The 112,731-nt window shown below is 60.6% G+C and carries 111 protein-coding genes, 2 tRNA genes and 1 riboswitch (1 of these 114 only partly in view); of the genes, 82 read left to right on the top strand and 31 right to left on the bottom strand.

Annotated features, from left to right (window positions below; translation table 11 throughout):
• Window positions 1–232: the 5' portion of a hypothetical protein gene (locus tag WHJ28_RS08940; protein ID WP_340041812.1), read on the bottom strand. The gene continues 215 nt to the left of window position 1, outside the view; only the first 232 of its 447 coding nucleotides appear in the window; the start codon lies at window positions 230–232; its stop codon lies beyond the left edge, outside the window.
• Between the two features lie 271 nt (window positions 233–503).
• Here WHJ28_RS08940 and WHJ28_RS08935 point away from each other — a divergent pair, with 271 nt between their 5' ends.
• The gene (locus tag WHJ28_RS08935; protein ID WP_340041810.1) at window positions 504–1,529 is read left to right on the top strand and encodes an aldose epimerase family protein; all 1,026 of its coding nucleotides are present in this window, start codon (window positions 504–506) and stop codon (window positions 1,527–1,529) included.
• Window positions 1,530–1,590: 61 nt separating this feature from the next.
• Here WHJ28_RS08935 and WHJ28_RS08930 read toward each other — a convergent pair whose 3' ends face one another.
• On the bottom strand, window positions 1,591–2,544 hold the full coding sequence (locus tag WHJ28_RS08930) for a hypothetical protein (RefSeq protein ID WP_340041808.1): 954 nt from the start codon (window positions 2,542–2,544) through the stop codon (window positions 1,591–1,593).
• Window positions 2,516–3,049, bottom strand: a complete 534-nt coding sequence (locus tag WHJ28_RS08925) for an AAA family ATPase (RefSeq protein ID WP_340041806.1) — start codon at window positions 3,047–3,049, stop codon at window positions 2,516–2,518. The genes WHJ28_RS08930 and WHJ28_RS08925 overlap by 29 nt, the downstream gene beginning before the upstream one ends.
• A 137-nt stretch (window positions 3,050–3,186) precedes the next feature.
• On the opposite strand from WHJ28_RS08925, the gene WHJ28_RS08920 reads away from it, so the two are divergent.
• Together WHJ28_RS08920 and WHJ28_RS08915 are read left to right on the top strand one after the other, a co-directional pair.
• Entirely contained in the window at window positions 3,187–5,358 is a 2,172-nt protein-coding gene (locus WHJ28_RS08920; RefSeq protein ID WP_340041804.1) for a Tex family protein, read from the top strand.
• Entirely contained in the window at window positions 5,355–5,723 is a 369-nt protein-coding gene (locus WHJ28_RS08915; protein ID WP_340041802.1) for a metallopeptidase family protein, read from the top strand. The genes WHJ28_RS08920 and WHJ28_RS08915 overlap by 4 nt, the downstream gene beginning before the upstream one ends.
• 37 nt (window positions 5,724–5,760) lie before the next feature.
• Here the strand turns inward: WHJ28_RS08915 and WHJ28_RS08910 are convergent, their stop codons facing one another.
• From WHJ28_RS08910 to WHJ28_RS08890, 5 genes are all read right to left on the bottom strand, one after another.
• Entirely contained in the window at window positions 5,761–6,093 is a 333-nt protein-coding gene (locus tag WHJ28_RS08910; RefSeq protein ID WP_340041800.1) for a cupin domain-containing protein, read from the bottom strand.
• 16 nt (window positions 6,094–6,109) lie between these two features.
• Entirely contained in the window at window positions 6,110–6,469 is a 360-nt protein-coding gene (locus WHJ28_RS08905) for a DUF6483 family protein (protein ID WP_340041798.1), read from the bottom strand.
• Between the two features lie 14 nt (window positions 6,470–6,483).
• Window positions 6,484–7,113: a LexA family protein gene (locus tag WHJ28_RS08900; protein ID WP_340041796.1), complete on the bottom strand. Its 630-nt coding sequence runs from the start codon at window positions 7,111–7,113 to the stop codon at window positions 6,484–6,486.
• A gap of 503 nt (window positions 7,114–7,616) precedes the next feature.
• Window positions 7,617–7,701: transfer RNA gene (locus WHJ28_RS08895), tRNA-Tyr, on the bottom strand.
• A gap of 12 nt (window positions 7,702–7,713) precedes the next feature.
• Window positions 7,714–7,789: transfer RNA gene (locus tag WHJ28_RS08890), tRNA-Thr, on the bottom strand.
• A gap of 279 nt (window positions 7,790–8,068) precedes the next feature.
• Here WHJ28_RS08890 and WHJ28_RS08885 point away from each other — a divergent pair.
• The 4 genes from WHJ28_RS08885 (at window position 8,069) to WHJ28_RS08870 (ending at window position 10,710) form a co-directional block, all read left to right on the top strand.
• A complete protein-coding gene (locus tag WHJ28_RS08885) occupies window positions 8,069–8,281 on the top strand; it encodes a hypothetical protein (protein ID WP_340041794.1) in 213 nt (70 codons plus the stop codon).
• Window positions 8,262–8,579: a sigma-70 family RNA polymerase sigma factor gene (locus WHJ28_RS08880; RefSeq protein ID WP_340041792.1), complete on the top strand. Its 318-nt coding sequence runs from the start codon at window positions 8,262–8,264 to the stop codon at window positions 8,577–8,579. Before WHJ28_RS08885 ends, WHJ28_RS08880 begins: the two co-directional genes overlap by 20 nt.
• A gap of 98 nt (window positions 8,580–8,677) precedes the next feature.
• On the top strand, window positions 8,678–10,039 hold the full coding sequence (gene rpoN, locus WHJ28_RS08875) for an RNA polymerase factor sigma-54 (protein WP_340041790.1): 1,362 nt from the start codon (window positions 8,678–8,680) through the stop codon (window positions 10,037–10,039).
• Window positions 10,040–10,053: 14 nt separating this feature from the next.
• On the top strand, window positions 10,054–10,710 hold the full coding sequence (locus tag WHJ28_RS08870; RefSeq protein WP_340041788.1) for an HAD family hydrolase: 657 nt from the start codon (window positions 10,054–10,056) through the stop codon (window positions 10,708–10,710).
• Window positions 10,711–10,851: 141 nt separating this feature from the next.
• Here the strand turns inward: WHJ28_RS08870 and kamE are convergent, their stop codons facing one another.
• From kamE to kamB, 7 genes are all read right to left on the bottom strand, one after another.
• On the bottom strand, window positions 10,852–11,640 hold the full coding sequence (gene kamE / locus WHJ28_RS08865) for a lysine 5,6-aminomutase subunit beta (protein WP_340041786.1): 789 nt from the start codon (window positions 11,638–11,640) through the stop codon (window positions 10,852–10,854).
• Window positions 11,637–13,205 carry a lysine 5,6-aminomutase subunit alpha gene (kamD, locus tag WHJ28_RS08860; RefSeq protein WP_340041784.1) on the bottom strand — a complete coding sequence of 523 codons (1,569 nt, stop codon included), beginning with the start codon at window positions 13,203–13,205 and terminating at the stop codon, window positions 11,637–11,639. Before kamD ends, kamE begins: the two co-directional genes overlap by 4 nt.
• An 83-nt stretch (window positions 13,206–13,288) precedes the next feature.
• The gene (gene kamA, locus WHJ28_RS08855) at window positions 13,289–14,542 is read right to left on the bottom strand and encodes a lysine 2,3-aminomutase (RefSeq protein WP_340041782.1); all 1,254 of its coding nucleotides are present in this window, start codon (window positions 14,540–14,542) and stop codon (window positions 13,289–13,291) included.
• Window positions 14,543–14,971: 429 nt separating this feature from the next.
• The gene (kdd, locus tag WHJ28_RS08850) at window positions 14,972–16,012 is read right to left on the bottom strand and encodes an L-erythro-3,5-diaminohexanoate dehydrogenase (protein ID WP_340041780.1); all 1,041 of its coding nucleotides are present in this window, start codon (window positions 16,010–16,012) and stop codon (window positions 14,972–14,974) included.
• A 79-nt stretch (window positions 16,013–16,091) separates the two neighbouring features.
• Window positions 16,092–16,910, bottom strand: coding sequence for a 3-keto-5-aminohexanoate cleavage enzyme (gene kce, locus WHJ28_RS08845; RefSeq protein WP_087269889.1), 819 nt, complete (start codon window positions 16,908–16,910; stop codon window positions 16,092–16,094).
• A gap of 120 nt (window positions 16,911–17,030) precedes the next feature.
• Window positions 17,031–17,208, bottom strand: a riboswitch (Lysine riboswitch).
• A gap of 204 nt (window positions 17,209–17,412) precedes the next feature.
• Complete coding sequence (gene kamC / locus WHJ28_RS08840) at window positions 17,413–18,909, bottom strand: lysine 5,6-aminomutase reactivase ATPase KamC (RefSeq protein ID WP_340041778.1); 1,497 nt, start codon at window positions 18,907–18,909, stop codon at window positions 17,413–17,415.
• Window positions 18,893–19,909: a lysine 5,6-aminomutase reactivase subunit KamB gene (gene kamB / locus WHJ28_RS08835; protein ID WP_340041776.1), complete on the bottom strand. Its 1,017-nt coding sequence runs from the start codon at window positions 19,907–19,909 to the stop codon at window positions 18,893–18,895. Before kamB ends, kamC begins: the two co-directional genes overlap by 17 nt.
• A 138-nt stretch (window positions 19,910–20,047) precedes the next feature.
• On the opposite strand from kamB, the gene WHJ28_RS08830 reads away from it, so the two are divergent.
• Window positions 20,048–20,221 carry a hypothetical protein gene (locus WHJ28_RS08830; protein ID WP_340041774.1) on the top strand — a complete coding sequence of 58 codons (174 nt, stop codon included), beginning with the start codon at window positions 20,048–20,050 and terminating at the stop codon, window positions 20,219–20,221.
• A gap of 87 nt (window positions 20,222–20,308) precedes the next feature.
• Here WHJ28_RS08830 and rd read toward each other — a convergent pair whose 3' ends face one another.
• Window positions 20,309–20,467, bottom strand: coding sequence for a rubredoxin (rd, locus tag WHJ28_RS08825; protein ID WP_317325787.1), 159 nt, complete (start codon window positions 20,465–20,467; stop codon window positions 20,309–20,311).
• A 127-nt stretch (window positions 20,468–20,594) separates the two neighbouring features.
• Here rd and dusB point away from each other — a divergent pair, with 127 nt between their 5' ends.
• The 7 genes from dusB (at window position 20,595) to WHJ28_RS08790 (ending at window position 28,864) form a co-directional block, all read left to right on the top strand.
• Window positions 20,595–21,581 carry a tRNA dihydrouridine synthase DusB gene (gene dusB, locus WHJ28_RS08820; RefSeq protein ID WP_340041771.1) on the top strand — a complete coding sequence of 329 codons (987 nt, stop codon included), beginning with the start codon at window positions 20,595–20,597 and terminating at the stop codon, window positions 21,579–21,581.
• Window positions 21,582–21,620: 39 nt separating this feature from the next.
• Window positions 21,621–22,217: an RNA polymerase sigma factor gene (locus tag WHJ28_RS08815; RefSeq protein ID WP_340041769.1), complete on the top strand. Its 597-nt coding sequence runs from the start codon at window positions 21,621–21,623 to the stop codon at window positions 22,215–22,217.
• Between the two features lie 41 nt (window positions 22,218–22,258).
• On the top strand, window positions 22,259–23,218 hold the full coding sequence (locus WHJ28_RS08810; protein ID WP_340041768.1) for an anti-sigma factor family protein: 960 nt from the start codon (window positions 22,259–22,261) through the stop codon (window positions 23,216–23,218).
• 119 nt (window positions 23,219–23,337) lie between these two features.
• Window positions 23,338–23,916 carry an RNA polymerase sigma factor gene (locus WHJ28_RS08805; RefSeq protein ID WP_340041766.1) on the top strand — a complete coding sequence of 193 codons (579 nt, stop codon included), beginning with the start codon at window positions 23,338–23,340 and terminating at the stop codon, window positions 23,914–23,916.
• Window positions 23,835–25,220: a hypothetical protein gene (locus tag WHJ28_RS08800; protein ID WP_340041764.1), complete on the top strand. Its 1,386-nt coding sequence runs from the start codon at window positions 23,835–23,837 to the stop codon at window positions 25,218–25,220. The genes WHJ28_RS08805 and WHJ28_RS08800 overlap by 82 nt, the downstream gene beginning before the upstream one ends.
• A 173-nt stretch (window positions 25,221–25,393) precedes the next feature.
• Window positions 25,394–27,472: an elongation factor G gene (locus WHJ28_RS08795; protein ID WP_340041762.1), complete on the top strand. Its 2,079-nt coding sequence runs from the start codon at window positions 25,394–25,396 to the stop codon at window positions 27,470–27,472.
• A 555-nt stretch (window positions 27,473–28,027) separates the two neighbouring features.
• Window positions 28,028–28,864 (top strand): DUF6612 family protein, encoded by an 837-nt coding sequence (locus WHJ28_RS08790; protein WP_340041760.1) that lies wholly within the window; start codon window positions 28,028–28,030, stop codon window positions 28,862–28,864.
• 62 nt (window positions 28,865–28,926) lie between these two features.
• On the opposite strand, the gene WHJ28_RS08785 is transcribed toward WHJ28_RS08790, so the two are convergent.
• A complete protein-coding gene (locus tag WHJ28_RS08785) occupies window positions 28,927–30,411 on the bottom strand; it encodes a DUF1846 domain-containing protein (protein ID WP_340041758.1) in 1,485 nt (494 codons plus the stop codon).
• Window positions 30,412–30,581: 170 nt separating this feature from the next.
• On the opposite strand from WHJ28_RS08785, the gene WHJ28_RS08780 reads away from it, so the two are divergent.
• The 6 genes from WHJ28_RS08780 (at window position 30,582) to WHJ28_RS08755 (ending at window position 36,634) form a co-directional block, all read left to right on the top strand.
• On the top strand, window positions 30,582–30,947 hold the full coding sequence (locus WHJ28_RS08780) for a BlaI/MecI/CopY family transcriptional regulator (protein WP_340041756.1): 366 nt from the start codon (window positions 30,582–30,584) through the stop codon (window positions 30,945–30,947).
• A 3-nt stretch (window positions 30,948–30,950) separates the two neighbouring features.
• Entirely contained in the window at window positions 30,951–32,882 is a 1,932-nt protein-coding gene (locus WHJ28_RS08775) for a M56 family metallopeptidase (protein WP_340041754.1), read from the top strand.
• Window positions 32,879–33,415, top strand: coding sequence for a hypothetical protein (locus tag WHJ28_RS08770; protein WP_340041752.1), 537 nt, complete (start codon window positions 32,879–32,881; stop codon window positions 33,413–33,415). The genes WHJ28_RS08775 and WHJ28_RS08770 overlap by 4 nt, the downstream gene beginning before the upstream one ends.
• A gap of 121 nt (window positions 33,416–33,536) precedes the next feature.
• Window positions 33,537–33,896: a BlaI/MecI/CopY family transcriptional regulator gene (locus WHJ28_RS08765; RefSeq protein WP_340041750.1), complete on the top strand. Its 360-nt coding sequence runs from the start codon at window positions 33,537–33,539 to the stop codon at window positions 33,894–33,896.
• A gap of 6 nt (window positions 33,897–33,902) precedes the next feature.
• Entirely contained in the window at window positions 33,903–36,476 is a 2,574-nt protein-coding gene (locus WHJ28_RS08760; protein ID WP_340041748.1) for a M56 family metallopeptidase, read from the top strand.
• Window positions 36,473–36,634 (top strand): hypothetical protein, encoded by a 162-nt coding sequence (locus WHJ28_RS08755; protein WP_340041746.1) that lies wholly within the window; start codon window positions 36,473–36,475, stop codon window positions 36,632–36,634. The genes WHJ28_RS08760 and WHJ28_RS08755 overlap by 4 nt, the downstream gene beginning before the upstream one ends.
• A gap of 50 nt (window positions 36,635–36,684) precedes the next feature.
• On the opposite strand, the gene udk is transcribed toward WHJ28_RS08755, so the two are convergent.
• From udk to selD, 5 genes are all read right to left on the bottom strand, one after another.
• Entirely contained in the window at window positions 36,685–37,302 is a 618-nt protein-coding gene (gene udk / locus WHJ28_RS08750) for a uridine kinase (protein ID WP_340041744.1), read from the bottom strand.
• Between the two features lie 75 nt (window positions 37,303–37,377).
• Window positions 37,378–37,638, bottom strand: a complete 261-nt coding sequence (locus WHJ28_RS08745; RefSeq protein ID WP_340041742.1) for a putative Se/S carrier protein — start codon at window positions 37,636–37,638, stop codon at window positions 37,378–37,380.
• Window positions 37,616–37,819, bottom strand: coding sequence for a sulfurtransferase TusA family protein (locus WHJ28_RS08740; RefSeq protein WP_340041740.1), 204 nt, complete (start codon window positions 37,817–37,819; stop codon window positions 37,616–37,618). Before WHJ28_RS08740 ends, WHJ28_RS08745 begins: the two co-directional genes overlap by 23 nt.
• A gap of 10 nt (window positions 37,820–37,829) precedes the next feature.
• Complete coding sequence (yedE, locus tag WHJ28_RS08735) at window positions 37,830–38,903, bottom strand: YedE family putative selenium transporter (RefSeq protein WP_340041738.1); 1,074 nt, start codon at window positions 38,901–38,903, stop codon at window positions 37,830–37,832.
• Between the two features lie 197 nt (window positions 38,904–39,100).
• Complete coding sequence (selD, locus tag WHJ28_RS08730; RefSeq protein WP_340041736.1) at window positions 39,101–40,144, bottom strand: selenide, water dikinase SelD; 1,044 nt, start codon at window positions 40,142–40,144, stop codon at window positions 39,101–39,103.
• Between the two features lie 72 nt (window positions 40,145–40,216).
• Here selD and WHJ28_RS08725 point away from each other — a divergent pair, with 72 nt between their 5' ends.
• Complete coding sequence (locus WHJ28_RS08725) at window positions 40,217–41,122, top strand: selenium metabolism-associated LysR family transcriptional regulator (protein ID WP_340041734.1); 906 nt, start codon at window positions 40,217–40,219, stop codon at window positions 41,120–41,122.
• Window positions 41,123–41,190: 68 nt separating this feature from the next.
• On the top strand, window positions 41,191–42,279 hold the full coding sequence (locus WHJ28_RS08720; protein ID WP_340041732.1) for a hypothetical protein: 1,089 nt from the start codon (window positions 41,191–41,193) through the stop codon (window positions 42,277–42,279).
• A 36-nt stretch (window positions 42,280–42,315) separates the two neighbouring features.
• On the opposite strand, the gene WHJ28_RS08715 is transcribed toward WHJ28_RS08720, so the two are convergent.
• From WHJ28_RS08715 to WHJ28_RS08700, 4 genes are all read right to left on the bottom strand, one after another.
• Window positions 42,316–42,495 carry a hypothetical protein gene (locus WHJ28_RS08715; protein WP_340041730.1) on the bottom strand — a complete coding sequence of 60 codons (180 nt, stop codon included), beginning with the start codon at window positions 42,493–42,495 and terminating at the stop codon, window positions 42,316–42,318.
• A gap of 63 nt (window positions 42,496–42,558) precedes the next feature.
• Window positions 42,559–42,969, bottom strand: coding sequence for a DUF3842 family protein (locus WHJ28_RS08710; protein WP_340041728.1), 411 nt, complete (start codon window positions 42,967–42,969; stop codon window positions 42,559–42,561).
• 16 nt (window positions 42,970–42,985) lie between these two features.
• Window positions 42,986–43,999, bottom strand: coding sequence for an aspartate--ammonia ligase (gene asnA / locus WHJ28_RS08705; RefSeq protein ID WP_340041727.1), 1,014 nt, complete (start codon window positions 43,997–43,999; stop codon window positions 42,986–42,988).
• A 71-nt stretch (window positions 44,000–44,070) separates the two neighbouring features.
• Complete coding sequence (locus WHJ28_RS08700) at window positions 44,071–45,390, bottom strand: MATE family efflux transporter (protein ID WP_340041725.1); 1,320 nt, start codon at window positions 45,388–45,390, stop codon at window positions 44,071–44,073.
• A 178-nt stretch (window positions 45,391–45,568) separates the two neighbouring features.
• Between WHJ28_RS08700 and WHJ28_RS08695 the strand changes: the two genes are divergently transcribed.
• The 10 genes from WHJ28_RS08695 (at window position 45,569) to WHJ28_RS08650 (ending at window position 56,341) form a co-directional block, all read left to right on the top strand.
• Window positions 45,569–46,264, top strand: coding sequence for a stalk domain-containing protein (locus WHJ28_RS08695; protein WP_340041723.1), 696 nt, complete (start codon window positions 45,569–45,571; stop codon window positions 46,262–46,264).
• A 113-nt stretch (window positions 46,265–46,377) separates the two neighbouring features.
• Window positions 46,378–47,592, top strand: coding sequence for an NADP-dependent isocitrate dehydrogenase (locus tag WHJ28_RS08690; protein ID WP_340041721.1), 1,215 nt, complete (start codon window positions 46,378–46,380; stop codon window positions 47,590–47,592).
• 93 nt (window positions 47,593–47,685) lie between these two features.
• Complete coding sequence (locus WHJ28_RS08685; protein WP_340041719.1) at window positions 47,686–49,089, top strand: transglutaminase domain-containing protein; 1,404 nt, start codon at window positions 47,686–47,688, stop codon at window positions 49,087–49,089.
• A gap of 152 nt (window positions 49,090–49,241) precedes the next feature.
• Complete coding sequence (gene thiS, locus WHJ28_RS08680) at window positions 49,242–49,439, top strand: sulfur carrier protein ThiS (protein ID WP_087188322.1); 198 nt, start codon at window positions 49,242–49,244, stop codon at window positions 49,437–49,439.
• Window positions 49,440–49,442: 3 nt separating this feature from the next.
• Window positions 49,443–50,072, top strand: coding sequence for a sulfur carrier protein ThiS adenylyltransferase ThiF (gene thiF / locus WHJ28_RS08675; protein ID WP_340041715.1), 630 nt, complete (start codon window positions 49,443–49,445; stop codon window positions 50,070–50,072).
• Between the two features lie 24 nt (window positions 50,073–50,096).
• The gene (locus WHJ28_RS08670) at window positions 50,097–50,861 is read left to right on the top strand and encodes a thiazole synthase (RefSeq protein ID WP_340041713.1); all 765 of its coding nucleotides are present in this window, start codon (window positions 50,097–50,099) and stop codon (window positions 50,859–50,861) included.
• Window positions 50,862–50,875: 14 nt separating this feature from the next.
• Window positions 50,876–52,063, top strand: a complete 1,188-nt coding sequence (gene thiH / locus WHJ28_RS08665; RefSeq protein ID WP_340041711.1) for a 2-iminoacetate synthase ThiH — start codon at window positions 50,876–50,878, stop codon at window positions 52,061–52,063.
• The gene (locus tag WHJ28_RS08660; RefSeq protein ID WP_340041709.1) at window positions 52,050–52,646 is read left to right on the top strand and encodes a thiamine phosphate synthase; all 597 of its coding nucleotides are present in this window, start codon (window positions 52,050–52,052) and stop codon (window positions 52,644–52,646) included. The genes thiH and WHJ28_RS08660 overlap by 14 nt, the downstream gene beginning before the upstream one ends.
• 165 nt (window positions 52,647–52,811) lie before the next feature.
• Window positions 52,812–55,052 (top strand): VWA domain-containing protein, encoded by a 2,241-nt coding sequence (locus tag WHJ28_RS08655; RefSeq protein WP_340041707.1) that lies wholly within the window; start codon window positions 52,812–52,814, stop codon window positions 55,050–55,052.
• An 11-nt stretch (window positions 55,053–55,063) separates the two neighbouring features.
• Window positions 55,064–56,341: a glycoside hydrolase family 3 N-terminal domain-containing protein gene (locus WHJ28_RS08650; protein WP_340041705.1), complete on the top strand. Its 1,278-nt coding sequence runs from the start codon at window positions 55,064–55,066 to the stop codon at window positions 56,339–56,341.
• A 43-nt stretch (window positions 56,342–56,384) separates the two neighbouring features.
• Here the strand turns inward: WHJ28_RS08650 and WHJ28_RS08645 are convergent, their stop codons facing one another.
• Both WHJ28_RS08645 and dpsA read right to left on the bottom strand, forming a co-directional pair.
• Complete coding sequence (locus WHJ28_RS08645; protein ID WP_340041703.1) at window positions 56,385–56,969, bottom strand: dipicolinate synthase subunit B; 585 nt, start codon at window positions 56,967–56,969, stop codon at window positions 56,385–56,387.
• Window positions 56,970–56,971: 2 nt separating this feature from the next.
• Window positions 56,972–57,844, bottom strand: coding sequence for a dipicolinate synthase subunit DpsA (dpsA, locus tag WHJ28_RS08640; protein WP_340041701.1), 873 nt, complete (start codon window positions 57,842–57,844; stop codon window positions 56,972–56,974).
• A gap of 137 nt (window positions 57,845–57,981) precedes the next feature.
• Between dpsA and WHJ28_RS08635 the strand changes: the two genes are divergently transcribed.
• Window positions 57,982–59,352, top strand: a complete 1,371-nt coding sequence (locus WHJ28_RS08635; RefSeq protein WP_340041699.1) for an MATE family efflux transporter — start codon at window positions 57,982–57,984, stop codon at window positions 59,350–59,352.
• Between the two features lie 307 nt (window positions 59,353–59,659).
• Here WHJ28_RS08635 and WHJ28_RS08630 read toward each other — a convergent pair whose 3' ends face one another.
• On the bottom strand, window positions 59,660–62,857 hold the full coding sequence (locus tag WHJ28_RS08630; protein ID WP_340041697.1) for an S-layer homology domain-containing protein: 3,198 nt from the start codon (window positions 62,855–62,857) through the stop codon (window positions 59,660–59,662).
• Window positions 62,858–63,317: 460 nt separating this feature from the next.
• Here WHJ28_RS08630 and aroF point away from each other — a divergent pair, with 460 nt between their 5' ends.
• From aroF to aroE, 10 genes are all read left to right on the top strand, one after another.
• The gene (gene aroF, locus WHJ28_RS08625; protein ID WP_340041695.1) at window positions 63,318–64,337 is read left to right on the top strand and encodes a 3-deoxy-7-phosphoheptulonate synthase; all 1,020 of its coding nucleotides are present in this window, start codon (window positions 63,318–63,320) and stop codon (window positions 64,335–64,337) included.
• A 117-nt stretch (window positions 64,338–64,454) separates the two neighbouring features.
• Window positions 64,455–65,519 (top strand): 3-dehydroquinate synthase, encoded by a 1,065-nt coding sequence (gene aroB, locus WHJ28_RS08620; protein WP_340041693.1) that lies wholly within the window; start codon window positions 64,455–64,457, stop codon window positions 65,517–65,519.
• A complete protein-coding gene (gene aroA / locus WHJ28_RS08615) occupies window positions 65,516–66,742 on the top strand; it encodes a 3-phosphoshikimate 1-carboxyvinyltransferase (protein WP_340041691.1) in 1,227 nt (408 codons plus the stop codon). Before aroB ends, aroA begins: the two co-directional genes overlap by 4 nt.
• An 80-nt stretch (window positions 66,743–66,822) precedes the next feature.
• On the top strand, window positions 66,823–67,857 hold the full coding sequence (gene aroC / locus WHJ28_RS08610; protein ID WP_340041865.1) for a chorismate synthase: 1,035 nt from the start codon (window positions 66,823–66,825) through the stop codon (window positions 67,855–67,857).
• A 14-nt stretch (window positions 67,858–67,871) separates the two neighbouring features.
• Window positions 67,872–69,035 carry a bifunctional chorismate mutase/prephenate dehydratase gene (locus tag WHJ28_RS08605; RefSeq protein WP_340041689.1) on the top strand — a complete coding sequence of 388 codons (1,164 nt, stop codon included), beginning with the start codon at window positions 67,872–67,874 and terminating at the stop codon, window positions 69,033–69,035.
• Window positions 69,032–69,526, top strand: coding sequence for a shikimate kinase (locus tag WHJ28_RS08600; RefSeq protein ID WP_340041687.1), 495 nt, complete (start codon window positions 69,032–69,034; stop codon window positions 69,524–69,526). The genes WHJ28_RS08605 and WHJ28_RS08600 overlap by 4 nt, the downstream gene beginning before the upstream one ends.
• The gene (gene aroQ, locus WHJ28_RS08595) at window positions 69,523–69,969 is read left to right on the top strand and encodes a type II 3-dehydroquinate dehydratase (RefSeq protein WP_340041685.1); all 447 of its coding nucleotides are present in this window, start codon (window positions 69,523–69,525) and stop codon (window positions 69,967–69,969) included. Before WHJ28_RS08600 ends, aroQ begins: the two co-directional genes overlap by 4 nt.
• A complete protein-coding gene (locus WHJ28_RS08590; RefSeq protein WP_340041683.1) occupies window positions 69,962–70,480 on the top strand; it encodes an alpha/beta fold hydrolase in 519 nt (172 codons plus the stop codon). The genes aroQ and WHJ28_RS08590 overlap by 8 nt, the downstream gene beginning before the upstream one ends.
• Window positions 70,477–70,773: an alpha/beta fold hydrolase gene (locus WHJ28_RS08585; RefSeq protein WP_340041680.1), complete on the top strand. Its 297-nt coding sequence runs from the start codon at window positions 70,477–70,479 to the stop codon at window positions 70,771–70,773. Before WHJ28_RS08590 ends, WHJ28_RS08585 begins: the two co-directional genes overlap by 4 nt.
• A complete protein-coding gene (gene aroE / locus WHJ28_RS08580) occupies window positions 70,770–72,161 on the top strand; it encodes a shikimate dehydrogenase (RefSeq protein WP_340041677.1) in 1,392 nt (463 codons plus the stop codon). Before WHJ28_RS08585 ends, aroE begins: the two co-directional genes overlap by 4 nt.
• 53 nt (window positions 72,162–72,214) lie before the next feature.
• Here the strand turns inward: aroE and WHJ28_RS08575 are convergent, their stop codons facing one another.
• Window positions 72,215–72,463 (bottom strand): helix-turn-helix domain-containing protein, encoded by a 249-nt coding sequence (locus tag WHJ28_RS08575; RefSeq protein ID WP_340041675.1) that lies wholly within the window; start codon window positions 72,461–72,463, stop codon window positions 72,215–72,217.
• A 120-nt stretch (window positions 72,464–72,583) separates the two neighbouring features.
• On the opposite strand from WHJ28_RS08575, the gene WHJ28_RS08570 reads away from it, so the two are divergent.
• From WHJ28_RS08570 to WHJ28_RS08405, 34 genes are all read left to right on the top strand, one after another.
• Complete coding sequence (locus WHJ28_RS08570; protein WP_340041673.1) at window positions 72,584–74,044, top strand: hypothetical protein; 1,461 nt, start codon at window positions 72,584–72,586, stop codon at window positions 74,042–74,044.
• 311 nt (window positions 74,045–74,355) lie between these two features.
• Complete coding sequence (gene rpsJ, locus WHJ28_RS08565) at window positions 74,356–74,670, top strand: 30S ribosomal protein S10 (protein ID WP_006573401.1); 315 nt, start codon at window positions 74,356–74,358, stop codon at window positions 74,668–74,670.
• A gap of 258 nt (window positions 74,671–74,928) precedes the next feature.
• On the top strand, window positions 74,929–75,654 hold the full coding sequence (gene rplC, locus WHJ28_RS08560) for a 50S ribosomal protein L3 (RefSeq protein WP_340041664.1): 726 nt from the start codon (window positions 74,929–74,931) through the stop codon (window positions 75,652–75,654).
• A 17-nt stretch (window positions 75,655–75,671) separates the two neighbouring features.
• Window positions 75,672–76,292, top strand: coding sequence for a 50S ribosomal protein L4 (rplD, locus tag WHJ28_RS08555; RefSeq protein WP_340041661.1), 621 nt, complete (start codon window positions 75,672–75,674; stop codon window positions 76,290–76,292).
• Entirely contained in the window at window positions 76,292–76,591 is a 300-nt protein-coding gene (gene rplW, locus WHJ28_RS08550; protein WP_087187783.1) for a 50S ribosomal protein L23, read from the top strand. Before rplD ends, rplW begins: the two co-directional genes overlap by 1 nt.
• Window positions 76,592–76,606: 15 nt before the next feature.
• A complete protein-coding gene (gene rplB / locus WHJ28_RS08545) occupies window positions 76,607–77,440 on the top strand; it encodes a 50S ribosomal protein L2 (protein ID WP_340041657.1) in 834 nt (277 codons plus the stop codon).
• 15 nt (window positions 77,441–77,455) lie between these two features.
• Window positions 77,456–77,728 carry a 30S ribosomal protein S19 gene (rpsS, locus tag WHJ28_RS08540; RefSeq protein WP_087187785.1) on the top strand — a complete coding sequence of 91 codons (273 nt, stop codon included), beginning with the start codon at window positions 77,456–77,458 and terminating at the stop codon, window positions 77,726–77,728.
• Window positions 77,729–77,742: 14 nt separating this feature from the next.
• Window positions 77,743–78,075 carry a 50S ribosomal protein L22 gene (gene rplV, locus WHJ28_RS08535; protein WP_087269173.1) on the top strand — a complete coding sequence of 111 codons (333 nt, stop codon included), beginning with the start codon at window positions 77,743–77,745 and terminating at the stop codon, window positions 78,073–78,075.
• Between the two features lie 15 nt (window positions 78,076–78,090).
• On the top strand, window positions 78,091–78,951 hold the full coding sequence (gene rpsC / locus WHJ28_RS08530; RefSeq protein WP_340041653.1) for a 30S ribosomal protein S3: 861 nt from the start codon (window positions 78,091–78,093) through the stop codon (window positions 78,949–78,951).
• Window positions 78,951–79,385 carry a 50S ribosomal protein L16 gene (gene rplP / locus WHJ28_RS08525; RefSeq protein ID WP_340041651.1) on the top strand — a complete coding sequence of 145 codons (435 nt, stop codon included), beginning with the start codon at window positions 78,951–78,953 and terminating at the stop codon, window positions 79,383–79,385. The genes rpsC and rplP overlap by 1 nt, the downstream gene beginning before the upstream one ends.
• Window positions 79,382–79,585: a 50S ribosomal protein L29 gene (gene rpmC, locus WHJ28_RS08520; RefSeq protein ID WP_087335576.1), complete on the top strand. Its 204-nt coding sequence runs from the start codon at window positions 79,382–79,384 to the stop codon at window positions 79,583–79,585. Before rplP ends, rpmC begins: the two co-directional genes overlap by 4 nt.
• 17 nt (window positions 79,586–79,602) lie before the next feature.
• Window positions 79,603–79,863, top strand: a complete 261-nt coding sequence (gene rpsQ, locus WHJ28_RS08515; protein WP_050617190.1) for a 30S ribosomal protein S17 — start codon at window positions 79,603–79,605, stop codon at window positions 79,861–79,863.
• Window positions 79,864–79,875: 12 nt separating this feature from the next.
• On the top strand, window positions 79,876–80,244 hold the full coding sequence (gene rplN / locus WHJ28_RS08510) for a 50S ribosomal protein L14 (protein ID WP_087187790.1): 369 nt from the start codon (window positions 79,876–79,878) through the stop codon (window positions 80,242–80,244).
• A gap of 16 nt (window positions 80,245–80,260) precedes the next feature.
• Window positions 80,261–80,578 carry a 50S ribosomal protein L24 gene (rplX, locus tag WHJ28_RS08505; RefSeq protein WP_340041643.1) on the top strand — a complete coding sequence of 106 codons (318 nt, stop codon included), beginning with the start codon at window positions 80,261–80,263 and terminating at the stop codon, window positions 80,576–80,578.
• A 19-nt stretch (window positions 80,579–80,597) separates the two neighbouring features.
• Complete coding sequence (gene rplE, locus WHJ28_RS08500) at window positions 80,598–81,152, top strand: 50S ribosomal protein L5 (protein ID WP_340041640.1); 555 nt, start codon at window positions 80,598–80,600, stop codon at window positions 81,150–81,152.
• A gap of 14 nt (window positions 81,153–81,166) precedes the next feature.
• On the top strand, window positions 81,167–81,352 hold the full coding sequence (locus tag WHJ28_RS08495; protein ID WP_006573415.1) for a type Z 30S ribosomal protein S14: 186 nt from the start codon (window positions 81,167–81,169) through the stop codon (window positions 81,350–81,352).
• A 371-nt stretch (window positions 81,353–81,723) separates the two neighbouring features.
• On the top strand, window positions 81,724–82,122 hold the full coding sequence (rpsH, locus tag WHJ28_RS08490; RefSeq protein WP_007494638.1) for a 30S ribosomal protein S8: 399 nt from the start codon (window positions 81,724–81,726) through the stop codon (window positions 82,120–82,122).
• A gap of 16 nt (window positions 82,123–82,138) precedes the next feature.
• On the top strand, window positions 82,139–82,687 hold the full coding sequence (rplF, locus tag WHJ28_RS08485; protein WP_340041626.1) for a 50S ribosomal protein L6: 549 nt from the start codon (window positions 82,139–82,141) through the stop codon (window positions 82,685–82,687).
• 14 nt (window positions 82,688–82,701) lie between these two features.
• Entirely contained in the window at window positions 82,702–83,061 is a 360-nt protein-coding gene (gene rplR, locus WHJ28_RS08480) for a 50S ribosomal protein L18 (RefSeq protein ID WP_340041624.1), read from the top strand.
• A 17-nt stretch (window positions 83,062–83,078) separates the two neighbouring features.
• The gene (gene rpsE / locus WHJ28_RS08475; protein ID WP_087328901.1) at window positions 83,079–83,579 is read left to right on the top strand and encodes a 30S ribosomal protein S5; all 501 of its coding nucleotides are present in this window, start codon (window positions 83,079–83,081) and stop codon (window positions 83,577–83,579) included.
• 14 nt (window positions 83,580–83,593) lie between these two features.
• On the top strand, window positions 83,594–83,776 hold the full coding sequence (rpmD, locus tag WHJ28_RS08470) for a 50S ribosomal protein L30 (protein ID WP_087187796.1): 183 nt from the start codon (window positions 83,594–83,596) through the stop codon (window positions 83,774–83,776).
• A gap of 13 nt (window positions 83,777–83,789) precedes the next feature.
• Window positions 83,790–84,230 carry a 50S ribosomal protein L15 gene (gene rplO / locus WHJ28_RS08465; protein WP_340041620.1) on the top strand — a complete coding sequence of 147 codons (441 nt, stop codon included), beginning with the start codon at window positions 83,790–83,792 and terminating at the stop codon, window positions 84,228–84,230.
• Entirely contained in the window at window positions 84,231–85,562 is a 1,332-nt protein-coding gene (secY, locus tag WHJ28_RS08460) for a preprotein translocase subunit SecY (RefSeq protein ID WP_340041617.1), read from the top strand.
• 13 nt (window positions 85,563–85,575) lie between these two features.
• Window positions 85,576–86,208: an adenylate kinase gene (locus tag WHJ28_RS08455; protein WP_340041615.1), complete on the top strand. Its 633-nt coding sequence runs from the start codon at window positions 85,576–85,578 to the stop codon at window positions 86,206–86,208.
• A gap of 12 nt (window positions 86,209–86,220) precedes the next feature.
• The gene (gene map, locus WHJ28_RS08450; protein ID WP_340041864.1) at window positions 86,221–86,973 is read left to right on the top strand and encodes a type I methionyl aminopeptidase; all 753 of its coding nucleotides are present in this window, start codon (window positions 86,221–86,223) and stop codon (window positions 86,971–86,973) included.
• 2 nt (window positions 86,974–86,975) lie between these two features.
• Window positions 86,976–87,254: a KOW domain-containing RNA-binding protein gene (locus tag WHJ28_RS08445; protein ID WP_340041612.1), complete on the top strand. Its 279-nt coding sequence runs from the start codon at window positions 86,976–86,978 to the stop codon at window positions 87,252–87,254.
• Between the two features lie 4 nt (window positions 87,255–87,258).
• Window positions 87,259–87,477 (top strand): translation initiation factor IF-1, encoded by a 219-nt coding sequence (infA, locus tag WHJ28_RS08440; RefSeq protein ID WP_087343141.1) that lies wholly within the window; start codon window positions 87,259–87,261, stop codon window positions 87,475–87,477.
• 114 nt (window positions 87,478–87,591) lie between these two features.
• Window positions 87,592–87,705: a 50S ribosomal protein L36 gene (gene rpmJ, locus WHJ28_RS08435; protein ID WP_006573428.1), complete on the top strand. Its 114-nt coding sequence runs from the start codon at window positions 87,592–87,594 to the stop codon at window positions 87,703–87,705.
• 19 nt (window positions 87,706–87,724) lie between these two features.
• Window positions 87,725–88,093 (top strand): 30S ribosomal protein S13, encoded by a 369-nt coding sequence (gene rpsM / locus WHJ28_RS08430; RefSeq protein ID WP_087187801.1) that lies wholly within the window; start codon window positions 87,725–87,727, stop codon window positions 88,091–88,093.
• A 15-nt stretch (window positions 88,094–88,108) separates the two neighbouring features.
• Window positions 88,109–88,510 carry a 30S ribosomal protein S11 gene (rpsK, locus tag WHJ28_RS08425; protein WP_007494608.1) on the top strand — a complete coding sequence of 134 codons (402 nt, stop codon included), beginning with the start codon at window positions 88,109–88,111 and terminating at the stop codon, window positions 88,508–88,510.
• 20 nt (window positions 88,511–88,530) lie between these two features.
• On the top strand, window positions 88,531–89,160 hold the full coding sequence (gene rpsD, locus WHJ28_RS08420) for a 30S ribosomal protein S4 (RefSeq protein ID WP_340041557.1): 630 nt from the start codon (window positions 88,531–88,533) through the stop codon (window positions 89,158–89,160).
• Between the two features lie 79 nt (window positions 89,161–89,239).
• Window positions 89,240–90,187: a DNA-directed RNA polymerase subunit alpha gene (locus WHJ28_RS08415; RefSeq protein ID WP_340041554.1), complete on the top strand. Its 948-nt coding sequence runs from the start codon at window positions 89,240–89,242 to the stop codon at window positions 90,185–90,187.
• 149 nt (window positions 90,188–90,336) lie between these two features.
• Window positions 90,337–90,678, top strand: coding sequence for a 50S ribosomal protein L17 (gene rplQ, locus WHJ28_RS08410; protein WP_340041552.1), 342 nt, complete (start codon window positions 90,337–90,339; stop codon window positions 90,676–90,678).
• A 256-nt stretch (window positions 90,679–90,934) separates the two neighbouring features.
• Window positions 90,935–92,215: an HlyC/CorC family transporter gene (locus tag WHJ28_RS08405; protein ID WP_340041550.1), complete on the top strand. Its 1,281-nt coding sequence runs from the start codon at window positions 90,935–90,937 to the stop codon at window positions 92,213–92,215.
• A gap of 616 nt (window positions 92,216–92,831) precedes the next feature.
• Here the strand turns inward: WHJ28_RS08405 and WHJ28_RS08400 are convergent.
• Window positions 92,832–93,449, bottom strand: a complete 618-nt coding sequence (locus tag WHJ28_RS08400) for a TetR/AcrR family transcriptional regulator (RefSeq protein ID WP_340041548.1) — start codon at window positions 93,447–93,449, stop codon at window positions 92,832–92,834.
• A 373-nt stretch (window positions 93,450–93,822) separates the two neighbouring features.
• Here WHJ28_RS08400 and WHJ28_RS08395 point away from each other — a divergent pair, with 373 nt between their 5' ends.
• The 4 genes from WHJ28_RS08395 to WHJ28_RS08380 all read left to right on the top strand — a co-directional run.
• Entirely contained in the window at window positions 93,823–98,757 is a 4,935-nt protein-coding gene (locus WHJ28_RS08395) for an S-layer homology domain-containing protein (protein ID WP_340041546.1), read from the top strand.
• A 249-nt stretch (window positions 98,758–99,006) separates the two neighbouring features.
• Entirely contained in the window at window positions 99,007–104,820 is a 5,814-nt protein-coding gene (locus tag WHJ28_RS08390) for a beta-N-acetylglucosaminidase domain-containing protein (RefSeq protein WP_340041543.1), read from the top strand.
• A 268-nt stretch (window positions 104,821–105,088) separates the two neighbouring features.
• Window positions 105,089–107,278 carry an S-layer homology domain-containing protein gene (locus tag WHJ28_RS08385; RefSeq protein ID WP_340041541.1) on the top strand — a complete coding sequence of 730 codons (2,190 nt, stop codon included), beginning with the start codon at window positions 105,089–105,091 and terminating at the stop codon, window positions 107,276–107,278.
• Window positions 107,279–107,734: 456 nt separating this feature from the next.
• On the top strand, window positions 107,735–112,731 hold a 4,997-nt coding region (locus WHJ28_RS08380), incomplete at its 3' end, for a discoidin domain-containing protein (protein WP_340041539.1).

Raw genomic sequence — 112,731 nt, 5'->3', positions numbered from 1 at the left:
ACAGATACAGCAGCGACGGCTGAAAGGCAAGGGGGATATCCTGAACTCCCGTGCCGCCGTCCCCGATATAACTGCCCAGGACAAAGACCTTTTTGTCCTCGCCGTATTTTTGGGAAGCCAGCTGAAAAAGGGCCTCATCCACCTTGCCAAAATCCTGGTTGAAGTCTGTCCGCAGGAAGGGGTCCGACGGGTCCCACTGGTGCAGCTGATAATGTTCCGTATAGTTTGCCATATACATTCCTCCTTGTTTTCTCTTTGGCGGCTTTTTTCCCCATGATCATCACCGAACCGCGATCCTGTTGCACAGACAGAAAAGCTGAGCCGGGGAGCGGAGGACTGCTGCGGGGGACCGGACTATTGGCACAGGCTGCAAAATATGATATGATAAAGTGCAAAACGATCCCGGGATCAAGATCAAACATGGAGTGGTATGACAAGGCAGAGAGACCCTGCTCCAGGGAAGGAAGGGGAGGTCTCCTCTGGCCGGGAGAAAGGTGTGAACCATGGCAGACTGGACGAGAGAACCTTTCGGCGTCACCGCCGGGGGCAAGGAAGTGGAACAGTGGACCGCCCAGGCAGGCAGCTATACGGCCAAGATCCTCACCTATGGCGGCATCCTCCGCAGCTTTCTGGTGGAGGACAGAGACGTGGTGCTGGGGTGCGACACCCTGGCCGACTATGAGAAGCAGGACAAATACTTCGGGGCCCTGGTGGGCCGGGTGGCCAACCGCATCGGCGGCGCTTCCTTTGATTTGAACGGGGTCCATTACCCCCTGGCCGCCAACAACGGTCCCAACTGCCTTCATGGCGGCGTCCACGGCTTTCATGAGGCCGTGTGGGAGGCGGCGGTCCGGGAAGGCAAGCTGGTGCTCTTCCACATAAGCCCCGACGGGGAGGAGGGCTTCCCCGGCACCCTGGAGGTGCGGGTGAGCTACGATCTCACCGCCGACGGCGTGCTCTCCCTGGACTACTGGGCCAGGAGTGACAAGGATACCCTGTGTAACCTGACCAACCACAGCTACTTCAATCTGATGGGCCACGCGTACGGCTCTCTGGAGGGCCAGCGGGTCCAGGTCTACGCCAGCACTATTACGGAAAATGACGCCAACAGCACCCCCACCGGGGCTCTGATGGCGGTGGAGGGTACCCCCTTTGACCTCCGTTTCCCCCGGGAGTTCCTCCAGGGTCTGTCCATGGAACATCCCCAGCTGACCCTGGGCAACGGCTACGACCACAACTTTGTTCTGCGGACCCAGCCAGACGCCCCCCTGGGGCTGGCGGCCCGGGTGATGGGCGGCGGGCTGTGCCTGGAGTGCTACACCACCCAGTGCGGCCTCCAGCTCTATACCGCCAACTATCTGGACGGCGTGCCCGGCAAGGACGGGGCGGTGTATGGCCCCCGGTCGGCCTTCTGCCTGGAGACCCAGGGCTGGCCCGACGCCATCCACCACCAGGGCTTCCCCAGCCCCATCCTGCGGGCGGGGGAGGAGTACCGCCACACCACCACCTACCGGCTGGCTACCATATAAGCCAAGAGATCGCAATCAAAAGAACCGGCCTGCCAATGGAGCAGACCGGTTCTTTTTGTGGTTAAAGTGAGACGGAATCCAGCAGTGCCTCCCGTTCACGCTCCAGAGCAGCCTGCTGGTCGTTCAGGTCCTGGGAGGCGGCGGTCAGGGTGCGGAGGGCGGCGGTCAGCTTCATGTGGACCTCCGATACCCCCTCCTGGGCCGTTTTGATGCTGGACTGGACATACCAGTCGGAGAAGATGCCGTCAAAAAAGTAATCGGCAAAGGTGGCAAACTCCCCGATCTGGATGTTGGGCACATGAAGCTGGCTCACATCGGCCAGCTCGGTGCGGAAGTCGCTCAGGGCCCGCTGAGCCGCCTGGATGCTGGACTGGGCGCTGTCCAGCCGGTCATGCTTGGCCATGGTGGCGATGAGTCCGCCCCCCAGCATATCCCAGGTGCCCCAGCTGCGGGCGCTGTCCAGATCGTTCTGGATCTGGTCCAGCAGCCGCTTGGCGTTCTCGCCAGCGGAGAGAGCCTCCTGTACTTCTTTATGCTGGTGGGTCACGCCGACCAGTTGGCGGTCCAGCTCCACCAGCCGGGCGCCTGCCTGGCCGCCCATGGCCTTCACCAGATCGGCCTTCTCCGCCCACAGCGCCTCCAGCTGCTCCGGGGTGTCCCGCAGTCCGTCCCGCTCCCGGGTCAGACTGTGGAGCTTGTTCTCCAGGTATTCCAGGTCCGATTTGGCCTGGTCGTACTGGAGCTTGGCGGCCAGAGCCTCCCGGCGCTCCTTGTCCAGCCGCTCCTCCTTGTGGCCGGTCAGTGTGAGGAGAAAGGCGTGTACGCCGCCCAACTCCAGCTTGTCCACATCGTCCTGCTCCTTGCGGAAGCGTTGAGCGGTTTCGTCCACTTTGGCCTGCCGCTCCCCCCGCTGGCGGTACAGCTCGTCAATCTGGGCGTCCAGCTGCTTGCGGCGGGCCTGGGCCTGTTTTAGTTGATCCAATTCCTTATTTAACTTCGTCAGATGTTCCATCATCACTTCTGCTCACCTCAATTATGTATGCTGCGGTCTCTGCCGGGGTCAGACGGGAGGTATCGATTTTCTGGCCGTCCAATTTTTGATAGAGCGGAAGATAGGCCAGGCTGCGAGGGATGATATCTGGGTTCCGCCGCCCGGCGGCCACGTCGGTTTCCAGACGGGTACGCAGGACTTCTGGACGGCATAGCAGAGAGATCTGATGGACCTGACAGCACTCTGTATCCACCCGGCACAGTAAATCGTCTACGATCTCCTGCCGGTGCATGACCCAGCTTAAAATAATATGCTGACAGAGGGAGCAATGAAGAAACCGGTTGAGTAAAAAAGAAATATTTTCTATCACCATAGAGCAGGTCTCTTCTGTAACCTGGAAGGGGTGCATATCCCAGCACCAGTCTCCGTCCAGATATAAGCTGCCGGACAGAGCGGTTTTAAGATGGGAGCACACGGTGCTCTTTCCGACCCCCATGGGCCCCCCGATCAGGTAGAGCTTTTTTCTCATGCGGTGCGCACCTCCCACGCTGCTTCTTTCTCAATCATTCTACGCCGCTGAAACAAAAAGGACAAGGAAAATCGCTGGACTTGACGGACAAAAATGGGTAAAATATTGGTTACAAGCCCGCTGCAAAGGAGAACACTATGGATACCATCATTCAGATCCTGGCCAGGGAACTGGGCCAGAAGGAGACATACATTCAGAACGTGGTGGACCTCATCGACGAGGGCAACACCATTCCTTTTATCGCCCGCTACCGCAAGGAGCTCCATGGCGCCATGGACGACACCACCCTGCGTACCCTGGCCGACCGGCTGCAATACCTGCGGAACCTGGACAAGCGGCGGGAGGAGGTCAAGGGGGCCATTGAGGCCCAGGGCAAGCTGACGGAGGAACTCTCCGCCGCCATCGACTCCGCCGCCACCCTGGCGGAGGTGGAGGACCTGTACCGCCCCTACAAGCAGAAGCGGCGCACCCGGGCCACCATAGCAAAGGAGAAGGGGCTGGAGCCCCTGGCCGATCTGCTTTTCGCTCAGGCCATGGACGGCCCTGCGCCGGAGGCGGCTGCGGCAGAGTATATCGACCCGGAGAAGGGCGTGGAGACGGCGGAGGAGGCCCTCCAGGGCGCCAATGACATCATTGCCGAGCGCATCTCCGACGACGCTGACATCCGCAAGCTGCTGCGGGAGCTGGTATGGAAGAAGGGCTATCTGGTATCCGCCGCCGCGGCCAAGGACCCGGAGGACACGGTATACCGGCTGTACTACGACTTCCGGTCTCCCATCAACCGCCTCCAGGGCCACCAGATCCTGGCCATCAACCGGGGCGAGCGGGAGGAACTCCTGAAAGTGAGCGTGGAGATGGACCGGGAGGCCGCCCTCATCCCTGTCCGGCGGCAGGTGCTCAACCCCGGCGCCCCTGCCATGGCCTTTGTGCGCGCCGCCGCCGAGGACGCCTACGACCGGCTCATCTTCCCCTCGGTGGAGCGGGAGATGCGCAACCTGCTCACCGAGCAGGCTGACGAGGGGGCCATCAAGATGTTCGGCCTCAACCTAAAACCCCTGCTGATGCAGCCGCCGGTGAAGGGCTTTGTCACCATGGGCCTGGACCCGGGCTATCGCAACGGCTGCAAGGTGGCGGTGGTGGACGCCACCGGCAAGGTGCTGGACACGGCGGTGGTCTATCCCACCTTCAATGAAAAGAAAAAGCAGGAGGCCATCGACATCCTGTCCAAGCTCATCCGCAAGCACAACGTGGCCCACATCGCCATTGGCAACGGCACCGCCAGCCGGGAGACCGAGCAGATGGCGGTGGAGATGATCCGCAAGCTGGGGGGCGGGGTGAGCTATATGATCGTCAACGAGGCGGGTGCCAGTGTGTACTCCGCCTCCAAGCTGGCGGCGGAGGAGTTCCCCGACTACGACGTGAATCTGCGCTCCGCCGTGTCCATCGCCCGGCGGCTCCAGGACCCCCTGGCCGAGCTGGTGAAGATCGACCCCAAGTCCATCGGCGTGGGCCAGTATCAGCATGATATGCCCCAGGCCCGGCTGGACGAGACTCTGGGCGGCGTGGTGGAGGACTGCGTCAACGCGGTGGGGGTGGACCTGAACACCGCCTCCGCCCCTCTGCTGGCCTATGTGGCGGGCCTCAATAACACCACCGCCAAGAACATCGTCAAGTACCGGGAGGAGAACGGAGCCTTTACCACCCGGAAGGGGGTGCTCAAAGTACCCAAGCTGGGTCCCAAGGCCTTCGAGCAGTGCGCCGGCTTCCTGCGGGTACCGGAGAGCAAGAACGTGCTAGACCATACTGGCGTCCACCCGGAGAGCTATGAGGCGGCCCAGAAGCTGCTGGAGCTGTGCGGCTACACCCTGAAGGACGTGGCAGCCGGAAACATAGCCGATCTGGACCAGCGGCTGCAGGCCTATGACCGGGAGAAGGCGGCCCAGGCCTGCGGCGTGGGCCTGCCCACCCTGTATGACATCGTGAAGGAGCTGCTCAAGCCGGGCCGGGACCCCCGTGACGAGCTGCCCCGCCCCATTCTGCGCACCGACGTGATGGAGATGAAGGACCTGCGCCCGGGGATGGAGCTCACCGGCACGGTGCGCAACGTCATTGACTTCGGCGTGTTTGTGGACATCGGCGTCCACCAGGACGGACTGGTCCACATCTCCCAGCTGGCGGGCCGCCGGGTGCGCCACCCCAGCGAAGTGTGCGCCGTGGGGGACATCGTCACCGTCTGGGTGCTGGAGGTGGACGAGAAAAAGAAGCGTATCTCCCTCACCATGAAAAAGCCCAAGGAGGGAACGGTATGATCCTCAGCTTTGACCAGGCGGGGGACCTGCTGGACGAAATGGCAGAGGAGTTTCCAGAGGCGTTCTATCAGGACCTGAACGGCGGTATCTCCCTGCTGCCTGAGGCGGCGGAGGACCCGGCAGGGGAGGACCTCTACATCATGGGGGAGTACTGCAACGATATGATGGGGAAGTACATCAACCTCTACTACGGCTCCTTTGCTGCCCTGGCGGAGCGGGAGAACTGGACGGAGGAGGACTGGGAGGACGAGCTGTATACCACCTTGTCCCACGAGTTTACCCACCATGTGGAGGGCCTGGCCGGTGAGCGGGGCCTGGAGATTCGGGACCAGCTGGAGCTGGAGGAGTACCGGCGGGAGCAATAAGAAAGTGGCGGACGCATGGCGTCCGCCGCTTTTTTATTCAGTTGTGCTGAGGTACCACGGCAAAAAAGACCAGGTCGGCCCCGCCGTCGTTCATGAGGGTATGGGCGTGGCCCTCCGGGCAGTAGTGGCAGTCGCCGGGGCCCAGCCGCTCCTCCACGCCGTCACAGATGGCCTTTCCGGTGCCGGAGAGGACATATAGGATCTCACTGCTGCCGGTGTGGGTATGCAGGCCGATGGAGGCGCCGCTCTCCAGCCGGGTCTGAAAGATCCGGTTGAGGCCGTCATCCATGACCCTGCTGTAGGTGGTCTTTTTGCCCCCTTTGAACTGAGGCATGGGGGTCTCGGCAATTTGGGGCAGGCAAATCTTCATCAATAGGTCCTCCTTGTTATAAAATCACGCCGTAACGGGCAGCCAGTTCCTGCAGGCCTTCCTGCAGCTCCTGCCGGTCAAAGCCGGCCTGTTCCAGTTGGCCGTCGGTGAGGGTGTTGGCGCGGGTATAAAAGTCCACCGCCACCTCCAGGTAGCGCAGGTCGTCCCAGTCGCCCTCCTGAAAGAGCAGATCCTCTCCGCCGCCCACGTCACCGGCCGCCAACCGCTCCACCAGACGGAGATGGAGGGCGTCCAGCGCCGCGTCCTCCTCCGCACCGGTGGGCAGATAGTCGGCAGAGTCCTTTTTCAAAACCAGCTTGGCCAGGGAACGGGCCAGCCCGTCCACCTGCCGCAGCATCCAATCATCCGTCAGCATGGTATCGCTCCTTTTTATAATTCCCGCACCAGCTTGACGGCTACGCCGACGATGCGGGCCAGACCCTGCTCAAAGTCCCGCAGGGGAATGATCTTTGGCTCATAGTAGGGATTTTCCGGCTGAAGGATCACCATGCCCTTCTGGCAGCGGAAGCGCTTCAGCGTGGCATCCTCGCCATCTACCAGACAGGCCACAATCTGGCCGTTTTCCGCTGTGGACTGCCGTCGGATCAGCACCAGGTCCCCGTCCCGGATACCGGCGTTGATCATGCTGTCGCCAGCCACCCGAAGATAGAAGTGCTCCTCCGGGTCAGATATGTCGGCGGCGGCATAGCCTTCGATCTGCTGGCTGGCCAGAATGGGAAAACCTGCCCGGATCACCCCAAGAATGGGGACTACCGGCTCCCGGTGAGCGGGGCAGGGGGGCTGACGGGGGACATTGAACCCCTGCAGCCAAAGCAGATCGACCCCCAGGGAGCGGGCAATGGCGGCGGCGGTGCCGATTTTGGGCTCACGCTGGCCCAGCACATAACGGTTCAGCGTCTGGGGATTCATATTCAGCCGGTCCCCCAACTGTTCGTAACTGAGGCCGGACTCCTCCATCAGGGTGCGCAGACGGGCGCCGAAGGTGCTCTCCTGCTCCATACCGTTTTCCCTCCTGTCCAATTTGTGGGCCTATTCTATCACATTTTATCACCAAACGCAATGTGCTTCGACAAAAAATGATTGACTTTTATCTCCGTTTGGTGCTATTATGGCTGTGCAATGGAACGAAAGTTCCAAATCTGGATAAGTTCATCACCAATCGGAGATTTATTTCGGAGAGGGGAGAATTACAGGGGAAGAAAAGAGCCTCGCCGTCCGGCGAGGCATCCGATTGGGGAGGAAAATAAAAAACGCCCCGCCTGTCACCAAATCGAAGCCCAGCAAAGCGGGTTCGATTTGGAAAGGAGAAGCAGCAAAATGAATGCGCTCTGACGTGACTACAGCAGAGCAAATGATATGGCGCTTGCTCCGACGCGGTGGAGGAGGGTGGATCGGCTTTTCTGCGGAAAAGCCACGGCGGAGGAAACACGCCACTGGCGCGTTTTCAAGAGCCGCCTTTCGAATCCGAATAAAAAATGCCCCGCCGCTTGGCGAGACATTTTTGGTGGAGGAGGGTGGATTCGAACCACCGAAGCGAATCGCAACAGATTTACAGTCTGCCCCCTTTGGCCACTCGGGAACTCCTCCATATGAACTTGTTGGAGCTGGTGGACGGACTCGAACCCCCGACCGGTTGATTACAAATCAACTGCTCTACCAACTGAGCTACACCAGCAGACCAGCTCGTCCACAGCGAATGTTATTTTATCAGGGAGAAGGGGATTTGTCAAGGGAAAAGAAAGAATTTTTCAAAAAATTTTTGGAGGAGGAATGGGTATCCAGCCACGGGTGTGGACAGACCCGCTGCGGGATGTGCAGCGGATACCGCCGGCAGGTCGGTGCAGCCTTTGCGGCGCGGAGCTGTATGGCCGGGAACGGGAGGTGTGCCCGCTCTGCAGGGCGGAGCTTACAGAAAGAGAGAAGGGGACGAGGTATGACACTACAGGAGTTATCAGTGCAATATCGGACAGGCGCGGAGATCCTGCGGCAGAGGGTGCAGCTGTTGGAGCGCCGCAGGAGTGCCGAAGAGGACGAACGTGACCAGCGGCTGCTGGAGCAGCGTATTCGCCATCTGGAGGCAATGCGGCGGGAGGCCAGGGATCTGGCGGTCCTGTGTGAGCGCTATTACGACAGGGGGTATCACTGCAATGTCCGGTACACGATATAGAAGAGGAAAAACCTTTGCCGCTGACATGGCGGTCTATACCCAAGTGATGGCGGAGGATAACTCCGAGCAGATGGGACGGCTGCGCCGCAATGTGATGCTGGCGCTCCAGGAGGATGTGACCCCCCGGCAGCGGGAATGTATGCTGCTCTATTATGAAAAGGGACTCAATATGCGGCAGATCGCCGAACTGACCGGTGTGGACAAGTCCACCGTGTCCCGCAACATCAAGCGGGGAGAATCCCGGCTGCGCCGCTGCCTGCGCTACGGAGCAGAACAGCTGCTGGCGCCTCGGGATTGACGCATTTTTCTATTGGGTGGGATGTTGAAATGTGAGGGGATTCCATGATATACTTTCTTTCGAGAAACCGCGAAAATGGGCGAAGGGAGGAAGTTACCTTGGAATTGAACCTGACACAGAAGCAGACGCAGACCCTCTCTCCCCAAATGATGCAGTCCATGGAGATCCTTCAGATGGGGTCTCAGGAGCTGCTGGAATACATTGAGGAGGCCGTGCAGGAAAATCCGGTACTGGAGCCGGAGGAGCGCTACGACAGGGCGGATGAGAGCGATCAGCTCCGCCGCAAGCTGGAGTGGCTGGAGTCCACCGATCCTCAGAATCGCTATTACCATCAACAGGATACCGAGGAGGATGACCGGCTGGGCAATTACGGCACTATGGAGGACCGGGAGGACAACCTCTACTATTATGTGCTCTCCCAACTTAAAGTGCTGGACCTGCCGCCAGAGGTGATGGAGGCCGCCACCGTTTTGGTGGAGAGTCTCAATCAGAGCGGCTGGCTGGATGAGCCTCTGGATGCCCTGGCCGCCGATTGCGGCTGTGCCGTGGAGTTGCTGGAACGAGCCCTGGCGGCCGTCCAGTCTTTGGAACCTGCCGGTGTGGGTGCACGGGATCTGTCCGAATGTCTGCGCCTCCAGTTGGTGCGCCGTACCCCGGTGGATCAGCTGGCGGTGCGTATCGTGGAGAGTCAGCTGGACGCCCTGTCCAAGAGCCGCTACGGCCTCATTGCCCGGGAGCTGAAGGCCACCCCGGAGGAGGTGCGGGCCTCCTGTGAGCGTATCCGCACCTTGCATCCCAGGCCGGGCACCGGCTTTGCTGCCCGGGAGAATCTGACCTATATCAATCCCGATATCATCGTAGTCAGCTTCCCCGATCACTTCGAACTGCTGACCAACGACTACTATTTTCCCAACCTGGGAATCAGCGGGTATTACACCCGACTGCTGAAGGAGAGTGAAGATCAGCAGGTAAAGGACTACCTGACCGGCAAGGTAAAGCAGGCCAAATGGATGGTCCATGCCATTGAGCAGCGCCGCTCCACGCTCATGTCCTGCGCCGGATGCATTCTGGAACTGCAAGAGGCCTTCTTCCGGCAGGGGCCGGGCCATCTGGTGCCCATGTCCCTGGCCGATGTGGCCGGGCGTATCGGGGTCCACGAGTCCACGGTGAGCCGGGCGGTAAAGGACAAATACATCCAGTGCTCCATGGGGGTGTATCCTCTGAGCTACTTCTTCTCCCGCAGCTTGGGAACGGGCAGCGAGGAAGCTGCGTCCCCTGACGCGGCCAAGGCCCTGCTGAAAAAGCTCATCGCCGGGGAGGACAAGAAGAAGCCGCTGTCTGATCAGAAGCTGTGCCAGCTGATGACGGCCCAGGGCTGCCCTCTCTCCCGGCGTACCGTGGCCAAGTACCGGGATGAACTGCACATTCCAAGCACCACAGGCCGCAAGCAATACGAATGAATTTGGGAGGAACCATGGGTTTTCAAGGGGTATTTTTTGATTTTGACTATACACTGGGGGACGCTACCGAGGCCATTGTGGCCGGTTTCCGGTATGGCTTTACACAGATGGGACTGCCGGAGCCGGAGCGGGAGGCGGTACGCCACACCATTGGGATGACCCTGGAGGACGGCTACACCACCCTCACCGGGGATAACCGGCCGGAGCAGCGGGCCCTGTTCCGACAGCTGTATACGGAGAAGGCCGCGCCCCTCCAAGTGCAGGTGACCAAACTCTTCCCCGGCGCGGCAGAGCTGCTCTCCGCCCTGAAGGAAGCCAGCATCCCGGCGGGAGTGGTGAGCACCAAGCGCACCGACACACTGACGGCAGTGCTGGAGGCCAGAGGAGTACGGCAGTACCTGGTGTCCCTTACCGGCGGCGACAAGGTGGACCGGCCCAAGCCGGACCCCCAGGGGCTGCTTTCAGCTCTGGCAGAGCTGGGCCTGAAGCCGGAAAATGTGCTCTACTGCGGAGATACCCTTATTGATGCCGAGACGGCTCACCGGGCCGGGACCCACTTCTGTGCCGTCCTCAACGGCACCACTACCCGCCAGAACTTCGAATCCAGCGGTCTGCCTATGGACCATGTGGCGGCGGACCTTGGGGATCTGAAGGCCTGGCTGGGGCTGTAAATTCTATTATATGTAAGAAGGTAGTAAAAACGCCGGGGCAATCGCCCCGGCGTTTTTTGCGCAGAATGGACAACGGGGCCCCGTTGTCCTACAGAGAAAAAGAGGGGAAAAAGAGGAAAAATCGAAAAATCCCAATTTTGACTATTTGCCCAGGCGGCGAACCATTTCCTTGGCGCAGAAGGTAGCCACGTCGTCGGCATAGGTGCCGGCACCGAAGCCGGCGTCATAGCCCAGCTCCTTGGCCAGAGCGTGGGTCACACGGGCGCCGCCGCAGCAGAAGATGTACTTCTCACGGACACCCTCGGCCTCGGCCAGCTCGATGAGCTCTGTGAGGTTGTGGATGTGTACGTCCTTCTGGGTCACAGTCTGGGACACCAGCAGCACGTCGGCATTGACCTCGGCGGCCTTCTTGAGGAACTCCTCGTTGGGCACCTGGGAACCCAGGTTATAGGCCTCGACCATCTCATAGCGCTCCAGGCCGTAGTGGCCGGCAAAGCCTTTGCGGTTCATGATGGCGTCGATGCCCACGGTGTGAGCGTCGGTGCCGGTGGAGGCGCCCACCACCACCAGCTTGCGGCCCAGGCGCTCCTTCAGGAACTCGTCGGTCTCGTGCATATCCATGGCCTCGTCAGCCACGGTCTGTACCACGATCTCATTGTAGTTGATGGAGTGAGTCAGAGAGCCGTACACCACATAGAAGGTGAAGGACTCGTCCAGCTTCTGGCGGAGAGCCACGTTTGGGTCGGCCAGGCCCATCTTCTGAGCCATGAGCACGGCGGCCGCGGCGCCCTTGTCGTCGTCCTTAACGGGCAGGGTGAAGGAGAGCTGCACCTTGCCGTCGTTCATGGTGTCGCCATAGGGTTTCAGCCGGGTCAGGTCCAGCGTGGTGTCAAGGTCCTTATCGCGAATCTGATACAGTCCGGAACTCATTTGCCGGCACCCCCTTTCATCATGGGCTCAAGGAAGGGGTTGAAGTACCCGGCTGCCTTGGTCACAACGCCGTCCAGGCCCTTGCCGCCGTCGCGAGGACGCTTGATGTCGGCAAAGATGCCCCGCTCCAGGGTCTCGAAAATACCCAGCTGCTCGATCTGGCCCAGCAGGTCGGTAGCCTTGTGCAGCACGTCGGCAGCACGGTTCTGCATGATGCCGCCGTCCTTGAAGACGATCTCGCTGCCCAGGTCCTGCATGGTGCGGAAGATGTACTGAGCATTCTGGATGGCCAGGAAACGGTCGGACAGGAAGGGAGTGTGGATAGCCTCGGTCATCATACCCAGCAGGTGGATCTTCTGCTGAGTCAGGATGGTCACCATGTTGAACAGGGCGTCCTGAACGTGGCCGCGGAAGATGTTGCCGGTCATGAACTTGGTGGGAGGCATATACTTCAGAGGAGCGTTGGGGAAGATCTCCCGGGCCATCTCGGCCTGGGCCAACTCATACAGGAAGCCGTTCTCCACGTCGGGGTCGATCTCGAAGGCGTGACCCAGACCCATCTGCTCCTCGGGCAGGCCGGCCCGCAGGGCGAAAGCCTCGTTGAGGAACTGGGAGGCCAGCACGGTGTGAGCCTCTTCCACGGCGTCGGCGGTAGTCAGGTAGTTGTCCTCACCGGTGTTGATGACCACGCCGGCATAGGCGTTGATGGCTCGGGAGAAGGACTGGTCCACCAGGGTACGCTGCATATTGATGTCGCGGAACAGAATGCCGTACAGAGCGTCGTTCAGCATCACGTCCAGACCCTCGAAGGCGCCCATGGCGGCGATCTCGGGCATACACAGGCCGGAGCAGTAGTTACACACACGGATGTAACGGCCCAGCTCCTCGCCCACCTTATCCATAGCCTCGCGCATCAGGCGGAAGTTCTCCTGGGTGGCGTAGGTGCCGCCGAAGCCCTCGGTGGTGGCGCCGTAAGGCACATAGTCCAGCAGGGACTGGCCGGTGGTACGGATCACGGCGATGACGTCGGCGCCCTGGCGGGCGGCGGCGGTAGCCTGCACAACGTCCTCATAGATGTTGCCGGTGGCCACGATCAGGTAGATCCAGGGACCCTGCTTCTCGCCGCCGTGGGTGGCGATGAAGTCCTCGCGGCGCTTGCGGCGGGCGCGGATCTTGGCCAAGCTGGCCTCCACGATGGGGTCCAGAGCGGCGTGGATCTCGGTCTCGCTGTGAGTGGGCAGAGCGGTCAGCTCCAGCTCGTCCTTGGCAACAGCCTCGGCGATGGCCTGGGGGTCCTTGCCGGTCTCCACCATGGCGTTGCCGATCCAAAAGGCCACGCCCTGGGGCAGAGCGCCCTTATCCATCAGATGGTCCACCACCACGTTGGGCAGGGGCACGTCAGCGGCGTCCACACCGTCGATGCCCAGCAGGCGGCAGATGGTACGCTCCACGGCCACGGTGGTGCAGCCGTCGATGAAACGCTGGGTGTCGTCCGCAACCCGGGAAGCGTGGGCACGGGCCTGTTCCACCAGCTTAAAATCAAGATTCAGCTTGGATTCCAACATCGATCACTTCCATTCTTTGTCAGTTCAAAAACGGGGGGAAGCGGATCGCCGCCGTGGGCGGCGATCCGCTGTCTCCTTTTGGATTACTCCTCGTGATGAGAACGCTTGTGGCGCTCCAGGCCGGCGGGCTCCATGGACAGAGCCTGGCCGCGCTCCAGACCGGCCACACCCATGAGCTCCTTCTTCTTCTTGCCGGTGCAGTAGTCGCACTGACAATCGGTGTAGTGCTCGGGCTCGGTGTAAGTGGTGATAACACCCTCGTAGTTGCGCAGGATGACCTTCTTGGGGGTCTGGGAGATGACGTACTGAGGCATGACGGGAGTCTTGCCGCCGCCGCCGGGGGCGTCCACCACGAAGGTGGGCACGCAGTAGCCGGAGGTGTGGCCGCGCAGGCCCTCGATGATCTCGATGCCCTTGCTGACGGGAGTACGGAAGTGCTCCAGGCCCATGGACAGGTCGCACTGATAGATGTAGTAGGGACGCACGCGGATCTTGACCAGCTCGTTGACCAGCTTCTTCATGGTGTAGACGCAGTCATTGATGCCGGCCAGCAGCACGCTCTGGTTACCCAGGGGGATACCGGCGTCGGCCAGACGGGCACAGGCGGCGGCAGCCTCGGGGGTGATCTCGTTGGGATGGTTGAAGTGGGTGTTCAGCCAGATGGGGTGATACTTCTTCAGCATATTGCACAGCTCGGGGGTGATACGCTGAGGCAGCACCACGGGAGTACGGGAGCCGATGCGGACGATCTCCACGTGGGGGATCTCGCGCAGCTTGGCAATGATGTACTCCAGACGCTCGTCGCTCACCAGCAGGGCGTCGCCGCCGGACAGCAGCACGTCGCGGATCTGGGGAGTGTTGCGGATGTACTCGATGGCCTGATCCACCTGATCCACGGGCAGGCCGGCGTCGTTCTGACCGGCAAAGCGACGGCGGGTGCAGTGACGGCAGTACATGGAGCACTGGTCGGTGATCAGCAGCAGGCAGCGGTCAGGATAGCGGTGAGTCAGACCGGGAGCGGGGGAGTCCTCATCCTCGTGCAGGGGGTCCAACAGATCGGCGGCGGACTGATGCAGCTCCTTGCCGGTGGGAACAGCCTGCAGACGGACGGGATCGTTGGGATCGCCGGGCTGGATCAGGGACAGATAATAAGGAGTGATGGCCATGCGGAGGGTACCCAGGCAGGCTTTCACGCCTTCCTCTTCTTCGGGGGTCAGATCCACATACTTCTTCAGGTCCTCCAGAGTCTCGATGCGGTTCTTGACTTGCCAGTGCCAGTCGTTCCACTGCTCATCAGTCACATCGGGAAACAGGATCTTACGGCGGGACTCTACCATAACAAGGTCATCCTTTCTAAATCGGTGTAGGGATGCGCCATCCGCAGGCGTCAGGGACCGGAAACCGGAACGGGGAGAAAGGGTTGGGGAGGAGTGTTTCTCCGTCGGGACCGGGGCCCGGAATGAGCGGCCGCGGAACGATCACATCAATCAGCTCATCTGTCAACGGGACAGGTAAGACACAGGGTAAACAGGGTATGATCTGGAGATCGGTCAAACAGAGGCTTACAGATACTTCTTCTCGAAATAAGCCTTCAGCTGAGGATTCTCACGCAGCGCCCCACGCAATGTTCCATTGCGCGGGGACCCCGTGATTTGACATCCTAGGGGCAAATGAATTGCCCCTGCGGGAATGCTGCGCGTTCTGCGCGCCAAAAGGCGCGGCCGGCTGTGCCGGCGTCCGAGCTGCACAGACAGCTCAGAATCACCTTACAGATACTTCTTCTCGAAATAAGCCTTCAGCTGAGGATTCTCACGCAGCTCGGACAGGGTAATCTCGGCGTGGTCCTTGGTGTAGCCGTTGCCCACGATCATGGTGACGTCCTTGCCGCAGCCCTCGGCGCCCAGGGCAGCCTTGGCAAAATCGGTAGCCATGGAGAAGAAGTACACCACGCCGTTGTCATGGACGGGCAGGATGGCGGCCATCTCGCAGGCGGGCACGTTCACGATCAGGATGGAGACGTCGTACTCCTTGCCGTTGTTGACAGCCAGGGACTTCTCCAGAACCTCGGTGGGGTTGGTAGCGGAGCCCACGATAGCGTGGTGGCAGAGGTTCATGCTCTTCAGCAGGTCGGCATCCTCCTGGCAGATGACCAGGGCAACCACGTTGCCGGTGGGGCCAACGCGCTTCATGGCCTCGTAGCAGCACATCATGCCGCCCTTACCGGCGCCGCCCAGGATGAGCACGGAGTCACCGGGCTTCACCAGCTTGGCGGTCTGGGCAGGAGCACCAGCCACGTCCAGAGCAGCCAGGGCCAGCTCCTCGCTCATGTCGTCGGGCAGCTTGGCATACAGGCCGGACTCAAACAGGATAGCCTGAGCCTCCACGTCCACACGGTCGATTTCGGGGTGGATGGCCTTGATCTTGTTGATCTTCAGGGGGGTCAGGGACAGGGACACCAGGGAAGCAATCTTGTCGCCCACCTTCAGATCGATCTTGCCCTGCAGGTCCTCACCGATCTCACGGACGGTGCCGATGAACATACCGCCGGAACCGGTGACGGGGTTCTGCATCTTGCCGCGTTCGCCCACGATGTCCAGGATCATCTGCTCAGTGCGGGCCAGGTCCTTCTCACAGGCCTCATAGATCTGAGTGAAGGAAGCGGAGTCGATGTTCAGAGCGGTCACGTCGCACAGGATCTCATTGGACCAGCACTCCATGGTGTTGTCAATCTTCTTGGCGGCCTGGGTCAGCAGTCCCTGGGGCTCGATGACGCGATGAGTGCCGTACTTGTTGCCTTTCTTCTGCATAGAAAGTTCCTCCTGTTTCATTTAGTGTTGGTTTGGGGAGATATATGGTTGGGGAGATAAGTAAAACAAAGGAATGGGATCAGGCCAGAGACAGAATCTTCCGGGCCTCATCGGGGGTGGCGATCTCGCGGCCCAGCTCCTTGGCCAGACGGACCACCTTGGCCACCAGCTCGCCGTTGGAAGCGGCCTTGTGGCCCTTTTCCAGGTAGATGTTGTCCTCAAAGCCAACGCGGACGTTGCCGCCCATCACGATACCGGCGGCAACCATGGGCCAGGCGCCCCGGCCGATGCCGGTGACGGTCCAGGTGGAGCCGGCGGGGATCTGCTTCACCAGGTAGTCCAGGTTGCCCACAGTGGCGGGGGTGCAGCCGGACACGCCCAGCACGAAGTTGAACTGCATGGGAGCGCCGGGGACCAGACCCTTGTTGGCCATATTCACGATGGTGTCCAGGTGGCCGATCTCAAAGCACTCGTACTCGGGCTTGATGTTGTTTTCCAGCATCCGCTTGCCGAAAGCCCGCATGGTGGGCATATCATTGACGAAGATGTCGTCACCGAAGTTGCAGGTGCCGCAGTCCAGCGTGGCCATCTCGGGGCACAGCTCGGTGGGCTGAAGCCGCTCCTCGGGGGTCATGCCGGTGGCACCGCCGGTGGAGGGGATCAGGATCACGCCGGGGCAGGCCTCCTTGATGGCGTCCAGAATCACACGGAACCGCTCCCGGTCCTGAGTGGGGGTGCCGTCATCCTCACGAACGTGGACGTGGATAACGGCGGCGCCCGCGTCAAAGGCGCTCTTGGCCTCACGGACCATTTCCTCCACGGTGTAGGGAACAGCGGGGTTATGCTCCTTGGTGACCTCTGCGCCGCAGATGGCCGCGGTGATGATAAGCTTTTCCATGACACGCCTCCTCAAAAAATAAAGCTACCCCGCCGGTAGGAGATGTTGTCCTCCGGCGAGATAGCGCTTCATGAACAAAAAAACACTACTCATGTCCGCGGGAGGGGAAACTCTCGTTCAGACACAAATAGCGCTTCATGTGACTCATGACAATCCGTGAGCACTGGGCCCACGGCTCAGGGGGAGGGCTGTGCGATTCACATCCCCCTTCGGCGGAGCGGACATTCACAGAACACATTGGGCTCGCCTGCCCTTATCATTGCTCTGCTACCTTGCACTCCGCGCCTCTATCCATGCGTATTATTCACTTTTGACAAAAACACTATAACCCAGTCAATTTGGTTTGTCAACTATTTTTTGTGAAATTAGGCTTACAAAATTTTTCTTTGTTACATAGACTTTTGTGCGCTACAGCGGGACAGCAATTACCAAATGGTAACCAGAACTGGAAGGGCGAAAACTCCGGCAGGCGGCATAAACCGCCTGCCGGAGCAGGAAAACATTACAGGTCGGCCTGGAAGAGTTCCATGAGCGTATCGTCCAGCTTGAGCAGCCGGCATACCCGCAGGGCGTCCCGGGGACAGGGGGCGCCGGGAGGGGCGGGAAGGAGCCGGTAATCCATCCGGCGGGCGATCCGCTTGCGGGGATCGTCCCCCTCGTCGCCCTGGATGTCCCGTACCAGACCAGCCACCTGATAGTGGGCGGCGGCCACGTCGGACACCCCGTCGTAGTGGGTGGTCATGAGTGCCACGCAGTCCAGGCTGCTCAGATGGCGCACCAGAGCCCGGGCCAGGGCTGCACCCTCCTGGGGGTTGGTGCCGCGGGCGAATTCGTCCAGAGCCACAAAGAAGAACTGGCCGTGGGTTTCCCGCAGAAGCTTGTCCAGCAGGTGGACCTCCTTGCCGAAGGAGGACAGGCCGCCGGCGCCCGGGCCGCTGTCGGCCAGGATCAGCTCCACCCGGTGGAACAGTGGCAGGGAAGCGGACTGGGCAAAGACAAAGAAGCCGCACTGGCACAGAAGCAGGGAGAGCACAGTGGAGCGAAGAGACACAGTCTTGCCGCCCATGTTGGCGCCGGTGATGACGGTGCACCCCGGCTTCAGGTCCAGATCCAGCAGGGTGAACTGCTCGCCCCGCTCAGCCAGATCCTCCTCTACCTGGGGATGACGTACCCCCCGGAGGGTGATGGATTTGTCGGTGCTGAGGGCGGGCCGCACGCAGTTGTACCGCAGAGCCAGCTTGGCCTTGGCCACAATGAGATCCAGCCGGCCCAGAGTCTCCATGTTGTCCAGGAAGGCCTGCTTGTAAACCATCAGCTTGCCGGTGAGCATCCGGCGGACCTCCAGCTCCAGCTTGTCCTCCTCCACCGCAAGGACGCGGCGTTTCTCCATCAGGGGGCCCCGTTTGTCCTCCATGGTCATGCGGATGGCCTTCTCCAGCTTGGCCTTTTCCGCCCGCAGGGGTGCCAGGTCGTTGTGGTAGGAATTGACAACGGAGAAGGTGGGCAGGCGGCGTCCCTCCGGGTCCATCAGCCCCAAAGCGTCGGCCAGGGAGGGGAAGGACAGCCCGGCCATGGGGGGCAGGGCGGCGTAGGCCTGGATCAGCTGCTCCAGGGTGACCAGGAAGTGCTTGATCTCAAAGAGCTCCACCAGATCGAAGGGGGCGCCGGGGTCCCGGTCGAAGGAGCCGCGGATGTCGTGAAACAGGGGCAGGCAGCGGGTCACACCCCGCAGGGCAGCGGCGGCGTCCTTGCGCTCGGCTTCGGTCAGCCGTACCGGGCCGCAGCCGCAGCGCTCTGTCTGGGGGGCGGTGGTGCCGGCGTTCCACAGCTCCATGGCCAGGGCCACGTTGTCCAGCTCCTCCTCCAGGGCGGCCTCCTCTCCCGGGCCGTACCACCGCAGGGAGCGGGCGGCCGCCTTGCCGAACGGCGACATGGGACTCAGCCGGTTCAGTACCCACTGAAACCCTGCGTTTTCCCGCAGTTCATGCGTCAGTTCCATCTTGTTCCTCCTTCACGTTGACCACCGGCAGGCGGATGGCCTGCCGCAGGGCGGAGATAAATTGATCTGGTTCAAAGTGCCAGCCGTAGGCCGACCAGGGGTTGGCCGCCACGGCGGCGATGGTCAGCTCCCGGCGGACAGCCAGCTGGCCGCCATTGCGCTGGAACAGCTCCAGAGCGGCACGGCCTGCCAGCAGATGGGTGGCGTCCTGGGTGACCAGGGTGGTGGGAGCTCCCCGGCGGGCCAGGGTTTTGAGCAGGGGATCGGTAACGCCTCCCGCCGCCCACACCACCAGAGGACGGCGGGGCAGCTTGTTCCACTTGGGGCTGCCGCCCTCGTCCAGAGGTAGCTCCAGATGGGTGCCGTCCAGCTCGAACAGAGCAAAGCGGTCCTCCACGCCCTCCAGAGCGGAACGAAGGCCGGCGTGCTCCGGCACTTTCCGGTCAAAGAGCCAGCAGGTGTGGGCGGTCTCCGATACCACCAGGTCCATATCCCGGTCCAGAGACGCTCCGGTACACAGCAGGGCCACGCCCTCCACACCGGCGCCAGCCAGAGACTTCCGTCCGGCAGCCCCATCGATGAGGACCCGCTGGGCCCCCAATTCCATAAAACGGGCGGTGAGGGGCCTCAGCTGTCCGGCGGCGGAGGGACCGGCCAGCTGGACATAGCCGTCAGACAGGGTGCGGAAAATAGCCACCGGTCCCAGCGGGGTCATTACGTCGGTGAGATCCACCACCTCCAGAGTGGCGTCGCACAGCGTGATCATGCCCCGGGCGGTGGCAAACAGATCGCCGGCTTTCAAATACAGATCGGGTTTTTCCGTCCCGGTGACCAGGTCGGTGCGTTCTCCGTCCCGGCCCACCGAGGTGAGGGCCAGCCGTTCCTCCCCCAACTCGGCCATCAGGCGGCGCATGGCGGTGGTCTTGCCCGCGTTCTTGCACAGGCCGATCACGGTCACGGGGGAGGCATCCCCCACCAGCGGCGCTAACAGATGTTCCAAAATAGGGCCTCCCTTCCACAGGAAAATTGGGTCATTTTTGGTTTCGTCGAGGCCATTATAAGAGGCCTCCATCGGTTCTGTCAATGGGGAGAAGCAGAATTCCAACCGCTGGACATTGGATATGAGGAGAATCAAAAAATGAATGGATTATATGAAGAATATGCAAAATGGGGTAACGCTATAGAGATGACAAGTAGAATGGCAACAAGAAAGATGATTACAAATAGGAATATAAAAAACAAAATATACAAAAAAGCGAAAAGGGAAAAGGGGGAACAGATTGGCTATAAACAAAGGAACCTTTACGCATGAAATTTTGGAATGAACTTCATGCAAAAAAGAAATTCCGCCTGTCTGACGGAAGACCCGTCAGACAGGCGGAATGCGGGGAGGAAACACTTACTGTTTGGAGAACTGATCCTTGCCCACGCCGCACAGGGGGCACACCCAGTCGGCGGGGACCTGCTCCCAGGCAGTGCCGGGGGCCACGCCGTTGTCGGGATCGCCCTCAGCGGGATCATAAATATAGCCGCAGAGATCGCAGACGTACTTATCCATATTGGAACACTCCTTATTTTAAAATCAAACGTCAGATACCGGGCAAGGGAAACGAACTTGCCGGATTCCTTGTCCTGTGGTATGATACGCTTGTTACGCTACTATTTATAACACATCGGGGGACACTGTGAAAATTGGCAATATCACGATAAATTCAGCCCTGGCGCTGGCGCCTATGGCGGGAGTGACCGATCTGGCCTTCCGGACCATTTGCCGGGAGTTGGGGGCGGGCTATACCATTACGGAAATGGTAAGCGCCAAGGCCCTGTGCTATCAGGACAAGAAGTCCGTTCCGCTTCTCCAGCTGGGGGAGGGAGAGCACCCGGCGGCGGTGCAGATCTTCGGCAGCGACCCGGCCTGTATGGAGCAGGCGGCGGGTATGGCCGCGGAGCGGTCCGGCGCCGATATCATTGACATCAATATGGGCTGCCCAGTGCCTAAAGTGGCCAATTCCGGGGACGGCTCCGGCCTGATGAAGCACCCTGAACTGGCGGTCAAAGTGGCAGAGGCGGTGATCCGGGGCGCCGGCGGCAGGCCGGTGACGGTGAAATTCCGCCTGGGCTGGGACAAGGGCTCCATCAACTGTGTGGAGTTTGCCAAAGCCATGGAGGGGGCCGGAGTGGCCGCCGTGGCGGTCCACGGCCGCACCCGGACCCAGATGTACTCCGGCACCGCCAACTGGGACTACATCCGGGCGGTGAAGGAGGCGGTGTCCATCCCGGTCATCGCCAACGGCGACGTGTTTGAGCCAAAGGACGCGGTACGCATCCTCAAGTATACCGGGGCGGATATGGCCATGATCGGCCGTGGCTGCTTCGGCAATCCATGGCTGTTCCAGCGGGCCCAGGCGGCTCTGGCGGGGGAGGAGATCCCGCCCCTGCCCCCGCTGGCCGTGCGGTGTGACACGGCGGTGCGGCAGTTTGAACTGTCGGCGGCCCAGAAGGGGGAGCACATTGCCTGCCTGGAGGCCCGGAAGCACTACGCCTGGTATCTGAAGGGAGTGCCCCACGCCGGGTACTATAAGGAACAGATCAGCCATGTGTCCACCCTGGAGGATATCTACAAGGTGACGGCAGGCATCAAGCGGGATTTGAAAGACGAGCCGGACCGGTAACGGCGGCGGGTACAAGATAGAGAAAGGGGTGAGGAAGGCATGAAAGCGGAATGGGAGCTGGTCCAGCGGGCCAGGCAGGGGGACGAGGAGTCCTTTGCTGCCCTGGTGGAACAGAATCAGGGACGGATCTACAATCTGGCCCTGCGGATGACGGGCAACCCGGACGACGCCCTGGAGCTGAGTCAGGAAGCCTTTCTCAACGCCTGGAAGGGGCTGGGCAAGTTCCAGGGGGACAGCTCCTTTGCCACCTGGCTGTACCGGCTGACCAGCAATGTGTGCATTGATTTTCTCCGCCGGGAGAAGCGGCGCAGCGCTCTGTCCATGACCATCTCCCTGGACGATGAGGAGGAGGCCAGGCAGGCCGAGCTGCCCGACGAACGGTTCTCGCCCCATGTGGAAGCCGAGCGCCGGGAGCGGCGGGAGACTTTGCGGGCGGGCCTTGCCACCCTGTCGGCGGAGCACCGGCGGGTGCTCATCCTCCGGGAGCTGGAGGGGCTGTCCTACGGCGAGATCGCTCAGGTACTGGGCCTGGAGGAGGGTACGGTGAAATCCCGCATTGCCCGTGCCTGGTTGGCTCTGCGAAACTATTTGAAAAAACAGGGGAACTTTTTTGATTCGTCCACGTCTATACCATGAACAAGGGGGAATTTCCCCCAAAACGGAGAGGAGGGAACGATATGCTGAGCTGTGACGAGGCGCTGGAGCTGATCAGCGCCCGGTTGGATGGACCTCTGACCCAGGAGGAGACTGCCCGGCTGGAGGAGCATCTGTCGGTGTGCCCGGCGTGCCGGACCCTTGCGGACGATCTGGAGGAGCTCCATGAGGAATTGCCTCAGCTGACCGCTCAGCCTCCCGCAGGGCTGAAGGAAGGGGTCATGGACAAGATCCATACCTCCAAAGTCACTCCCTTCCAGAGCAAGAAACGCCAGTGGCGCTGGCGGAGCCTGGCCTCCCTGGCGGCGGTGGCCGCCCTTGTGCTGGTGGGCGCGGGGGTTATGGACCAGTGGCGGACCAGTGGTTTCCGAGGGAGCGAAGAGAACCCCGGCACTGTTTCCGTGATGACGGAGACCAATCTGCCGTCCGGAGGTGGTGAGGAGGGTCCGGTGACCCGGGAGATCGTGCCTCAGCCTACCGAGGCTCCGGCGGAGAGCAACAGCCCGGAGGACAAGGTTGTCAGCGGCAGTTCCGGGCAGGGAACGAACAGCGAGCCGGACAGCCGGAACCATTCCGGGGCGGGCAGTACGCAGACCCAGGAGCCTGTCGTCGTATCCCAGACCCCTGCCGGAAATGGGGCTGAGCCCTACAGCGTGACCCCAGATAAACAGAATGCTCAAACGACCCAGGCCACGGTCAATCCATTTGTTGCGGAAAGCGGTCTGACTCAGTCTGAGGCTCTGCACAAACTGGCCGCCTGGCTGGGCTGGAACAGCGACGAACTGACAGTGGAGGAGGATGGCGCCATCATCGGTCCCACCACTCAGGATGGCACTACCACCAAGCTGATGTGCGCCGGACTGAACCAGGAGGGCACCGGCTGGCTGTGCCAGCTGGAGCAGGTCACCCCCGGGCCCGACGGTACCGCCAGCTGCACCACCTACACCGTGCCGCTGGACGGCAGCGAAATCGTGCAACCGTAATAACTTTGAAAAAGCGCAGGCCGCGGGCCTGCGCTTTTCTATTTTGATGTGACGAAACAGAGGGTTGGCGCGTAGTTCAAGTGAAAGGCCTTTTCAAACACCTGGAGAGGAGGGATCATGTGAAGGATGATGTCAGTGGGTTCAACGCCTGGGCGGAGGAGCTGCTGGAGCGGTACGCCGGGCTGGTCTACCGACTGGCCTTTGCCCGCACCCGCAGTAAGGAGGGGGCGGAGGACGTGTTTCAGGAGGTGTTTCTCCGACTGGTCAGCAAGCGCCCCAGCCTGGAAAGTGAGGAGCATGAAAAAGCCTGGTTCTGCCGGGTGACCATCAACTGCGCCAACTCCTATTGGCGCAATCCCTTCCGCCGCCGGACCCAGCCTCTGGAGGAGATGGGGGAGCTGACCGCTCCGCCGCCGGAGGCGGGGAGTGAGCTGGACGCCTGCCTGGACAGGCTGTCTCCCGACCTGCGGGTGGTGGTCCATCTCTACTATTACGAGGGGTATTCCACCCCTGAGATCGCCGGGCTGCTGAAAAAAAGCGAGTCCGCCGTGCGGATGCGCCTTATGCGGGCCCGGCGGCAGCTGCGGGATGTTTTGGAAGAAGGAGGGAATTCCCTGTGTTTGAGCACGATTATCGCGCCAAATTTGACGAGATTGCCCCGAACCGGGCGCTGGTGGAGGGCACCCGGGAGCGGATGAGAAAAGCGTTGTCCGGGGAAAAGACCCGGCCCCGCCGCCTCACCCGGCGGGGGCTTGTAGCCGCAGCCGCTGCCGCCGCCCTTACCGTTACCGCCCTGGCGGCGGGGCCCACCATCTGGCACGCCATCCAGAACGACCTGGGCAGCCGGGCCCCCTATGCCACAGAGGTGGAGAGCGCCTGTGAGGATCAGGGGATCCGGATCGAAGCAGTCCAGGCCCTGGCTGACACCAGAGTCACCCGACTGTACTTCACCCTGCAGGATCTGACGGGAACCACTCTGGATGAGGATACCGTCAGCGATCTGATCCTCTCCCAGGAAACGGATGGACAGTTTGACTGGGGCAACGGAGGTAAGGGACTGGAAGTGCTGGACTATGACCCGGAGCAGCATCTGGCCACCCTGGTATACAGCCGCGGCACCGCTGACCTGGCGGACGCTCCCCCCACCTGGGTCCGCCTGGAGGCCAGCTATTTTATTCCCGGTCATTGGCAGGCTCGGCTGGCCCTGAACCGAGAGGAACTTCCTGACGCGGACCTGGAAAGCACCATAGCCGATGCTGGTGCCACTGTTCTTCTGCCGGACCAGAACCCTATAGCGCTGGATAAAGACGGAGCTGTCTCTGTCTCCTCCATGGGCTTTGCCGCCGATGGGTGCTACCATGTGCGCTTTGTTCAGGAAGAGAATATCGTTTCACTGATGGACAATGGACGCTCCTGCTATGTGGAGTATTACCTGTATGACCCGGAGGACCCGGACCGCTGGCCTCAGCAGAGTATGGGAGACGTGACCTGCACCGCAGTGGAGGGCGGCTGGGACTTTTGCCTGCCCGGTCTGACACCGGATACCCTAAAATACCTGAATCTGGTCCACTTGAGTACGGAATATTCCACAGCGGGTGGGCGCATTGAAGGTCATTGGGAGATCACCGTTCCGGTGGAGGTGATGGACCTGCGTACCGCCACCCCCACGGAGCCTATCATGTTCCCCTATACCCGCGACGGGAAAATGCCCTTTGGCCGCACTTGGGATGCCCAGTTAAAACAGATCGCGGTCTCTCCCCTCAGCGTCTGTGCCAACTTCGGCACCCCGGAGGGGCAGGAATACCCCTGCCAGCTCACCGGCACAGAGCTGTCCCTCTCCGTCACCCTGGCCGACGGCGCCGTCCTTACCCCAGCTTACTATGACGAGGTGTGGAGCCAGCGGGCAGGCTGGGTGATGTGGGAGTTTGAGGAGCCCATCGACCCGGAGCAGGTGGTTTCCATTACCCTCAACGGCCAGACCATCCCCGTGGACCAAAGCTGAACTGTCCCAAGGCCCCGCCGCTTCTGCGGTGGGGCCTTCCTCTATCCGGTCGGAGTGTTTGCGCGATTTTTCTAAAGTTTTTATTGTAAGTGCTGCCGCTTTCGTGTATAATGGACAACAGCAGTACTCGTGCTGCTGTTCGCGATTCCAAATGTAAGGAGAGGAAACAAGTTATGAGCTATTCCGTACAAAACATCCGTAACGTATGTCTGCTGGGACACGGTGGCAACGGAAAGACCTCCCTGGCGGAAAGTATGCTGTATTTGACCGGTGGCACTCCCCGGCTGGGCAATCCTGCCGACGGAAACACCGTTTGTGATTACGATCCCGAAGAGACCCGCCGTCAGATTTCCATCTCCACCGCGGTGGCGCCCATCGAGTACAACGGCTGTAAGATCAACGTGCTGGACACCCCCGGTTATTTTGATTTCTCCGGCGAGGTCATGGAGGCCCTCCATGTGTCCGACGCCGCCATCATCGTCTGCTCCGCCAAGGGCGGCATGAGCGTGGGCGCCGAGAAGGCGTGGAAGCTGTGTACCCGCCGCGGCGTGCCCCGCCTGCTCTACATCTCCAAGACCGACGAGGACAACGCCGACTACAACGCCGCCTTCGACACCCTGCGTGAGCGCTTCGGCAAGAATATCGCCCCCGTGGTGGCCCCCATCTGGGATGCCGACAAGAAGGTCATCGGCTTTATCGACGTGCTCCATAAACGTGCCTTTGAGGCCGGCCCCAAGGGTGAGCGCGTGGAGATCGACGTGCCCGACGACAAGCTGCCCGTGCTGGACGAGCTGTACGACGCCCTGAAGGAGTCCGTGGCCGAGACCAGCGAGGAGCTGATGGATAAGTATTTCTCCGGCGAGGACTTCACCTACGCCGAGATGATCCAGGGCCTGCGCCAGGGCGTGAAGGATCTGTCCCTCTTCCCAGTGGTGTGCGGCTCCGCACTCACCGGCCTGGGCACCCGTATGCTGCTGGACATCATCGTGGAGCTGCTGCCCTCTCCCATGGAGGGCCGTCCTCTGGAGGGCGAGAACGAAAAGGGCGAGCTGGATGAGTTCGTGGCCTCTCCCGGCGCTCTGCCCTGCGCTCTGGTTTGGAAGACCGTCTCCGACCAGTACGGCAAGTATTCTTATGTGAAGGTGCTCTCCGGTAACCTGAAGCCCGATATGCAGGTGGTCAACGCCCGCACCGGCGCCACCGAGAAGCTGGGTCGCCTGTATGTCATGAAGGGCAAGAAGGCCGAGGAGGTCAAGGAGCTGGAGTGCGGCGATATCGGCGCCATCGGCAAGATGGACAAGGTCAAGACCGGCGATACCCTGTCCGATCCCCGTAAGGTGGTCAAGATGGAGCCCATCCCCTTCCCCGAGCCCTGCTACTCCGTGGCTATCAGCCCCAAGACCAAGGGCCAGGAAGATAAGATCGCCGCCGGCCTCACCCGCCTGAACGAAGAGGATCTCACCTTCAACTGGGTGAACAACGCCGAGACCCACCAGATGGTGGTCTCCGGTACCGGCGATATGCAGATGGACGTGATCGTCTCCCGCCTGAAGAGCCGCTTCGGCGTGGACGCTGAGCTGTCCGAGCCCCGTGTGGCTTACCGTGAGAAGATCCGCAAGAAGGTCGAAGTTCAGGGCCGCCACAAGAAGCAGACCGGCGGTCACGGCCAGTTCGGCGATGTTTGGATGCGCTTTGAGCCCGGCGACACCGAGGAGCTCCAGTTCTGCGAGGAGGTCGTGGGCGGCGCTGTGCCCAAGAACTACTTCCCCGCTGTTGAGAAGGGGATGCGTGAAGCCGTCGTCCACGGTGTGCTGGCGGGCTATCCCGTGGTGTACCTGAAGGCCACCCTGTTTGATGGCTCCTATCACCCTGTTGACTCCTCCGAAATGGCCTTTAAGACCGCCGTGCAGCTGGCCTACAAGGCCGGTATGCCCCAGGCCAGCCCTGTGCTGCTGGAGCCCATCGGCGAACTGAAGGTCACCATCCCCGACAGCTACATGGGCGACGTCATCGGCGACCTGAACAAGCGCCGGGGCCGCGTCATGGGTATGAATCCTGACGGCGACGGCAACCAGGTGGTGGAGGCCGAGGTGCCCATGGCGGAGATGAGCCGCTATGCCATCGACCTGCGGTCCATGACCCAGGGCCGTGGCTCCTTCACCTTCCACTTTGTCCGCTACGAGGACGCACCTCCCGCCGCCCAGGAGAAGGCCATCGAGGCCGCCAAGGCGATGCAGGACGAGGCAGACTAATTAGATGCACAAGGGCCGGGCTGAAATCAGCCCGGCCCATTTTTTGTGGCGGCAGGAGGACGCGTCCTCGTCCAAGCGTTTTGCCCTATGGGCAAAACCTTGATGCCGGGGCAATTCATTTGCCCCGAGCAGATAAAAAGAAATGAGGGGTTCCCGGCGGGGCCTGCCCCGCTGGGGCGGACGCACCTCCCGCCGCCCAGGAGAAGGCCATCATGGGACCCCAAAGCGAGCCCAGCGTAAGCGGGTCGCTTTGGGAAAGGAGGAGCAAGGGAGCGGAATGAGGAATGGCCGGCAGGCCGTTTCGAAGAGAGTGGACTTTGTGACGACGTGGCGATGCAGGATGAGGCAGACTAATTAGATGCACAAGGACCGGGCTGAAATCAGCCCGGCCCATTTTTTGCGGCAAAGGGACTGCGTTGAGCAGATAAAAGGAAAAATTTCAGAAAGCTTTCAGAAAAAAAGGGGAGACAAGCGGAAGAAACTATGGTAAACTTGAATACATCCCATCGGGTTCCGAATAGAAATATTAGACACAATTACAAGGAGGTAAATCCTATGAAGAGAGGAAAGAGGATCGCGGCTCTTGCCCTGGGCGCCGCTTTGACCCTGTCCATGACCGCCTGCGGCGGCGGAACTGCCAACAAGGAGGACTCCACCGAGAAGATCCGGGCAGCCACCGAGAAAGTCAACGCGGTAGAGAGCATGGAGGCCACCATGGTCATGGAGATGGATATGTCCGCCATGGGTCAGAGCGTCCAGACCGACACCACCATGGATATGGTGTGCTTCAACGATCCCATGAAGATGAAGGCCGATATGACGATGGATATGGGCGCTCTGGGTTCCGTGTCCATGAGCATTTTTGCCCAGGAGAACGGCGATACATTGGATATGTATCTCTATGACGGCACCAACTGGACCTATCAGGCCACCGATATCAGCGCGGCAAAGCAGTATGATGCCCAGCAGAGCGTGAACCTTTATCTGGACAGCGGCGCGGAGTACATCAGCGTGGGCACTGAGGAGATCAACGGCATGACCACCGACAAGTATACCGGCGTGATCCAGGGCAAGGCCATGGAAGAGGTGCTCAAGGCCAGCGGCGCCACCACCAATCTGGAATCCAGCCTGGGCGGTATGGTGGATGTGTCCGATTTGTATAGCAATCTGGGCGATATGCCTATCACCGTGTGGATCGATCAGGAGAGCGGCTATCCTGTGCGCTACTTCATGGATATGACCGCTGTGATGCAGTCCATGATGAGCAAGGCCATGTCCGGCATTGAGGGCGGCGACACGCTGACCATCGACAAGGTGGAGGTCACCATGGATTGCTCCAATTACAACAATGCCACCGACTTTGAGATCCCGGCGGAGGCCCTGGGCGCCTGATTCCGGCCACAGACAACAAAAATGGGTGCTGTCAGCAGACAGCACCCATTTTTTGTTAAAAATCATTTGTGATACAGCTTATTGGTCTCATACTGGGGCTCACAGGTGAGGCGGAGGCCCAGACGGCTGTAGGTGGTGGAGTCCACCGGGGAAAGGATAACGGAGGAGTGGGACTCACATCCCCGCAGGGCGGAGAGCTGATCCAGCGCCTGCTTGGCCAGGGGATTGGTGGTGGCGGAGATGGCCAGGGCGATGAGGATCTCATCGGAGTGGAGGCGGGGATTCACCGAGCCCAGGTGGTGGACCTTTACCTGCTGGATGGGCTCCAGAGCCTCCCGGGAGATGAGATGGTGCTCATGGTCAATACCCGCCAGCCGCTTGAGGGCGTTGAGCAGGGTAGAGGAGGAGGCGCCCATCAGGTCGGTGGTCTTGCCGGTGACCACCTCGCCGTCGGGAAGCTCGATGGCTCCGGCGGGATTGCCGGTCTCCTCGGCCACCTGGGCGGCGGCAGAAACCACCGGTCGGATGGACACATCCACATGGGCCTGCTGCATGACGGTCTCCAGCTTGTACACCAGATCGTCGGCGGCGGTGCCGATGCGGCGGTCACACAGGGCGGTATAATACCGGCGGACGATCTCCTGCCGGGCGGCGGCACACACCGCGTCGTCGTCCACGATGCACTTGCCCGCCATGTTCACACCCATGTCGGTGGGGGACTTGTAGGGACACTCTCCCATGATCTTCTCAAACATGGCGGAGAGAACGGGGAAGATCTCCACATCCCGGTTGTAATTCACCGTGGTCTCCCCGTAGGCGGCCAGGTGGAAGGGGTCGATCATGTTCACGTCCCCCAGGTCGGCGGTGGCGGCCTCGTAGGCCAGGTTCACCGGGTGCTGGAGGGCCAGGTTCCAGATGGGGAAGGTCTCAAACTTGGCGTAGCCCGCCTTCACGCCCCGCTTGTACTCGTGGTACAGCTGGGACAGGCACACCGCCATCTTGCCGCTGCCGGGGCCGGGGGCGGTGACCACCACCAGAGGCCGCTGAGTCTCGATATAGTCATTTTTGCCGTATCCCTCGTCACTGACGATGAGGCCGATGTTATGGGGATAGCCGGAGATGGGATAATGGAGGTAGGTCTTGACGCCCAGATGCTCCATCCGGCGCTGGAAGGCGTCGGCGGCAGGCTGGCCGGCATACTGGGTGATGACCACGCTGCCCACCAGCAGGCCCTGACCCCGGAAGGCGTCGATAAGCCGCAGCACGTCCACATCGTAGGTGATACCCAGGTCGCCCCGGACCTTGTTCTTCTCAATGTCACTGGCACAGATGGCGATCACCACCTCCACCGAGTCCCGCAGTTCCTTCAGCATCCGGATCTTGCTGTCCGGCTCAAAGCCGGGCAGAACCCGGGAGGCGTGGTGGTCGTCAAAGAGTTTGCCGCCAAACTCCAGATAGAGCTTGTTGTCAAACTTGCTGATCCGCTCCCGGATGTGCGCCGACTGGAGCTCCAGATATTTTTGATTGTCAAAACCGATCTTGTCCATGTCCGGTCCCCGTCCCTTCTCGCTAATTTCACTCAACGGCTATTGTACCACAATTCCGGGACGGTCTGTAGGCTTTTTTTCGGTTTGCGGAAAATTTGGCGAAAGTGTTGACATTATCCTCCTACAGCTGTAGTATCTATGTGGATACTACAGCTGTAGGAGGGGTGAAAATGAAGCTGAGTGATAAGGAGTGGCGGGTGCTGGAAGCGCTGTGGACGTCGCCGGATGGGCTGGCTCTGGGCGAGGCGGTGGAGGCGCTTCGGCCCGCCACCGGCTGGAGCCGCAACACGGTGCTCACCTACCTGACCCGGATGGAGACCAAAGGCCTGGTGACCATTGACAAGACCCAGGCGCCCCACCGCTACCGGGCGGCGGTGGACCGGGAGGCCTGTGCCGCCCAGGAGCGGCGGGGCCTGCTGGACCGGGTGTATCAGGGCTCGGCGGGCAAGTTAGTGGCCGCCTTTTTGAAGGAGGAGAAGCTGACCGCCCAGGAGCGGAAGGAGCTGCGGAAGCTGCTGGACGACATGGAGGTGTGATCCATGGAAAACATCTGGGCCTTTTTGATGCAGACCCTTACGGCCTCGGTGGCGGCGGTGCTGCTGCTCATTGCCAAGCGGCTCTTTTTGGACAAATTGTCCCCCCGGTGGCAGTACGGGGTGTGGGCCATTCTGGCCCTGCGGGTATTGCTGCCCGCCGGTCTGCTGGGCCGGTTCCTCCTGCCGGAGGGGCGGATGGTGCTGGAGACCACCAAATTGACGGTAGAGGCCAACCTGTCCTCCACCCTCACCCCGCCCTATACCGTGACGGAGGTGGCGGCTCCGATCCCGCTGCTCCGGCCTGTCCTGCCCACCAGTGTGACCGACTGGCTCTTTTATCTCTATGCGGCGGGGGTGATCCTTACCCTGCTGTGGTTTTTGCTGACCTATGCGGCCCTGCGCCGGAAGGTGGTCCGGGGAAGGACCCCCGCACCTGAGGTGACAGCCCAACTGGAGCGGGTGGCGAAGGAGTACGGCCTGAAGGTCCCCCGGCGGGTAGTTGTGATGACGGAGGCGGAGAGCGCCTTTGTGTGCGGGCCGCTCTCCCCGGTGCTGGTGCTGCCGGAGCGGGCGGTGGACGACAAGGTGCTCCTCCACGAGCTGCTCCACCTGAAATATGGGGACCTGTGGGCCGGCGTGGGGATCTGCCTGCTGCGCTGCCTCCACTGGTGCAACCCCCTGCTGTGGTACTGCTGGAACCGGGCCCAGAATGATAGCGAAGCCCTGTGTGACCAGCGGGTGCTGGAACGGCTGGAGGGGGAGCAGCGGCGGGAATACGGTGTGATCCTCCTGTCCATGGCGGAGGACAAATACGCCCGGGCGCCGGGTACCACCTCCATGGCCAACGGAGGCCGCAACATCAAGGACCGCATCGGGGCCATCGCCCGGTTCAAGCGCTATCCCAGAGGGGTGGCATTGGGGGCCGGATGCGTGGCGGTGGTGCTGGCGGTGACCTGCCTGACCGGGACCGGCGGGGCGGTGGCGGTGCCTGAGTATGACCGGCGGGGAAGCTTCGCAATGACCGCCGCTCTGCTCAACCGACCCACCACCGTGGCCGGAGCGCTGGACACCTACGCCAAGGCGGTGCTGTGCAACAGTTCGGTATATTTTGCCATGGTGGCCCCGGAGGAGGAACGGACCCAGGCGATCCAGGCGGTGGGAGAACCCTTTGAGGAGGTGGACCTGTACGCCTCCCCCTTTTCAGACCTGGGTTATTGCTGGACCCGGCCTGCCTGGCAGGCGGAGTGGTCGGTGATGAACCTGCTGCCCGATGGAGCGGGAGGCTACACCGGTACCCTGTTTTTCGTTCCTTTGGAGGGAGATGAGACCAAAGGCGTAGCTGTCCAGCAGGTGGCGGTCCGTCCGGAGGGAGAATTCTGGACGGTAATCCCCCTGGGGGAACTGGAGAGCTGGGTGGGATTTGCCGAGACCGGGGTGCCCCGGTGGCTTCCCCTCAATCTGAAAACCCCCGGCATTACTTATGTCGGGGAGACGGACCGGCTTCGCATTGAGGTGGATCTGCGGATGCAGCTGGGCATTGACCGTACCGTCTCTACCTACAGGCCGGAGCTGGTCGGTTATCTCTCTGGCGGCTGGGTCGAGCCGGCTCCCCGCCCCAGTACCCCGTTTACCTTGATGCAGGACGGTTTTGTCCTCCGGGTCACCGAGAAACAGACAGGGGCGGCTGTGGAAGTGCCGGTAGAGCTGGCCTTCATGTCCCGGTCCGACGATCCGGAGCGCGCCCTTTCCCAGCCAACTTACCGGTATACCCTGTATCCGGTGGGGCCGGATGATTATCAGGTGCGGGAAAGCACCGGCTCCTGCGGCGGCAGCGATATGACTTTGACCGCCATGCCGGAGGCCCTGGCGGTGGCCGTTGAGGACAGGGAAGAGACCTACATCTGCGTGGCTCTGCCGGAGGAGGTGGTCCCATGAGCAGCACCTATCGTGGCCTGACCAAAATTGCCTGGGGCTATCTATTTGTACACCTGAACTTTAATCTGAACACCCTGAATCTTTTGCCCAACTGGGTGGGCTATCTGCTCTTTTTCTCCGCCATCGTCCTGCTGGGGGATCAACTGCGGGATCTGATCCTGCTCAAACCCTTCTGCATTCTGCTGGGGGTAGGGGAGCTGGCCGACTGGCTGGCGGTGCTTGTCACCGGCCAGACGCTGGTGGCGCAGTTTTTCCTGCTGAATGCGCTGCTCACCTGCATCGGCCTCTATTTCCACTTCCAGCTGCTCACCGACCTGGCCCTTCTGGCGGAGGAGGCAGGGGAGCACTGGAGTGGCCTGCGGACCTGCCGCAACGTGGACGCGGTACTGCGTACCATCATGTGCCTGCCCCTGCCCTGGGAGGACTGGGATACCCTGGGCGCCCTCATTCTGATGGGTGTGCTGCTGGTGTGGCTGATCATTGTATTCTGTATCATCTGGCAGCTCTTCCGGCTGCGGAAGAAATTTGCCTGAAAAGGACGGCCTGGAATTCCAGGCCGTCCGTTTTTGTAACCAGATTGTTATTGACAGGACGGTCTATAGGCTGTAGACTACAGGTGAGGACGACAAATAGTAGACCAAAGGAGGCGATCCTATGAGCGATTGGAAACTGGGGGCGGTGGAGTCCCGCTTTGCCGATCTCATCTGGCAGGGGGAGCCCATGACCTCCACCCAACTGGTGCGCCAGGCGGAGGAGGCCCTGGGCTGGAAGAAATCCACCACCTACACGGTGCTCAAGCGGCTGTGCCAGCGGGGCATTTTTCAAAATCAGGACGGGGTGGTGACTTCTCTGGTGTCCAAGGAGGAGTTCTACGCCCGGCAGAGCGAGGAATTTGTGGAGGAGACCTTTTCCGGGTCTCTGCCCGCCTTCCTGACCGCTTTTACCCGCCGGAAAAAACTGTCCCAGGAGGAGATCACGCAGTTACAGCAGCTCATCGATGAGAACAGGGGGTGACCTAAAATGACGGCATTCTTATCTCAGACGCTGTTTCCCGCCCTTTTGAACATGAGCCTCACCGCGGGTATCGTGATCCTGTGCGTGATGGCGGCACGGCTGGCCCTGAAGCGGGCCCCAAAGGTCTTTTCCTACGCATTGTGGGCGGTGGTGCTCTTCCGGCTGCTGTGCCCGGTGTCCCTGCCCTCCGGCATCTCCCTGCTGGGGGCTCTGGACGCCCCGGCCAGACAGGCAAGCCCGGTGGTGAGCACCGTAACCTATGTGCAGAGCGGAGAGCAGCCGGAGGTGCTCCGGCCCCAGACGGCAAAGCCGGAGACGCCTGCCTCTGACCCCGTGGTTCCTGTGGCTCCGGTGGAACCGAAGGCTCCCACTGTGGACTGGACCGCTGCTGCGGCCTGGGCGTGGCTGGCAGGCGTGCTGGGCATGGCGGGGTACAGCATCTTCGCCCTGCTCCGGCTGCATCGCAAACTGATTGGCAGCCTGCGTTTGCGAGACAACATCTATCTGGCCGACCACATCTCCACCCCCTTTGTGCTGGGGTTGGTGCGGCCAAAAATCTATCTGCCCTCCACCCTGACCGAGGGGGAGATGGGCTACATCATCCGCCATGAGCAGTACCACATCCGCCACGGGGACCATGTGGTGAAGGTGCTGGCCTTTGCCGCCCTGTGCCTCCACTGGTTCAACCCCCTGGTATGGGCGGCCTTCATTTTGGCGGGTAAGGACATGGAGATGCGGTGCGACGAAGCGGTGGTGCGGCAGCTGGGCGAGCGGGTCAAGGCCGACTACTCGGCCTCCCTGCTGGCCCTGGCCACCGGACGGCTCACCATCGCGGGCACCCCCCTGGCCTTTGGCGAGGGGGACCCCAAGGGGCGTATCCGCAACCTGCTGCGGTGGAAGCGGCCCCGGATGTGGCTGTCCCTGGTGGCGGGGGTGGCCTGCGTGGCGGTCATTGCCGCCTGCGCCGCCAACCCCGCCGGGCAGGCCAGTCAGACTCCTTCCAGCGAAAGCGGGAAGTATCAGAGTGTGGAGGACTTTGCCCAGCAGACCTTGGACAGTATCAAAGAGGTAACCTACTATAAATTCTCCAACGGGACAGCTGCCACCGAGGAGGCCACCGCCCAGGTCACCGGCACCAAGGTGGCCTGGCTGGACAAGATGGGCGAGGTGGAAGGACTGGCCCCCGAGGGCACCCTGGAGGCCTGGACCTTTAACTACCTGGTGCAGCTGGACGTTCCCGCCGAAGAAGTTGCCCTGGTGGGCGGCATGTACGAGAAGGACGGCTGGTTTGACCTGGAGGGCCAGGGTGGGCACAACATCGTCGCCCTGCGCTACCCCGACGGCACTTACGACGTTCTTTACGATCAGGTCGTCAACGACAACTTCGATTTCTTGGGCTATCACAAAAGCTATGAAGAGGCCATCTACGACTGGTATGTGACCGACCAGGGCCTGGACCTGCCGCTCTATGTGGGGGACTGGATCGAACAGGTTACCTACCCGTCGGAGGACTCCAAGCCCAGCAACTACCCGGTCCACCGGTACGACGGGGACGGCTGGTATCTCTATGTTCCTGTGATGGCCTGGACCCAGTGGTCGGCAGACCCGGTCCACAGTGTGTGGGTGTCCCAGTACAACACCGGTTCGGCCATCACGGTGGACTATACCAAGACCAACCTGGCCGACTATCTGGCGGAGGATACCGGGGGCATGACCCCTGCCGGTGACAGCGGACGGGTCTTTGAGGCCCAGTGGTACGGCTGGAACTACCGCTACTACTATGTGGAGGGGACAGAGGGCTGCTGGAGGATCACCATCCAGTGGCAGGACACCGCCATTACCGATTATCCTCACATCGCCATTGAGCCCCAGGTGATGGCCCTTATGGCGGAGAGCTTCACCCCGGACAGCCGGATCACCCTGTCGGGGCAAGGGCTGGCGATGGAGTCTGTGCTGAAGAATGCCAGCGGGCTGACCAGCCGCCTGGTGTGGGTAGATTGTAACCAGGAGACCGAGCTGACCCGTACCGGAACGGAGGCAGAGGTGCTGGAAGCAGCGGCGGCCAGGCTGGAGTCCATTGAGGACCCGGAGTCCTATATGGATGCCGACGGCGGGCTGTGCCTGTACCTGAACGGCCCGGGGGATTCCCACATCAGCGTCTACGCCATCCAGTCCCAGCCCTATACGGTGCTGCTGCGCTATGTGGGAGATATGGTCAACGAATCGGCCATCGTGGAGGACCCGCAGCTCTATCTCTACCTGATGGCCGCCGGGGAGAACACCAATGTGGAGCTCTACGACCTGGACGACGATGGATTCCAGGAAGCCCTGACCTGGCCCACGGGCGAGAAAAATAATGTGATCATCTATGATTTCTATGGCGATGAGATCCACAAAACCGACGCGGCCCGGGAACTGGGTGCCGACTTTGCCGACATCACGAGGCTCATCGGGAATATCCAGCTGGAATACGGTGATTTGGTGCTGGCTGATGTGGATGGAGTAGAGGGCGTATACCAGTACAAGGACGGGACGCTGACCTATGTCTGCACCCTGGAGGAGGCGCTGCTGAAAACATGATGGCAACAGAGAGGGTCCACCGGCTGTGGCTGGAGGATGAGGCCCGCATCGTCTCCTTCCACCCCATGGAGGGCTGGCGGCTGCTGAACTTTTGGGACCACGGCCATTTCATGGGCTTTCTCCAGAGTTTGCAGCAAAAGGGCTACCGGTTTCAATAAGAAAAGGGGACCTGTCGTACGGCAGGTCCCCTTTTTTGGGAAAATATAGGTTACTCCAGGGCGATATGGCTACGGATGCGCTGAATGATCATATCCATGGCCACCTGGTTGCGGCCGCCCTCGGGCACGATCAGGTCGGCATACCGCTTGGAGGGCTCCACGAATTGCTCGTGCATGGGCTTGACGGTGTTGAGGTACTGCTGAACCACTGAGTCCAGGGAGCGGCCCCGCTGCTTTACGTCCCGCATAATGCGGCGGAGGATGCGCACGTCGGCGTCGGTGTCCACAAAGAGCTTGATGTCCATCCGCTCCCGCAGGGCGGGCTCCACAAAGATGAGGATGCCCTCCACCAGAATGACTCTGGCGGGGCGGACCTCCACCGTCTCGGCTGCCCGGTTGTGCATGGTGTAGTCGTAGGTGGGGCTGTACACCGTTTCCCCCCGGCGCAGGGCGTCCAGATCGTCCACCAGACGCTGGGTATCGAAGGCATCCGGGTGGTCGTAGTTCAGCTTGCACCGCTCCTCATAGGGCATCTCGTCGTGCTGCTTGTAGTAGTTGTCGTGGTAGAGGATGGAGACCGCGTCCCCAAAGCGCTCCTTCAGACCCAGAGTCAGGGTGGTTTTGCCCGAGCCGGTGCCTCCGGCGATGCCGATGATCATGGTGTCCATTGCGTCCGCTCCCCCATTTTTTTATTTAGTATAGCATAATCCCCCCGGATGCTACAAGACATCCGGGGGGATTTCTCAGGTTTCCTCGTTCTCGAAGAGCAGCTGGTAGTCTCCCTCCTCATGGAGGTAAACCGCCTCCAGATCCTCATCGGCCCAGGCCTGGTCGAAGGGAAGGGAGAACTTCACGCAGGTACCGCAGGAGGCGGACAGCTTGCGGGGCACCGGCATCATCACCGCATTGTCCCCCAGGGCTTTCAGCTTCTTGTGGAAGGCGAGGGCCCCAAAGTGGGTGTGGAAGGTGGCGATGTGCTCTTTACTTGGTGATGGTGAGCTCATAGTCCTCACCCACCTCTTTCCAGGTCACCTGGTAGCCGTTGTTGGTGGCAAACCGGCGTATATTCTGGAGGGGAGTCTCGTTGTCCACCAGCACCACCAGTGGAGTGCCGTTTTTCAGGGCGTTTTTGGTCATAAGCACCGGCTCAGGGCAGGAATAGCCTCTGGCGTCCACTTGATTCATACTGTTCACCTCACGCTTTCTTGGTATTGGTCACGCCGATGATGCAAACCACCACCAGGCCGATGATCACGGCGATCTGACCGGCAAAGGTGGGGCCGTTGGCGGAGGAGGCCAGGCCAAAGTTGTGGCAGAAGGCGGCGCCCACCACCATGCCCAGCACGGCCACGGAGGAGTCGCTGTTGCCGCTGCCGGAGAGGATGAGCTGGCGCAGGGGGCAGCCGCCCAGCAGCACGGAGCCCAGACCCACCAGCACCATGCCCAGCAGGTTCCACAGACCGTCGGTGTGGGCAACGGCCTGACCGGCAAAGCCGGGGTTGAAGCCGCCCTTGAGGCCCATGCCGCCTACGATCAGGTTGCCCACCAGCACCGCCACGAAGATGGCCACGAAGCCCATCAGCAGGTGGAAGTCCTTGAGCATCATGGCGTCACGGATGCCGCCGGCCATGCACAGGCGGCTGCGCTGGGCAATGGCGCCCACCACCAGACCGGCGATGAGGGCGGCGGCGATGGGGGCCCGCATGGAGCCGGGGCCCTCGGTGGAGAAGATGATGAAGGCGGGAGCCGCGATCACCAGAATGAGCAGGCCCACGTTGACGGCGGGCATGAGCAGACCCTCGATCCTGGGCTGGGGCTGGGACTTTTTGAGGGAGAAGCCGGACTTCAGGAACAGGGTGCCCACGAAAATGCCGATGATGAAGCCGGCCAGGCCCAGGATGGCATTTCCGTCGCCGCCGCCCAGGCGAATCACCATCCGCAGGGGGCAGCCCAGGAACATGAGGGCGCCCACCATGACGCAGAAGCCCAGCACGAACCGGGTCATGGGGGAGGAGCCGCCCCGCACCTTGAACTCCTTGCCCGCCAGAGCCATGATCATGGCGCCCAGCACCAGACCGATGATCTCAGGCCGGATGTACTGCACAATGGCCGCCTGGTGCATCCCCACGCCGCCGGCGATGTCCCGCAGGAAGCAGGCAATACAGAAGCCCATGTTCACCGGGTTGCCCAGGGCGACCAGCACCACCGAGGCGATGCCTACCACCAGTCCGGCCAGAATGACCGGCAGGTGCTCTTTGAGCTTTGTCACACACAACACCTCTCAAAAAAATTTTCAGGAAAGCAAACAAACTTTCTCTTAAGCAGATTATAGCGCCGGTGTGTAAAAATTTGAAATACAAATTTTCCATAAATGAAATGAAAGATATAGAAAAAATCAATAAAGAGAGGTATAATGGGAAAACGCACAAAGGGCTGCCGCACAACGTGCGGCAGCCCTTTGTCGGCTTACGGTTTGATATGAACAAATTTTTCTCCTCTGGGACGTACCGCGCCCACGGCCACGGCGGGCACCCCGGCGTCCATCATCCGGCCCATGAGGGCGTGGAGCTGGCGCTCGGGCACGCTGAACAGCAGTCCGCCGGCGGTCTGCGGGTCGTAGAGACAGTCCAGCACCTCCCGGGGGACCGCGGAGTCCTCCAGGGTGTCGCCGGCGGTAAAGTCCATGTTGCGGTAGGCGCCGGCGGGGATGATGCCGTCCCGTGCCAGCTCCAAAGCCTTGGGCACGATGGGCACCTTACCCGCCCACAGCTCCATGGTGGTACCACTGCCCTCCGCCATTTCCTTCACATGGCCCACCAGACCGAAGCCGGTGATGTCGGTGCAGGCGCTGAGGGAAAGGGGCCCCACCGCCTGGGCGGCGTACTTGTTCAGGGTGGTCATCAGTTCCACCATGTGTTTGTAGTCGGCCTCCTTCAGCAGCTCGGCCTTGGCGGCGGTGGACAGCACGCCGGCGCCCAGTGCTTTGGTGAGCACCAGGATATCTCCCACCTTTGCACCGCTGTTGGTGAGGATGCGGCGGGGATGGACCAGCCCGGTGACGCACAGGCCGTATTTGGGCTCCTGATCCTCAATGCTGTGGCCGCCGGCGATGACCGCTCCGGCCTCAGTCACCTTGGAAGCGCCCCCTGCCAAAATATCCCCCACCGCCTCCACAGGCAGGCAGGAGGGGAAGGCCAGCAGATTCATGGCCAGCCGGGGCTCGCCCCCCATGGCGTATACGTCGGAGAGGGCGTTGGTGGCGGCAATCTGCCCGAAGGTATAGGGGTCGTCCACCACCGGAGGGAAGAAGTCCACCGTCTGGATCATAGCCACGTCAGGACTGACCTTGTAGACGGCGGCGTCGTCGCTGGAGTCATAACCCACCAGCAGGTTAGGGTCCGCCGCTTTGGGCAGGCCCGCCAATACATTCTTTAGGACACCCGGCCCTATTTTGGCACCTCACCCACCGGCCGTGGTCATGGCGGTCAGGCGCAGCTTCTCATACGGCATCTCATCACCCCCTGAGTGTTTGTTAGCAACAGTGTATCTTATTTCAACGAAAAAAGCAATCGGAGGCTTATCATGCAATTCAAACAACTGGAGGCATTTTTACAGGTGGCCCGCCAGCGCAGCTTTTCCAAGGCGGCGGAGGCCCTCTATCTCACCCAGCCCACCGTCAGCGCCCATGTGGCCGCCCTGGAGGACGAGCTGGGTACCCAGCTGGTGGTGCGCTCCACCCGGGAACTGCGGCTCACCGCCGCCGGGCGGGTACTCAGCCGGTACGCCGCCGAGATTTTGGGGCTGTGTCAGCGGGCGGCCCAGGATGTGCGTACCGCCGCCTCCTCCATCTCGGGGACCCTGTCGGTAGCGGCCTCCACCGTGCCCTCCCAGTACCTGCTGCCCCAGATCCTGCCCCTGCTGCGCCAGCGCTACCCCGACGTATTTTTCCAGGTCCGGCAGGGGGACAGCGGCCAGGTGGTCCAGTGGATGGTGGAAAACGGGGCGGAGCTGGGGCTGGTGGGGGCTCCGGTCCAGCGAGCGGGGCTGCTGTGCGTCCCCTTCTTCGCGGAACAGCTGGTGATTGCCACACCAAACACCCCGGAGTACCAGGCCCTGGGGGGCCAGATGACGCCGGAGATCCTGAGACACGCCCCCTTCCTGATGCGGGAGCCGGGCTCCGGCACCCGCAAGCAGGCCGAGCTGTATCTCAAGGGCATCGGCCTGGAGATTAAGAGTTTGACTATGGCAGCCCAGCTGGAGAGCACCGAGAGCATTCTCCAGGGGGTGAAGAACGGACTGGGTATCTCCATCCTGTCTGGCTGCGCTGCCCGGGAGGCGGCCCAGGAGAGCAAAATCCTGGTGTTTGCTCCGGAGAGCCCACTGTTGGAGCGGCAGTTCTATCTGCTCTATCGCAGGTCCAGCCCCCTCTCCCCGGCGGCCGCCATGCTGGTGGAGGAATTGCTCTACTTTTACCGGGACAAGATGTGACCGGCGCACCGTCCAACCTGCCCACGCATACCCTGAGAGTGAGAAACTTACTCTTGGAGGGTCTTTTTATGGAAGCGGAGGCAAGGATCTGTTATTACTTGGGGGCCAACGCCCCCACCGGCTTTTATTCTCTGTACGATCAGATGCTGGACCCGGAGAAGGCCCGGGACATCCGCATTTTGAAGGGCGGGCCGGGCTGCGGTAAATCCACCCTGATGAAGCAGGTGGGGCGGGCCATGGAGGAGACGGGTCATTTGGTGGAGTACATCCGCTGCTCCGGCGATCCTGATTCCCTGGACGCGGTCATCATTCCTGATTTGGGCGCGGCGGTGGTGGATGGCACCGCTCCTCATGTGGTGGAGCCCAAATATCCCGGCCTGGTGGAGAGCTATGTGGATCTGGGGGCGTGCTACGACCGGGGAGGCCTCCAGGCGGTGGAGACTGAACTGAAAGGGTGCATGAAGGGCTACAAGGCCTGTTACCCCCGGGCCTACCGCTGCCTCACCGCCGCCGCCCAGTTGGAGGAGGACGGCAGGGCCCTGCTGCTCACCCCTGCCCTGGAGGCCAAGATGGCCAAGCGGGCCAAGGGCATCCTGTCCCGGGAACTGAAGCGGGAAGGGGAGCAGGCGGGCCGGTCGGTCCAGCGTTTTCTGGGGGCGGTGACCTGGCAGGGAGTGCTGAAGGAGTACGGCACGGTGGAGGCCCAATGCGGCAGGGTGTATGAGTTGAGCGATACCTACGGCCTGGCCCACACCATGCTCACCTGTCTGGCCGCCGGGGCCATGGCGGCGGGCCACGATGTGGTAGCCTGCCCTGATCCCATGTTCCCCGACCGGATGGCCCATCTGATCGTCCCGGATCTGTCCCTGGCTTTTGTGAGCACCACCCCCGAGCAGCCCTGGCCCCGCCGGCCCTATCGCCGCATCCGCCTGGATGCCATGGTGGACGCCGAGCTGCTGCGGCGCAGCCGGGCCCGGCTGCGTTTTGCCCGGAAGGTGACCGCCGCTCTGATGGAGGAGGCGGTGGATGCCCTGGCCCAGGCCAAGGCCATGCACGATGAGCTGGAGGCCATCTACAATCCCCATGTGGACTTTGACCGGGTCCACGCCCGGGGGGAGGAGATCATAAAGGATTTCCTGGCACTGGAGCAGGTATAAAGAAAAGAAGCGGCCGCCGGTAGGCGGCCGCTTGTATTATGCAGATTGATTTTTCTGGGATTGGCTTCCAAAATAAAAGGCGATGACCACAGAGAAGATGGTGAGGAACTGATCGGCAGCCAGCCGACCGGTAATGGATAGGTGAAGGAAGCCCAGCGTCAGAAGCACGGTAACCATATTTTGTACCTGCATCATGCAGTGCAGGAGCTGTTTCACAGAGAGCACCTCACAAAAATAAGGATCGCGGAGCCTGGCTCCGCGATCCATTCTATGCAGGGTTCAGTCCTTCAGCAGCAGGTCCAGCTCCTCCAGGGCGCTGTCCAGCAGCTTGCTTACCGGCAGATCCTCCACGCCGGCGACGATGTTGTCGCACTGATTCATAGGGATGAGAATTTTTTTTGCGGGGGACTGGCCCACCGCCACCGCCATGGCCGGGGAGATCTCGCCCAGCAAAGCGTCGGCAATGACGATGCCCAGGGGCCCCATGATCACATCCGCCCGGCGGCAGGCCACCAGCAGGGCGTTCTCCCCGGTGGCGCCCTGAGAGGCGCCCCCCTTCAGCATGGCCGCCGTGGCCAGACCATTGGTGCCCACGGCAAAGACCTGTAAATTGGGGTGGCGGGCCACGATGCTCCGTACCAGCTGTTGGCCGATCCGGCCGCCCTGTCCGTCTACGACCAGAAGTTCCATAGCAGTCCTCCCTGTCTTACAGCAGAATGACGCCGGCGTCCTGGCAGGCCTTCATGGTCTGCTCATCCCAGACGCTGGCCTGGACTTCGCCGATGTGGGCCTTGCCCAGCAGCAGCATACATAACCGGGACTGGCCGATGCCGCCGCCGATGGTCAGGGGCAGCTTGCCCTCCAACAGCATCTTATGGAAGGACAGCTCCCGGCGGTCATCACAGCCGGCGATGGTGAGCTGGCGGTCCATGGCGGCGGGGTCCACCCGGATACCCATGGAGGAGACCTCGAAGGCACGCTCCAGCACCGGGTTCCACAGCAGGATATCGCCGTTCAGATTCCAATCGTCGTAGTCGGGGGCACGGCCGTCGTGTGGTTTGCCCGACTTGAGGGCCCCGCCGATGCCCATGAGGAAGGTGGTGGGGTGCTCTTTCACCCAGGCGTCCTCCCGCTCCTTGGGAGACAGGTCGGGCCAGCGGTCCTCCAGCTCCTGGGTGGTGACAAAGGACACGTCGGTGTCCAGCAGGGGCAGGGCGGTGAGCTGGGGGAACACCGAGCGCAGGGTGGACTGGGTCTCGGCCATGGCCTTCACAATGGTGGACACGGTGGCCTTCAGATAATCCACCGTCCGGTCCCGGGGGGCAATGACCTTCTCCCAGTCCCACTGGTCCACATACACCGAGTGGAGGTTATCCAGCTCCTCGTCCCGGCGGATGGCGTTCATGTCGGTGTACAGGCCCTCGCCCACTGAGAACTGATAGCGGTACAGAGCCATGCGCTTCCACTTGGCCAGGGAGTGGACTACCTGGGCGTCCCGGCCGGCGTCGGGAATATCGAAGGATACCGCCCGCTCCACACCGTTCAGGTCGTCGTTGAGGCCGGTGGAGGCCTCCACAAACAGGGGGGCGGAGACCCGGCGCAGGTGGAGGGCGCCGCCCAGGGTATCCTCAAAGAGCCGCTTTAAAAGGCCGATGGCCTTCTGGGTGTCATATAAATTGAGACAGGGGGCGTACCCCTGGGGGATCACGGTTTGCAGCATGGCGCAGCACTCCTTTTGTCTGGAATTACAATGTAACACATTATACAGGAAAAGTGGCCGGCATACAACCCCTACCGGTGCTCCAGCCACAGCTTTTGCCGGGCCCGGAGCACAAAGAAGCAGATACGCACGATCCAGTCTCCCACCATGGCGATCCACACGCCGATGACCCCCAGGCCAAAGTGGATCCCCAGGATGTAGCTGCATCCCAGCCGCACGATGATCATGGAGCAGATGGAGATGGCCATGGGCACCTTCACGTCGCCGGTGGCCCGCAGGGCATTGGGCATGGTAAAGGCCATGGGCCAGAACAGCATGGCGCAGCCGTTGTGGATGAAGATAAGAATGGTGGCATACCACTGGGTCTCGGGTGTGAGACTGTACAGCTTGAGGATCAGGGGCAGGCCCAGCAGCAGCACGCCGTTGAGGCCCCAGGTAAAGAGGTAAGTTATCTTCACCAGCTTGACGGTATAGGTGCGGACCTGGTCCCACTCCTCCGCCCCCACGCACTGGCCCACCACCGTAATAAGGGCCAGCCCCATGGCGCTGCCGGGGATGACCCCGAAGCTGTCGATGTTGTTGGCCACCGCGTTGGCGGCGGTCTGGGCGGTGCCGAAGGTGGAGATCAGGCTTACCAGCAGTACCCGGCCCAGCTGGAAGAAGCAGTTCTCCAGCCCATTGGGCACGCCGATGCGGAGGATGCGTCCCATCATAGGGGGCTCAAACCGGAACTTGAGCAGGCCGGACACCCGCACCGGGTTTCGATGGCTGTGGAGGAGCACCAGCATAATGACTGCGGCTGCCATCCGGGAGAGCAGGGAGGACAGGGCCACACCGTCCACCCCCCGGTGAAAGCCAAACACGAAGATGGCGTTGCCCACGATGTTTTGCCCGTTCATCCAGGCTGAGACGTACATGGAGGCCTTGGAGTTGCCCATGGACCGCAGCAGGGCGGCGCAGCCGTTGTACAGGGCGATAAAGGGGTAGGACAGAGCGGAGATGATGAAGTAGGTCACCGCGCCCTCCATCACTGCCGGCTCCACCTGGCCGAAGAGCAGCCCCAGCAGGGGGCGGCACAGGGCCAGGGACAGGACCATGATCGTAAAGGCGGCGGCGGTGACGATGTACATGAGCTGGTTGGCGGCCCGGTTGGCCCGGTCCAGGTTTTCCGCCCCGATGGACTGGGCGCACACCACCGCTCCGCCGGTGGCCAGGGCGGCAAAGACATTGATGATGAGCACGTTGATCAGGTCCACCAGGGCCACGCTGGACACGGCGGTCTCTCCGGCGGAGGAGACCATCATGATATCGGCCATGCCCACCATGACGGCCAGGAACTGCTCGATGATCAGGGGAATGATGAGCTTTTTCAGGGCTTGCTTGTTGAACATAAGGATCCTCTTTTCCCTCAGACGGGGAGTATAGTATGTAAAGAAGTATACTCCGGGGAAGGGGCAACAAACAAGTGGCTGATCATGTTGAAAAACATCAAAAAAAGGTTAAAGTTGCGGCGGAAAAGTGTTATAATACACAAAAATAGGAGAGTAGAAAAATTGTGAGGTGAATGATATGAAAAAGAGATCTGCAGCACTGTTACTCATGTTGACACTGACCTTTGGCTTTGGAGCTGGCGCCTATGCGGCGTCGACCAACCAGACAATTTCCGCGCTATTGGTTCCAGGTTTGAAAATCACCTACAACGGGCAGGAGCAGAAGATGACAGATGCGTCTGGTAACCCGGTGTATCCCATCAGTTACAATAATACCACCTATCTGCCGGTGCGGGCTGTAAGCGGCATGATTGGCTTGCCTATCGAATATGATGCGGACAACTTTTCGGTCAACATCGGCGCTGAAAAGCAGGTCGATTTGACCACCCGCTCTAACAGCGGAGCCACCAGACGTTCCAGCATTATTACAGATGCAAATGAACTCAAAGCAAATACGGAGGATGGCCCCAGAGTTTTCAGCAGCGGTATCTACTGGGATATCTGGAACGGAAGCCTGTCCGCATCGCCGCGGGATGCTATCATGTTTAATGTACAGGGGTATAATACCGTGACCTTTACCGCCTGGTCCGATGTAAATGCATCGGTTCGTGTTTATAATCAGGAGGGGAAGGAGTTTGCCTGGATTGATCTAAAGGCGGATGTTTCTGTTACCAAAACCTTGGATCTGACGGGCGTGAGCAAAATCGGGTTTGCAGCCAACGGCCCTACTGGCGATAAGGGAACCCTTAAGATCTTGGGGCCTACACTCCAGTGATTTTGTACATTTCAAAATAAAAGGCAAGAGGACTCTTGAGAGTCCTCTTGCCTTTTGTTTTGGATGCAGATATAATTTAACACAGCAGAACTCAAACGAGCAAGGAGGATACCATGGAGAAGATTCAGATGACCACCCCCCTGGTGGAAATGGACGGCGACGAAATGACCCGGGTGCTGTGGCAGCAGATCAAGGACGAACTGCTCCTGCCCTTTATCGACCTGAAGACCGAGTATTACGACCTGGGCCTGCCCTACCGGGAGCAGACCGGCGACCAGGTGACCGTGGATTCCGCCGAGGCCACCAAGAAGTACGGCGTGGCGGTGAAGTGCGCCACCATCACCCCCAACGCCCAGCGGGTGGAGGAGTACAAGCTCTCCCAGATGTGGAAATCCCCCAATGGCACCATCCGTGCCATCCTGGACGGCACTGTGTTCCGTGCCCCCATCATGGTCAAGGGCATCTCCCCGGTGGTCAAGACCTGGAAACGCCCCATCACCATCGCCCGTCACGCCTACGGCGACGTGTACAAGTCCACCGAGTACCGGGTGCCCAGCCCCGGCAAGGCTGAGCTGGTGTTCACCGGCGAGGACGGCAAGGAACAGTTCCGCCAGACCATCTATGACTTCGAGTGCGGCGGCGTGCTCCAGGGCCAGTACAACAAGGACAGCTCTATTTCCTCCTTTGCCCGCTCCTGCTTCCAGTACGCCATCGATACCAAGCAGGACCTGTGGTTTGCCACCAAGGACACCATCTCCAAGAAGTATGACCACACCTTCAAGGACATCTTCCAGGAGATCTTCGACGCCGAGTACAAGACCAAGTTCGACGAGCTGGGCATCGAGTATTTCTACACCCTCATCGACGACGCCGTGGCCCGTGTGGTCCGGTCTCAGGGCGGCTTTATCTGGGCCTGCAAGAACTACGACGGCGACGTGATGAGCGACATGGTGTCCACCGCCTTTGGTTCCCTGGCCATGATGACCTCCGTGCTGGTGAGCCCCGACGGCAAGTACGAGTACGAGGCCGCCCACGGCACCGTCACCCGCCACTACTACAAGTACCTGAAGGGGGAGGAGACCTCCACCAACCCGGTGGCCACCCTCTTCGCCTGGACCGGCGCCCTCCGCAAGCGGGGCGAGCTGGACGGCATTTCCCAGCTGGTGGACTTTGCCGACAAGCTGGAAAAGGCCACCATCGATACCATCGAGGGCGGCGTCATGACCCGGGACTTGGTGGGCCTGTGGGAGGGTGAGACCTCCGCTCAGGGCGTCAACTCTCTGGATTTCCTGAAGGCCATCCGTGCCAAGCTGGAGGCCAGCCTGTAACAGCCAAAGAGCAACTCTGACCAACAGGGGCAGCGGAGCGGCGGTCTGCCGTGCCGCTGCCCTTCTTTGATCCGGGGAGAAAGGAGGATCTCCATGAAAAAGCAGCTTCTGGCGGGGGCAATGTCCCTGGCCCTCCTGGCCGGGCTGGTACCGGCGGCGGGGGCGGATTCCACCCAACAGGCCCAGCAGGCGGCGGAGCACCTGTACTGCCTGGGCCTGCTGGACGGCGCGGGTACCGGCGGCGACGGGATGCCCAACTTCAATCTGGGGGGCACCATGACCCGGGGGGAGGCCATCACCATGGTGGTGCGGCTCACCGGCGGGAAGGAGGCTGCCCTTGCCGGCGGAAGCACCCACCCCTTCACCGATGTGGACAACTGGGGGGAGCCCTATGTGGCCTACGCCTATGCAAACGGCATCACCACCGGGGTGAGCGATACCGCCTTCGGCTTCCACAGTACCATCACCCAGGAGGAATACCTGACCCTGCTGCTGCGGGCCATGCACTATGACCATGTGGACTGGCGTAATCCCTATGCCGTCACCGACGGGCTGGGCCTGCGGGAGGGAGCGGACTATGTCCGGGACCAGACCTTCCAGCGGGGCGATATGGTCCTGCTGTCCGACCGGATGCTGGAGGTGACGCTGGCGGGGGAGGATGTCACCCTCTACGAAAAGCTGGATCTCCAGGGCGCGCTGGAGCGGCGGAAGCTGCCTGTTTCCAAGCTGCAGCCCGGTCCCACTGTAACGGTGGAGAGTACCTTTGCAGTCAGCAGCGTGGAGGACATGATCCGCCGGATGGCGGTCCAGGTGGACGCCCGCAACACCGCCCTCACCATCTACACCCCGGTGGGGCAGGAGAAGGACTACAGCGGCGCCCTGCTCACCCATGAGACCATCAACCGCTTCCCGGACGTGGATTCCATGGCCACCCGGTATTATCCCGATCAGGGCTACTTCACCGTGGAGATCCGCTACCGGGATTCCGCCCGGGTGATGGCCTATGTGGAGGGAAAGATGGATCGCCTGTCCGCCCAGGACATGGCCCTCTACGAGGAGGCGGTGCGTGTCCACGACAGTCTGGTGGACAGCACCATGAGCCAGTATGAACGGGTAAAGGCCTTCCACGACTACCTGTGCGACACCGTCACCTATCAGCAGAACGGTGCGGAGAGCCACACCGCCTATGGCGCGCTGGTCAGCCACGCCGCCGTATGCCAGGGATATACCCAAGCCATGGACCTGCTGTGTTTCCTCAGCGGCATCGACTGTGAGCATATCTTCGGTCAGGCCACCGCAAACGGCGTGACGGAATATCACGCCTGGGTGCGGGTGAACATCGACGGGAACTGGTACAATGTGGACCCCACCTGGGACGACCAGGTGACCTATATCTCCTACGACTATTTCCTGGTGTCCGACGGCCATATGGACGGCCACATCTGGACCGCCTACCCCAACTGGCCTGTCTGCCCCAGCGACTATCCCCGGCCCTGAGGGCCCGGTGGAAAACTGTGCCTTGACAAGGGAAAAGACCAGTGCTATGGTATAGCACAGAGTGAAGCTGAAAGAAGGCGTCACGAAGGGGTACACCACCGCGGGTGTAGTTCTTTCGTGACGCCTTTTTTGCGTTTGGAAGGAGGCAGATTATGCTGCAAGTCAACGGCCAGCCCATGGACCGGACAGGTCTGCATACTGTGCAGGACCTGCTGGACAAGCAGGGCTGGAAGGCCGCCCAGGTGGCGGTGGAGCACAACGGCGCCATTCTCCGCCGGGAGGACTTTTCCACAACCGCTCTGTCTGATGGGGACAAGCTGGAGGTGGTGCGGTTCGTGGGGGGAGGCTGACCCATGGACCGGGAAACGCTGGAACAGGCCCTCATCGCCCGCCACGGGGCGGAGAATCAGAAAAAATTTGCCGCCGCCTCGGTGGGCATCGCAGGCCTGGGGGGCCTGGGCTCCCACATTGCCGTCCATCTGGCCCGGCTGGGGGTGGGGCGGCTGGTGCTGGCCGACTTCGACCGGGTGGACGTGACCAACCTCCACCGGCAGCACTACTTTATCCCCCACCTGGGGCGGTACAAGACTGAGGCCCTGGCGGAGCAGCTCAGGGGGATCAACCCCTGGCTGAACTATGAGATCCACACCTGCAAGGTAAGTGCGGACAACGCCTGTACCCTGTTTCAGGGGTGTCAGGTGGTGTGCGAGGCCTTCGACCAGGCTGACCAGAAGGCCATGCTGGTCCAAGCAGTGCTTACCGGCCTGCCGGACACTTTGCTGGTGGCGGGCTCCGGCATGGCGGGAAGCGGCTCGGCCAACGCCATCCGGACCCGCAAGGCCATGAGACGCCTCTGGCTCTGCGGCGACGGGGAGAGCGATATCAGCCAGGGCCAGGGACTGATGGCTCCCCGGGTGGCGGTGTGCGCCTCCCATCAGGCCACTATGGTCATGCGGCTGCTGCTGGGACAAATGGAACCATAAAGACAAAGAAAGGAACGAACAACCATGGCAGATCAACTGATTTTGGGCGGACACGCCTTTACCTCCCGATTCATTCTGGGCTCGGGCAAATATTCTCTGGACCTGATCCGGGCGGCGGTGGAGCACGCCGGGGCCCAGATCATCACTCTGGCTCTCCGCCGGGCCAACTCGGACACCGACAGCATCCTGGATCACATCCCCCAGGGAGTCACCCTGCTGCCCAATACCTCCGGCGCCCGCAACGCCGATGAGGCGGTGCGGATCGCCCGGCTGGCCCGGGCCTGCGGCTGCGGCGACTTCGTGAAGATCGAGATCATGCGGGACAGCAAGTATCTGCTGCCCGACAACTACGAGACCATCAAGGCCACCGAGATCCTGGCCAGGGAGGGCTTTGTGGTCATGCCCTATATGTATCCCGACCTGAACGTGGCCCGGGATCTGGTGGACGCGGGGGCGGCCTGCGTCATGCCGCTGGGCGCTCCCATCGGCTCCAACAAGGGGCTGGCTACCAAAGAATTCATCCGCATCCTCATTGACGAGATCGACCTGCCTGTCATTGTGGACGCCGGCATCGGCCGGCCCTCCCAGGCCTGCGAGGCCATGGAGATGGGCGCCGCCGCCGTGATGGCCAACACCGCCATCGCCACCGCCGGGGATATCGCCGCCATGGCCGGGGCCTTTAAGTCCGCCATCGAGGCGGGCCGGGCGGCCTGTCTGGCCGGGCTGGGCCGGGTGCTGGACCACGGGGCGGCAGCTTCCTCCCCCCTCACCGGATTTCTGGCGGACTGAGAGGAGGAAGAGACATGGATCAGCCTATGGAAGGCATTACCGTGGTGGAGGTCAAGGATAAGATCGACCACATGACCTATCTGCCCGGCATGGAGCAGATCGACCCCACCGTCCGGCTCCAGGTCGTTGCGGCCCGGGACGGCTACGATGAGACCATTTACACCGCCAAGGACGTGCGGGCCGCTCTGGACGCCGATGTGCGTACCCCGGAGCACTTTGCCGCCCTGCTGTCCCCGGCGGCGGAGCCCTTCCTGGAGGAGATGGCCCAAAAGGCCCGGATGGAGAAGCGGCGGTACTTCGGCGACAATGTGTATCTCTTTACCCCCATCTACATTTCCAACTACTGCGAGAACTACTGCATCTACTGCGGCTTCAACTGCCACAACAAGATCCGCCGGGCCAAGCTGGATATGGCGGGCATTGAGGCGGAGATGGCCGCCATTGCCAAAACCGGCCTGGAGGAGATTTTGATCCTCACCGGTGAGAGCCGGAAGATGAGCGACGTGCAGTACATCGGTGAGGCCTGCAAGATCGCCCGGAAGTATTTTAAAATGGTGGGCATCGAGGTCTATCCCATGAACTCTGACGAGTACGCCTGCCTCCACCAGTGCGGGGTGGACTATGTGACGGTGTTCCAGGAGACCTACCATGCCGACCGGTATGAGCAGCTCCACCTGGCGGGCCACAAGCGGATCTTCCCCTACCGTATGGAAGCCCAGGAGCGGGCTCTCATGGGCGGGATGCGGGGGGTGGCCTTTGCCGCCCTGCTGGGACTGGACGACTTTCGGAGGGACGCCTTCGCCACCGGAATGCACGCCTGGCTCCTCCAGCGCAAGTATCCCCACGCCGAGATCTCCTTCTCCTGCCCCCGGCTGCGGCCTATCGTCAACAACGACAAGATCAACCCCAAGGACGTCCACGAGCGGCAGCTGCTCCAGGTCATGTGCGCCTACCGCCTGTTCATGCCCTTTGCCGGTATGACCATCTCCACCCGGGAGCGAGCGGGCTTCCGGGACCGGGTCATCGACATTGCCGCTACCAAGATCTCCGCCGGGGTATCCACCGGTATCGGCGGCCACTCCGGTGAGGAGGAGGGGGACGACCAGTTTGAGATCGCCGACAACCGGGATGTGGAGCAGGTGGCTCAGGCCATCCGGGATCAGGGCCTCCAGCCGGTAATGAACGATTATGTCTATGTTTGAGCTGGTGTGCGTGACCCACCGGGGGCTGTGTGCCGATGCTCTGGCCCAGCGGGTGGGCCAGTTGTGCCGGGGCGGCGTAAGTAAGGTCATCCTGCGGGAGAAGGACCTGCCCGAGGAGGAATATGAGGCCCTGGCCCGGCAGGTACTGGCCGCCGGGGGAGACAAGGTGGTACTCCACCATTTTCCCCGGGTGTGTCAAAGGTTGGGCGTGCCACGGCTCCACCTGTCCCTGGGGCAGCTGGAGGCCAATCCTGACCTTCGGGAGCAGGTGAAGCTGCTGGGCGTGTCCATCCATGCCCCTGAGGAGGCCGTCCGGGCCCAGAAGCTGGGGGCGGACTATGTAACGGCGGGCCACGTCTTTGCCACCGACTGCAAAAAGGGCCTGCCCGGCCGGGGGCTTCCCTGGCTGGAACAGGTGGTGAAGGCGGTATCCATCCCGGTGTACGCCATCGGCGGCATTGCTCCGGACAACCTGGCTGCCGTGGCCCAAACCGGGGCGGCGGGAGCCTGCCTCATGAGCGCTCTGATGGCTTGTCCAGACCCGCAGATCTATGTGGAAGGACTGCGGAAAACAACAGATTGAACCGAGAAGGCGCGGCGCTGTCCGCGCCTTTTTCATTGTCTCTATATTCGGAAGATGTTTCTAGTACAGGAATACCTTGACAGAGTAGGCGGGTGTGGGTAAACTGGAAATAACATCCGTCGAATTTCCCCGAAATGGGGGCGCGGAAGAGAGAGGAAGATGGGTATGTTTTGTTATCGATGCGGCGCCCAGCTGACCGGAACAGAAAAATTCTGCGGACACTGCGGCGCACCTCTGGAGCAGGCCATGAAGTCCATGGGCCAGGACCAGACCCCGCCGCCCACGGAACAGCCGGTTCAAGAGACGGAGCCTCCTCCTGTGGAGGAGCAGCCCGTCCAGGAACAGCCGGTTCAAGAGACGGAGCCCCCCATACAGGAGCCGGGAACCCCGCCCGGATGGGATGTTCCTCCCACCCAACCGCCCCAGCAAGGGCCTGTCTATGCTCCGGGCCCCGAGGGGCCTGAGAACGGCCAGCCCCCCGCCCCCAAGGGCGGCAAAAAGAAGTGGCTGCTGCCCGTGATTATTGCGGCGGCTCTGGCGGTGGGCATCGGCGGCTTCTTGCTGTACCGGAACATCAGCACAAACCAGGCCTATCAGCAGGCTGTGGAGCAGGGGCGGAGCGCCCTGGACCGGGGCAGCTACGCCCAGGCGGTGGAGTACTATGAGCAGGCCCGGGAGCTGCGGGGCCTGGAGAGCGCCGACCGGCTGGCCCTGGCAGAGGCCTATCTGGCTCAGGATGACCGGACAGCGGCGGCCCGGCTGCTGGAGGAGAAGCCACTCCAGGAGGGAGAGGAGAAGTATGTCCTCTACCAGAAGCTGTACGCCCTGTGCATCCTCTCCCCTGAAGTGGACGATGTGGATGCCGACAACTTCCCGGTGGTCACCCTGAAGCTGGACTGCGATCAGCCCTTCCCTCTGGAGTTGTCCGAGGTGGGTATCCAGGAGGACGGCCAGGCCTGTGAGGTGCAGTCGGTGACCCAGGAGAACGGCCAGGTTAAGATCACCTATCTGACCTTTGACGCCGAGTACAGCGAGGAGCACCGCCAGCCCGCACTTACCTTCTCTGTGGACGGTATCTCCGCGGAGCGGGAGGGAGAGTACTATACCCCCTACTTCGTGCCAGCCCGGCTGCGTCTGGTGTCCACCGACGTCAGCCAGTATCCCGTGGTCCGGGCCTATTTCCAGGTGGTGGATGACTATAACGGAGAACCGGTGAAAGGCCTGGATTCCAATGCCTTCCGCATCATGGAGCGGGTGGAAGGCGGCGAGTATCTGGCCCGGGAGGTCAAGTCGGTGCTGCCGCTGGAGGGCAACGACGGCCTGAAGATCGACCTGGTGGCCGATAAGAGCGACAGCATCACCGAGTACGACATGGACAAGATCAAGACCGTCATGACGGAATTCGTGCAGGAGCTGGACTTTGCCCTGGGTGACCGGGCGGAGGTGCTGGCCTTTGACTCCATCGTGCAGCAGATGTGCTATTACACCGACGATGTGGGCCTGCTGGTCAATGGCATCAACAATATGTCCACCGACGGCCTCACCGCCTTCTATGACGCGGTGTACGACGGCGTGACCAACGCCACCCTTCAGGGCGGCGCCCGCTGCGTCATTGCTTTTACCGACGGCATGGACAACCGCAGCCGCCATACCCCGGATGAACTCATCCGCTACGCCAATACCCAGCAGACCCCGGTGTATATCATCGGTGTGGGCGGCTCGGTGGAGACCGGCACTCTGCGCCGCATTGCCGAGAGCACCGGCGGCCGCTACTGGTACATCGATGATCTCTACGACCTGGAGGCCATCTTCCAGCAGATCTATGACGAGCAGATGGACTACTATATCGTGGAGTATGAGAGCGACAGCGCCGCTGACAGCTATGCCACCCGGGACCTGCAGGTCAAAGTGTCCGGTCAGGGCTACCGGGGAGAGAGCGAGTTGACCGTTACCCCGGTGCGCAGCATTCGGGACGACGGCGGCGTGGGCGGCGAACACCGCTACGAGCTGTTCAAAGAGAGCCTGACCTGGGAGGAGGCCTCCCGCCGCTGCCAGGAGATGGGCGGCCATTTGGCCACCATTACCTCTCAGGAGGAGATGGACCAGATCACTGCCATGGCGGAGGCCCAGGACGTGCGGTATATCTGGCTGGGCGGCTACACCTCCTATGACGACGCTGGTAATGTGTTCGGCCACTGGGTCACCGGCGAGGCCTTCAATTTCCAGGCCTGGTCCGCCAACGAACCCTCCCGTCAGGATCAGGATGGCACCGAGGAGTGGTATATCATGCTGTGGAACATCAAGGCGGTGGGCGGCTGGTGCTGGAATGACCAGCGCAACGACCCGGTCTCCGCCGTGCCCACCATGGCTGACGGTATGGGCTTTGTATGCGAATTTGAAGAATAAGGAGCGGGGACATGAAAGGAAAACGATGTGCCAAGTCCCCGGGCGGACGGGGATTCTGGATTGCCCTAATGGTGGTGATTCTGGCTGTGGCTGGAGGTGCGGCCTGGTGGCTGCTGGGTTCCGGCGGCCCGGCTCCGGCAGCTGAGAGTTCTGCCCCGGTGAGTTCCGATCAGCCTACCCCGTCTCCCACACCGGCGCCCACGCCGGAACCAACGCCTACCCCCACCCCCAGCGTGGAGGAGCGGACTGCGGCTCTGGCGGCGGAAATGACGGCTGAGATGAGCCGGTATGAAAAGATCTGCCAGCTTATCATCGTGTCTCCCGAGGACATTACCGGGGTGGGTACCGCTACCCAGGCGGGAGAGGCCACCCGGGCGGGGCTGGAGCGCTACCCCATCTGCGGAATCCTGTACCGCAAGCCCAATATGCTCAGCCAGAGCCAGCTCAAGCGGATGCTGGGCAACAGCCAGAGCTATTCTGAGATCCCCCTCATCTTTACCTGCGACGAGGAGGGGGGACGAGTTACCCGCCTCATGAGCACCGTGGGTACCACCTGGGTTGGCCCCATGCTGGACTATGAGGACCAGGGCCCCGAGACCGCTTACGACAACGCCTATACCATTGGCTCCGACCTGGCCAGCTGCGGCTTCAACACCGACCTTGCCCCGGTGGCCGACGTGTGGACCAACCCGGAGAACACCGTCATCGGCGACCGGGCCTATTCCACCGACTTTAACACCGCGGCGGAGCTGGTGGCAGCGGCGGTGAAGGGCTTCCACGACGGCGGGGTGGGAGCGGTGCTCAAGCACTTCCCCGGCCATGGCGGTACCACCGCTGATTCCCATTATGGGGCCGCCTATCTGAACCGTACCCTGGACCAGCTACGGCAGGGGGAACTGATCCCCTTCCAGGCGGGCATCGAGGCGGGGGCGGATGCGGTGATGATGGGCCATCTCATTGTCCCCGAACTGGACGATCAACCTGCCCCCCTGTCTTATGAGATCGTTACCGGTCTGCTCCGGGAGGAGATGGGCTTTGACGGGGTGGTCATGACCGACGCTATGCAGATGTCCGCCCTCACCGAGTATTACACCGGCAGTCAGGCGGCGGTGATGGCCATTCAGGCCGGTGTGGATGTGCTGCTCTGTCCCGGCGATCTGGACGGTACCATTGCGGCCCTGGAGGGGGCGGTGGAAGACGGCTCTATCTCGGAGGAACGGCTGGACGAGAGTGTGCAGCGCATTCTCACCTTCAAGATCAACCGGGGCCTCATCCCTCTGCCAGAATGAAAAAAGGACTGCTTTCAGCAGTCCTTTTTTCTTGCGTGGTGGCTCAGGTGGGGCTGCCCAGCAGCAGAGGCTGGAGCTGGCGGCCCTCCAGAGCGGCGGCGATGGTGTCGGGCACCAGGGAAAAGTCGGCCACCACCGAGGTGGGCTTGCCCTGGGGATCGTCCTGCCGGAAGGGGACAAAGTAGACGTGCTTCTTGTCCAGCAGGGCCCCGATGTTCTTGGCCGAGGCGGCCAGGGCGTCATTGGTGGCGGGGCAGAGTACCAGAGGACGGCCGTTGCGCAGATGGGCCTTGGCCGCCAGGGTAACGGTGGAATCGGTAACGCCGTTTGCCAGCTTTGCCAGGGTGTTGCCGGTGCAGGGGCAGATGACCAGTACATCCAGCAGCTTTTTGGGCCCGATGGGCTCTGCCTTCACCAGAGAGTCGATGACCCGCTTGTCACAGATGCGCTCCATCTCCCGCATAAACTCATGGGCCGGGCCGAACCGGGTATCGTTGGCGGCGGCGGACTCCGATACGATGGGGGTCACGTCTCCAAACCGGGCCTTCACCTGCTCCAGGGCGGTCATAGCCATACTCAATGTACAAAAGGACCCGCAAAAGGCGAATCCAACCTTCGCTTGTTCCATGCTCACACTCCCAATTCCCGCAATATGTTGTAGATGGTGGTCTGAATACACCGGCCCGCCGTCACCGGCGCAACCTTGCCCGGCAGGGAGAGGGCCCAAATGACTTTGACGCCCAGACGGGCCGCCGTATCAAAGTCCACGCCCCCCGGCTTGGAGGCCAGGTCGATGACCAGACAGCCCGGCTTCAGGTCGGAAAGCTCAGTGAGGCCCAGCACCGGGGCGGGGACAGTGTTGACCACCAGATCGTAGCCGCACAGCCAGCCCGCCAGGTGCTCCGTCTGTTCCCCACAGTAGCCGCAGCTCTCTGCCCAGGCCAGGTCGGCCCACTTGCGGGCGGCCACGCTCACCTTGGCGCCCAGGCCTGCCAGACGCTGGGACAGGGCCTTGCCTACCCGACCGAAGCCGATGACCAGCACCCGGGCGCCGTGGAGGGTGATAGGCAGCTCCTCCAGAGCGATCTGGATGGCTCCCTCTGCGGTGGGCACCGCGTTGGCCACCGCCAGCTCCTCCCGGGCGAAGTAGTCCTGGAGGACCAGTTTTTTTTGCGCGGCCAGGGCGGTGAGGTTGGGGCCCGCCATCCCGGCGCACACCAGTTGGCCGGGCCGCAGGGGGGCAAACAATTCCTCCAGACTCCGGGGGTGGTCGGACAGAGGGGCATGGAGCAGGCCGCCCTCCTCCTCCGCCGGCAGGGGCAGGATGAGGCAGTCAGCCAGCTCCACCCCTGCCGGGTCCGTTTCCATCTGTACCCCCGTCAGAGGGCCGTGGCCCTCCAGGGCCCAGGTATGTACCGTGTGGCCGTCGGCAGCCAGCAGCTCCGCCAGTTTGGCCTGCCGCAGATCGCCCCCTGCCACCCACAGGTTCAGTTCATGTCTCATGGTAAGCCCTCCGTTCCCAGTGACTGCTCCATCCTATTCATGGGCGGGAAAAGGGTGACTGGAGGGCACAGCTTGACTTTTTGCTTTAACAGGCTAATAATAAAAAGACAGATCAAGAGAGAGCGGAGATGGACCCGATGGACCAAAATGAACAGAATCGCCTGACCGAAGGCAGTGTCCCCAAAAAGATGCTGGCCTTCGCCCTGCCCATCTTTTTCAGTAACCTGTTTCAGCAATTATATAACGCAGTGGACTCCCTCATTGTGGGCAACTTCATCGGCCGGTCGGCTTTGGCGGCGGTCAGCTCCTCCAGCAGTATGATTTTGCTGATGGTGGGCTTCATCAACGGCGTGTCCCTGGGCGCGGGCGTGCTCATCGCCCGGTACTATGGGGCGGAGGATGATGACAACATGGAACGGGCGGTCCACACCACCGTGGCCCTGGGCCTGACAGCGGGTGTGATTCTGACGGTGGTGGGGGTCATTTTGACCCCCCAGATCCTCCGGTGGATCGGCACCCCCGCCGATGTTATCGACAACTCCATCCTTTACTTCCGCATTTATTTCTTCGGCTCCTCCGCTGTGGTGCTTTACAACATGGGGGCCAGTATCCTCCAGTCGGTGGGTGACAGCCGCAGCCCTATGAAGTACCTCATAGCCGCCTCCCTCGCCAATGTGGTGCTGGACCTGCTTTTTGTGGGTGTGTTCCGCTGGAATGTGGGCAGCGCCGCCCTGGCTACCATCCTCAGCCAGTGCCTGTCCGCCTTCCTGGCCTTCCGCAAGCTGACCCTCACCAAGGCGGGCTACCGGGTGAACTGGCGGCGGATACGCTTTGAGGGTCCCACTTTCAAGCAGATCATCACCCTGGGCATCCCCTCGGGGGTACAGAGCTCGGTGGTCTCTCTGGCCAACGTCATCGTCCAGGCCAACATCAACGCTTTTGATTCCGCCGCCATGGCGGGGTGCGGCGCCTACAGCCGTATTGAGGGCTTTGCCTTCCTGCCGGTGACCTGCTTTGCACTGGCTCTGTCCACCTTTGTCAGTCAGAACCTGGGCGCCCATCGCTTCGACCGGGTGCGCTCAGGCATACGTTTCGGCCTGCTGTGCAGCCCCATTTTAGCGGAGGCCATCGGCGGGATCATCTTTCTGGCCTCCCCGCTGCTGGTGGCCGCCTTCAACAGCGAGCCGGAGGTGGTGGCCTTCGGTGTGGCTTACGCCCGCACGGTGTCTCTGTTCTACTGCCTGCTGTCCTTCTCCCACTGTTGCGCCGGTATTCTGCGGGGCATGGGCCGGCCCATCGTGCCCATGGCCATCATGCTGACGGTGTGGTGCGCCCTGCGCATCACCTACATCACCCTTACCGTGCGGGTCATCCCCGACATCCGGGTGGTCTACTGGGCCTATCCCCTCACCTGGTCCATCAGCTCGGTGCTCTTCGCCCTGTGCCTGCGGCAGCTGCTGCGGCATATGCCGGCGGGAGAAGCTCAGAACGCCCACATCCATATCTGACAAAACACGCCCCTGGGGAATTTAGTTCCCCAGGGGCGTGAGACTGTCGAAAAAGGCACTTGTGCCTTTTTCGACAAGAGGCTGCATGGCGGGCGAGACTCGATTTCTTGCGAAATAGTCGCCCCGCCCGCCATGAGAAGTGTCATTTCCAAGGCTCATGTCCCCGGAAATGACAGATTTTGATCTGATTCCGTCGCCTGTGGGCGACGGAACTCTGCGAGGCTTCCCGTGGAGGATGCTTGTGGACAGACTGACGCCCCTGGGGAATTTAGTTCCCCAGGGACGTGTTCTTTTCTGACAGGCTCTGTTACCGGGCGGTCAGCAGAGAGGCGAAGCGCTCCAGAATGACGGAGGCCTCAGCCCGGGTGCAGGCGGCGCCGGGGCGGAGGGAGCCGCCGTCCCCCTCCAGCAGCCCGCTGGCGCAGGCCCAGGACAGGGCGTCCTCCGCCCAGGGGGAGACGGCGCCGCTGTCGGCAAAGCCGGACAGCTGGGACCGGGCGGACAGGTCCAGGCCCTGCTGGTCGGCATAGCGGTAGAGCAGGACCGCCAGACTTTCCCGGGTCAGGGGGGCGTGAGGCGCAAAGGAGCCGGGGGCCACGCCCTGAACGATACCGGCTTGGGCGGCCCAGCTCACGCTGTCGGCGTACCAGGTGCCCTCCTCCACGTCGGAGAAGGAGGCGTCGGCCCCCTGGGGGGTGCGCTCCAGCCGGTGAAGGGCGGTCACCAGCATGGCCCGGTCCATGGTATCCATGGGGGCGTAGCGGCCTCCGCCCACGCCCCGCAGCAGCTCCCGGCTGGCAGCGTACTGGATGCCGGCCTCATACCAGCTGTCGCCCTCTACGTCGGAGAAAGACTTGCTGTTATCCGTCAAACGGAGCTTGGCGGAGCCGTCCAGCCGGACGGCCACACCGTCGGCAGTCACGGCGGACTTGGGCAGGACCTGGGTGGAGCCATCCTGCTCCACCAGCAGGGCCACGGTGCCTGCCGAGGGGGTGCAGGGGATATTCACCACCACGGAGTCCACCCCCTGGGGTACGGTGACTGCCGCCTCCACAGAGCCGTCGGCACTGGTGGTGACCTTCGTTACGGTTCCGGTCTTGTCGTCGGTGATGGTGACGGTGTTGGAGTCCTGGGAGTTATCTGAGCCGCCGCCGGAGGAACCACCGCCATTGGAGCCGCCGCCGGAGCCTCCGGAGGACCCGCCGCCGCTGCCGCTATTTCCAGAATCGCCGGGGCCGTCCGGCTCACCGGGATTTTCCGGCTGGGGAGGCAGTTCGGGGGTCTCCCCCTCGGCGTTGGGCACCTGGGCCATGGCGGTGAGACCGTGATCGTGGGCGGTCTGGACCTGGGACTGGTCCTCTGCGCCCTCCACGGCCTGGACGGCCTGCTCCAGGGCAGAAAGCAGAGCAGCCTGGCCGTCGTAGGTGTATTCAGTGAGATCGTAGCCCTGATAGGCGGTCTGGAGGGCGGAGACGGCGGTCCGCTTCTGATCGGCCAGATTGGCCAGGCGATTCAGCGCCTCGCTTACGGAGGGGGCGAGAACAGCCTGCTGGCCGGGGGTGAGCCGGTCCAGACTCTCCAGGGCTTTGCGGTACTCCTCCAGGCGCTGGGAGGTGACCTGAGCGCCGGGCACGCCGGTCAGGCCGTTGAGGCTGGACAGCCACTGAGCGGCTTCGTGGAGGTCGGCAAGGGACAGCTTGTCCGCCTCCAGCAGAGCGGCGGCCCCGGCGGCGGCCAGAGCCTGATCCTCCGGGCTGATAAGAGTGGAGTAGGCGTTCAGACTGCCGTCCTCCAGCTGAGCCAGAGCGGCTTGGGCCAGCCGGAGGGCCTCAGGGGCGGCGGCCTCCTCCAGTGCGCCGGCCTCTGCCAGGGACAGGACCTGACTGTGGGTGGCCCGCCAGCCCTGAGCCACCTCCTGGGTGCGTTCGTCCAGGGTGGGCACCTGAGACATGGCGGAAATGCAATCGGTCACCAGCGTATCCATGGTGTCGTTGTCGGACTCGTCCCGGATGGCGTCGGCGGCCTGGGCGTAGCAGTCGGACAGAGTGGTCCAGTCCTGGGGGGCATAGTGCTGGGAGGAGTAGCCGCCGAAGGCCTGCTGAAGCTGGGTCAGACGGGCCTCCTGCTCCTCGGCCACCGGGGTCTTCCACACGGCGTAGAGGGTGGCCTCGCCGCCCTCGTTCATGCTCAGGTTCTTGACCCTGTCCTGGGGAAGATAGCGGACGGGGCCGTCAGCCTCGGTGGCCCAGCCGGCAAACTCCATTCCGTCGTTGGTAAAATCGCAGTCTGGCAGGGTGGAGGCCTGGTCGTATACCGCGTCGGCGGAGTCCATGGAGCCCTGGCCACCGTTGGCGTCAAAGGAGATGGTGTAGTTCACCGGTTGCCACTGGGCGTAGAGGGTGATCCGGTCCCCCTGGTGGATACCGGACAGGTTGGTCACCCGCTGGCTGTCGGTGTAGGCATCCCCGGCCCCCCAGCTCAGGGTATTCCAGCCCTGGAAGGTGTAGCCGTAGCGGGTAAAGCCGTTGGGGGTGAGGGAAGTTTCCTGATCGTACAGGGCCTGCACCGGCCCGGTATTCCCCTGGCCTCCGTTGGCGGAAAAATAAATGGTGTACTGGTTGGCGATCCGCTTGCCATAGAGGATCTGGCCGTTGGCCTGGAAGGACTCCTCCACCGGCTGGAGGCCCGCCTCATCCAGGGACCACACCACCCGGTCATAGCCGGGGGAGGGGGATTGCTCCCGGAAATTGTCAGTAATTACCGTCATGTTGGGGAGTACCGGCAGGCTCACCTTCAGCAGGTTGTTGACTTCCGCGATAAAACCGCCTCCCTCCAGAGCCAGATTGGCGCTGAGGTCCAGTTCGGTCAGCTGATTGTAGCTGATGTGAAGAAAACGCAGGGCGGGGAGCATGGAAATATCAACGGAAGCCAGCTTGTTTTCAAACAGGTCCAGATACTCCAGGGCAGTGCTGTCCGACAGATCCAGTCCGGTGAGCTGATTGCTGCGGGCGTACAGCCACACCAGAGCCTCCGCCCCCGTCAGATCCAGGCTGGTGAGCTGGTTGTTCTGGCAGTTGAGGGTGCGCAGGACCGCGTGGTTTGACAGATCCAGTTCCGTCAGCCGGTTGAAGCCGGCATCCAGGCTGGTAAGGGAGGTATTGGCGGACAGATCCAGCTCCGTCAGGGTGTTGTCCCGGATGTTGAGCCGTTTCAGGGCGGTAAACACCTGGATGCCCTCCAGGTCGGCGATGCCAAGGCCGGACAGGTCCAGGGACTGGATGGCGGCCAGTTCATCGGCGGTGAGCAGGCTGTCTGCGCCTGCGCCGCTCAGGTTGCGCCCGTCCAGCAGCCAGGAGCGGAAGGCGGAATCGGGGAAGGTGGAAGCGTCAATGGTTACGCCGTCTGCCAGGGGCAGCCCCAGCGCCTGGGCGGCCGGGGTGGCAGCCGGCAGGATCAGCAGGGTGGAGGCCAGAACGGCGGCAATGTACCGTCTTTTTGGATTCATTGGGATCTCCTCTTCTTTGGATTTTGCGTGGATGGTTCCGCCGCGGCGACGGAATTCCCGCAAATTATACCGGTGGGGTGGAAGGAGTGTCAATAAAAATCATAGAAAAACGCTAGGTAATATATGCCATGGGAAAAATACGTCCCCATCAGGGAAAAGTCCATTGGTATTTGTACAAAATTCCGGTTGAAATCCCGGATAAGACGGGGTATAATGTCTCCAACCTGGAAAAGTGAGGCGTACAGGCATGACCAAAAATTCCCTCACAACTGCATCCTTCCTGTTTTCCTATGGCTGGGCTCGATTTATGGGCGCCGGCTTTTTTGGCATGGGGAAATAGTAGGATGGAGTGAATGGGTGGGCCCTATGGGGCCTGGTATTACCTTGTAACATAGACAGGGCGCTCATTGATTTCATCAATGGGCGCTTATTTTTTTTGACTGGAAAGGAAGCGTGCGATATGGTAGTCGTTATGAAGCCCGGCACCCGTCAGGCGGATATCGAGCATTTGGCAGAACAACTCAAGCAGCTGGGCCTGGAGGTAGGCGTCACCAACGGCGTGGGCTGCACCATCCTGGGTCTGGTGGGCGATACCACTGCCGTGGATATGGACAAGATCTCCATTAACCCCAACGTGGAGCGGGTCATGCGGGTGCAGGAGCCCTACAAGAAGGCCAACCGCAAGTTCCATCCCGAGGACACGGTGGTCACCGTGGGCAATGCCAAGATCGGCGGCGGCAACTTCTCCGTCATTGCCGGCCCCTGCTCGGTGGAGAGCCACGAGCAGATCTGCGCCGTGGCCGAGGACGTGAAGCGCTCCGGCGCTGCCATGCTGCGAGGCGGCGCCTTCAAGCCCCGTACCTCCCCCTACTCCTTCCAGGGCATGGGGGCTCCCGGCCTGGATCTGCTGGTGGAGGCCCGGGCCAAGACCGGTCTGCCCATTGTCACCGAGATCATGGACCCCCGAATGGCCGACCTCTTCGAGCGGGAGGTGGATGTGGTCCAGGTGGGCGCCCGCAATATGCAGAACTTTGAGCTGCTCAAGGAAGTGGGCAAGATGAGCAAGCCCATCCTGCTCAAGCGGGGCCTGTCCAACACCTATGAGGAATGGATCATGTCCGCCGAGTATATTATGGCCGAGGGCAATGAGAACGTGATCCTGTGCGAGCGGGGGGTGCGCACCTTTGAGACCTACACCCGCAACACCCTGGACGTGTCCGCCATCCCCGCCATCAAGCAGATGAGCCACCTGCCCGTTATCGTGGACCCCTCCCACGCCGCCGGGATGTATTGGATGGTGGAGCCCCTGGCCCTGGCCGCCGTGGCGGCGGGCGCCGACGGCCTCATCATCGAGGTCCACAACGATCCCGCCCACGCCAAGTGCGACGGCCAGCAGTCCCTTACCCCCCAGAAGTTTGACGCCCTGATGCACAAGGTGGGTATGCTGGTTGACCTGGTGGAGAAGAAACTGGTAAGATAAGACCGGAACTTCCGATCAACGGGGCGTCCGGAGGCCGCCCCCTACGATAAAATGGGGTGGAAAGCCTGTAGGGGCCCGCGTCCCCGACGGCCCGCCATTCCGAGAAGGAGTGATTCCATGAAAACCCTCACCGTCGCCCTGCCGGGGCGGGAATATGATATCCTGATCCAGCGGGGCCTGCTGGACCAGGCGGGAGCATACTGCCGGAAGGTCCTGCCCCGGGCGGGCAGGCTCTTTGTGGTCACCGACTCCAACGTGGCTCCTCTCTATGGGGCCCGGCTGAAGGCCAGTCTCACCGCCGCCGGGTTTTCCGTGGCAGTCCATGTCGTGCCCGCCGGAGAGGCCTCCAAGTGTGCCGGTCAGCTGGCCGGGCTGTGGGAGGCCATGATGGCCACCGGACTCACCCGCACCGATGCCGTCATCGCTCTGGGCGGCGGCGTGGTGGGGGACCTGGCGGGCTTTGCCGCCGCCACCATCCTGCGGGGGGTGGACTTTGTCCAGATCCCCACCACCCTCCTTTCCCAGGTGGACTCCTCTGTGGGAGGCAAGGTGGCCATCGACCTCCAGGCGGGGAAGAATCTGGCCGGGGCCTTCTGGCAGCCCAAGCTGGTGCTCATGGACCCGGATACTCTGGATACCCTGCCCGATTCCACCTTTGCCGATGGTATGGCGGAGGTGGTCAAGTACGGCTGCATTCTGGACAGTTCTTTCTTCGATTTTCTGGCCGCCCGGCCCAGCCGTAAGGAAATTGTGGCGGAAATTGAACACGTTTTGTATACCTGCTGCAATTTAAAACGAATTGTTGTGGAGGAGGACGAGCGGGACACGGGAAAACGGATGCTGCTCAACTTCGGCCACACCCTGGGTCACGCCTATGAGAAGGCGGGCCACTATGAGAAGTGGACCCACGGCCAGGCGGTGGCTGCCGGTATGGTGAAGGCTGCCAAACTGGGGGAAGCCCTGGGCATCACCCCGGCGGGAACGGCGGATCGCATTGCCGCCCTTCTTACCCCTCTGGGCCTGCCGGTGGAGATCTCTTGTACGGCGGAGGAGTATGCCGCCGCCATCGGTCTGGACAAGAAGGGGGCGGGAGATGACATCAGCGTGATCCTGCTGGAACAGATGGGCCATGCCATCCCCCACAAAATGCCCAAAGCCGCACTTCTGGAGGAACTGAAATGAATGTGACCATTACGCCCACCCCGCTGGCGGGAGCGGTGACCCCGCCTCCCTCCAAGAGCCAGGCCCACCGGCTCATCATCGCCGCCGCCCTGTCCGACGGCTTCTGCAAGCTGTCCAACGTGGATCTGTCGGAGGATATCCAGGCCACCCTGCGGTGTATGCGAACCCTGGACGCCGACGCCTCCGCCGACGGCACCATCATCCGGGGGGCCGATCTGGTGGACGGCCACGAGGAGCCCGCCCCCGAGGTGATGGACTGCGGGGAGAGCGGCTCCACCCTCCGCTTTCTCATTCCGGTGGCTCTGGCCCTCAAGGGGGGCGGCAAGTTCACCGGCCACGGGCGGCTGATGGAGCGGCCCCAGGAGCCCTACTTCGCCATCTTTCGGGAGAAGGGCATCTTCTACGAACAGAAGGACGGGGTGCTGACGGTGCGGGGCAAGCTGCCCCCCGGTATTTACACCCTGCCGGGCAACGTGTCCTCCCAGTTCATCACCGGCCTGCTGTACGCCCTGCCTCTGCTGAAGGGGGACAGCGAGATCAGGCTCATCACCGATCTGGAGAGCCGGGGCTATGTGGATATGACTCTGGATGCTCTGGAGCAGTTTGGGGTAAAGGCGGAGTACGACGGAACCCGCACCTTCCATGTGCCGGGGAACCAGTATTACCAGCACCGGGATCTGGCCATTGAGGCCGACTGGTCCAACGCCGCTTTCTGGTACGGAGCGGTGAGCCTGGGGTGCCAGGTGGACATCCAGGGGCTCAATGCCTATTCTGTACAGGGTGATATGCGTATCGTGCCCTATTTTACGAAGCTGCAGGGGGAGGGGCCGGTAGACCTGGACGTGAGCCAGTGCCCCGATTTGGTGCCCCCTCTGGCCGCTATGGCCGCCCTGCGGGCTGGGCAGACTACCCGCATCGTCAATGCCGGGCGGCTGCGGATCAAGGAGAGCGACCGGCTGGCCACGGTGACCGAGGTGCTCAACGACCTGGGGGCCCAGGTGGAGGAATATGAGGACCATCTGGTGATCTGTGGGAAGGAGAAGCTGGCGGGGGGCGTTACCGTCTCCGGCCACAACGATCACCGCATCGCCATGATGGCGGCCATCGCCGCCATCCGGTGCGAGAAACCGGTGACCATCACCGGAGCGGAGTGCGTCAAAAAGTCCTATCCCCGGTTCTGGGAGGACTATGAGGCCCTGGGCGGGCGGCTCAGCTGGGCGTAGGGGCGGCCTTTATGGCCGCCCGCGGGCGACCGCAAGGGTCGCCCCTACATGGGGATGGAGGATAGATAAGTATGCGACACATGATTTTTGGTGAATCCCACGGCCCTGCCATCGGCGTGGTGCTGGAGGGGGTGCCCGCCGGGCTGGAGCTGGATCTGGAACAGGTACAGCGGGAGCTGGACCGGCGGAAGCCGGGCCAGGACCCCACCGCCACCGCCCGGAAGGAGAGCGACCTGGTGGAGGTGCTCTCCGGGGTGTTTGAGGGTAAGACCACCGGGGCCCCGCTGGCCATGGTGATCCACAACTCCGACCAGCACTCCAAGGACTATGAATCCATCCGGTACACCCCCCGGCCCAGCCACGGGGATTATGCCGGGTTTATCAAGAGCAGGGGATGCCTGGACTATCGGGGCGGCGGCCACTTCTCCGGCAGGCTTACCGCCCCCCTGGTGGCCGCCGGTGCGGTAGCCAAGCAGGTGCTGGCGGGCCGGGGCGTTCAGGTAGGGGCCCATATCAGCTCCATCTACGGCATCTGCGACGCAGCCCTGGAGGACCCGGAGGACCTGAAAGCTGTGGCGGCCAAATCCTTCCCGGTGCTGGACGACAGCAAGGGGGAGGAGATGCGCCAGGCCATTCTGGAGGCCAGGGAGGAGCAGGACAGCGTGGGAGGCGCCATCGAGTGCGCCGTCACCGGCCTGCCCGCCGGATTGGGTGCCCCCGATTTCGGCTGCAATGTGGAGGGCATCTTCTCCCAGTATCTCTTCGCCGTACCCGCGGTGAAGGGCGTAGAGTTCGGCGCCGGGGTGGCCTTCTCCCTCATGCGGGGCAGCGAGGCCAACGACCCCTTTGCCGTGGAGGATGGCAGGGTGGTCACCAAGACCAACCACGCCGGGGGAATCAACGGCGGCATCACCAACGGAATGCCGGTGACCTTTGAGGTCACCATCCGACCCACCCCCTCCATCTCTCTGCCTCAGGAGAGTGTGGACCTGCGGACCGGTGAGGAGACGGAAATTGAGATCAAGGGCCGTCACGATCCCTGCATCGTCCCCCGGGCGGTGCCGGTGATCGAGGCGGCGGCGGCTCTGGCCGCCTGCGCTGTATTGGGCATCTAAAAGGAGCGATGGATATGACGGAACTGGAGCAATATCGGCAGGAGATCGACCGAATCGACGGGGAACTGGTGCGCCTGTTCCTGGAGCGGATGGCGGTCACCGGTAAGGTGGGGGAATACAAGCAGCGGGAGGGCATCCCGGTGCTGGACGCCCACCGGGAGAAGCAGGTCATTGCCGCCAAGACGGCCCTCACCGATGATCCTGCCCGCAAGGCGGACCTGGCGGCTCTCTATGAGAGCATCATGGCCATCTCCCGCCGCCAGCAGCGCCATCTGGTGAAGGAGGGGGCGGAGGACCCGGGCTACGCGGCCTACCTGGCCGACCTGGCCAGAGTGCGTCAGCCGGTGGCCCATCCCCGGGTGGCCTACCAGGGGGAGCCGGGCTGCTACAGCGAGGAGGCCACCGCAGGCTTCTTCGGCGGGGACGTGGACAGCGTGGGCAAGCCCTGGTTCAACGATGTGTTCGCCGCGCTGGAGAAGGGTGAGGCGGACTACGCCATGCTGCCGGTGGAGAACTCCTCCACCGGGTCCATCCGTCAGGTATACGATCTGATGGCCCAGTATCATTATTATATTGTGGGGGAGTGGCAGGTGCCGGTGGAGCACTGCCTGGCCGCTCTGCCTGGGGTGGAACTGTCCCAGATCACCACCGTCTACTCCCATGAGCAGGGGCTGATGCAGAGCGAACAGTATCTGGACGCCCATCGGGACTGGAAGCGGGTGCCCACCCTGGACACCGCCGGTTCCGCCAAGCTGGTGGCGGAGAAGGGGGACCCCACCGCCGCCGCCATCTGCTCCAAGCGGGCCGCCCAGCTGTACGGTCTCAACATTTTGGCTGAGCGGGTCAACCACAACACCATGAACCACACCCGGTTCGCAGTGGTGTCCCCGGTGCCCGAGCTGCGGCAGGAGCGCAACAAGATCAGCGCCGTATTCCGCCTGCCCCACCAGAGCGGCTCCCTCCATGAGATCCTCACCATCTTCGCCGTGCAGGGGCTTAACCTGCTGAAGATCGAGTCCCGGCCCATCCCCGGACGGGGGTTTGAGTACCTCTTCTTCCTGGACTTCACCGGCGACCTCACCGCCCCCGGCATGGACGGGGTGCTCCACGAGCTGAGCCAGCTGGCCACCGAAGTGCGGATTCTGGGCAACTACAAGGCCTGGGAGGAGCAGGCATGAAGGACAACGTGGTACTCATCGGCATGATGGGCTGCGGCAAGTCCACGGTGGGGAGTCTGCTGGCCGAGGCGCTGGGCTTTGTCTTCGTGGATACCGACCAATACATAGAGGCGGCCCTGGGCCGGTCCATCCCCGACGTCTTTGCCGAGGAGGGGGAGGCCTTCTTCCGGGACCGGGAGCTGGGCGCGGCGGAGGAACTGGCCCGGCGGAAGAGTCAGGTCATTGCCTGCGGCGGCGGCCTGCCCACCCGGGCGGATTCCATCGCTTCCCTGAAATACAGCGGTACCGTGATTTTTCTCCGGCGGGACCCGGGGGAGATCTACGACAATGTGTCCATGGGCGGCCGCCCTCTGGGCCAGCAGGGGAGAGAGGCCTTTCTGGAGCGGTATGCCGGACGGGCGCCCATCTATCTGGAGTGGGCCGACCATGTGGTGGATGTACAGGCCGACCCGGCGGAGACCGTCCGGCGGATTTTGGAGGTGCTGAAATGAAATTCCTCATCATCAACGGGCCCAACCTGAACCTGCTGGGCAAGCGGGAGCCGGGCATTTATGGGGAGAATACCTATGAGAGCCTGTGCCAGCGGCTGCGCGACTTTGCCGCCGCCCACGGCTCTGAGGCCCACTGCTTCCAGTCCAACCATGAGGGGGCCATCATTGATGCCATCCACGCCGCCGACGGGGTGTATGACGCCATCGTCATGAATCCCGGGGCCTTTACCCACTACTCCTACGCCATTCTGGACGCCCTGAAGGCGGTGGATGTGCCCTGCATCGAGGTCCACATCTCCAACGTCCACCAGCGGGAGGAGTTCCGGCACAAGAGCGTCACCGCCCCCGCCTGTGTGGGTCAGATCTGCGGCCTGGGGCTGTATGGCTACGAGGCGGCAATATCCTATTTTCTGGAAAAGAGGGGCGCGGGACGCCATGGGTGAGCGGCAGACCCGGAGCGTCTGCTCCGGCGGATGTACAGTGGTCTATGACCGCCAGGAGGGGAAGGGACCGGAAGTGGTCCTTCTCCACGGCTATGGGGTAGACCGCACCATGTGGGCGCCCCAGCTGGCCGCCCTGACGGGGCGGACGGTGCTGAATGTGGATATCAGAGGCCACGGAGCTTCCCGGCCCTGCCCGGAGTTTTCTATTCCTCAGACTGCGGAGGACCTGCGGGCCATTCTAATACAGGAAGACTGCCGGACTCCGGTGCTGGTGGGCCTGTCCATGGGGGGCTATGTAGTCCAGGAGTATGCCTGGCGGTTTGGCGGCTGTGCCGGGTACCTGGTCGCAGGGGCCACGCCCATTCTTTTGGACTGTTACCGCAGGTGGGAGCGGGTGGGGCTGCGGAGCTCTGCCGCCCTGCTGGCGGTCTGGCCCTGGGGGGACTCAAGTCCGCCATGGTCCGTGCCTGCGCTTGTACCCAAACGGGACGGGCGGCGGTGGAGACCATGATGAATTGCCTGGACCGGTGTGAGTTTCTTCGGGGTTGGCGGGGGGTGGCCCAGTGCCTCCACCCGGAGCCTGGCTTCCGGTTTGACGCCCCGCTGCTGGTGTGCTGCGGGGAGCGGGACCGGACGGGCACCATTGCTCGACACATGGCTGACTGGCACACGGGGTACCCGGAGGCGGAGATATGCATCCTGCCGGGTGCGGCTCATGTGGCCAATCTGGATGCCCCCGCGGACTTTGATGCCTTGCTGACGCGCTTTCTGGAGCGCTGTACTGGAAAGGGAGGTGTGGTATGAAGAACGTTCCCTTGCCCCGCATTGGGATGCGGGTCATCAAGACAGCTGTGGCGGTGATGGTGTCCTATGCGCTGTTCCTTCCCTTTGGCCTCACCTATCGGGAGGAACTGGGGGGCGTGCTGGGCCAGATGGGACCGCTGTACGCCTGTATCGCCTGCATCATCTGCACCCAGAGCACCCTGGGCCAGACCTTCCGCCAGGGCATTTCCCGGCTCATCGGTGTCATCGTGGGCGGCGCCTTGGGTACCGCCACTCTGCTGCTGGGGCCGGCCCTGGACCATTTCTGGCTCAAGACCATCATTCTTGGCGTGGTATGTGTGGCGGGAGTGTGGCTGTGCCTGCTCATCAAGCGGCCCACCGCCTGCGGTATGGCCTGCATTCTGCCCTGTGTCATTCTCATCACCGGTGTCACCGGTGTGACCCGGTATTACTACGCCGCCGCCCGCATGATCGAGACCATTGTGGGATTGCTGGTGGCTCTGGCCATCAACGCAGCCCTCCCCGACCACCGGCCGGAGGGTGAACGGGGAGGGATGGATATGAATGTGGAACTGAAAAACACCACCCGCAAGCTGTGCGTCATTGGGGACCCGGTGGCTCACTCCAAGTCCCCTCTGATCCAGAATACCATGCTCAAGGCCCTGGGTCTGGACTATGTGTATCTGTGTCAGCCGGTGCCCCGGGGGCAATGCAGGGAATGGCTGGAGTGTGCCAGATTTGCCGGATACGCCGGGTTCAACGCCACCATGCCCCACAAGGAGGAACTGGTGCCCCTGTTGGATGAGCTGGACGAGGATGCAAAACTCATCGGGGCGGTGAACACCGTCTGCATCCGGGAGGGTAAGACCTACGGCTACAACACCGATGGCGAGGGCTTCCTCCGGGCACTGGCCGACGAGGGGATCGACCCGGCGGGCAAGCGGGTGACGGTACTGGGAGCGGGAGGCGCCGCCAAGGCGGTATGTCTCAAGCTGGCTCAGGCCGGGGCGGAGGTCACTGTATGCAACCGTACCCTCGACAAGGCTCAGACCATCTGTGACCACGACCCGAAGCACCTCCATCCCGAGGGCTTTGGGCCGGAGGAACTTGCCCGGGCGGCGGCGGAGTGCGATCTGCTGGTGAATTGCACCTCTTTGGGGATGGCGGACACCGCCGGGCAGTTTGCCGACTTCTCTTTCCTGGATCATCTGAAGCCCGGCGTGCCGGTGGTGGATCTGATCTACATTCCCGCTGAAACCGAACTGCTCCGCCAGGCCAAAAAGCGGGGCCACAAGCCGATCAATGGGCTGGGCCTGCTGGTCAACCAGGCGGTGCTGGCTCTGGAGCACTTTACCCAGACGTCTATTGACGCTGCCGAGATGAAAAAGCGCATTGCCGAAGTGCTATAAGATAAAGTAGAACGGAGCCCCCGACGTCCATTGGGACGTCGGGAGCTCCTCTTTTATTGCTCGTCGGGACCAAAGAGCTGGGCGATGGGCACCCCCAGCACCTGGGACAGGCCGTATAGTTCGATATCGGTGACCGTGCGCTGCCGGTCCTCGATCCGGGAGACCGAACCCCGGCAGACATAGATCGCCATGGTTTCCAGTTTGTCGGACAGGGCCTGCTGGCTCATGCCCCGCTTGATGCGCAGGGCCCGCACCTGCTCACCCACCAGATTTTTTGCGATTCCGTCGATGATCCTGGCCATTGGAACACACCTCCTTTTGTCTTGACATAGGACAACCACAACGTTATACTGAAAACCGTCCTGAGTTGTCCTATCATAGGACAAAACTAAAAAATGTAAGGTTAGGAGGGGGCAAAGGCTATGGAACGGCGTTTGACGGCAGGAGCCGATCTTTTGACAAGGATCATGCTGGGGCTGACTCTGGCCCTGCTGCTCGGTGGGATGGTGTTGGGAGTGGGACAGAACAGGGAGTCCTGGAAGGCCCTGATGCTGGCAGCCCTCATCCTGATCGTGTGCTGGAAGGAGCTGCCGCGGCTGTGCCATTGGCTGGAGCGGTTGGGGGCGGTCAGGATCTGGCTGGTGCTTACCCTGCTCTGTCTGGCGGTCAAGGGGGCCTGGGTGCTCCTGGTACGGATAACTCCCTCCGGGGATTACGCCACCTTCCGGGGCTATGCCAACGCATTGGCCCAGCAGCCGGTACTGGAGGGCGGGCGTTATATGGCCCTCTTCCCTCATATCTTCGGCTATTCCTCCTTCCTCAGCTGGTTCATCCGCCTGTTGGGGCCGGGGGAACTGCTGGCCCAGGTGCTCAATGTGGTCCTCACCGGTGTCTCCGGCAGCTTCCTTTTCCTGCTGGGGCGGCGGTGGTGGGGATTGCCTGCGGGGATCTCTGGCTATCTGCTGTGGATCGCCTGCCCCTCCCAGACCATTTATAATAGTCTGGTTCTGTCCGAGCCACTCTATACCACTCTGATGCTGGGAGCCCTGGTGCTGCTGACGGCAGGGGAGGGGGGACGGCCCATCCTGCGGGGGGCGGCAACAGGGCTGGTGCTGCGGTGGTTCAATGGAGTGCGTCCCATTGCGGCGGTGGTGATCATCGCTCTGCTGATCTGGCGCCTGGTGCTGAAGCCGGAGGAATGGCTGCTGGGAGAATCCCGGCGGTACTGGCTGGGGTTGCTGGCCACCCTGCTGGCGGTCTATGCCATTACCGGCCCGCTGTGGCAGGCCCATTTGACCCGCCGTATTGGGGAGGAGCCCTCCACCACGCCGGGCTACAGTGTGCTGGTGGGCTTCAACCAAAACTCCGGCGGGGCCTGGAACTGGGAGGACAGCAATCTGCTCTTTTCTCTCAGCGATGCGCCGGGGACCACCGCCCAGCAGGCTCAGGAGGGGGCGCTGAAGGCGGCCAAAGACCGTATCACCTCCGGAGAGGTAGAACTGCTGCCCCTGATGGGAGACAAGCTGCGGGCCTTTCTGGGCTCCGACCATGCCTGCGTGGGCTATGTGGGCAGCGTAGTGCGCCACACCAAACTGTTTGCCCTGGCCTGCAACGGATTCTATTATGCCATTCTGATGCTGGCAGGGGCTGGATTGGCCCGGCTGTGGCGCAACCGGGAGCGCTTCGCTCTGGTGCTGCTGCCACTCTATGTGCTGGGACTGACCTGCGCCCAGATGCTGGTGGAGGTGGCGGGTCGGTACCACTATTCCATTCTGCCGGTGCTTTTGCTGCTGGGACAGGTGGCTCTTTTCCGGCCTGTCCCGGAAAAGACAAAAAAATTTTCAAAAAAACCGGGAAAGCTCTTGACAGGACATGGGTTTTAGAGTATCATAATCAAGCGCCTGTTTGGGGCGCAGTCTGCGATGATGCGGGAGATTGCTCAGCAATGAGGTAACTTCCGCGGAGTATGTCCGAGCTAGAATCGGGCGGCTGAGGGATCTGTACACGGCGTATATCGCCATGTATGGGTAAAACCGGCCTGCTTGTGCCGGTTTTCTTCATGTCACGGAGTGATACGCACGGAAACGTGTACTGAAATCTCTCACCGTACGAAGCGAGGAAAGACACCGCGCTTTTAGCCCCGTGGACCCGGCGAAAGCGCACCACTTCGTATGTTTAAGGAGGAACAAACACCATGGCAGCTCAGAAAGAAATGATCCGCATCCGTCTGAAGGCCTACGATCATCAGCTCATCGACCAGAGCGCTGAGAAGATCGTTGAGACCGCCAAGCGCACCGGCGCTTCCGTGTCCGGCCCCATCCCCCTGCCCACCAAGAAGGAAGTCGTCACCATCCTGCGCGCCGTCCATAAGTACAAGGACTCCCGCGAGCAGTTCGAGCGCCGCACTCACAAGCGCCTGATCGACATCCTCAAGCCCTCTCCCAAGACCGTCGAGGCCCTGATGAGCCTGGAGCTCCCCGCCGGTGTGGAGATCGAGATCAAGCTGTAAGAGACAGCAATCCATTCCTTTGTTTGTACCGCAGTCCGCCGCGTTTTGAGGCGGACGGGTCAAGTTGGCCGAGCAATAGCCAAGCGTCCGAGCCGTTGTGAGCAGCGGCACAGTGAACCGCACAGACGAAAAAACAGGCGACGCCGAAGGCGGAGCGGCATTTTTCGCGGAGCGGTGAACAGTGACCGCGTTGCGAACAGGCGAGGCGTGATGAGGGCTAACTCGCCCAACCAATAACCTTATTAAGGAGGAAAAAACATGGAAAAGGCCATTATCGGCAAGAAGGTCGGCATGACGCAGATCTTCGACGAAGCCGGCAAGGTCATCCCGGTCACCGTCATCGAGGCGGGCCCCTGCACCGTGGTGCAGAAGAAGACCGAGGAGAAGGACGGCTACAACGCTGTTCAGCTGGGCTACGGCGACGTAGCCGACAAGAAGCTCACCAAGCCTGAGCTGGGTCACCTGAAGAAGGCTGGCGAGGCCCGCAAGCGCACCCTGAAGGAGTTCAAGCTGGCTGACTGCGACGCCCTGAACGTGGGCGACGAGGTCAAGGTCGACGTGTTCGCCGAGGGCGACCGCGTGGACGTGACCGGCATCAGCAAGGGCCACGGCTACCAGGGCGTTATCAAGCGTCACGGCGCCGCCCGCCTGAAGGAATCCCACGGTACCGGCCCTGTGCACCGTCACGCCGGCTCCATGGGCTCCAGCACCGATCCCTCCCGTATCTTCAAGGGTAAGATCGGCGCCGGCCAGATGGGTAACGAGCAGGTCACTGTTCTGAACCTGGACGTCATCAAGGTTGACTCCGAGCTGGGCATCATCGCTGTCCGCGGCGCCATCCCCGGCCCCAAGGGCGGCATTGTGTACCTGCGCAACTCCGTGATCAACGTGAAGGAGAAGGGCGCCGCTGCCGGCATCTCCAGCAACCCGCAGAAGGCTTCCGCCCGCGTCAATCCCCAGAAGGCTTCCGCCCGTAACAAGTAAGAAAGGAGAGAACTCAAATGCCTAAGGCAATTCTTGTGAACATGGCCGGCAATCAGGTCGGCGAAGTGGAGCTCTCCGAAGCTGTGTTCGGGATCGAGCCCAATCAGACCGTTGTCCACGAGGTGGTCAAGAACCACCTGGCCAACTGCCGTCAGGGCACCCAGTCCGCTCTGACCCGCGCCGAGGTTTCCGGCGGCGGCATCAAGCCCTGGCGTCAGAAGGGCACCGGCCGTGCCCGTCAGGGTTCCACCCGCGCTCCCCAGTGGACTCACGGCGGTATCGTTTTTGCTCCCAAGCCCCGCGACTACAGCTACGTGCTGAACAAGAAGGTCAAGCGTCTGGCTCTGAAGTCCGCTCTGTCCGCCAAGGCCGCCTCCGGCGACATTGTGGTTGTGGACAGCCTGAACATGGACGCCATCAAGACCAAGACCATGCAGGGCTTCCTGAGCACCGTGGGCGCCAAGAAGGCCGTCATCGTGACCCCCGAGGTCAACGAGACCGTCATCAAGTCCGCCCGCAACATCCCCGGCGTGGTGACCACCACCGCCAAGATCCTCAGCGTGTACGACATCGTGAACGCTGGCAAGTTTATCGTAGATAAGGCCGCTCTGGCCGTCATCGAGGAGGTGTTTGCGTAATGGCTACCACCGCTTATGATATCATCAAGCGCCCCATCATCACCGAGCAGTCCATGGCCGAGACCGAGGCCAAGAAGTATACCTTCGAGGTGGCCAAGAGCGCGAACAAGATCGAGATCGCCAAGGCCGTCGAGGAGATCTTCGGCGTGAAGGTCGCCAAGGTCAACACCCTGAATATGCAGGGCAAGGCCAAGCGCACCGGCCGTTTCCCCGCTGGCCGCCGCGCCAACTGGAAGAAGGCTATGGTTACCCTGACCGAGGACTCCAAGACCATCGAGTTCTTCGAGGGCATGGTGTAAGGAGGATAAGGAACAATGGCTATCAAAACTTATAAGCCCACTACGCCCTCCCGTCGCCACATGACCGTGAGCGCCTTCGAGGGCATCGACAAGAAGGCCAAGCCCGAGCGCAGCCTGCTGGAGAACCTGAAGAAGAATGCCGGCCGCAACAGCTACGGCCGCATCACCGTCCGCCATCGCGGCGGCGGCAACAAGAAGAAGTACCGCATCATCGACTTCAAGCGCGACAAGGAAGGTACCGCTACTGTGATCAACCTGCAGTACGATCCCAACCGTTCCGCCAACATCGCCCTCATCCAGTATGAGGATGGCGAGAAGCGCTATATCCTGGCTCCTGTGGGCCTGAAGTCCGGCCACATCATCATGACCGGCCCCGACGCCGACATCCTGCCCGGCAACTGTCTGCCCATCGCCAACATCCCCGTGGGTGAAATGATCCACTGCGTGGAGCTGTACCCCGGCAAGGGCGCTCAGCTGGTCCGCGCCGCCGGCGAGGCCGCTCAGCTGATGGCCAAGGAGAACGGCATGGCTCAGGTCCGCCTGCCCTCCGGCGAGGTGCGTTATATCCGCGAAAACTGCAAGGCCACCATCGGCCAGGTCGGTAACACCGACTGGGCCAACATCCAGATCGGTAAGGCCGGCCGTAAGCGTCATATGGGTTGGCGGCCCACCGTGCGTGGTTCCGTCATGAACCCCAATGACCACCCCCACGGCGGCGGCGAGGGCAAGAGCCCCGTCGGTCGTCCCGGCCCTGTTACCCCCTGGGGCAAGCCTGCTATGGGTTACAAGACCCGCAAGCTGAAGAACCGCACCGAGAAGTTCATCGTCAAGCACCGCAACGCGAAGTAAGGGAGGCAGTAAAAGATGAGCAGAAGTATCAAGAAAGGCCCCTTTTGCGCCCCCGAGCTGCTGAAGCGGGTCGACGAAATGAATCAGACCGGCGAGAAGAAGGTCCTGAAGACCTGGAGCCGCGCCTCCACCATCTTCCCCTCCTTCGTCGGACACACCTTTGCCGTGCACGACGGCCGCAAGCACGTTCCCGTCTATGTGACCGAGGATATGGTTGGCCACAAGCTGGGCGAGTTCGCCCCCACCCGTACCTTCCGCGGCCACGCCGGCGCCAAGTCTGGTAAGTAAGGAGGAGAGAGAACATGGAAGCTAAAGCACATCTGAGATATACCCGTATCTCTCCCCGTAAGGTCCAGATCGTCTGTGACCTGATCCGCGGCAAGAGCGTAGCCCAGGCCACCGCCATCCTGATGGCCACCCCCAAGGCTGCCTCCGAGCTGCTGCTCAAGCTCCTCAAGAGCGCCGCTGCCAACGCGGAGAACAACCATCAGATGGACCCCGAGAAGCTGTATGTTTCCCAGGTGTTCGCCTGCCCCGGCCCCATCATCAAGCGGATGCGTCCCCGGGCTCAGGGCCGCGCCTATCGGATCAACAAGCGCACTTCTCACATCACCATCTGCGTGGCTGAGCGCTAAGGGAGGAGGAAGAATATGGGACAGAAAGTGAATCCCCACGGCCTGCGCGTGGGTGTCATTAAGGATTGGGACTCCCGCTGGTATGCCCGCAACGAGAAGGTGGGCGACCTGCTGGTGGAGGACAAGAAGATCCGGGACTACCTGAAGAAGACCCTGTATTCCGCCGGTATCCCCAAGATCGAGATCGAGCGCGACAACGCCAAGGTGCGCATCTACCTGCACTGTGCCCGTCCCGGTGTGGTCATCGGTAAGGGCGGCGAGGCCATCGAGGCCCTGCGCCTGAAGGTGGAGAAGATGATCGGCAAGAGCGTGGCCCTCAACATCGTTGAAGTCAAGAGCCCCGACATGGACGCTCAGCTGGTGGCCGAGAACATCGCCCAGCAGCTGGAGAAGCGCATCGGCTTCCGCCGCGCCATGAAGAACGCCATGGGCCGCGCCATGCGCATCGGCGCCCGGGGCATCAAGACTCAGGTGTCCGGCCGTCTGGGCGGCGCCGAGATCGCCCGCACCGAGCACTATCACGACGGCACCATCCCCCTGCAGACCCTGCGCGCCGACATCGACTACGGCTTCGCTGAGGCTGCCACCACCTACGGCCGCATCGGCGTGAAGGTGTGGATCTACAAGGGCGAGGTGCTCACTCAGACCCTGCGTACCACCCCCCGCACCCTGGACACCAAGAACTTCAAGGAGCGCTCCGACCGTCCCCGCCGCGATCGCCGCGACGGTGACCGCAAGGGCGGCTTCAACCGCAACGGTGGCTTCAACCGCAACGGCGGCAACCGCCAGGGTGGTTTCAATAACAACCGTCCCCAGGGCGGCCGTCCTCAGGGCGGTGCTCGTCCTGCCGCTGCCAAGGAAGGAGGCGCTCAGTAATGCTGCTGCCCAAGCGCGTTAAGTATCGCCGCGTGCATCGCGGCCGCCTGAAGGGCAAGGCCCTGAAGGGCAACACCGTGACCTACGGTGAGTTCGGCCTCCAGGCCACCGAGCCCAGCTGGATCACCAGCAACCAGATCGAGGCCGCCCGTATCGCCATGACCCGTTACACCAAGCGTGGCGGTAAGGTTTGGATCAAGATCTTCCCCGATAAGCCCATCACTGAGAAGCCCGCTGAGACCCGAATGGGTTCCGGTAAGGGCTCCCCTGAGTACTGGGTGGCCGTGGTTAAGCCCGGCCGTGTTATGTTCGAGATCGCCGGCGTCTCCGAGGAGGTCGCCCGCGAGGCCCTGCGTCTGGCTTCTCACAAGCTGCCTGTCAAGTGCAAGATTGTGACCAAGCAGACCGCCGAGACCGAGAATGGTGGTGAATGAAGATGAAGGCTACTGAAATCCGTAAGATGAGCGCCGAGGAGCTGACCAGCAAGCTGGGCGACCTGAAGAAGGATCTCTTCCAGCTCCGTCTTCAGCACGCTACCAATCAGCTGGAGAACCCGGTGAAGATCGCTGAGGTCAAGCGGGACATCGCCCGCGTCAAGACCGTTATCCGTGAGCTTGAGCTCGCAGGCCGATAAGAAGGAGGAACTAGATCATGGAAAACAGAACTTCTTCCCGCAAGACCAGAGTCGGCCTGGTGGTTTCCGATAAGATGGACAAGACCGTGGTGGTGGCCATCGCCGACCGTGTGGCCCACCCCCTGTACAAGAAGATCGTCAAGAGCACTTACAAGCTGAAGGCCCACGACGAGAACAACGAGTGTGGTATCGGCGACCGCGTGCGGGTCATGGAGACCCGGCCCCTGTCCAAGGACAAGCGCTGGCGCGTCGTCGAGATCATCGAGAAGGCGAAGTAAGGAGGTGCCGGTATGATTCAGCAGGAAACTTATCTGAAGGTGGCCGACAACACCGGCGCCAAGGAAATCAAGACCATCCGCGTGCTGGGCGGCTCCAGCCGCAAGTTTGGCAACATCGGCGACGTGATCGTGGCTTCCGTCCGCAAGGCTCAGCCCGGCGGCACCGTGAAGAAGGGCGAGGTCGTGAAGGCCGTTATCGTCCGTTCCGCCAAGGGCGTCCGCCGCGCTGACGGCAGCTACGTCCGCTTTGACGAGAACGCCGCCGTCCTCATCAAGGACGACAAGAATCCCCGCGGTACCCGTATCTTTGGGCCCGTGGCCCGCGAGCTGCGCGACAAGGATTATATGAAGATCCTGTCCCTGGCTCCCGAAGTGCTGTAAGGGGGTAGGAGAAGACATGAATAAGATGAGCATTCGCAAGGACGATACCGTCATCGTCCTGTCCGGTAAGGACAAGGGCAAGCAGGGCAAGGTCCTGGAGGTACAGCCCCGTGAGGGCAAGGTCGTCGTCGAGAAGATCAACGTGGTCTCCCGTCACACCAAGCCCCGCAAGCAGGGCGAGCAGGGCGGCATCATCAAGAAGGAAGCCCCCATCTACGCCTGCAAGGTGCAGCGCGTCTGCCCCAAGTGCAACAAGCCCACCCGGCCCGCCCACAAGCTGCTGGCCGACGGCAAGAAGGTCCGCATCTGCAAGAAGTGCGGCGCCGAGATCTGAGAGAGGAGGAGTATAGACAATGGCTGATAAGAAAATGCCCAACCTGAAGGCGAAGTACCAGGCCGAGGTCGCTCCTGCTCTGATGCAGAAGTTCGGCTACAAGTCCACCATGCAGATCCCCAAGATCGACAAGATCGTGGTCAACTGCGGCTGCGGCGAGGCCCGCGACAATGCCAAGGTTCTGGAGGCTGTTGTGGGCGATCTGACCAAGATCACCGGCCAGAAGGCCATCATCACCAAGGCCAAGAAGTCCGTGGCTAACTTTAAGCTGCGTGAGGGTATGCCCATCGGCGCCAAGGTCACCCTGCGTGCCGACCGTATGTGGGAGTTCCTGGACCGCCTGTTCAACGTGGCCCTGCCCCGCGTGCGTGACTTCCGGGGTATCAACGGCAACTCCTTTGACGGCCGCGGCAACTACGCCCTGGGCATCAAGGAGCAGCTGATCTTCCCCGAGATCGAGTACGATAAGATCGACAAGATCCGCGGCCTGGACGTGGTCATCTGCACCACCGCCAAGACCGACGAAGAGGCCAAAGAGCTGCTGACCCTGATCGGCGCTCCCTTTGCCCGCTAAAGGAGGAGAACGTAATGGCTAAAAAGTCTATGATCCTGAAGCAGCAGGCGGAGCCCAAGTTCTCCACCCGCCGCTACAATCGCTGCAAGATCTGCGGCCGTCCCCACGCCTATCTGCGGGACTACGGCATCTGCCGTATCTGCTTCCGCGAGCTGGCCTACAAGGGCCAGATCCCTGGTGTGAAGAAGGCCTCCTGGTAATCAGGACAGCCTGAATGACGCAAGCGCCCGCGCCCGGCGTGCGAAAGCACGTCAGGCGCTTGCGTTGCGTACTGAGATTTTTGGATCTGCATAGCAGTCCAAAAAATAAAATTCTCCGTTTAGGAGAAAAACCCTGAGATTGTGTCAATCCGACTGTGAAAAATGAATAAGTGACGCCCTCTCCACGGGGTAGGGTAGGGCATTCCTCCAAAAGTTTGGCGGAACGTCACTTTTTCCTTTTCACAGAAGGGTTTTCACGATATAATAATTCCTTGGCAGACGGTTAAAAGGTCGGAGCCCCGCGAACTCCGATACCTTACCGCCTTAACGGGTCTTCTCACGGCCCGTAATTCAAAAAGGAGGGTAAACTCATGCACATCACAGACCCCATTGCGGATATGCTGACCCGCATCCGCAACGCGAACAACGCCAAGCATGACACCGTGGACGTCCCCGCGTCCAACATGAAGAAGTCCATCGCGCAGATCCTGCTGGATGAGGGCTATATCAAGAACTTCCAGCTGATCGACGACGGCACTCAGGGCGTCATCCGCGTTACTCTGAAGTACAACCCCGGCAAGGAGAAGGTCATCACTGGTCTTCGCCGCGTTTCCAAGCCCGGCCTGCGTGTCTATGCCGGTGCTGACGAGCTGCCCCGGGTCCTCCACGGCCTGGGTATTGCCATCGTGTCCACGTCCAAGGGCGTCATGACTGACAAGGCTGCCCGCGCAGCCCATGTCGGCGGCGAGGTCCTGGCGTTTGTCTGGTAAGGAGGGAGAGTAGAAAATGTCTCGTATCGGAAGAATGCCGATCTCCATCCCCGCCGGTGTGGACGTGAAGATCGAAGCCGGTAACCTGGTTACCGTGAAGGGTCCCAAGGGCACCCTGACCCAGCAGCTGCACCCCAACATGAACATTGCCCAGGAGGGCGATGTGATCCATGTCACCCGCCCCAATGACGAGAAGGAGAACCGCAGCCTCCACGGCCTGACCCGCACCCTGCTGCACAACATGGTGGTGGGCGTGACCGAGGGCTACAAGAAGGAGCTGGACGTCAACGGCGTCGGCTACCGTGTGGCCAAGGAAGGCAACAAGCTGGTCATGAACCTGGGCTTCTCTCATCAGGTGATCGTCGAGGAGATCGACGGCATCACCATCGAGGTCCCCAGCGCCAACAAGATCGTCATCAGCGGCGTCGACAAGCAGAAGGTCGGCCAGTTCGCCGCCGAAGTGCGCGAGAAGCGTCCCCCCGAGCCTTATAAGGGCAAGGGCATCAAATACACCGACGAGGTCATCCGCCGCAAGGAAGGCAAGACCGGCGTCAAGAAGAAATAAGGAGGTGTGCCACTATGATCAACAGACCCGATACCAACGCTCAGCGGCTTAAGCGCCACAAGAGAGTGCGCGGCAAGATTTCCGGCACGCCCGAGCGTCCCCGTCTCAATGTGTTCCGCAGCAACACCAACATCTATGCCCAGATCATCGACGATGTGAACGGCAAGACTCTGGTGTCCGCTTCCTCCATGGATAAGGGCTTTGAGGGCAAGGGCTCCGACTGCGAGGCCGCCAAGAAGGTTGGCCTGGCTGTCGCCGAGCGCGCCAAGGCCGCCGGCATCGAGAACGTCGTGTTCGACCGCGGCGGTTACGTCTACCACGGCCGCGTACAGGCCCTGGCCGAAGGCGCCCGTGAGGGCGGCCTGCAGTTCTAAGGGAGGAGGAAGATTAAATGGCTCGTTTTGAAAGAGAACCCAGCGAGTTCACCGAGAAGCTGGTTGCCCTGAACCGCGTGTCCAAGACCGTTAAGGGCGGTCGTATCTTCAAGTTTGCCGCCCTGATGGTGGTAGGCGACGAGAAGGGCCGCGTGGGCTTCGGCCTGGGCAAGGCCGCTGAGGTGCCCGAGGCCATCCGCAAGGGCATCGAGGATGCCAAGAAGAATATGTGCAACGTGACTCTGTCCGGCACTACCATTCCCCACGAGGTCATTGGCGAGTTCGGCGCCGGCCGCGTGCTCCTGAAGCCCGCTGCCCCCGGTACCGGTATCATCGCCGGCGGCCCCGTCCGCGCCGTCATGGAGGCCGCCGGCATCCGTGACATCCGCGCCAAGTGCCTGCGCTCCAACAACCCGCAGAACGTGGTCTCCGCCACCTTCGAGGGCCTGAAGGCTCTCCGTGGCCCCGAGGAGGTCGCCCGCATCCGCGGCAAGAGCGTCAGCGAGATCGTAGGTTAAGGAGGGCCGTGAACATGGCTAATCTGAACATCAAGCTGGTCAAGAGCCTGAACGGCCGCATTGCCAAGCATAAGGCCACCGCCGAGGCTCTGGGGCTGCGCCACATCGGCGACACCACCGTACAGCCCGACAACGAGGCTACCCGCGGCAAGATTGCCCACATCGGCTATCTGCTGCAGGTGACCGAGGAAAAGTAAGGAGGTGCGCGAAATGAATCTGCATGATCTTTCCCCCGCTGCCGGTTCCAACCCCAAGGCTTACCGCAAGGGCCGCGGCAACGGTTCCGGTAACGGCAAGACTGCCGGCCGCGGTCAGAAGGGCCAGTGGTCCCGTTCCGGCGGCGGCGTCCGCGTGGGTTTTGAAGGCGGCCAGATGCCTCTGACCCGCCGTATCCCCAAGCGGGGCTTCAACAACATCTTTGCCAAGCCCCTGGAGGCCATCAACGTTGCCGCTCTGAACAAGTTCGAGGACGGCGCTGTGGTCAATGTGTGCGACCTGCTGGAGAAGGGCATCCTCTCCAAGTGTGAGTATGGCTACAAGGTGCTGGGCAACGGCACCCTGACCAAGAAGCTGACCGTCCGTGCCTCCGCTTTCTCCGCCTCCGCCAAGGAGAAGATCGTGGCGGCAGGTGGAAAGTACGAGGTGGTCTAAGTGATCGAGACCATCCGTAACGCGTGGAAGATCCCCGAGCTGCGCAAGAAGATCCTTTTTACCGTCTTCGCGCTGCTCATCTTCCGGCTGGGCTCGGTGGTTCCTGTTCCCTTTATCAACAGTGATCTGCTGGGCGACACCCTGAACAGCATGGGCGGTATTTTCTCCCTGCTGGGCACCATGAACGGCACCGCCTTCTCCATGGCCGCCGTTTTTGCCCTGGGCGTACAGCCGTATATCAACAGCTCCATCATCATCCAGCTGCTCACCGTGGCCATCCCCGCCCTGGAGCGTCTCCAGCGGGACGGCGGCGAGGAGGGGCGGAAGAAGATCGCGGCCATCACCCGTTACGTGACCGTGGCTATCGCTATCCTGCAGGGCCTGGGCTACTATACCCTGGTCGCCAGCACCAACAACGGTATCTTGCTGGACACCGCCGGTCTGCCCGGCTGGTGGGTGGCCGTTGTGATCATTCTGTGCTTTACCGCCGGTTCCGCCTTTGTTATGTGGCTGGGTGAGCAGATCACCGAGTTCGGCATCGGCAACGGCATCTCCATCATCCTGTTCGCCGGCATCCTGTCCCGGGTGCCCAGCATGGTCGCCACCATCTACGCCGGCATCATGAATAACCTCAACGGCATCACCGGCGAGGGTATCTTCAATCTGCCCTGGTGGGGCGCCATCCTCATCGTCATCGGTATGCTGGCCATTGTGGTGCTCATCGTGTTCATCCAGAACTCCGAGCGCCGCATCCCCGTCCAGTATGCCAAGCGGGTGGTGGGCCGTAAGATGTACGGCGGCCAGTCCAGCCACATCCCCCTGAAGGTGAACATGAGCGGCGTTATGCCCATCATCTTCGCTCAGGCCATTGCCTCTCTGCCTGCCACCATCGGTATGTTCTTCGGCAAGAGCGCCAACAGCGAGGGCGGCTGGGGCGTGTTCCTCAGTGTGTTCAACACCACCAGCGCTGTTTATATCATCGTTTATTTCCTGCTGATCGTTGGCTTCAGCTACTTCTATTCCACCATGCAGTTCAATCCCGTGGAAGTGGCCAACAATCTCAAGAAGAACGGCGGCTTTATCCCCGGCTTCCGTCCCGGCAAGCCCACCGCCGACTTTATCCACAAGGTTCTGGGTAAGATCACCATGTTTGGTGCCCTGTATCTGGCCATTATTGCCATCGCTCCCATTGTCACCGGCGCCATCATCGGCGTCAGCAGCCTGGCCATCGGCGGTACTTCCGTCATCATCGTGGTGGGCGTTGCTCTGGAGACTACCAAGGCGATGGAGGCTCAGATGATGATGCGCCACTACAAGGGCTTCCTGGAGTAAGGGGCGAAGGAAAATGAAAATCATTCTTCTGGGCGCCCCCGGCGCCGGAAAGGGTACCCAGGCTGAGATTATCAGCAAGAAGCTGGGCATCCCCACCATCTCCACCGGTAACATCCTCCGGGCCGCCGTCAAGGCCGGCACCCCCATCGGGCTGGAGGCCAAGAGCTATATGGACGCCGGCAAGCTGGTTCCCGATGAAGTTATCATCGGCATCATCCAGGAGCGGCTGGCCGAGAGCGATTGCGCCAATGGCTTCATTCTGGACGGCGTGCCCCGCACCATCGCTCAGGCCGAGGCTCTGGATGCCCACGGCATCCACTTTGATGCGGTGCTTTCCCTGGAGATCGCTGACAGCGTCATCGAGGCCCGCATGACGGGCCGCCGGACCTGCCACACCTGCGGCGCCACCTACCACATTGTGGCCGCCCCTCCCAAGCAGGAGGGTGTCTGCGACAAGTGCGGCGGCGAACTGGAGCAGCGTAAGGACGATCTGCCTGAGACGGTTAAGCACCGCCTGGAGGTCTACCACAACGAGACCGAGCCCCTCAAGGACTACTACCAGGCGCACGGCGTGCTGATGAGCGTGCCTGACCTGGGCGGGATCGAGGAGACCAACGAAGAGATCATGGAACTGCTGGGGAAGTGATTTGAGATGGAAATGATCTCACTGAAATCTCCCCGTGAAATCGAGCTGATGCGCCGGGCCGGGCGGCTGACCGCCCAGGCCCGGGCGCTGGCCGGTTCCATGGTGCGGCCCGGCGTCACCACCCATGAGATCGACACCGCGGTCCGCAAATTTATTGAAAGTCACGGAGCCAAGCCCTCTTTTTTGGGATACGGCGGCTTTTCCGGCTCCGCCTGCATTTCCATCAATGAGCAGGTCATCCACGGAATTCCCGGTCCCCGGAAGCTGCAGGAGGGCGACATCGTCTCCATTGACGTAGGCGCCTATCTTGACGGTTTTCACGGCGACTGTGCCGCCACCTTCCCCTGCGGCGAGGTGAGCGACGAGGCGATGCGGCTCATTCGGGTCACCGAGCAGAGCTTCTGGGAGGGGATCCGTCTGGCCCGGCCGGGCAAGCGGGTGTACGACATCTCCCATGCCGTCCAGCAGTATGTGGAAGCCAATGGCTTCTCCGTGGTGCGGGACTTTGTGGGCCACGGTGTGGGCGCCAAGCTCCACGAGGCTCCGGAGGTGCCCAACTACGGACCTGCCGGACATGGTCCCCGGCTCCAGTCGGGTATGACCATCGCGGTGGAACCCATGGTGTGCGCCGGCGACTGGCGGGTGAAGGTGCTGAAAGACGGCTGGACCACCGTGTCCGCCGACGGCAGCATGACCGCCCACTATGAAAACACCATTCTCATCACCGATGGAGAGCCTGAAGTGCTCACCGTGGCGGAGGACTGAGTATGGCGGCGGAGTATCCGCGGATCGTCCGCTCACTGGCAGGGCATGACAAGGGGCAGCTGTTCTGCGTATTGGATCAAGACGGCCCCTATCTGCTGCTCTGCGACGGCAGACGGCGAAAGGCAGAGTCCCCCAAGCGAAAGAAAGCCGTACACACAGTGGACGCCGGGGACTTCCAACACCCCGTTCTGGAGAAGATCCAAACAGGGGAACCCATCACAAACCGAGAGGTGCGGAGGGCGCTGGCCGCTTTCCGAGCTGAGGAGTCAAGGAGGGTATGACGCTTTGGCAAAAGACGATATGATCGAAGTGGAGGGCGTCGTCACCGAGTCCCTTCCCAATACCACTTTCAAAGTGGACATCGGAAATGGCCACATCATTCTGGCCCACATCTCCGGCAAGCTGCGGATGAACTTCATCCGTATTCTGCCCGGCGATAAGGTGACTGTCCAGATGTCCCCCTACGACGTAACCCGGGGCCGGATCACTTGGCGAAGCAAGTAATCCGGCTCATTCCGGCGGGCTCAGGCCTGCCAACCCTATCAATGACCGGTGCGGGTCAGCGGGGCCTTGCCTCCGCCGTACCGGGGCCATCAGGCTCTACAGGAGGTTAATGACATGAAAGTTAGACCGTCCGTGAAGCCCATGTGCGAGAAGTGCAAGATCATCAAGCGCAAGGGCAAGGTCATGGTTATTTGCGAAAACCCCAAGCATAAGCAGAGACAAGGTTAATAGGAGGTGCTGAAACAGTATGGCACGTATTGCTGGCATTGATTTGCCCAAGGATAAGCGGGTCGAGATCGGCCTTACCTATATCTTTGGTATCGGGCGCACCAGCGCCAACAAGATCCTGGCTGAGGCCGGTATCAACCCCGACACCCGCGTGAAGGATCTGACTGAGGCCGATGAGGCCAAGCTGCGCGAGATCATCAGCCACAGCTACACTGTGGAGGGCGACCTCCGTCGTGATGTGGCGATGGACATCAAGCGTCTCACCGAGATCGGCTGCTACCGCGGCCTGCGTCACCGCAAGGGCCTGCCCGTCCGCGGTCAGCGTTCCAAGACCAACGCTCGTACCCGCAAGGGTCCCAAGCGCACCGTCGCTAACAAGAAGAAGTAAGGGAGGGAGAAACACATGGCTACCGCTACCAAGGGTAAGAAAGTTATCCGTAAGCGCCGCGAGCGCAAGAACGTTGAAAAGGGCCAGGTGCATATCCGCTCTTCCTTCAACAACACCATGGTCACCGTGACCGATATGGGGGGCAACGCCCTGTCCTGGGCCTCTTCCGGCGGTCTGGGCTTCCGCGGCTCCCGCAAGTCCACCCCCTTCGCCGCTCAGACCGCTGCCGAGACCGCCGCCAAGGCTGCCATGGAGCACGGCCTGAAGACCGTGGAGGTGTACGTGAAGGGCCCCGGCGCCGGCCGTGAGGCTGCCATCCGCGCCCTGCAGGCCGTGGGCCTGGAGGTCACCCTGATCAAGGACGTGACCCCCATTCCCCACAACGGCTGCCGTCCGCCTAAGCGCCGCCGCGTGTAAGAGAAGGAGGAGTACGAATTATGGCTAGATATACCGGAGCAGTCTGCCGCCAGTGCCGCAGAGAGGGCCAGAAGCTCTTCCTGAAGGGCGACCGCTGCTACACCGACAAGTGCGCCATGGAGCGCCGTCCCTTTGCCCCTGGTATGCACAACCAGGGCCGCAGCAAGAAGCTGTCCGAGTATGGTATGCAGCTGCGTGAGAAGCAGAAGGCCCGCCGTTACTACGGCGTGCTGGAGAGCCAGTTCCGCAAGTATTACGAGATGGCCGCCGCCCGCAAGGGCGTGACCGGTGACAATCTGCTGTCCATCCTGGAGACCCGCCTGGACAACGTGATCTATCGTCTGGGCTTCGCCATGAGCCGTCCTGAGGCTCGTCAGCTGGTCCGTCACGGCCACTTCACCATCAACGGTCACCGCGTGGACATCCCCTCCTACCTGGTCAAGCCCGGCGAAGTGATCGCTCTGAAGGAAACCAGCCGGAGCAAGGAGAAGTTCAAGGCTTCTCTGGAGGCCAACGGCTCCCGTCCCGCCCCCAAGTGGCTGGACTTTGACCAGAACAACCTGGTGGCCAAGATGGTTGCGCTCCCCGCCCGCGAGGACGTGGATCTGCCCATCGAGGAGCACCTCATCGTCGAGCTGTACTCCAAGTAATCGTGCTTGTACCCTCGATTATTGGTGAGCTGTATAAGGCGGCGGACAGAGTCCGCCGCCGCGAAAAGGAGGGTAACACATGGTAGAAATCGAGAAGCCCCGCATCGAATGTGTGGAGAATCCCGGCGACGGCTCCTACGGCAAATATGTCGTGGAGCCCCTGGAGCGTGGCTATGGTACCACGCTGGGTAACTCCCTGCGCCGCATCCTGCTCTCGTCCCTGCCCGGCACGGCGGTTACCTCCATCAAGATCGCCGGCGTGCAGCACGAGTTTTCCACCATTCCCGGAGTGAAGGAGGACGTCACCGAGATCGTCCTCAATGTGAAGAGCATCATTGCCAAGCTCCACTCCGAGGGCGTGAAAACGGTCTATATTGAAGCCAGCGGTGAGTGCGAAGTCACTGCCGGCGACATCAAGGCCGACGGCGAGGTGGAGATCCTCAATCCGGATCTTCACATCGCCACTCTGGGGCCGGACGCCAGCCTCAACATGGAGCTGACCCTGTCCCATGGCCGGGGCTATGTCCCCGCCGACCGGAATAAGCCGGCCCAGACCATCATCGGTCTGATCCCGGTGGACTCCATTTACACGCCGGTGCGGAAGGTCAATTACACGGTGGAACCTACCCGTGTAGGCGACCAGACCGACTTTGATAAGCTGACCCTAGAGGTATGGACCAACGGTACCATCACCGCCCGGGACGCCGTCAGCCTGGGCGCCCGTATCCTGTGCGACCACTTTGTCCTCTTCACCGATCTCTCTGAGACCATGGGCTCCAAGTCCACGGTGGTGGAGAAGGCTGAGGCCCAGCGGGATAAGGTGCTGGAGCTGACCATCGAGGAGCTGGACCTGTCCGTCCGTTCCTTCAACTGCCTCAAGCGCGCCAACATCAACACGGTGGAGGATCTGATCTCCAAGACCGAGGACGAGATGATGAAGGTGCGCAACCTGGGCCGTAAGTCCCTGGAAGAGGTTATCAACAAGCTGGCCATGATGGGCCTGCGCCTGGCCGACGAGGAAAACTGAGGCCAGTGAGGAGAGCGGCTCGGGGGCACGTAACGTCCCCTCCCGGACCCGCAGGCCGCAAGGCGCTCTCTTCAGGGGATGATATCCCCCCCGGACGAATTTAAATTGTGGAGTTCGCCTTGGCGAACATCCGATAGGAGTTGGATTTCATGTCTCACAACCGTAAGCTGGGCAAGCCCACTGATCAGCGCATCGCCATGCTGCGCGCCATGACCACCTATCTGCTGGAGAATGGTCAGATCAAGACCACCTATGCCCGTGCCAAGGAAGTTGCTCCCATGGCCGAGAAGATGATCACCCTGGCCAAGAACCCCAACCTGGCCAATTACCGCAAGGCGCTGGCCTACCTGACCAAGGAGGACGTGGCCAAGAAGACCTTCGACGAGCTGGGCCCCAAGTATGCCAGCCGTAACGGCGGTTACACCCGTGTGGTCAAGATCGGCCCCCGCCGCGGCGATGCCGCCGAGATGGCCATCGTGCAGCTGGTGTAATTTCACCTAAAAAAGCGCCCTGCCAAAAGGCAGGGCGCTTTTTCTGTACTCAGCTTCTTGCAATTTGTGGAACGCTATGGTATACTATGCAACAATAAACGATAAAGGAGACGGTGAGCCCTCGTGGACGAACCTCCGCCCAGTAACAACTGTAAAACAGACCATGTGGAACAGGACAGCCTTACCCTGAGCAGGGGATAGGGTTGTCCTTTTGCGCGTTCCACACATTTTGAACATTGGAGTTGATGATTTTCCTATGCCTGACAGTTCGAGTTTGACCATGATCGTGATTTTGATTTTCATGGTGATGCTTTCCGCTTTCTTTTCCGCTACGGAGACTGCATTTACCTCTCTCAACCGCATCCGCCTGAAAAGTAAGGCTGATGCCGGTAACCGCCGGGCAGCCATGACGCTCAAGCTGGTGGACCAGTACGATAACCTGCTCTCCACCATTCTGGTGGGCAACAATATTGTCAACCTGTCTGCCTCCTCTCTGGCCACCGTGTTTTTTACTGAGGGCCTGCGGCTGCAGAACGGCGCAGTGATCTCCACCGCGGTTATCACCATCGTTGTGCTCATTTTTGGCGAGGTTTCCCCCAAGAGCCTGGCCAAGGAGTACCCGGAGAGCTTTGCTATGTTCTCCGCTCCCATCATGCGTATCCTGATGGTCATCCTCACCCCGGTGAATTTCCTGTTCAGCCTGCTGAAAAAGCTGTTGTCCAAGGTGTTCCATAAGGAAGGCGACAGCGGCATCACGGAAGAGGAACTGGTAACCATGGTGGATCAGGCCGAGAGTGAGGGTGGACTGGACCAGCATGAGAGCAAACTCATCCGTTCCGCCATCGAGTTCAACGATATGGAAGTGGATGAGATCCTTACTCCCCGTGTGGATATCGTGGCGGTGGAGGACACCGACTCCATGGATGAGATTGCCCAGGCCTTCGCCGAAAGCGGCTACTCCCGACTGCCGGTGTACCACGAGGACATTGATGATATTATTGGTGTGATCCATGAGAAAGATTTCCACGCCGCCCGCTACCGCGGCCAGACCGATGTGAAGGCGATCACCGGCCCCATGCTGTATACCACCGGCAACACAAAGATCTCTGAGCTGCTGCGTATCCTCCAGCGGGAGAAGGCTCACATGGTCATCGTGGTGGATGAGTACGGCGGCACGGAGGGTCTGGTGACCCTGGAGGATATCGTGGAAGAACTGGTGGGCGAGATCTGGGACGAACACGACGAGGTCATAGAGGAGTTCAAGAAGCAGGAGGACGGCAGCTACCTGATCTCCTGCTCAGCTGACCTGACCGATCTGTTCGACCTGTTCTCCATCAAGGGCGAGTGTGATGCCAATACCATCTCCGGCTGGGTTATGGAGCAGATCGGCCGTATCCCCGAGGAGGGGGACCATTTCACCTCCGACGGCCTGGACGTCACCGTTATCAAGGTGGATCACCGGCGGGTGCTGGAGATCCGGGTGCAGGTGCTTGACCAGCCGGATGAGGAGAAAAAGGAAAAGGCGAAGGACCAGTGAACGAGAAAGAACTCAATTTGGCGGTCGCTTTGAGTCATGAACTCCATGCCCATCCAGAGTTGTCCGGACAGGAGACGTGGACCAAGTGCCGACTGATGGCCTTTCTCAAGGAACATACCATTTGCAACTTTATGATCGGGGCAGCTGGTTTTACAACCTATGCCGGGGCAGGGGAGCGGGTAAGATCGCCTTCTGGGCGGATTTTGACGCCCTGCCATGAAGGAGCCCTGAGAGTTGCCCCACCCCCCCAATAAACTGAACCAGTAAAACAGACAGTGATAAAATACCCCCTGATGTAGGAAAGTAGACTACATCAGGGGGTATTTCTATGTAGAAACGCTGCTACGGATTGGAAAGAAGTACGATCTGCTGTCTGAAATTCGGCAGAAGAAATGGAGGCAGATGGGACATCAGGGCCGCAAATACAAGAATCCTCTGAACAGGAAGGTTTATGCAGACAGACCCAACAGCAAATGGGCAACAAACATCTCTTATATCCATATCAACAGGGCGGATCGTATCTGTCCATTTTTGCATCAAAAGAGAGCCATATTTACAGAGCCTTGTATATTAGATATGTGATGAATATCGTAATGGTGGCCATTTTTTATCAGCCTTACGTTGGGTGGGATGCGTCTAATATGCCATAAAGGAAAATATTCATCCAATGAACACATAACTCATCACAGATATAATTATTCTCGGAACCCCTATATTTGGCCAGAACAGAGCGATTTACGTAGTCTTGGCAAAATAAGAAAAAGTTCAATGCCTCCTGCTTACTAATACCGGGTCGCAGTTTCTGTGTCTGAATATACCGATCGAGGATGCTGCAATTATAAGAGATATATGGCGCTTTCAACTTGGCAACTTCATCCGCAAGATGTAGAGGTGGGGATGTCATAATTTGATAATACAGAGCCTGTAGGTCAGGGTAGGTTGAAAAATACTCCATACGATGGCGGAAATACTGAACCACCATATCCTCGGCAGACTGGGATTGATCCAGGTTCTGTTTTAAATAGTCAATGATGCGTTGAAAACAATCCTTTGCTAGTGCCAAATATAGCTCATCTTTGCTTTTATAATAATGATATAAAGAGCCTTTTGAAAACCCGCCTTTTTTACAAAGTTCATCTGTAGAAACTGCGGAATAATTTTTCTGCCCGAACTCCTGATAGCCAATAGCGTGAATTCGGTTTTTCATACGTATGGCTCGATCTTGTTGTTTCATTTTGTACCTCATAAAAGTAATTTGTTTTAACTTCACGCGGGAATTGCAAAAAAATTATATCATATATAGAACCAGATTCCAATAAAGCCAGAAGAGGTCCAAAAGAAAGGTGCCTTTCTGCTTTAAAGAAACTTTCATCTGCGGTCTAATGTGAAAAAATATTATATGCTATCAAAGGTATGATAAAAAATCATACTTGCAGCCATGAGCTACCGTGATAAACTAAATATAGACTATTTGGTTTGTAACGGAGGTGAACATATAGATCAAGCCGTTCAGAGCCGGAGCGTAAAGACAAAATCATTGCAGAGATTCCTATTTACCTCATGTCCCGTCTTGATTAACAAATGACATTCTACCAGGAGGGAAGAATATGGAAAGAACATGGAGCCGGCGATTGCTCAGTATGCTTTTAGTCCTGATGATGCTGATCGGGTGTCTGCCGCTGAGCGTGCTGGCAGCGGAGCCGGAGGAGGTCGTTCCCACCTCTACAGAGGAGGACTTCATCCAAACGGAGGGAGAGCCCAAACTGACCGAGCGCAATCTTGCGCTCGATTGTGATGTAGCTGTATCCGGAGGTACCGGAGGCAGTGAACTGACCGATGATAATACAAATCCTGCAGCCGGCGGCTGGCTTACGGAGGACATGAAAACCGGCACGGATCCTTCCCAGGAGCAGACCCCGGTCTGGGCTGTGATCGATCTGAAGGCCAAGACCTCCACTGTGTCCAGCATTGTGATCCAATGGCGGAACAATAAAGTCTGGGGCACGGAATATGAGATCCAGACTTCTGCCACCAACGACGCAGATGCCAAGTGGGAGCCTGTAGCCAAGGTAGAGCGGGCTCCGGCAAATGCCCTTCTCACCCAGGGCGAAGGGCAGAATATTGCCGACGTATCTGCTTACCGCGATACGCTGACGACTACCAGCACGCCCAAGCTGGATAAGACGGAACTGCAGCGCTATGTGCGTTTCTACTGCACCCGGGTCAATGATCTGGCTCCGGGAAATAATCTGAATGTTGCTGAGATCCAGATCATGGGGACCAACGATTATGCGCCGCCTACGACGGCTCAGGACGAGCTGGACAAGATCACCGCCATGCCTGAAGTACAGGTCACCGACACTGAGATCCCCCTGCCTGAGGTTCCCGAGGGCTTTACTCTGTCTGTGGCGGGCAGCGAGCTGGAGCAGATCGTGACCAACGACGGCACCATTCTGGGCACCAATATCGGTGACCGGGAAGTTACTCTGCTGCTGAAGATGACGAATGATAACGATCCGGCTGATACCGCCCAGAAGAACCTGTCTGTTACCATCCCCGATCACAGCGGCAGTGACGTATACGCCGGGACCGGCTGGTTTGAGACCCAGGGCGACAATCCCCGGCCTGGCATCGTGCCCTCCGTGCAGGAGTGGTACGGCTATGACGGCAGCTTTACCCTGACCGAGACCTCCAAGATCGTGCTCAATGACGCCGCCAATGTGGGCCTGGACAAGGTGGCCGCCAATATGGTGGAGGACGTGAAGGAGATCAGCGGCATCACCCTGACCGTGGAGAACGGCACCACCGCCGGTCCCAACGATATCTACATCGAATCCCAGGCCGAGGATGTATACCAGACCGGCGAGGAAGGCTATATCCTGGTCACTGATGAGAGCGGTCTGAAGATCTACAGCTCCACCTATGTAGGCTGCCTGTACGGCACCATTTCCGCCGAGCAGATGCTGTGGCTGGCGGAGGACCATGTTTCCATCCCCATGGGCGTGATCCGGGACTTCCCTGCCTACGAGGTGCGGGGCGTCTTCTTGGACCTTGCCCGTACGGATTACCGGCTGGACCTGCTGTATGATTACAGCAAAATCATGCTGTGGTATAAGATGAACGAGTTCCATGCCCACCTGGCGGACAACCGTTCCGTCAAGGATGCCCAGGCCAACGATCATCCGGAGGATTTTGAGGGCTTCCACAGACTGGAGAGCAAAGAATTCCCCAGCTTGACTTCCGAGGTCAAGAAATCTGCCACTATCGAGCAGACCGCTACAGAGTATTTTGAGCAGGTCTATGGCATCCCTCACTACACCCAGGAGGAGTGGAAGGCTTTCCAGGAATACAGCGCGGATCTGGGCATATTTATCCTCAACGAGTTGGATATGCCCGGCCATTCCCTGGTCTATAACCGGTACGCGGAATTGAATCCCGACAACATCGGCTGGCTGGAGGGTGGTACCGGCAATGCAACAGAAAAGGAACTGTTGGATCTGACCGGTCCCAACGCTGGACGGGCCCTTCGGTTTGCTACCACATTGTGGGATGAGTATACCAGAGGAGACGACCCTGTGTTCCAGGGAGATCTGGTTCATATCGGCGCCGACGAATATTGGGATAAGCAGGAAGGCACCGGAGAAGCTTTTATCAATTTTGCTGAGACCGTGCGCCAAACGCTTGTAAAGAATGGCAAGAGTGGGCAGGTCCGTATGTGGGCTTCTCTTGGCGAGATGGGTATTCCGGATGAAGACCTGATCGATTTGGCGCCTTATTATCAGATCGAGATGTGGAGTTCTCCCACCCGTGACGACCCTGCCAAGCGCTCTGCCCAGGGCTTCAAGATCATAAACAACGAAGGCGTTTTTATGTACGGCAATCCTGCTCGGGACCGTCGCGACATCTTGAATGCCGAGTACATCTATAATAACTGGGATCCCACTGTATTCAATGAGCGCAAGCTGCTGGTGGGCGACCCCAACCTTCTGGGTGGCAAGACCTGTGTTTGGGGCGATGAAAGCCAGGAGGGCATGATCGAGCTGGACGTGCATCAGCGCATCATGCGTGCTATTCCAACCACTTCCGAGAAGACCTGGGGCGGGACTCAGGATGACGTCTCCTTCCAGAAATTTGAACTGCGGGCCAATGAACTGGCGGAAGGCCCCGGTACCCAGATCGCCATGGAAGTTGACAGCAAGAGCGCACTCGTACTGGACTATGATTTCAGCAATGTTTCCAAGGATGGCAAAGTCGTTTATGATGCCAGCGGCAACGGCTACGACGCTACGCTGACTGGCGGTACCGTAAAGGATGGATGGCTGACTTTCGACGGCAGCAGCCTGATGGAGACTCCCGTACGGACTCTGGCCTATCCATATACGCTGTCTTTCGACCTGAAATTAACCGGGGCAGATATCGCTGCAAATGCCGCTACCTATGACGACAATAATGCTGTAAATGATGCCAATTTGTTCTCCGGCTATGACGGACGGCTCCAGCCTGCCGGCTACAACGGGAATCTGAGCGGCGATGTGAATTATTTCACCCGTGATTTCAAGTATCAGATCCCCGCCGATCAGGCCGTCAACATCACTCTGGTGGGTACCATGCATGGCACGAAATTGTATGTGGACGGCAAGCTTGAAACGGTTCTCTCCCGAACGAAACCGGACGTTGCCACTTTCCCGCCCAACAGTATGGACCGCGTATTTTCTTCTTTTGTTCTGCCTGTAGAGAAAATTGGCGAGAACCTGTCCGGTAGTCTGGCAAATATTAAGGTCTACAACAAGGCCCTCTCCGCTGAGGAGATCGCCGCTGAGGCTGGGCTGACCCAGGGAGATACTCTGGTCAACGTGGCGCAGGATAACAGCGCTACCAGCTATCAGGCAGTCGGACAAGACGGTACCCAGAACCGAATTTATTATGCGGCCAAGGCTGTGGATGGCGACGGCTTTGATTTTACAAATCCGGCAGACGAAGGAAACACCAACAGGAATTCTGAGATCAGCTCCTGCTGGTATGGTATGAACGACAACAGCTTCCTGCTGGTGGATCTGGGACAAAAGCGTGAGGTAAGCGCGTTTGATATTCAGTGGAAAGCAAACGGCTATGCCAAACAGTATCGCATCGAAGTTTCTGAAGATGGAGAAACCTGGACCACGGTTTATACCGCGGATAGTCTGGATAAAGACAGCAATGGCGTAAGCCATGTGACGCTGAATACACCGGTCTCCGCACAGTATGTCAAAATGCAGGGTGTAAAGCGCGTTGCGAAACAGTACATCATCCAGGAATTTTTGGTTTATGAAGCTGTGGACAAGAGCGCATTGACCGAAACGCTGCTTGCGGATGCGGCCAAGAAAGCCGCCGACAAGGGCTTGACCTTTGCCAGTAACGGTGCAGGCCGGAAGGCATATGATGCCCTGATTTTTGCTCAGGCGGTAAAGAAAGACTCCATGGCAACCAATGAGGATATTATGGCAGCCATCGAAGGGCTGAAACTGCTGGATCTGGAGTATAAAACGGTTGTATTTGAGAGTACCGGCGGCAGCAACGTACCCGCCCAGACTGTAGTAGCCAACAGCCCGGTACCGCAGCCTGCCGATCCCACCCGGGACGGCTATGTTTTCTCCGGCTGGTATACCAATGAGGACTGCACCGTCCAGTGGAACTTCAGTGATCCTGTAAATGAGGATATGACCTTGTACGCCAAGTGGGACATTCTCAGCTCTGGAACAAACTACGCCATCACCGTGGAGAAGGCGGATAACGGTACCGTGACCTCCAGCCGTACCCGCGCCTCCAAGGGTCTCACCATTACCCTGACTGTGAAGCCTGACGAGGGCTACAAGCTGGATACCATCACCGTTACCGACAAGAACGGCAATGAGGTGAAGCTCACCGACAAGGGAGACGGCAAGTACACCTTCACCATGCCCGCCTCTGCCGTTACTGTGGAGGCTTCCTTCACCAAGGACGACGGTTCTGTGAGCACCGGCCTGCCCTTCACTGACGTGAAGACCGGCGACTGGTTCTATGATGCTGTGAAGTACGTCTACGACAACAAGCTGATGGACGGCACTTCCTCCACCACCTTCGCTCCCCTCATGACCACCAACCGTTCCATGATCGTCACCATCCTGTGGCGGCTGGAGGGCCAGCCCAAGGCTGACGCCACCCTGTCCTTCACCGATGTGGAGAGCGGCGTGTGGTACACCGACGCTGTGAACTGGGCCGCCTCCAAGGGTATCGTCAAGGGCTACAGCGACACCGTGTTTGCCCCCAACGACACCGTGACCCGTGAGCAGCTGGCCACCATCCTGTACCGCTACGCCGAGTATAAGGAGTACGATGTGTCCGACAAGAGCGATCTGACCACCTTTGCCGACGGCGCCAACACCTCCTCCTGGGCCGCCGAGGCTATGGAGTGGGCGATCGGTTCCGGCCTGCTCACCGGCAAGGACGGCGGCAAGCTGGATCCCACCGGCACCGCCACCCGTGCTGAGGTTGCTACCATCCTCATGCGTTTTTTGACCGAGTAAGACCGCCCGTATTTTTCCTTCCTTTCCAGACGATGGCCGGGGACAATGTCTCCGGCCATCGCTCGTGTAGCACCGCTATAAAAGTATGATAAAATTTCATACTTTTCCAAGAGGCAGTATATGGAGTAACATAAAATCATCAATATAAAATAATAGGCTTTTCAGGTCATAATGCACAAGTAAACCAGGCATCAATCCCCGCCATATCAATGGCGAGGATTTTTGTACATGATAAAAGGAGGAAATTGAATGAAAAAACAAATGGGCAGAGTTCTCAGCCTGCTGCTGGCGCTGGCGCTGACGTTGGGCCTTACAGGCCCTCTGCCAACGGCTGCAGCGGAAACGGAACTCACATTGCCTCCCCCAGCGGTTGATCTCTCAGAGGGATACTCAGAAGATCCCAACGCCTATGAGATCTATCCCGTGCCCCACTCTGTGGAGTACGGAACCGGCTCTTTTACCATGACCAAAGAGGTCAACGTGGTAAAGAGCACCAATGTAGACCAGTACACCGTGGACTTTTTGGAAGAGATCCTGACTCGCTTTGGCCGCACCATGGTCGTGAGCGATGCCATTGATCCCGCCAAAACCAACATTCTGCTGGGCGTCAAGGGAGAAAATGCCCTGGTGGACGGCCAGGCAGGCGAGCCGAAGGCTTACCCTGACCTGTTTGATCCGGCCAATAAGCCCGGTACCGTCCACAAGTACGACTCCTATCTGCTGCGTGCCGACGCCGGTACCAATCCCAATGGCATCATCACCATCCAGGGCCAGAACGTGGATGCCGTCTATTATGGCGTGGCTACCCTGCAGATGATGTTTACCTCCTTCTACGGCAATAAATTCCTGCCGGTAGTGATCGAGGACTACTCCAACACCATCTTCCGCGGCTTCATCGAGGGCTTCTATGGCGGCCATACCTATGCGGGCCGTGAGAGCCAGATCCGCTCCATCCGGGATGTAAAGGGCAATATCTATGTCTTTGCATCCAAGACGGACCCCTACCATTCGGACCACTGGTATGAACTGTATCCAGAGGAGGAACTCGCTCAAATCGAGCACTTGGTGGAAGTGGGCAAGGAAATGCACGTGGAGTACACCTGGTCCGTCCACATCGGTAAGGGCAACTTCTTTGCCGGCTGCAGCACCGACCCCAACGCCGGCGCTGCCTATCAGAAGTATCTGGACAATGTAGCCAAACTGAAAGCCAAGTTCCAGCAGCTGTACAACGTGGGCGTCCGCAGCTTCCACATCCTCAACGACGACTACAACAGCGGTTCTCCTGCCGATGTGGCCAAACTCCTTAACGAGATGAACCAGTGGCGCAAGGAGAAGGGCTGCCGTCCCATCGTTTACTGCCCCAACGGCTACAATGTGGGCTGGGCCAGCGGAAAAACTGAACTGAGTGATTTGAACAAAGCTGGCCTGGACAAGGATATTTACATCTACTGGACCGGCTCCGACGTCAACTCCCCCATCACCCAGGACAATATCAGCTGGCCCTATGAAAAGTCTGAGCACTATCCCGTGACCTGGCTGAACTATCCCTGCTCCGAGCACGACAAGGCCGGCATCTATCTGGGCGTCAGCAGCCACTATCTGGCCGATGCCGACAACATCACCGGACAGGCCGGTATCATCTGCAACCCCGTGGACTACCCGGAGGCCAACAAGGTGGCCTACTTCCAGATGTTCTCCTGGGGCTGGAACCGGGACAACTACACCAGCTACATGGATACCCTCTGGGAGGACTGCTTCAAGTACCTTCAGCCTGAGGTCTATGACGCCTATCTGACCATTGCCCGCAATGTGTCCAACTGCCCCGACTCCGGCCGCATCAAGCAGGGCTTCCCCGAGTCTGAATATCTGAAGGATACGCTGGATTCTGTCCAGGCCAAAGTCCTGGCAGGCACGGCCAAAGCAGATGACCCTGAAATCGTGGCCCTTCTGGCCGAGTTTGACCACATTCTTTCGTCCGTACAGATCTTCAAGGCCGATTGTGCCAACAAGAACCTGGTGGCAGAACTGACTCCCTGGCTCAACTCCCTGGTAGGCGTCGTCAATGCCTCCAAGAGCGGGATTGAGGCCGCCATTGCCATCAGCAACGGCAACCTGGACGGCGCATGGACCGCCTACTCCGCCGCGGGCATCGGTCTGGATGAGTGGGACAACTACAAGACTCCCAACTATGATACCGTGACCGCCAAAGCCGGCAGCCGGTATCTCAAGCCCTTCGCGACCAAGATCATGGACTATGTGACCGACGAAATCGTGCCGCTGCTCAACCCCGGCGGGCTGAACAAAGAGCCTACCTTCTACGCCGTCCTGGGCGGCAAGGAGATGCAGGCCAGCGCTGAGTCTGACAAGATGTTTGACGGCAAGCCCGAGACGTTTGCCGCCTTCGGCGTCAACCAGAAGGCTGGCGACTACTTCGGCATTGACCTGGGCACGGTGAAGGAGCTTAACTCCGTCCATGTGCTTCAGGGCCGTACCGCCAGCCACCACGACTACTTCCACAAAGCCGTGCTGGAGTGCTCGGTGGACGGCCAGCACTGGACTGCCCTGACCGAGAAGGTCAACTCCCGCGATATTCAGGTGTCCGATCTCTCCCTGGCCGCCCGTTATGTACGCCTGCGCCTGCTGGAGACCGGCTACGGCGATAAGCCGGACTACTGGACCGACGTGCGCGAGTTCACCGTAGAGACCGCCGCCGATCCGGAAACAGACAAGGGTCTCTTCTACACCAACACCGAACTTACCGGCACCGTAATCGAGGACGGCGGCTACTACACCATGTCCGCCATGCCCGGCGTCACCCTGGCCAACCGTGAATATGTGGGTATCCGTCTGCCTGAGATCATGGGCGTCAGCGAGATCACTTTGGACGGCGCTCTGCCTGAAGGTATTACCCTCCAGTATTCCGCCAACGGCGTGATCTGGACCGACGGCGCCCCCGAGAGCAGCGCTACCATGCGCTATGTGCGCCTGGTGAACAACGGCGATACGCCCGTTACCAGTGACCTGCCCTCCATCTCCGCCAAGGCTGCCTTTATCAAGACCGACCTTACCTACGAATCCACCAATATGGGCCTCCATCAGGGCTCCTGGAGCAATATCGTGGACGGCAACCGCAGCACCCTGGCGTGGACCAACGCCAAGCAGACCGAAGGTCAGTATATCATCTTCGACATGGGCGCCAAGCAGCCTGTGTATGATGTGACGCTGTTCTTCCCTGAGCAGGGCGACCACCCCCGCTTTACCAGCATCAGCGTCAGCGATGCCAGCGATCCCAACGGCGAATGGACTATTATCGGCAACTTTGCCGATAATTCCGACATGGATCCTCCCTATCGCTACTATGCCTGCAACGGCAACGGCGTGTCCGGCCGCTACATCAAGATCGAGATTACCCAGACGGGCGCAGGCTGGATCAAGATGAACGAGCTGGAGGTCAACAAGAACCTGGATCAGGAAGGCCCCGCCGGCGGCTTCTCCGGAACCCCCGAGGGCGAGTTCGACCTCATCATGGACGGCAAACTGTCCACCTTCTTCACCCTGGATGCAGTGGGCGAGGAAGGCGGCTACCTGCAGTACCTTATCTCCGAACCCAAGACCTACGAAAAGCTCTCCATCCTCCAGGACCCCTCCGCCATCTGCGGCGCTGAGGTCCAGGTTCAGAACCTGGAGGAGCAGTGGATCACCGTGGGCGTTCTGGATAAGGGCGTCAACACCTTCCCCACCGCAGGCTACGGCTCCCTGCTGGGCGTCCGCCTGAACTGGGAGCCCGGTACCGCTCCCGCCATTGCCGAGATGATCCTGGCAGAGGGCGGCTCCGCTGCCGAAGTGCCTGTGGGCACCGCTCCCCTGCGTTTCCCCGCCATCTACGAGGCGGACACTACCCCCATCGCCATCTCTGTGCCCAACGGTACCCCCATCGATAAGGTGGGCCTGCCCTTCCAGGCGGACGTTGTGCTCAGCGGCGGCAAGACCGTCACGATCCCCGTGACCTGGACCTGTGACAACTATAAGGCTGATACCGCCGGCCGCTATACCTTTACCGGAGCATATGACCTCTCTGGCGGCCTGTCCAACCCCGGCGGCTTTGTTTTGAACGCTGTCGTCACCGTAAATGCCCCCGTTAACAAGTCCGCTGATGCTGTAACGATGGCCGACAACGAGGAGAACCTTGCCCTCAATGGTGAGGTGTGGGTCTCCGGTTATGAGCAGCAGCCCACCGCCCCCCAGGACAACAAGGCTGTTGTGACCAACGGCATCAACGATAGCGCCGACATCAAGGAGCGCTGGAGCAGCAACTTTATGAAAGGCAACGGCATGGTGGGCGATCAGCAGACCCCCGCCTGGGTGGTGGTAGACCTGGGCGAAAAGGTAAGTGAGATCACCAGCATCAAGGCCTACTATCACGCCAGAGTATGGCCCACCGACTACGAGATCCAGTTCTCCGCCACCAACGGTGATGACTGGACCACCGTGTACTCCGTCAGCCAGCGCACCAACGGCACCGACAACCAGATCGACACCATCGATCTGACCGGCGAACTGGAGAATCCGATCCCGGCCGACGCCCGCTATATCCGCGTATATTATACGGGCCTGAACACTGCTGCCGCCGGCGACTCCATTGGCCTCAGAGAGCTGGAGGTCACCGGCACCCGCAACCTGGACCCCACCGATCCTGGCGAGCCTGAGGACGTGGTGGTGGAGGCCGTGATGCCTTCCGTGGCCTACGGCCGGCTGAATACCGCATTTGACCAGCTGGAGCTGCCTGCTTGCGCCGTAGTTGCCCTGTCCGACGGCACCTCCCTCCGCTTCCCCGTGGAGTGGAGCTCTGAGGGCTATGATGCTGCCTCCACGGAGCCCCAGGAACTGACCGGCACACTGGACCTGTCCGGTACCGCCATCCTCAACGCGGAGGACCTTACCGCTTCTGTAACCGTCAACCTGTCCGACGAACCCACTGTGGTCAATGTGCTGGTGAATCCCACCAGCCTTGGCGTGGACTACGGTACTTCCTTTGAGATGCTCAACCTGCCTGAACAGGTGGTTCTGGAGCTGTCCACCGGCTTCGGTGTGGCTTGCGACGTGACCTGGGACAGCACCACCTACAATCCCAACGCAGAAGACACCCAGTATATCCGCGGCTCCGTACGCTACAATGGCAAGACCTACGAGGCTGTCATGCCTGTGGATGTAAAGGACGTCCCTGTGGATCCTGACGAGCCCACCGTATCTACCTCCTACGCCATCACCGTGGAGAAGGCGGATAACGGTACCGTGACCTCCAGCCGTACCCGCGCCTCCAAGGGTCTCACCATTACCCTGACTGTGAAGCCTGACGAGGGCTACAAGCTGGATACCATCACCGTTACCGACAAGAACGGCAATGAGGTGAAGCTCACCGACAAGGGAGACGGCAAGTACACCTTCACCATGCCTGCCTCTGCCGTTACTGTGGAGGCTTCCTTCACCAAGGACGACGGTTCTGTGAGCACCGGCCTGCCCTTCACTGACGTGAAGGCTGACGACTGGTTCTATGAGGCTGTGAAGTACGTCTATGACAACAAGCTGATGGACGGCACTTCCTCCACCACCTTCGCTCCCCTCATGACCACCAACCGTGCCATGATCGTCACCATCCTGTGGCGGCTGGAGGGCCAGCCTAAGGCTGACGCCACCCTGTCCTTCACCGATGTGGAGAGCGGCGTGTGGTACACCGACGCTGTGAACTGGGCCGCCTCCAAGGGTATCGTCAAGGGCTACAGCGACACCGTGTTTGCCCCCAACGACACCGTGACCCGTGAGCAGTTGGCCACCATCCTGTACCGCTACGCTGAGAGCAAGGGCTACGATGTGTCCGCCAAGGGCGATCTGACCACCTTCGCCGACGGCGCCAACACCTCCTCCTGGGCCGCTGAGGCCATGGAGTGGGCGGTAGGCTCCGGCCTGCTGTCCGGCAAGGACGGCGGCAAGCTGGATCCCACCGGCACTGCCACCCGCGCTGAGGTTGCTACCATCCTCATGCGCTTTGTGGAGAGCGAGAAATAAGCATCTGTCAACAGGCATTTTTCCCTCAAAAAGCAGGGCGGAAGTTTAAACTTCCGCCCTGCTTTTATCATAGGCCACCCAGACGGATCAGAGCGACAAGGTGGATGATAGAGGAGCAGAGGGAAATCATACGGATTTTCCGGCTTCAGATTTGAAGCGCCAATATCAGAAAGCACTTGTATTGTTGCGGGAGTTTTGCTACTATGGCACATAGAGTATGTATCCCAGCTGCAAGGGGATACAAATGTGGAAAGGTGGAATGTATAAAATGAAGGAACGCAAAAAACTCCTCTCCCTGTCGCTGGCTGCCGCCATGACGCTGGGTGTGTCCGCCCCCGCCATGGCCGCCGAAGCAAATACCCGCGTCTTTACCGATGTGGCCTCTGATGCCTGGTATGCACCCGCTGTCACCTATGTGTCTGAAAAGGGGATCATGAAGGGCACCGGTGACAATGCCTTCGGTCCCTCTCTTACTGTGACCCGGGGCATGGTCTATCAGACCCTGTACAATATGGCGGGCCGTCCTGCCGTGGCTGAGGCAGCTTCCTTCAGCGATGTTTCCGACCAGTGGTACGCTGACGCTGCTGCCTGGGCTGAGGATGAGGGCCTGACTACCGGCGTGGGCCAGGGCGCTTTTGGCGGCGAGCGGGCCATGACCCGGCAGGAGTTGGGCAAGGTGTTTGCCGACTACGCCGACGCCCAGGGCGCTCAGGCTGACAATGCCGACCTGAGCACTTATGCTGACGCCGCCTCTGTGGCCGAATGGGCCAAGGGCGGCATGGAGCGGGCTGTGGCGCTGGGTATCCTCTCCGGCAGCCAGAATAAGCTCAATCCCACCGGGACTGCCCAGCGCTCCGAGCTGGCCCAGATCCTGATGAACTTTGGCAAGCTCACCTTTGAGACCCCTGCCGAGGACTACATCAAGGCCCATGCCGAGGACTTCTTCCTCACGGGCAAGGCGGAGTATACCATTCAGGGCATGATGGTCTCCAGGGATACCACCTTCCACAACGATCTGGAGAATGTGGACTACACCGCCACTGACGACGGGGAGAGCGTGGTCCTCAAGGGCACCGTGGGCGAGCAGTGGGTCACCAAGCTGAGCAAGGTGCTGGAGACCTACACCAAGGCCAACGGCACCGCCCTCAAGGCGGAGGACTTCACCGGCTCCAAGGATACCTTTATCGACCTGAAGACCAAGGCTCAGCCCGACACCAACTTTGCCTGCTTTGTTCCCAAGGACGTGCGCCTCACCGTCAACACCGCCTGGGGCGATGTGCTCCATGTGAACGATCCCGTCTCCGAGCACGGCTACGGCGATTACCTGGTCTGCCCCAACAAGGACGGCAAGCCCGACTTCTCTGACGTGTGGGTGGTCAACGGCGCTATCTTTGCCAACACCTATGATGTAAGCCGGGCGCCCGTGGTGGGCAGCGTGGCCGCCATCGAGAAATACGGCAACCTGGACCTGGACATCAAGCCCGAGACCCTCTATACCGCGGGCCTGGAGCTGGGCGACGTGCTGGATGTGACTGTGAACGGCCAGAGCATGGAGATCCCCTTCTGCACCGCCTACAGCGATGTGAACACCGGCGAGTGTGTGGTGCGTGACAACAAGGAGAGCGACATCCTTGTGGTTGCCATCAACATGGGCAACTTTGCCGGTACCTACGGGGTGGAGGAAGGCGACATTGTCACCTTCACGCTGGCTGAGAAGGCCGGTTACCTGGGCCAGTATCAGGCTCATCAGCTTGAGCGCACCAATGAGCGGAGCGACTACGCCTCCGACGAGGTGTTTGCCAACTTCCGTGCCATCACCGTGGGCGATATTGCCAAGGGCGTACTCTACCGCACCAGCAGCCCTGTGAATCCCGAGATCGGCCGGGCCGCCTATGCCGACGACCTGATTGAAAAGGCCGGCGTCAAGACTGTGGTCAACCTGGCTGACGATGATAAGGCCATCCAGGGCTATTTTGCCGCCGAGGGTTTTGATTCCCCCTACTATAAGGGCCTCTATGAGGCGGGCAATGTGATTGCCCTCAATATGGGCGTGGACTATAAGGCCGACGACTTCCGGGCAAAGCTCAAGACCGGCCTGGAGTTCATGATCGCTCACAAGGGCCCCTATGCCTTCCACTGCACCGAGGGTAAGGACCGGGCTGGCTTTACCGCCATCCTGCTGGAGGCCCTGATGGGCGCTTCCCAGAAAGAGATCGTGGCCGACTATATGGTGTCCTATGAGAACTACTACCATGTGGAGAAGAACTCTGAGCAGTATAAGCTGATCTCTGAGGTGGCCGTGGGTATGCTCCGTGACCTGGCCGGCCTGGAGAAGGATGCCGACCTGTCCAAGGTGGACCTGCAGAAAGCCGCGGAGGACTACCTGACCGGCATCGGGCTCACTGCCGATCAGATCACTGCACTCAAGACCAACCTGTCTACCCCCATCGGCGGCTGATTGGCGGAAAGGGCAAACAGAAATCCGGAGAATGTCGGAACATAAACTGTGCGCTCCGGCTGAGATTCCATTAAGAGAGCATGAGGCCAAGGCATTTGCCTTGGCCTCATGCTCTCTTATGTTTGGACAACTGTTTTGTACGAGGAGCAGGATACGGATAAGGTACGAGTGCTGCTGCCCCATAAAAGAGTTCCGTGTGACTTCGTAGAGGCAGAGGGTGGAAGTATGATAAAAAATCATACTTGCGGCCAAAATTTCTGGTGCTAAACTAAATATAAATGGTCATTTTGTAAGAATAGAGGCTGGAAATTATTGGACGAAATGTGCAAAGAGCATAAAAATGCGGCTTTCCGCCGGGAAAGGGGGCGCTAAAAGGTGCTATAGAGACAATAGCCCCACATTTTTTAACTTTAAAGGATCCTGATTGAAGCATAGCAGAAGAAAGGGATGATATTTATGAGGATCATGCAGAAAGCGCTCAGTCTTTTGCTCAGCGCATCCATGGTGATCAGTCTGGCAGGGCCCCTTCCAGCATGGGCCGCAGGACCTCAACTGCCGGACAATCTGGAGGACCTGGTAACGGAAAGCTGTGCGGTCACAGTTTCTTCAGAAGAAAATTCAGATAACCCCACCGCGGATTATGCAGTGGACGGTATTACCGATCAAACCAAGCAGTGGGCCTCCGGCCCTATGAAAAATGGGCCAACAACCGCTGATGCGCCTCAGATGCCCCAATGGCTGACGGTGGACCTGGGCGCGGATGTGACCGAGCCCGTGGCCATTGAGGCCATCAAGCTCTGGTACAATATGAAGGTCTGGCCCATGGTCTATGAGATCCAGACCTCCTCGGACAACGGCGTCAGCGATGACTGGGCCACGCTGGTCCGGGTGGAGCGCGTTCCCTTTGACGGCGCGGTCAAAAACGGCGAGGGGCAGGACATTGCGGACGAAACCAACAATGGGACGCCTGCGACCGCCGCCAATACCGATACCATTACCAAAACCACCTCGCCTGCCCTGGGGCAGGACGCAGCGGTGGAGCGCTATGTGCGCTTCTATGTGGAAAAGACCAACGCCGCCGCGCCGGGCAACAATGTGTGCCTGCGGGAGATCTCCATCTACAAAGCGTCCGACGAGCCTCAGCCGGAGCCGGGCGAGGATGCCTGGAATCTGGCGCTGGGCCAGCCCACGGAAGCCTCCACTTCCGTCGAGGGCACCTCTCCGGCCAATGTGGTGGACGGCAGCATGGACAGCAAGTGGAATTCAGGTGATCTGAAGAACTTCACTATTGGTGACAATTCCATGGACGATGTGAAGCAGACCCATCAGTGGATCCAGATCGACCTTGGAGCCACGGGCTCTACTCTGGAGCAGATCCGCATTTCCTACAAAGCTAAAGTGTGGGCCATGGACTATGTGATCCAGACCACCGACACTCCGGAGGACGAAGGTTCCTGGAAAACGGTGGCAACCGTAGACCGCCCCTCAGCCAACGCCTTTGTGACCAATGGCCCGGACCAGAATATTGCCGATACCGCGGCCAACCGGGACACCATTACCACAAAGACCAATCCGGCCCTGGGCGCGGAGCCGGTGGGTCGCTATCTGCGGATGTACATCACCAAGACCAATGCCCAGGCTCCCGGCGGACATAATGTGAATATCGCGGAGATCGAGGTGCTGGGCACCAATCCCACCCGCCATCCGCCGCTGGATGTGCAGGAAATCCTGTCCGGCGTTACGGTGTCCAACCCTGACAAAGCAGATAAAGCCATCACCCTTCCGGAGACCAAGGAGGGCACTACCCTGATGGTCCGGGGCAGCGAGCTGGAGAATGTGGTAAGCAACGACGGTGTGATCAGTCAGTGGAACATCGGTCCCCGGGATGTCACTCTGCTGCTTCGCCTCAGCCAGGACGGCAATGAGGAAAACTACGCGGAAAAGAACGTGACGGTAACCGTCCCTGACCACAGCGACAGCTATCCCGCCGCCTGGTTCCCCGTGGTAGACCAGCCCAATGATAAGCCGGAGGTCATTCCCACCGTACAGGAGTGGTACGGCTACGAGGGGAATTTTACCCTGACCGCCGACTCCAAAATCGTGCTCAATGACGCCGCCGGCGTGGGTCTGGAAAAGGCTGCTGCCAACATGAAGGCGGATGTGGAAGAGATCTGCGGCATTACCCTTGAGGTGGTGACCGGGACCGCGCCCACCGGCCCCCACGACATTTATCTGGAGTCTCTGACCGATCCCAACGCCTATGATCTGGGTAAGGAAGGCTACCTGATGGTGACCAATGATGAGGGCCTGCATATCTATGCCCCCACCTACACCGGATGCCTGTACGGCACCATCACCGCCGAGCAGATCCTGTGGCAGGACGAGACCCACAGCGCCATCCCCAAGGGCATCATGCGGGATTATCCCGCCTACGAGGTCCGGGGACTGATGCTGGATGTGGCCCGTACGCCCTACCGCTATCAGCAGCTGCAGGACTACGCCAAGATCATGCTGTGGTACAAGATGAGCGAGTATCATCTGCACATCAGCGATAACGACAACTGCAACAGCAACATCGCTACACTTGAAACCCATTCCGGCTTCCACCGCCTGGAGAGCGAAACCTTCCCCAGCCTTATCTCTGAGACCAAGCACGCCGGTATTCCGCAGGAACTGGTCAATGCGGACTACTACAACAAAAACAAGGATTATCAGGGTAACCCCACCTACACCAAGGAACAGTGGCGGGAACTGGAGGCCATGTGTCAGGACATGGGCATGTACGTCATGACCGAACTGGATATGCCCGGTCACTCTCTGCTCTACAACAAATATGCGGAAGAAAACCCGGATGATATTGCGTGGCTGAGAGACGGCGGCACTATGCTGGCGTCCACTGCCACCGGCAACTCCGGTTATCAGGAGCTGCTGGATCTGATCGGCGAAAACAAGACCCGGGCCTTCCAGTTTGCCTCCACCCTGTGGGACGAGTATACCCGGGGTGAAGAGCCCGCCGTTTACGGACCTGTGGTCCATATCGGCGCCGACGAGTACTGGGTACACAATGAAGATACCTCTACCGCCTTCGTGAAGTTTGCAGACACAATGCGCCAGGTGATCCAGACGAACCTGGGTGATGATACCAAAGTCCGTATGTGGGGCGCCGGGACCGGCATCTTCTCCACCGCCGGCGAAGTGCTGGACAAGACGCCTGCTGAACTGGCCGAGGACTATCAGCTGGATATCTGGTTCCCTGGTTATGACAATGCGGCCAAGCGAACCGCGGAGGGCTATCAGGTCATCAACGCCCGGGACGCCTTCCTGTACGGCAATCCGGGCCGCCGTGGCCGGGATGTGCCCAACGCGGAGTACCTGTTCTATGACTGGAATCCCACCATGTTTGGCGGCGGCAACCCCCTGCTGGGTGAGCCCAACCTGATGGGCGCCAAGGCCGTGATTTGGGGCGACCAGAGCCAGGAGGGCATGACCGAGCGGGATGTGCACCAGCGTGTTCTGCGGGCCATTGCCATTGTCAGCGAAAAGACCTGGAACGGTACAGACGAGGACGATACCTTTACTGAGTACGAACTGCGGGCAAGCCGTCTGGCTGAGGGTCCTGGTACCCAGATCGCCATGGAGATTGACAGCAAGAGCTCCCTGGTGCTGGATTATGATTTTGCCAATGTATCCGATGACGGTAAGACCGTCTATGACGCCAGCGGTAACGGCTATGATGCCGCCCTGGCCGGCGGTTCCGTGACGGATGGCTGGCTGGCCTTTGATGGCAATACTCTGCTGACAACGCCCCTCAAGACTATGTCCTATCCCTACACAGTGTCCTTTGATCTGAAGCTCACCGGGGACGACGGCGCTGCAAACACCGAAGAATCCTCCCTCTTCTCCGGCTATGACGGCCGGATCCAGGTCGCGGGTCACAACGGCAATATGAGCGCCGATGTCAACTACTTTACCCGCGACTTCAACTACAAGGTTCCCACTGACGGCACCTCGGTCAAGGTGACCATTGTCGGCACCTTCCAGGCCACCCGGCTCTATGTGAATGGTCAGCTGGTCACATTCCTGTCTCAGAAAGCGGATCAGGATGGCCTGGCTCCTGGCGCGATTTCCACCATGTATTCCTCCGTGCTGCTGCCGCTGGAGAAGATCGGGCAGGACTTCCACGGCCAGATAGCCAACCTGAAGGTCTATAACAAGGCCCTTTCCGCAGCTGAGGTGGCCGGCAGCGCCGATGACGGTCTGGTAAATGTGGCGCAGAATACCGCTGCCGGCAGCAAGTCCTATGCTTCCGGGGATAGCTATGACGACGGCGAACAGCGTACCAGCATTGCCATGAAGGCTATTGACGGCGAGGCCTTTACCACCAGCGATGACAACTCCTCTGAGTTCTATTCCTACTGGCAGGGTGACCACGCCGACAGCGCTCTGACGGTGGATCTGGGCCAGGCGCGCACCATCTCCCAGGTGGAGATCCAGTGGCGCTCCAACGGCGTGGGCAAGAACTTCCAGATCCTTACCTCCATGGATGGAGAGAATTGGGATGTGGCGGCGCAAATTACCGATAATCAGGAAACCAGAGAGACGATCACACTGGAGGCCCCTGTTTCCGCCCGCTATGTCAAACTGCAGGGTGTTGCCAGCAATAACGGTACAGTCTACAAAGTACAGGAATTCCTGATTTATGAAGCTGTGGATAAGACCGCTCTGAACGATCTGCTGGCCAAGGCGGAGGAAATCGTGTCCCAGAAGGGCCTGGGCTTTACCAGCACTGGTCTGGAAGGCGACCTGTTCCAGGCTGTGGTCTACGCCCGCGCTCTGAGCACCAGTCCTCTGGCCACCAAGGAAGAGGTGACCGCCGCGGCAGCCGCTCTGGAGGATGCCATGCAGGCCATCGAGGACTCTGGCAGCACGCCCTCCACCTCCTACGCCATCACCGTGGAGAAGGCGGATAACGGTACCGTGACCTCCAGCCGTACCCGCGCCTCCAAGGGCCTCACCATTACCCTGACCGTGAAGCCTGACGAGGGCTATAAGCTGGACAAGCTCACCGTTACCGACAAGAGCGGCAGCGAGGTCAAGCTCACCGACAAGGGCGACGGCAAGTACACCTTTGCCATGCCTGCCTCTGCCGTCACCGTAAAGGCCTCCTTCACCAAGGACGACGGTTCTGTGAGCACCGGCCTGCCCTTCACCGATGTGAAGTCCAACGACTGGTTCTATGAGGCCGTAAAGTATGTCTATGACAAGGAACTGATGAACGGCACCTCCACCAGCACCTTTGCCCCCTTCATGACCACCAACCGGGCCATGGTGGTCACCATGCTGTGGCGGCTGGAGGGTCAGCCCAAGGCTGAGGCCACCCTGGCTTTCACCGACGTGGAACAGGGCGTGTGGTACACCGACGCTGTGAACTGGGCCGCCTCCAAGGGCATCGT

It is taken from the genome of Flavonifractor porci (genome assembly GCF_037572415.1).
In the GTDB taxonomy this organism is placed as follows: Bacteria; Bacillota; Clostridia; order Oscillospirales; family Oscillospiraceae; genus Flavonifractor; species Flavonifractor porci.
This window is presented reverse-complemented; position numbering and strand designations above follow the sequence as displayed.

What these genes read in the sequence shown, in the direction of transcription:
- WHJ28_RS08635 (WP_340041699.1), top strand. Translation starts at nt 57,982, where the DNA reads ATGGACCAAAATGAACAGAATCGCCTGACCGAAGGCAGTGTCCCCAAA.
- aroA (WP_340041691.1), top strand. Translation starts at nt 65,516, where the DNA reads ATGAATGTGACCATTACGCCCACCCCGCTGGCGGGAGCGGTGACCCCG.
- WHJ28_RS08600 (WP_340041687.1), top strand. Translation starts at nt 69,032, where the DNA reads ATGAAGGACAACGTGGTACTCATCGGCATGATGGGCTGCGGCAAGTCC.
- udk (WP_340041744.1), bottom strand. Translation starts at nt 37,302, where the DNA reads ATGGACACCATGATCATCGGCATCGCCGGAGGCACCGGCTCGGGCAAA.
- WHJ28_RS08830 (WP_340041774.1), top strand. Translation starts at nt 20,048, where the DNA reads ATGAATGGATTATATGAAGAATATGCAAAATGGGGTAACGCTATAGAG.
- WHJ28_RS08390 (WP_340041543.1), top strand. Translation starts at nt 99,007, where the DNA reads ATGAAAAAACAAATGGGCAGAGTTCTCAGCCTGCTGCTGGCGCTGGCG.
- WHJ28_RS08710 (WP_340041728.1), bottom strand. Translation starts at nt 42,969, where the DNA reads ATGGAACTTCTGGTCGTAGACGGACAGGGCGGCCGGATCGGCCAACAG.
- rplW (WP_087187783.1), top strand. Translation starts at nt 76,292, where the DNA reads ATGGCTACCACCGCTTATGATATCATCAAGCGCCCCATCATCACCGAG.
- rplQ (WP_340041552.1), top strand. Translation starts at nt 90,337, where the DNA reads ATGTCTCACAACCGTAAGCTGGGCAAGCCCACTGATCAGCGCATCGCC.
- rpmC (WP_087335576.1), top strand. Translation starts at nt 79,382, where the DNA reads ATGAAGATGAAGGCTACTGAAATCCGTAAGATGAGCGCCGAGGAGCTG.
- kamC (WP_340041778.1), bottom strand. Translation starts at nt 18,909, where the DNA reads ATGGAACTGACGCATGAACTGCGGGAAAACGCAGGGTTTCAGTGGGTA.
- WHJ28_RS08585 (WP_340041680.1), top strand. Translation starts at nt 70,477, where the DNA reads ATGATGAATTGCCTGGACCGGTGTGAGTTTCTTCGGGGTTGGCGGGGG.
- aroQ (WP_340041685.1), top strand. Translation starts at nt 69,523, where the DNA reads ATGAAATTCCTCATCATCAACGGGCCCAACCTGAACCTGCTGGGCAAG.
- WHJ28_RS08445 (WP_340041612.1), top strand. Translation starts at nt 86,976, where the DNA reads ATGGCGGCGGAGTATCCGCGGATCGTCCGCTCACTGGCAGGGCATGAC.
- WHJ28_RS08660 (WP_340041709.1), top strand. Translation starts at nt 52,050, where the DNA reads ATGTCTATGTTTGAGCTGGTGTGCGTGACCCACCGGGGGCTGTGTGCC.
- rpsM (WP_087187801.1), top strand. Translation starts at nt 87,725, where the DNA reads ATGGCACGTATTGCTGGCATTGATTTGCCCAAGGATAAGCGGGTCGAG.
- rplD (WP_340041661.1), top strand. Translation starts at nt 75,672, where the DNA reads ATGCCTAAGGCAATTCTTGTGAACATGGCCGGCAATCAGGTCGGCGAA.
- WHJ28_RS08880 (WP_340041792.1), top strand. Translation starts at nt 8,262, where the DNA reads ATGTCCGGTACACGATATAGAAGAGGAAAAACCTTTGCCGCTGACATG.
- WHJ28_RS08415 (WP_340041554.1), top strand. Translation starts at nt 89,240, where the DNA reads ATGGTAGAAATCGAGAAGCCCCGCATCGAATGTGTGGAGAATCCCGGC.
- thiF (WP_340041715.1), top strand. Translation starts at nt 49,443, where the DNA reads ATGGACCGGGAAACGCTGGAACAGGCCCTCATCGCCCGCCACGGGGCG.
- rpsQ (WP_050617190.1), top strand. Translation starts at nt 79,603, where the DNA reads ATGGAAAACAGAACTTCTTCCCGCAAGACCAGAGTCGGCCTGGTGGTT.
- WHJ28_RS08655 (WP_340041707.1), top strand. Translation starts at nt 52,812, where the DNA reads ATGTTTTGTTATCGATGCGGCGCCCAGCTGACCGGAACAGAAAAATTC.
- WHJ28_RS08760 (WP_340041748.1), top strand. Translation starts at nt 33,903, where the DNA reads ATGACGGCATTCTTATCTCAGACGCTGTTTCCCGCCCTTTTGAACATG.
- WHJ28_RS08815 (WP_340041769.1), top strand. Translation starts at nt 21,621, where the DNA reads ATGAAAGCGGAATGGGAGCTGGTCCAGCGGGCCAGGCAGGGGGACGAG.
- WHJ28_RS08920 (WP_340041804.1), top strand. Translation starts at nt 3,187, where the DNA reads ATGGATACCATCATTCAGATCCTGGCCAGGGAACTGGGCCAGAAGGAG.
- WHJ28_RS08395 (WP_340041546.1), top strand. Translation starts at nt 93,823, where the DNA reads ATGGAAAGAACATGGAGCCGGCGATTGCTCAGTATGCTTTTAGTCCTG.
- WHJ28_RS08780 (WP_340041756.1), top strand. Translation starts at nt 30,582, where the DNA reads ATGAAGCTGAGTGATAAGGAGTGGCGGGTGCTGGAAGCGCTGTGGACG.
- WHJ28_RS08400 (WP_340041548.1), bottom strand. Translation starts at nt 93,449, where the DNA reads ATGAAACAACAAGATCGAGCCATACGTATGAAAAACCGAATTCACGCT.
- rpsK (WP_007494608.1), top strand. Translation starts at nt 88,109, where the DNA reads ATGGCTACCGCTACCAAGGGTAAGAAAGTTATCCGTAAGCGCCGCGAG.
- rplE (WP_340041640.1), top strand. Translation starts at nt 80,598, where the DNA reads ATGGCTGATAAGAAAATGCCCAACCTGAAGGCGAAGTACCAGGCCGAG.
- asnA (WP_340041727.1), bottom strand. Translation starts at nt 43,999, where the DNA reads ATGCTGCAAACCGTGATCCCCCAGGGGTACGCCCCCTGTCTCAATTTA.
- dpsA (WP_340041701.1), bottom strand. Translation starts at nt 57,844, where the DNA reads ATGAGACATGAACTGAACCTGTGGGTGGCAGGGGGCGATCTGCGGCAG.
- kdd (WP_340041780.1), bottom strand. Translation starts at nt 16,012, where the DNA reads ATGCAGAAGAAAGGCAACAAGTACGGCACTCATCGCGTCATCGAGCCC.
- rplO (WP_340041620.1), top strand. Translation starts at nt 83,790, where the DNA reads ATGAATCTGCATGATCTTTCCCCCGCTGCCGGTTCCAACCCCAAGGCT.
- WHJ28_RS08575 (WP_340041675.1), bottom strand. Translation starts at nt 72,463, where the DNA reads ATGGCCAGGATCATCGACGGAATCGCAAAAAATCTGGTGGGTGAGCAG.
- WHJ28_RS08685 (WP_340041719.1), top strand. Translation starts at nt 47,686, where the DNA reads ATGAAAAAGCAGCTTCTGGCGGGGGCAATGTCCCTGGCCCTCCTGGCC.
- WHJ28_RS08645 (WP_340041703.1), bottom strand. Translation starts at nt 56,969, where the DNA reads ATGGAACAAGCGAAGGTTGGATTCGCCTTTTGCGGGTCCTTTTGTACA.
- WHJ28_RS08905 (WP_340041798.1), bottom strand. Translation starts at nt 6,469, where the DNA reads ATGCTGACGGATGATTGGATGCTGCGGCAGGTGGACGGGCTGGCCCGT.
- WHJ28_RS08915 (WP_340041802.1), top strand. Translation starts at nt 5,355, where the DNA reads ATGATCCTCAGCTTTGACCAGGCGGGGGACCTGCTGGACGAAATGGCA.
- rplN (WP_087187790.1), top strand. Translation starts at nt 79,876, where the DNA reads ATGATTCAGCAGGAAACTTATCTGAAGGTGGCCGACAACACCGGCGCC.
- WHJ28_RS08755 (WP_340041746.1), top strand. Translation starts at nt 36,473, where the DNA reads ATGATGGCAACAGAGAGGGTCCACCGGCTGTGGCTGGAGGATGAGGCC.
- WHJ28_RS08630 (WP_340041697.1), bottom strand. Translation starts at nt 62,857, where the DNA reads ATGAATCCAAAAAGACGGTACATTGCCGCCGTTCTGGCCTCCACCCTG.
- rplR (WP_340041624.1), top strand. Translation starts at nt 82,702, where the DNA reads ATGATCAACAGACCCGATACCAACGCTCAGCGGCTTAAGCGCCACAAG.
- rpmJ (WP_006573428.1), top strand. Translation starts at nt 87,592, where the DNA reads ATGAAAGTTAGACCGTCCGTGAAGCCCATGTGCGAGAAGTGCAAGATC.
- WHJ28_RS08740 (WP_340041740.1), bottom strand. Translation starts at nt 37,819, where the DNA reads ATGAATCAAGTGGACGCCAGAGGCTATTCCTGCCCTGAGCCGGTGCTT.
- rplP (WP_340041651.1), top strand. Translation starts at nt 78,951, where the DNA reads ATGCTGCTGCCCAAGCGCGTTAAGTATCGCCGCGTGCATCGCGGCCGC.
- rpsH (WP_007494638.1), top strand. Translation starts at nt 81,724, where the DNA reads ATGCACATCACAGACCCCATTGCGGATATGCTGACCCGCATCCGCAAC.
- WHJ28_RS08910 (WP_340041800.1), bottom strand. Translation starts at nt 6,093, where the DNA reads ATGAAGATTTGCCTGCCCCAAATTGCCGAGACCCCCATGCCTCAGTTC.
- WHJ28_RS08745 (WP_340041742.1), bottom strand. Translation starts at nt 37,638, where the DNA reads ATGAGCTCACCATCACCAAGTAAAGAGCACATCGCCACCTTCCACACC.
- WHJ28_RS08925 (WP_340041806.1), bottom strand. Translation starts at nt 3,049, where the DNA reads ATGAGAAAAAAGCTCTACCTGATCGGGGGGCCCATGGGGGTCGGAAAG.
- aroF (WP_340041695.1), top strand. Translation starts at nt 63,318, where the DNA reads ATGGTAGTCGTTATGAAGCCCGGCACCCGTCAGGCGGATATCGAGCAT.
- WHJ28_RS08670 (WP_340041713.1), top strand. Translation starts at nt 50,097, where the DNA reads ATGGCAGATCAACTGATTTTGGGCGGACACGCCTTTACCTCCCGATTC.
- kce (WP_087269889.1), bottom strand. Translation starts at nt 16,910, where the DNA reads ATGGAAAAGCTTATCATCACCGCGGCCATCTGCGGCGCAGAGGTCACC.
- thiH (WP_340041711.1), top strand. Translation starts at nt 50,876, where the DNA reads ATGGATCAGCCTATGGAAGGCATTACCGTGGTGGAGGTCAAGGATAAG.
- rpsC (WP_340041653.1), top strand. Translation starts at nt 78,091, where the DNA reads ATGGGACAGAAAGTGAATCCCCACGGCCTGCGCGTGGGTGTCATTAAG.
- WHJ28_RS08775 (WP_340041754.1), top strand. Translation starts at nt 30,951, where the DNA reads ATGGAAAACATCTGGGCCTTTTTGATGCAGACCCTTACGGCCTCGGTG.
- kamE (WP_340041786.1), bottom strand. Translation starts at nt 11,640, where the DNA reads ATGAGTTCCGGACTGTATCAGATTCGCGATAAGGACCTTGACACCACG.
- rpsS (WP_087187785.1), top strand. Translation starts at nt 77,456, where the DNA reads ATGAGCAGAAGTATCAAGAAAGGCCCCTTTTGCGCCCCCGAGCTGCTG.
- rplC (WP_340041664.1), top strand. Translation starts at nt 74,929, where the DNA reads ATGGAAAAGGCCATTATCGGCAAGAAGGTCGGCATGACGCAGATCTTC.
- WHJ28_RS08405 (WP_340041550.1), top strand. Translation starts at nt 90,935, where the DNA reads ATGCCTGACAGTTCGAGTTTGACCATGATCGTGATTTTGATTTTCATG.
- WHJ28_RS08765 (WP_340041750.1), top strand. Translation starts at nt 33,537, where the DNA reads ATGAGCGATTGGAAACTGGGGGCGGTGGAGTCCCGCTTTGCCGATCTC.
- map (WP_340041864.1), top strand. Translation starts at nt 86,221, where the DNA reads ATGATCTCACTGAAATCTCCCCGTGAAATCGAGCTGATGCGCCGGGCC.
- rpsD (WP_340041557.1), top strand. Translation starts at nt 88,531, where the DNA reads ATGGCTAGATATACCGGAGCAGTCTGCCGCCAGTGCCGCAGAGAGGGC.
- WHJ28_RS08695 (WP_340041723.1), top strand. Translation starts at nt 45,569, where the DNA reads ATGAAAAAGAGATCTGCAGCACTGTTACTCATGTTGACACTGACCTTT.
- WHJ28_RS08590 (WP_340041683.1), top strand. Translation starts at nt 69,962, where the DNA reads ATGGGTGAGCGGCAGACCCGGAGCGTCTGCTCCGGCGGATGTACAGTG.
- WHJ28_RS08455 (WP_340041615.1), top strand. Translation starts at nt 85,576, where the DNA reads ATGAAAATCATTCTTCTGGGCGCCCCCGGCGCCGGAAAGGGTACCCAG.
- WHJ28_RS08810 (WP_340041768.1), top strand. Translation starts at nt 22,259, where the DNA reads ATGCTGAGCTGTGACGAGGCGCTGGAGCTGATCAGCGCCCGGTTGGAT.
- rplB (WP_340041657.1), top strand. Translation starts at nt 76,607, where the DNA reads ATGGCTATCAAAACTTATAAGCCCACTACGCCCTCCCGTCGCCACATG.
- WHJ28_RS08570 (WP_340041673.1), top strand. Translation starts at nt 72,584, where the DNA reads ATGGAACGGCGTTTGACGGCAGGAGCCGATCTTTTGACAAGGATCATG.
- rpsE (WP_087328901.1), top strand. Translation starts at nt 83,079, where the DNA reads ATGGCTCGTTTTGAAAGAGAACCCAGCGAGTTCACCGAGAAGCTGGTT.
- rpmD (WP_087187796.1), top strand. Translation starts at nt 83,594, where the DNA reads ATGGCTAATCTGAACATCAAGCTGGTCAAGAGCCTGAACGGCCGCATT.
- WHJ28_RS08720 (WP_340041732.1), top strand. Translation starts at nt 41,191, where the DNA reads ATGGAAGCGGAGGCAAGGATCTGTTATTACTTGGGGGCCAACGCCCCC.
- WHJ28_RS08770 (WP_340041752.1), top strand. Translation starts at nt 32,879, where the DNA reads ATGAGCAGCACCTATCGTGGCCTGACCAAAATTGCCTGGGGCTATCTA.
- WHJ28_RS08870 (WP_340041788.1), top strand. Translation starts at nt 10,054, where the DNA reads ATGGGTTTTCAAGGGGTATTTTTTGATTTTGACTATACACTGGGGGAC.
- kamA (WP_340041782.1), bottom strand. Translation starts at nt 14,542, where the DNA reads ATGGTAGAGTCCCGCCGTAAGATCCTGTTTCCCGATGTGACTGATGAG.
- WHJ28_RS08495 (WP_006573415.1), top strand. Translation starts at nt 81,167, where the DNA reads ATGGCTAAAAAGTCTATGATCCTGAAGCAGCAGGCGGAGCCCAAGTTC.
- rplV (WP_087269173.1), top strand. Translation starts at nt 77,743, where the DNA reads ATGGAAGCTAAAGCACATCTGAGATATACCCGTATCTCTCCCCGTAAG.
- WHJ28_RS08790 (WP_340041760.1), top strand. Translation starts at nt 28,028, where the DNA reads ATGAAGAGAGGAAAGAGGATCGCGGCTCTTGCCCTGGGCGCCGCTTTG.
- WHJ28_RS08795 (WP_340041762.1), top strand. Translation starts at nt 25,394, where the DNA reads ATGAGCTATTCCGTACAAAACATCCGTAACGTATGTCTGCTGGGACAC.
- WHJ28_RS08935 (WP_340041810.1), top strand. Translation starts at nt 504, where the DNA reads ATGGCAGACTGGACGAGAGAACCTTTCGGCGTCACCGCCGGGGGCAAG.
- WHJ28_RS08650 (WP_340041705.1), top strand. Translation starts at nt 55,064, where the DNA reads ATGAAAGGAAAACGATGTGCCAAGTCCCCGGGCGGACGGGGATTCTGG.
- WHJ28_RS08385 (WP_340041541.1), top strand. Translation starts at nt 105,089, where the DNA reads ATGAAGGAACGCAAAAAACTCCTCTCCCTGTCGCTGGCTGCCGCCATG.
- kamD (WP_340041784.1), bottom strand. Translation starts at nt 13,205, where the DNA reads ATGTTGGAATCCAAGCTGAATCTTGATTTTAAGCTGGTGGAACAGGCC.
- WHJ28_RS08785 (WP_340041758.1), bottom strand. Translation starts at nt 30,411, where the DNA reads ATGGACAAGATCGGTTTTGACAATCAAAAATATCTGGAGCTCCAGTCG.
- WHJ28_RS08725 (WP_340041734.1), top strand. Translation starts at nt 40,217, where the DNA reads ATGCAATTCAAACAACTGGAGGCATTTTTACAGGTGGCCCGCCAGCGC.
- aroC (WP_340041865.1), top strand. Translation starts at nt 66,823, where the DNA reads ATGATTTTTGGTGAATCCCACGGCCCTGCCATCGGCGTGGTGCTGGAG.
- thiS (WP_087188322.1), top strand. Translation starts at nt 49,242, where the DNA reads ATGCTGCAAGTCAACGGCCAGCCCATGGACCGGACAGGTCTGCATACT.
- WHJ28_RS08605 (WP_340041689.1), top strand. Translation starts at nt 67,872, where the DNA reads ATGACGGAACTGGAGCAATATCGGCAGGAGATCGACCGAATCGACGGG.
- rd (WP_317325787.1), bottom strand. Translation starts at nt 20,467, where the DNA reads ATGGATAAGTACGTCTGCGATCTCTGCGGCTATATTTATGATCCCGCT.
- WHJ28_RS08900 (WP_340041796.1), bottom strand. Translation starts at nt 7,113, where the DNA reads ATGGAGCAGGAGAGCACCTTCGGCGCCCGTCTGCGCACCCTGATGGAG.
- WHJ28_RS08930 (WP_340041808.1), bottom strand. Translation starts at nt 2,544, where the DNA reads ATGATGGAACATCTGACGAAGTTAAATAAGGAATTGGATCAACTAAAA.
- aroE (WP_340041677.1), top strand. Translation starts at nt 70,770, where the DNA reads ATGAAGAACGTTCCCTTGCCCCGCATTGGGATGCGGGTCATCAAGACA.
- WHJ28_RS08700 (WP_340041725.1), bottom strand. Translation starts at nt 45,390, where the DNA reads ATGTTCAACAAGCAAGCCCTGAAAAAGCTCATCATTCCCCTGATCATC.
- WHJ28_RS08690 (WP_340041721.1), top strand. Translation starts at nt 46,378, where the DNA reads ATGGAGAAGATTCAGATGACCACCCCCCTGGTGGAAATGGACGGCGAC.
- rpsJ (WP_006573401.1), top strand. Translation starts at nt 74,356, where the DNA reads ATGGCAGCTCAGAAAGAAATGATCCGCATCCGTCTGAAGGCCTACGAT.
- aroB (WP_340041693.1), top strand. Translation starts at nt 64,455, where the DNA reads ATGAAAACCCTCACCGTCGCCCTGCCGGGGCGGGAATATGATATCCTG.
- rplF (WP_340041626.1), top strand. Translation starts at nt 82,139, where the DNA reads ATGTCTCGTATCGGAAGAATGCCGATCTCCATCCCCGCCGGTGTGGAC.
- rplX (WP_340041643.1), top strand. Translation starts at nt 80,261, where the DNA reads ATGAATAAGATGAGCATTCGCAAGGACGATACCGTCATCGTCCTGTCC.